Origin of the sequence: Isoptericola sp. NPDC056605 (assembly GCF_042792795.1) — a bacterium.
Lineage (GTDB): Bacteria > Actinomycetota > Actinomycetes > Actinomycetales > Cellulomonadaceae > Isoptericola.
Genome location: NZ_JBHTVT010000014.1, coordinates 1 through 109,238 on the forward strand (window position 1 = coordinate 1; position 109,238 = coordinate 109,238).

The 109,238-nt window shown below is 70.4% G+C and carries 121 protein-coding genes (1 of these 121 running past the window's edge); 55 read left to right on the forward strand and 66 right to left on the reverse strand.

Annotated features, from left to right (window positions below; translation table 11 throughout):
* Nucleotides 1–359: 359 nt before the first annotated feature.
* From ACFQ8Y_RS14665 to ACFQ8Y_RS14715, 11 genes are all read right to left on the reverse strand, one after another.
* Nucleotides 360–929, reverse strand: coding sequence for a hypothetical protein (locus ACFQ8Y_RS14665; protein WP_430585943.1), 570 nt, complete (start codon nt 927–929; stop codon nt 360–362).
* Nucleotides 930–1,043: 114 nt separating this feature from the next.
* Nucleotides 1,044–1,379 (reverse strand): hypothetical protein, encoded by a 336-nt coding sequence (locus ACFQ8Y_RS14670; RefSeq protein WP_430585944.1) that lies wholly within the window; start codon nt 1,377–1,379, stop codon nt 1,044–1,046.
* A gap of 143 nt (nt 1,380–1,522) precedes the next feature.
* Nucleotides 1,523–2,029 carry a hypothetical protein gene (locus ACFQ8Y_RS14675; protein WP_430585945.1) on the reverse strand — a complete coding sequence of 169 codons (507 nt, stop codon included), beginning with the start codon at nt 2,027–2,029 and terminating at the stop codon, nt 1,523–1,525.
* Nucleotides 2,030–2,031: 2 nt separating this feature from the next.
* Complete coding sequence (locus ACFQ8Y_RS14680; protein WP_430585946.1) at nt 2,032–2,355, reverse strand: hypothetical protein; 324 nt, start codon at nt 2,353–2,355, stop codon at nt 2,032–2,034.
* 194 nt (nt 2,356–2,549) lie between these two features.
* Nucleotides 2,550–3,572: an ArdC family protein gene (locus tag ACFQ8Y_RS14685; RefSeq protein ID WP_430585947.1), complete on the reverse strand. Its 1,023-nt coding sequence runs from the start codon at nt 3,570–3,572 to the stop codon at nt 2,550–2,552.
* Nucleotides 3,573–3,663: 91 nt separating this feature from the next.
* On the reverse strand, nt 3,664–3,885 hold the full coding sequence (locus ACFQ8Y_RS14690) for a hypothetical protein (RefSeq protein WP_430585948.1): 222 nt from the start codon (nt 3,883–3,885) through the stop codon (nt 3,664–3,666).
* Between the two features lie 194 nt (nt 3,886–4,079).
* Nucleotides 4,080–4,292, reverse strand: a complete 213-nt coding sequence (locus ACFQ8Y_RS14695; protein ID WP_430585949.1) for a hypothetical protein — start codon at nt 4,290–4,292, stop codon at nt 4,080–4,082.
* A gap of 1 nt (nt 4,293) precedes the next feature.
* On the reverse strand, nt 4,294–4,551 hold the full coding sequence (locus tag ACFQ8Y_RS14700; protein ID WP_430585950.1) for a hypothetical protein: 258 nt from the start codon (nt 4,549–4,551) through the stop codon (nt 4,294–4,296).
* A gap of 28 nt (nt 4,552–4,579) precedes the next feature.
* On the reverse strand, nt 4,580–4,864 hold the full coding sequence (locus tag ACFQ8Y_RS14705) for a hypothetical protein (RefSeq protein ID WP_430585951.1): 285 nt from the start codon (nt 4,862–4,864) through the stop codon (nt 4,580–4,582).
* Between the two features lie 188 nt (nt 4,865–5,052).
* Nucleotides 5,053–5,721 carry a hypothetical protein gene (locus ACFQ8Y_RS14710; RefSeq protein ID WP_430585952.1) on the reverse strand — a complete coding sequence of 223 codons (669 nt, stop codon included), beginning with the start codon at nt 5,719–5,721 and terminating at the stop codon, nt 5,053–5,055.
* 76 nt (nt 5,722–5,797) lie between these two features.
* Entirely contained in the window at nt 5,798–6,244 is a 447-nt protein-coding gene (locus ACFQ8Y_RS14715; RefSeq protein ID WP_430585953.1) for a hypothetical protein, read from the reverse strand.
* 325 nt (nt 6,245–6,569) lie between these two features.
* Here ACFQ8Y_RS14715 and ACFQ8Y_RS14720 point away from each other — a divergent pair, with 325 nt between their 5' ends.
* From ACFQ8Y_RS14720 to ACFQ8Y_RS14735, 4 genes are all read left to right on the forward strand, one after another.
* Complete coding sequence (locus tag ACFQ8Y_RS14720; RefSeq protein WP_430585954.1) at nt 6,570–7,082, forward strand: hypothetical protein; 513 nt, start codon at nt 6,570–6,572, stop codon at nt 7,080–7,082.
* Nucleotides 7,079–7,489, forward strand: coding sequence for a hypothetical protein (locus ACFQ8Y_RS14725; RefSeq protein WP_430585955.1), 411 nt, complete (start codon nt 7,079–7,081; stop codon nt 7,487–7,489). Before ACFQ8Y_RS14720 ends, ACFQ8Y_RS14725 begins: the two co-directional genes overlap by 4 nt.
* A 67-nt stretch (nt 7,490–7,556) precedes the next feature.
* Nucleotides 7,557–8,048 carry a hypothetical protein gene (locus ACFQ8Y_RS14730; protein WP_430585956.1) on the forward strand — a complete coding sequence of 164 codons (492 nt, stop codon included), beginning with the start codon at nt 7,557–7,559 and terminating at the stop codon, nt 8,046–8,048.
* 2 nt (nt 8,049–8,050) lie between these two features.
* The gene (locus tag ACFQ8Y_RS14735) at nt 8,051–8,317 is read left to right on the forward strand and encodes a helix-turn-helix domain-containing protein (protein ID WP_430562965.1); all 267 of its coding nucleotides are present in this window, start codon (nt 8,051–8,053) and stop codon (nt 8,315–8,317) included.
* Nucleotides 8,318–8,412: 95 nt separating this feature from the next.
* Here ACFQ8Y_RS14735 and ACFQ8Y_RS14740 read toward each other — a convergent pair whose 3' ends face one another.
* The 10 genes from ACFQ8Y_RS14740 to ACFQ8Y_RS14785 form a co-directional block, all read right to left on the reverse strand.
* Nucleotides 8,413–9,246: a phosphoadenosine phosphosulfate reductase family protein gene (locus tag ACFQ8Y_RS14740; RefSeq protein ID WP_430585957.1), complete on the reverse strand. Its 834-nt coding sequence runs from the start codon at nt 9,244–9,246 to the stop codon at nt 8,413–8,415.
* Nucleotides 9,243–9,971, reverse strand: coding sequence for a hypothetical protein (locus tag ACFQ8Y_RS14745; protein WP_430585958.1), 729 nt, complete (start codon nt 9,969–9,971; stop codon nt 9,243–9,245). Before ACFQ8Y_RS14745 ends, ACFQ8Y_RS14740 begins: the two co-directional genes overlap by 4 nt.
* Before the next feature lie 280 nt (nt 9,972–10,251).
* Complete coding sequence (locus tag ACFQ8Y_RS14750) at nt 10,252–11,064, reverse strand: hypothetical protein (RefSeq protein ID WP_430585959.1); 813 nt, start codon at nt 11,062–11,064, stop codon at nt 10,252–10,254.
* On the reverse strand, nt 11,061–11,924 hold the full coding sequence (locus tag ACFQ8Y_RS14755; RefSeq protein ID WP_430585960.1) for an RAMP superfamily CRISPR-associated protein: 864 nt from the start codon (nt 11,922–11,924) through the stop codon (nt 11,061–11,063). Before ACFQ8Y_RS14755 ends, ACFQ8Y_RS14750 begins: the two co-directional genes overlap by 4 nt.
* Nucleotides 11,921–12,352, reverse strand: coding sequence for a hypothetical protein (locus ACFQ8Y_RS14760; protein ID WP_430562960.1), 432 nt, complete (start codon nt 12,350–12,352; stop codon nt 11,921–11,923). Before ACFQ8Y_RS14760 ends, ACFQ8Y_RS14755 begins: the two co-directional genes overlap by 4 nt.
* A complete protein-coding gene (locus ACFQ8Y_RS14765) occupies nt 12,349–12,582 on the reverse strand; it encodes a hypothetical protein (RefSeq protein WP_430585961.1) in 234 nt (77 codons plus the stop codon). The genes ACFQ8Y_RS14760 and ACFQ8Y_RS14765 overlap by 4 nt, the downstream gene beginning before the upstream one ends.
* Entirely contained in the window at nt 12,579–13,226 is a 648-nt protein-coding gene (locus tag ACFQ8Y_RS14770) for a hypothetical protein (protein WP_430585962.1), read from the reverse strand. Before ACFQ8Y_RS14770 ends, ACFQ8Y_RS14765 begins: the two co-directional genes overlap by 4 nt.
* Before the next feature lie 188 nt (nt 13,227–13,414).
* On the reverse strand, nt 13,415–13,552 hold the full coding sequence (locus ACFQ8Y_RS14775) for a hypothetical protein (protein WP_430585963.1): 138 nt from the start codon (nt 13,550–13,552) through the stop codon (nt 13,415–13,417).
* 199 nt (nt 13,553–13,751) lie between these two features.
* On the reverse strand, nt 13,752–14,336 hold the full coding sequence (locus ACFQ8Y_RS14780; RefSeq protein ID WP_430585964.1) for a hypothetical protein: 585 nt from the start codon (nt 14,334–14,336) through the stop codon (nt 13,752–13,754).
* A gap of 94 nt (nt 14,337–14,430) precedes the next feature.
* Nucleotides 14,431–14,946 carry a WhiB family transcriptional regulator gene (locus tag ACFQ8Y_RS14785; RefSeq protein ID WP_430585965.1) on the reverse strand — a complete coding sequence of 172 codons (516 nt, stop codon included), beginning with the start codon at nt 14,944–14,946 and terminating at the stop codon, nt 14,431–14,433.
* A gap of 139 nt (nt 14,947–15,085) precedes the next feature.
* Between ACFQ8Y_RS14785 and ACFQ8Y_RS14790 the strand changes: the two genes are divergently transcribed.
* From ACFQ8Y_RS14790 to ACFQ8Y_RS14800, 3 genes are all read left to right on the forward strand, one after another.
* Complete coding sequence (locus ACFQ8Y_RS14790) at nt 15,086–15,517, forward strand: hypothetical protein (protein ID WP_430585966.1); 432 nt, start codon at nt 15,086–15,088, stop codon at nt 15,515–15,517.
* 228 nt (nt 15,518–15,745) lie between these two features.
* A complete protein-coding gene (locus ACFQ8Y_RS14795) occupies nt 15,746–16,003 on the forward strand; it encodes a hypothetical protein (RefSeq protein ID WP_430585967.1) in 258 nt (85 codons plus the stop codon).
* Nucleotides 16,004–16,014: 11 nt separating this feature from the next.
* A complete protein-coding gene (locus ACFQ8Y_RS14800; protein ID WP_430585968.1) occupies nt 16,015–17,160 on the forward strand; it encodes a hypothetical protein in 1,146 nt (381 codons plus the stop codon).
* Here the strand turns inward: ACFQ8Y_RS14800 and ACFQ8Y_RS14805 are convergent.
* The 11 genes from ACFQ8Y_RS14805 to ACFQ8Y_RS14855 form a co-directional block, all read right to left on the reverse strand.
* On the reverse strand, nt 17,157–17,795 hold the full coding sequence (locus ACFQ8Y_RS14805; protein WP_430585969.1) for a prepilin peptidase: 639 nt from the start codon (nt 17,793–17,795) through the stop codon (nt 17,157–17,159). The two genes, ACFQ8Y_RS14800 and ACFQ8Y_RS14805, sit on opposite strands and share 4 nt — an antisense overlap.
* Nucleotides 17,796–17,797: 2 nt before the next feature.
* Entirely contained in the window at nt 17,798–17,968 is a 171-nt protein-coding gene (locus tag ACFQ8Y_RS14810; protein ID WP_430585970.1) for a hypothetical protein, read from the reverse strand.
* Nucleotides 17,969–17,979: 11 nt separating this feature from the next.
* Complete coding sequence (locus ACFQ8Y_RS14815) at nt 17,980–18,921, reverse strand: hypothetical protein (protein ID WP_430585971.1); 942 nt, start codon at nt 18,919–18,921, stop codon at nt 17,980–17,982.
* Between the two features lie 70 nt (nt 18,922–18,991).
* The gene (locus ACFQ8Y_RS14820; RefSeq protein WP_430585972.1) at nt 18,992–19,426 is read right to left on the reverse strand and encodes a hypothetical protein; all 435 of its coding nucleotides are present in this window, start codon (nt 19,424–19,426) and stop codon (nt 18,992–18,994) included.
* Nucleotides 19,427–19,682: 256 nt separating this feature from the next.
* Nucleotides 19,683–20,762, reverse strand: coding sequence for a transglycosylase SLT domain-containing protein (locus ACFQ8Y_RS14825; RefSeq protein WP_430585973.1), 1,080 nt, complete (start codon nt 20,760–20,762; stop codon nt 19,683–19,685).
* 121 nt (nt 20,763–20,883) lie between these two features.
* On the reverse strand, nt 20,884–23,007 hold the full coding sequence (locus ACFQ8Y_RS14830; RefSeq protein WP_430585974.1) for a hypothetical protein: 2,124 nt from the start codon (nt 23,005–23,007) through the stop codon (nt 20,884–20,886).
* Complete coding sequence (locus ACFQ8Y_RS14835) at nt 23,004–25,523, reverse strand: ATP-binding protein (RefSeq protein ID WP_430585975.1); 2,520 nt, start codon at nt 25,521–25,523, stop codon at nt 23,004–23,006. Before ACFQ8Y_RS14835 ends, ACFQ8Y_RS14830 begins: the two co-directional genes overlap by 4 nt.
* Complete coding sequence (locus ACFQ8Y_RS14840; RefSeq protein ID WP_430585976.1) at nt 25,520–26,113, reverse strand: hypothetical protein; 594 nt, start codon at nt 26,111–26,113, stop codon at nt 25,520–25,522. Before ACFQ8Y_RS14840 ends, ACFQ8Y_RS14835 begins: the two co-directional genes overlap by 4 nt.
* Before the next feature lie 31 nt (nt 26,114–26,144).
* Nucleotides 26,145–26,504, reverse strand: coding sequence for a hypothetical protein (locus ACFQ8Y_RS14845; protein WP_430562943.1), 360 nt, complete (start codon nt 26,502–26,504; stop codon nt 26,145–26,147).
* On the reverse strand, nt 26,504–27,511 hold the full coding sequence (locus ACFQ8Y_RS14850) for a conjugal transfer protein (RefSeq protein WP_430585977.1): 1,008 nt from the start codon (nt 27,509–27,511) through the stop codon (nt 26,504–26,506). Before ACFQ8Y_RS14850 ends, ACFQ8Y_RS14845 begins: the two co-directional genes overlap by 1 nt.
* On the reverse strand, nt 27,508–27,795 hold the full coding sequence (locus tag ACFQ8Y_RS14855) for a hypothetical protein (protein ID WP_430562941.1): 288 nt from the start codon (nt 27,793–27,795) through the stop codon (nt 27,508–27,510). Before ACFQ8Y_RS14855 ends, ACFQ8Y_RS14850 begins: the two co-directional genes overlap by 4 nt.
* A 331-nt stretch (nt 27,796–28,126) precedes the next feature.
* Between ACFQ8Y_RS14855 and ACFQ8Y_RS14860 the strand changes: the two genes are divergently transcribed.
* From ACFQ8Y_RS14860 to ACFQ8Y_RS14880, 5 genes are all read left to right on the forward strand, one after another.
* On the forward strand, nt 28,127–28,984 hold the full coding sequence (locus ACFQ8Y_RS14860; protein ID WP_430562940.1) for a hypothetical protein: 858 nt from the start codon (nt 28,127–28,129) through the stop codon (nt 28,982–28,984).
* Between the two features lie 81 nt (nt 28,985–29,065).
* Nucleotides 29,066–29,785 carry an SOS response-associated peptidase gene (locus ACFQ8Y_RS14865; protein WP_430585978.1) on the forward strand — a complete coding sequence of 240 codons (720 nt, stop codon included), beginning with the start codon at nt 29,066–29,068 and terminating at the stop codon, nt 29,783–29,785.
* Between the two features lie 78 nt (nt 29,786–29,863).
* Nucleotides 29,864–30,085 carry a helix-turn-helix domain-containing protein gene (locus ACFQ8Y_RS14870; RefSeq protein ID WP_430562938.1) on the forward strand — a complete coding sequence of 74 codons (222 nt, stop codon included), beginning with the start codon at nt 29,864–29,866 and terminating at the stop codon, nt 30,083–30,085.
* Nucleotides 30,086–30,192: 107 nt separating this feature from the next.
* Nucleotides 30,193–31,023: a hypothetical protein gene (locus tag ACFQ8Y_RS14875; RefSeq protein ID WP_430585979.1), complete on the forward strand. Its 831-nt coding sequence runs from the start codon at nt 30,193–30,195 to the stop codon at nt 31,021–31,023.
* Nucleotides 31,024–31,127: 104 nt separating this feature from the next.
* Nucleotides 31,128–32,132 carry a hypothetical protein gene (locus ACFQ8Y_RS14880; protein WP_430585980.1) on the forward strand — a complete coding sequence of 335 codons (1,005 nt, stop codon included), beginning with the start codon at nt 31,128–31,130 and terminating at the stop codon, nt 32,130–32,132.
* On the opposite strand, the gene ACFQ8Y_RS14885 is transcribed toward ACFQ8Y_RS14880, so the two are convergent.
* A complete protein-coding gene (locus tag ACFQ8Y_RS14885) occupies nt 32,099–32,611 on the reverse strand; it encodes a hypothetical protein (protein WP_430562935.1) in 513 nt (170 codons plus the stop codon). The genes ACFQ8Y_RS14880 and ACFQ8Y_RS14885 overlap by 34 nt on opposite strands.
* 271 nt (nt 32,612–32,882) lie before the next feature.
* Between ACFQ8Y_RS14885 and ACFQ8Y_RS14890 the strand changes: the two genes are divergently transcribed.
* Entirely contained in the window at nt 32,883–33,209 is a 327-nt protein-coding gene (locus ACFQ8Y_RS14890) for an Lsr2 family protein (RefSeq protein ID WP_430585981.1), read from the forward strand.
* Between the two features lie 957 nt (nt 33,210–34,166).
* Here ACFQ8Y_RS14890 and ACFQ8Y_RS14895 read toward each other — a convergent pair.
* Nucleotides 34,167–35,987: a flavin-containing monooxygenase gene (locus ACFQ8Y_RS14895; RefSeq protein WP_430585982.1), complete on the reverse strand. Its 1,821-nt coding sequence runs from the start codon at nt 35,985–35,987 to the stop codon at nt 34,167–34,169.
* Between the two features lie 131 nt (nt 35,988–36,118).
* Between ACFQ8Y_RS14895 and ACFQ8Y_RS14900 the strand changes: the two genes are divergently transcribed.
* Nucleotides 36,119–36,679, forward strand: a complete 561-nt coding sequence (locus ACFQ8Y_RS14900; RefSeq protein ID WP_430585983.1) for a TetR/AcrR family transcriptional regulator — start codon at nt 36,119–36,121, stop codon at nt 36,677–36,679.
* Nucleotides 36,680–36,748: 69 nt separating this feature from the next.
* Here the strand turns inward: ACFQ8Y_RS14900 and ACFQ8Y_RS14905 are convergent, their stop codons facing one another.
* Together ACFQ8Y_RS14905 and ACFQ8Y_RS14910 are read right to left on the reverse strand one after the other, a co-directional pair.
* Entirely contained in the window at nt 36,749–37,165 is a 417-nt protein-coding gene (locus tag ACFQ8Y_RS14905; protein ID WP_430585984.1) for a MarR family winged helix-turn-helix transcriptional regulator, read from the reverse strand.
* A 26-nt stretch (nt 37,166–37,191) separates the two neighbouring features.
* Nucleotides 37,192–37,806: a TetR/AcrR family transcriptional regulator gene (locus ACFQ8Y_RS14910; RefSeq protein WP_430585985.1), complete on the reverse strand. Its 615-nt coding sequence runs from the start codon at nt 37,804–37,806 to the stop codon at nt 37,192–37,194.
* Here ACFQ8Y_RS14910 and ACFQ8Y_RS14915 point away from each other — a divergent pair.
* The 3 genes from ACFQ8Y_RS14915 (at nt 37,777) to ACFQ8Y_RS14925 (ending at nt 41,668) form a co-directional block, all read left to right on the forward strand.
* Nucleotides 37,777–39,357 carry an MFS transporter gene (locus ACFQ8Y_RS14915; protein WP_430585986.1) on the forward strand — a complete coding sequence of 527 codons (1,581 nt, stop codon included), beginning with the start codon at nt 37,777–37,779 and terminating at the stop codon, nt 39,355–39,357. The genes ACFQ8Y_RS14910 and ACFQ8Y_RS14915 overlap by 30 nt on opposite strands.
* A gap of 124 nt (nt 39,358–39,481) precedes the next feature.
* Nucleotides 39,482–40,276 carry an SDR family NAD(P)-dependent oxidoreductase gene (locus tag ACFQ8Y_RS14920; protein ID WP_430585987.1) on the forward strand — a complete coding sequence of 265 codons (795 nt, stop codon included), beginning with the start codon at nt 39,482–39,484 and terminating at the stop codon, nt 40,274–40,276.
* A gap of 348 nt (nt 40,277–40,624) precedes the next feature.
* Entirely contained in the window at nt 40,625–41,668 is a 1,044-nt protein-coding gene (locus ACFQ8Y_RS14925) for an NAD(P)-dependent alcohol dehydrogenase (RefSeq protein ID WP_430585988.1), read from the forward strand.
* A gap of 162 nt (nt 41,669–41,830) precedes the next feature.
* On the opposite strand, the gene ACFQ8Y_RS14930 is transcribed toward ACFQ8Y_RS14925, so the two are convergent.
* The 3 genes from ACFQ8Y_RS14930 to ACFQ8Y_RS14940 are packed head-to-tail and all read right to left on the reverse strand — an operon-like array spanning nt 41,831 to nt 43,666.
* On the reverse strand, nt 41,831–42,541 hold the full coding sequence (locus ACFQ8Y_RS14930) for a flavodoxin (protein ID WP_430585989.1): 711 nt from the start codon (nt 42,539–42,541) through the stop codon (nt 41,831–41,833).
* 58 nt (nt 42,542–42,599) lie between these two features.
* The gene (locus ACFQ8Y_RS14935) at nt 42,600–42,725 is read right to left on the reverse strand and encodes a hypothetical protein (RefSeq protein WP_430585990.1); all 126 of its coding nucleotides are present in this window, start codon (nt 42,723–42,725) and stop codon (nt 42,600–42,602) included.
* Entirely contained in the window at nt 42,725–43,666 is a 942-nt protein-coding gene (locus ACFQ8Y_RS14940) for a helix-turn-helix transcriptional regulator (protein WP_430585991.1), read from the reverse strand. The genes ACFQ8Y_RS14935 and ACFQ8Y_RS14940 overlap by 1 nt, the downstream gene beginning before the upstream one ends.
* 186 nt (nt 43,667–43,852) lie before the next feature.
* Here ACFQ8Y_RS14940 and ACFQ8Y_RS14945 point away from each other — a divergent pair, with 186 nt between their 5' ends.
* The 8 genes from ACFQ8Y_RS14945 to ACFQ8Y_RS14980 all read left to right on the forward strand — a co-directional run bounded on the left by ACFQ8Y_RS14945 (nt 43,853) and on the right by ACFQ8Y_RS14980 (nt 52,060).
* Nucleotides 43,853–45,172, forward strand: coding sequence for an MFS transporter (locus ACFQ8Y_RS14945; RefSeq protein ID WP_430585992.1), 1,320 nt, complete (start codon nt 43,853–43,855; stop codon nt 45,170–45,172).
* A gap of 58 nt (nt 45,173–45,230) precedes the next feature.
* Nucleotides 45,231–46,133, forward strand: coding sequence for an aldo/keto reductase (locus ACFQ8Y_RS14950; protein ID WP_430585993.1), 903 nt, complete (start codon nt 45,231–45,233; stop codon nt 46,131–46,133).
* Between the two features lie 10 nt (nt 46,134–46,143).
* Entirely contained in the window at nt 46,144–47,160 is a 1,017-nt protein-coding gene (locus ACFQ8Y_RS14955) for an aldo/keto reductase (RefSeq protein ID WP_430585994.1), read from the forward strand.
* Between the two features lie 61 nt (nt 47,161–47,221).
* Nucleotides 47,222–48,259 (forward strand): zinc-binding dehydrogenase, encoded by a 1,038-nt coding sequence (locus ACFQ8Y_RS14960; protein ID WP_430585995.1) that lies wholly within the window; start codon nt 47,222–47,224, stop codon nt 48,257–48,259.
* Between the two features lie 98 nt (nt 48,260–48,357).
* The gene (locus ACFQ8Y_RS14965; RefSeq protein WP_430585996.1) at nt 48,358–49,125 is read left to right on the forward strand and encodes a carboxymuconolactone decarboxylase family protein; all 768 of its coding nucleotides are present in this window, start codon (nt 48,358–48,360) and stop codon (nt 49,123–49,125) included.
* Nucleotides 49,126–49,139: 14 nt separating this feature from the next.
* A complete protein-coding gene (locus ACFQ8Y_RS14970) occupies nt 49,140–49,997 on the forward strand; it encodes an SDR family oxidoreductase (RefSeq protein WP_430585997.1) in 858 nt (285 codons plus the stop codon).
* Between the two features lie 26 nt (nt 49,998–50,023).
* On the forward strand, nt 50,024–50,389 hold the full coding sequence (locus tag ACFQ8Y_RS14975) for a DUF2255 family protein (protein ID WP_430585998.1): 366 nt from the start codon (nt 50,024–50,026) through the stop codon (nt 50,387–50,389).
* A gap of 78 nt (nt 50,390–50,467) precedes the next feature.
* Entirely contained in the window at nt 50,468–52,060 is a 1,593-nt protein-coding gene (locus ACFQ8Y_RS14980; RefSeq protein ID WP_430585999.1) for a Na+/H+ antiporter, read from the forward strand.
* Nucleotides 52,061–52,197: 137 nt separating this feature from the next.
* Here ACFQ8Y_RS14980 and ACFQ8Y_RS14985 read toward each other — a convergent pair whose 3' ends face one another.
* The 5 genes from ACFQ8Y_RS14985 to ACFQ8Y_RS15005 form a co-directional block, all read right to left on the reverse strand.
* Nucleotides 52,198–53,319, reverse strand: a complete 1,122-nt coding sequence (locus ACFQ8Y_RS14985) for a hypothetical protein (protein ID WP_430562915.1) — start codon at nt 53,317–53,319, stop codon at nt 52,198–52,200.
* 458 nt (nt 53,320–53,777) lie between these two features.
* Nucleotides 53,778–54,107: a helix-turn-helix domain-containing protein gene (locus ACFQ8Y_RS14990; protein WP_430562914.1), complete on the reverse strand. Its 330-nt coding sequence runs from the start codon at nt 54,105–54,107 to the stop codon at nt 53,778–53,780.
* Nucleotides 54,104–55,237 (reverse strand): tyrosine-type recombinase/integrase, encoded by a 1,134-nt coding sequence (locus ACFQ8Y_RS14995; RefSeq protein ID WP_430562913.1) that lies wholly within the window; start codon nt 55,235–55,237, stop codon nt 54,104–54,106. Before ACFQ8Y_RS14995 ends, ACFQ8Y_RS14990 begins: the two co-directional genes overlap by 4 nt.
* A 72-nt stretch (nt 55,238–55,309) precedes the next feature.
* Nucleotides 55,310–56,329, reverse strand: a complete 1,020-nt coding sequence (locus ACFQ8Y_RS15000) for an ATP-dependent DNA ligase (protein ID WP_430586000.1) — start codon at nt 56,327–56,329, stop codon at nt 55,310–55,312.
* A gap of 128 nt (nt 56,330–56,457) precedes the next feature.
* Nucleotides 56,458–57,210, reverse strand: coding sequence for a hypothetical protein (locus ACFQ8Y_RS15005; RefSeq protein ID WP_430562911.1), 753 nt, complete (start codon nt 57,208–57,210; stop codon nt 56,458–56,460).
* A gap of 75 nt (nt 57,211–57,285) precedes the next feature.
* Here ACFQ8Y_RS15005 and ACFQ8Y_RS15010 point away from each other — a divergent pair, with 75 nt between their 5' ends.
* On the forward strand, nt 57,286–57,714 hold the full coding sequence (locus ACFQ8Y_RS15010) for a LexA family protein (RefSeq protein ID WP_430562910.1): 429 nt from the start codon (nt 57,286–57,288) through the stop codon (nt 57,712–57,714).
* Between the two features lie 28 nt (nt 57,715–57,742).
* Entirely contained in the window at nt 57,743–59,017 is a 1,275-nt protein-coding gene (locus tag ACFQ8Y_RS15015) for a Y-family DNA polymerase (RefSeq protein ID WP_430562909.1), read from the forward strand.
* A gap of 44 nt (nt 59,018–59,061) precedes the next feature.
* Here ACFQ8Y_RS15015 and ACFQ8Y_RS15020 read toward each other — a convergent pair whose 3' ends face one another.
* A complete protein-coding gene (locus ACFQ8Y_RS15020; RefSeq protein ID WP_430586001.1) occupies nt 59,062–60,102 on the reverse strand; it encodes a YhcG family protein in 1,041 nt (346 codons plus the stop codon).
* A 50-nt stretch (nt 60,103–60,152) separates the two neighbouring features.
* On the reverse strand, nt 60,153–61,928 hold the full coding sequence (locus tag ACFQ8Y_RS15025; protein ID WP_430586002.1) for a hypothetical protein: 1,776 nt from the start codon (nt 61,926–61,928) through the stop codon (nt 60,153–60,155).
* 132 nt (nt 61,929–62,060) lie between these two features.
* Between ACFQ8Y_RS15025 and ACFQ8Y_RS15030 the strand changes: the two genes are divergently transcribed.
* Entirely contained in the window at nt 62,061–62,234 is a 174-nt protein-coding gene (locus ACFQ8Y_RS15030) for a hypothetical protein (protein ID WP_430562906.1), read from the forward strand.
* 65 nt (nt 62,235–62,299) lie between these two features.
* On the opposite strand, the gene ACFQ8Y_RS15035 is transcribed toward ACFQ8Y_RS15030, so the two are convergent.
* From ACFQ8Y_RS15035 to ACFQ8Y_RS15105, 15 genes are all read right to left on the reverse strand, one after another.
* On the reverse strand, nt 62,300–63,217 hold the full coding sequence (locus ACFQ8Y_RS15035; RefSeq protein ID WP_430586003.1) for a hypothetical protein: 918 nt from the start codon (nt 63,215–63,217) through the stop codon (nt 62,300–62,302).
* On the reverse strand, nt 63,211–63,840 hold the full coding sequence (locus tag ACFQ8Y_RS15040; protein ID WP_430562904.1) for a hypothetical protein: 630 nt from the start codon (nt 63,838–63,840) through the stop codon (nt 63,211–63,213). The genes ACFQ8Y_RS15035 and ACFQ8Y_RS15040 overlap by 7 nt, the downstream gene beginning before the upstream one ends.
* Before the next feature lie 15 nt (nt 63,841–63,855).
* The gene (locus ACFQ8Y_RS15045; RefSeq protein WP_430586004.1) at nt 63,856–67,353 is read right to left on the reverse strand and encodes a LysM peptidoglycan-binding domain-containing protein; all 3,498 of its coding nucleotides are present in this window, start codon (nt 67,351–67,353) and stop codon (nt 63,856–63,858) included.
* Complete coding sequence (locus tag ACFQ8Y_RS15050) at nt 67,350–67,799, reverse strand: pilus assembly protein TadG-related protein (RefSeq protein ID WP_430562902.1); 450 nt, start codon at nt 67,797–67,799, stop codon at nt 67,350–67,352. Before ACFQ8Y_RS15050 ends, ACFQ8Y_RS15045 begins: the two co-directional genes overlap by 4 nt.
* A gap of 1 nt (nt 67,800) precedes the next feature.
* Nucleotides 67,801–68,229, reverse strand: coding sequence for a TadE/TadG family type IV pilus assembly protein (locus ACFQ8Y_RS15055; protein ID WP_430586005.1), 429 nt, complete (start codon nt 68,227–68,229; stop codon nt 67,801–67,803).
* Nucleotides 68,226–68,627 carry a TadE/TadG family type IV pilus assembly protein gene (locus tag ACFQ8Y_RS15060; RefSeq protein WP_430562900.1) on the reverse strand — a complete coding sequence of 134 codons (402 nt, stop codon included), beginning with the start codon at nt 68,625–68,627 and terminating at the stop codon, nt 68,226–68,228. Before ACFQ8Y_RS15060 ends, ACFQ8Y_RS15055 begins: the two co-directional genes overlap by 4 nt.
* Nucleotides 68,628–68,640: 13 nt before the next feature.
* Nucleotides 68,641–68,835 (reverse strand): hypothetical protein, encoded by a 195-nt coding sequence (locus ACFQ8Y_RS15065; protein WP_430562899.1) that lies wholly within the window; start codon nt 68,833–68,835, stop codon nt 68,641–68,643.
* Nucleotides 68,836–68,959: 124 nt separating this feature from the next.
* Entirely contained in the window at nt 68,960–69,871 is a 912-nt protein-coding gene (locus ACFQ8Y_RS15070; protein WP_430562898.1) for a hypothetical protein, read from the reverse strand.
* Nucleotides 69,868–70,737, reverse strand: a complete 870-nt coding sequence (locus tag ACFQ8Y_RS15075) for a type II secretion system F family protein (protein WP_430586006.1) — start codon at nt 70,735–70,737, stop codon at nt 69,868–69,870. The genes ACFQ8Y_RS15070 and ACFQ8Y_RS15075 overlap by 4 nt, the downstream gene beginning before the upstream one ends.
* Nucleotides 70,737–72,299 carry a CpaF family protein gene (locus ACFQ8Y_RS15080; RefSeq protein WP_430586007.1) on the reverse strand — a complete coding sequence of 521 codons (1,563 nt, stop codon included), beginning with the start codon at nt 72,297–72,299 and terminating at the stop codon, nt 70,737–70,739. Before ACFQ8Y_RS15080 ends, ACFQ8Y_RS15075 begins: the two co-directional genes overlap by 1 nt.
* On the reverse strand, nt 72,296–73,090 hold the full coding sequence (locus tag ACFQ8Y_RS15085; RefSeq protein WP_430586008.1) for a hypothetical protein: 795 nt from the start codon (nt 73,088–73,090) through the stop codon (nt 72,296–72,298). Before ACFQ8Y_RS15085 ends, ACFQ8Y_RS15080 begins: the two co-directional genes overlap by 4 nt.
* Nucleotides 73,091–73,094: 4 nt before the next feature.
* The gene (locus ACFQ8Y_RS15090) at nt 73,095–73,793 is read right to left on the reverse strand and encodes an SAF domain-containing protein (RefSeq protein ID WP_430562893.1); all 699 of its coding nucleotides are present in this window, start codon (nt 73,791–73,793) and stop codon (nt 73,095–73,097) included.
* A 35-nt stretch (nt 73,794–73,828) separates the two neighbouring features.
* Nucleotides 73,829–74,176 carry a hypothetical protein gene (locus tag ACFQ8Y_RS15095; RefSeq protein WP_430562892.1) on the reverse strand — a complete coding sequence of 116 codons (348 nt, stop codon included), beginning with the start codon at nt 74,174–74,176 and terminating at the stop codon, nt 73,829–73,831.
* 323 nt (nt 74,177–74,499) lie between these two features.
* Nucleotides 74,500–75,441 carry a ParA family protein gene (locus ACFQ8Y_RS15100; protein ID WP_430562891.1) on the reverse strand — a complete coding sequence of 314 codons (942 nt, stop codon included), beginning with the start codon at nt 75,439–75,441 and terminating at the stop codon, nt 74,500–74,502.
* Nucleotides 75,442–76,067: 626 nt separating this feature from the next.
* Nucleotides 76,068–77,933, reverse strand: coding sequence for a hypothetical protein (locus ACFQ8Y_RS15105; protein WP_430586009.1), 1,866 nt, complete (start codon nt 77,931–77,933; stop codon nt 76,068–76,070).
* Between the two features lie 1,045 nt (nt 77,934–78,978).
* On the opposite strand from ACFQ8Y_RS15105, the gene ACFQ8Y_RS15110 reads away from it, so the two are divergent.
* From ACFQ8Y_RS15110 to ACFQ8Y_RS15130, 5 genes are all read left to right on the forward strand, one after another.
* Nucleotides 78,979–80,088 (forward strand): replication protein RepA, encoded by a 1,110-nt coding sequence (locus ACFQ8Y_RS15110; protein ID WP_430586010.1) that lies wholly within the window; start codon nt 78,979–78,981, stop codon nt 80,086–80,088.
* Nucleotides 80,089–80,193: 105 nt separating this feature from the next.
* Nucleotides 80,194–81,858, forward strand: a complete 1,665-nt coding sequence (locus ACFQ8Y_RS15115; RefSeq protein ID WP_430586011.1) for a hypothetical protein — start codon at nt 80,194–80,196, stop codon at nt 81,856–81,858.
* 401 nt (nt 81,859–82,259) lie between these two features.
* Nucleotides 82,260–82,622: a hypothetical protein gene (locus ACFQ8Y_RS15120; RefSeq protein ID WP_430562887.1), complete on the forward strand. Its 363-nt coding sequence runs from the start codon at nt 82,260–82,262 to the stop codon at nt 82,620–82,622.
* Between the two features lie 119 nt (nt 82,623–82,741).
* Nucleotides 82,742–83,170: a hypothetical protein gene (locus ACFQ8Y_RS15125; RefSeq protein ID WP_430586012.1), complete on the forward strand. Its 429-nt coding sequence runs from the start codon at nt 82,742–82,744 to the stop codon at nt 83,168–83,170.
* 184 nt (nt 83,171–83,354) lie between these two features.
* On the forward strand, nt 83,355–84,728 hold the full coding sequence (locus ACFQ8Y_RS15130; protein ID WP_430586013.1) for a DUF2637 domain-containing protein: 1,374 nt from the start codon (nt 83,355–83,357) through the stop codon (nt 84,726–84,728).
* 251 nt (nt 84,729–84,979) lie between these two features.
* On the opposite strand, the gene ACFQ8Y_RS15135 is transcribed toward ACFQ8Y_RS15130, so the two are convergent.
* Nucleotides 84,980–85,525, reverse strand: coding sequence for a hypothetical protein (locus ACFQ8Y_RS15135; RefSeq protein ID WP_430562884.1), 546 nt, complete (start codon nt 85,523–85,525; stop codon nt 84,980–84,982).
* A gap of 640 nt (nt 85,526–86,165) precedes the next feature.
* Between ACFQ8Y_RS15135 and ACFQ8Y_RS15140 the strand changes: the two genes are divergently transcribed.
* The 6 genes from ACFQ8Y_RS15140 to nrdH all read left to right on the forward strand — a co-directional run bounded on the left by ACFQ8Y_RS15140 (nt 86,166) and on the right by nrdH (nt 90,854).
* Nucleotides 86,166–88,577, forward strand: a complete 2,412-nt coding sequence (locus tag ACFQ8Y_RS15140; RefSeq protein WP_430586014.1) for a DNA translocase FtsK — start codon at nt 86,166–86,168, stop codon at nt 88,575–88,577.
* Entirely contained in the window at nt 88,574–88,894 is a 321-nt protein-coding gene (locus tag ACFQ8Y_RS15145) for a hypothetical protein (protein WP_430586015.1), read from the forward strand. The genes ACFQ8Y_RS15140 and ACFQ8Y_RS15145 overlap by 4 nt, the downstream gene beginning before the upstream one ends.
* On the forward strand, nt 88,891–89,235 hold the full coding sequence (locus ACFQ8Y_RS15150; RefSeq protein WP_430562881.1) for a hypothetical protein: 345 nt from the start codon (nt 88,891–88,893) through the stop codon (nt 89,233–89,235). Before ACFQ8Y_RS15145 ends, ACFQ8Y_RS15150 begins: the two co-directional genes overlap by 4 nt.
* A 100-nt stretch (nt 89,236–89,335) precedes the next feature.
* A complete protein-coding gene (locus ACFQ8Y_RS15155; RefSeq protein WP_430586016.1) occupies nt 89,336–90,109 on the forward strand; it encodes a hypothetical protein in 774 nt (257 codons plus the stop codon).
* A 293-nt stretch (nt 90,110–90,402) separates the two neighbouring features.
* Nucleotides 90,403–90,618 carry a hypothetical protein gene (locus tag ACFQ8Y_RS15160; protein ID WP_430562879.1) on the forward strand — a complete coding sequence of 72 codons (216 nt, stop codon included), beginning with the start codon at nt 90,403–90,405 and terminating at the stop codon, nt 90,616–90,618.
* On the forward strand, nt 90,615–90,854 hold the full coding sequence (gene nrdH / locus ACFQ8Y_RS15165) for a glutaredoxin-like protein NrdH (protein WP_430586017.1): 240 nt from the start codon (nt 90,615–90,617) through the stop codon (nt 90,852–90,854). The genes ACFQ8Y_RS15160 and nrdH overlap by 4 nt, the downstream gene beginning before the upstream one ends.
* 33 nt (nt 90,855–90,887) lie before the next feature.
* On the opposite strand, the gene ACFQ8Y_RS15170 is transcribed toward nrdH, so the two are convergent.
* Nucleotides 90,888–92,882: a hypothetical protein gene (locus ACFQ8Y_RS15170; RefSeq protein ID WP_430586018.1), complete on the reverse strand. Its 1,995-nt coding sequence runs from the start codon at nt 92,880–92,882 to the stop codon at nt 90,888–90,890.
* A 72-nt stretch (nt 92,883–92,954) separates the two neighbouring features.
* On the opposite strand from ACFQ8Y_RS15170, the gene ACFQ8Y_RS15175 reads away from it, so the two are divergent.
* Genes ACFQ8Y_RS15175 through ACFQ8Y_RS15195 form a run of 5 tightly spaced genes read left to right on the forward strand, consistent with a single transcriptional unit; the run spans nt 92,955 to nt 97,771 of the window.
* Nucleotides 92,955–93,341 carry a hypothetical protein gene (locus ACFQ8Y_RS15175; protein WP_430586019.1) on the forward strand — a complete coding sequence of 129 codons (387 nt, stop codon included), beginning with the start codon at nt 92,955–92,957 and terminating at the stop codon, nt 93,339–93,341.
* Between the two features lie 37 nt (nt 93,342–93,378).
* Nucleotides 93,379–94,131 (forward strand): HNH endonuclease family protein, encoded by a 753-nt coding sequence (locus ACFQ8Y_RS15180; RefSeq protein ID WP_430586020.1) that lies wholly within the window; start codon nt 93,379–93,381, stop codon nt 94,129–94,131.
* A 12-nt stretch (nt 94,132–94,143) separates the two neighbouring features.
* Nucleotides 94,144–94,668: a hypothetical protein gene (locus ACFQ8Y_RS15185; protein ID WP_430586021.1), complete on the forward strand. Its 525-nt coding sequence runs from the start codon at nt 94,144–94,146 to the stop codon at nt 94,666–94,668.
* 29 nt (nt 94,669–94,697) lie between these two features.
* Nucleotides 94,698–95,867 (forward strand): hypothetical protein, encoded by a 1,170-nt coding sequence (locus tag ACFQ8Y_RS15190; protein ID WP_430586022.1) that lies wholly within the window; start codon nt 94,698–94,700, stop codon nt 95,865–95,867.
* Nucleotides 95,867–97,771: a DNA cytosine methyltransferase gene (locus ACFQ8Y_RS15195; RefSeq protein WP_430586023.1), complete on the forward strand. Its 1,905-nt coding sequence runs from the start codon at nt 95,867–95,869 to the stop codon at nt 97,769–97,771. Before ACFQ8Y_RS15190 ends, ACFQ8Y_RS15195 begins: the two co-directional genes overlap by 1 nt.
* 104 nt (nt 97,772–97,875) lie before the next feature.
* Here ACFQ8Y_RS15195 and ACFQ8Y_RS15200 read toward each other — a convergent pair whose 3' ends face one another.
* Nucleotides 97,876–98,766: a hypothetical protein gene (locus tag ACFQ8Y_RS15200; RefSeq protein WP_430586024.1), complete on the reverse strand. Its 891-nt coding sequence runs from the start codon at nt 98,764–98,766 to the stop codon at nt 97,876–97,878.
* 142 nt (nt 98,767–98,908) lie between these two features.
* On the opposite strand from ACFQ8Y_RS15200, the gene ACFQ8Y_RS15205 reads away from it, so the two are divergent.
* The 7 genes from ACFQ8Y_RS15205 (at nt 98,909) to ACFQ8Y_RS15235 (ending at nt 103,888) form a co-directional block, all read left to right on the forward strand.
* The gene (locus tag ACFQ8Y_RS15205) at nt 98,909–99,997 is read left to right on the forward strand and encodes a restriction endonuclease (RefSeq protein WP_430586025.1); all 1,089 of its coding nucleotides are present in this window, start codon (nt 98,909–98,911) and stop codon (nt 99,995–99,997) included.
* A 210-nt stretch (nt 99,998–100,207) separates the two neighbouring features.
* Nucleotides 100,208–100,627 carry a hypothetical protein gene (locus ACFQ8Y_RS15210; protein ID WP_430586026.1) on the forward strand — a complete coding sequence of 140 codons (420 nt, stop codon included), beginning with the start codon at nt 100,208–100,210 and terminating at the stop codon, nt 100,625–100,627.
* Nucleotides 100,628–100,630: 3 nt separating this feature from the next.
* Nucleotides 100,631–100,915 carry a hypothetical protein gene (locus tag ACFQ8Y_RS15215; protein WP_430586027.1) on the forward strand — a complete coding sequence of 95 codons (285 nt, stop codon included), beginning with the start codon at nt 100,631–100,633 and terminating at the stop codon, nt 100,913–100,915.
* Nucleotides 100,916–101,103: 188 nt separating this feature from the next.
* Nucleotides 101,104–101,805 (forward strand): hypothetical protein, encoded by a 702-nt coding sequence (locus ACFQ8Y_RS15220; protein WP_430586028.1) that lies wholly within the window; start codon nt 101,104–101,106, stop codon nt 101,803–101,805.
* 185 nt (nt 101,806–101,990) lie between these two features.
* Complete coding sequence (locus ACFQ8Y_RS15225; RefSeq protein WP_430586029.1) at nt 101,991–102,407, forward strand: hypothetical protein; 417 nt, start codon at nt 101,991–101,993, stop codon at nt 102,405–102,407.
* A 188-nt stretch (nt 102,408–102,595) separates the two neighbouring features.
* Nucleotides 102,596–103,300: a hypothetical protein gene (locus tag ACFQ8Y_RS15230; RefSeq protein ID WP_430586030.1), complete on the forward strand. Its 705-nt coding sequence runs from the start codon at nt 102,596–102,598 to the stop codon at nt 103,298–103,300.
* A 78-nt stretch (nt 103,301–103,378) separates the two neighbouring features.
* On the forward strand, nt 103,379–103,888 hold the full coding sequence (locus tag ACFQ8Y_RS15235; protein WP_430564936.1) for a hypothetical protein: 510 nt from the start codon (nt 103,379–103,381) through the stop codon (nt 103,886–103,888).
* A 90-nt stretch (nt 103,889–103,978) separates the two neighbouring features.
* Here the strand turns inward: ACFQ8Y_RS15235 and ACFQ8Y_RS15240 are convergent, their stop codons facing one another.
* Nucleotides 103,979–104,755: a hypothetical protein gene (locus ACFQ8Y_RS15240; protein ID WP_430586031.1), complete on the reverse strand. Its 777-nt coding sequence runs from the start codon at nt 104,753–104,755 to the stop codon at nt 103,979–103,981.
* A gap of 181 nt (nt 104,756–104,936) precedes the next feature.
* Here ACFQ8Y_RS15240 and ACFQ8Y_RS15245 point away from each other — a divergent pair, with 181 nt between their 5' ends.
* Together ACFQ8Y_RS15245 and ACFQ8Y_RS15250 are read left to right on the forward strand one after the other, a co-directional pair.
* Nucleotides 104,937–105,542 (forward strand): hypothetical protein, encoded by a 606-nt coding sequence (locus ACFQ8Y_RS15245; RefSeq protein ID WP_430564938.1) that lies wholly within the window; start codon nt 104,937–104,939, stop codon nt 105,540–105,542.
* Nucleotides 105,543–105,602: 60 nt separating this feature from the next.
* Nucleotides 105,603–106,100, forward strand: coding sequence for a hypothetical protein (locus ACFQ8Y_RS15250; protein ID WP_430586032.1), 498 nt, complete (start codon nt 105,603–105,605; stop codon nt 106,098–106,100).
* A 21-nt stretch (nt 106,101–106,121) separates the two neighbouring features.
* Here ACFQ8Y_RS15250 and ACFQ8Y_RS15255 read toward each other — a convergent pair whose 3' ends face one another.
* Nucleotides 106,122–106,991 (reverse strand): hypothetical protein, encoded by an 870-nt coding sequence (locus ACFQ8Y_RS15255; protein ID WP_430586033.1) that lies wholly within the window; start codon nt 106,989–106,991, stop codon nt 106,122–106,124.
* A gap of 223 nt (nt 106,992–107,214) precedes the next feature.
* On the opposite strand from ACFQ8Y_RS15255, the gene ACFQ8Y_RS15260 reads away from it, so the two are divergent.
* Together ACFQ8Y_RS15260 and ACFQ8Y_RS15265 are read left to right on the forward strand one after the other, a co-directional pair.
* Nucleotides 107,215–108,318: an AAA family ATPase gene (locus ACFQ8Y_RS15260; RefSeq protein WP_430564941.1), complete on the forward strand. Its 1,104-nt coding sequence runs from the start codon at nt 107,215–107,217 to the stop codon at nt 108,316–108,318.
* Nucleotides 108,315–109,238 carry the 5' portion of a VWA-like domain-containing protein gene (locus ACFQ8Y_RS15265; protein ID WP_430586034.1) on the forward strand. Its footprint extends 327 nt past the window's final position, so the window shows 924 of its 1,251 coding nt (coding positions 1–924); its start codon is at nt 108,315–108,317; the stop codon falls past the right edge of the window. Before ACFQ8Y_RS15260 ends, ACFQ8Y_RS15265 begins: the two co-directional genes overlap by 4 nt.

The window sequence follows — 109,238 nt, forward strand, 5'->3', positions numbered from 1 at the left end:
GGGCGCGGCGCGACGGTCGTGCACGAGCTCTGCTCGACACCGAACACCTCGGCCCGGCGGCTCGCCCACGCGCCTGGGACGCGACGTCAGCGACCCCCGACAGGGCTACCCCCCGGCCGCCGGCCGCGGGCCTCGACAGCGCCAACAAGTGGTGGCACAACCAGTAACACCAACAGTGGGATCAGCAGTTGGATCAGCAGTTGGATCAGCAGTCACACCCACCCCACCAAACCCACCCAAACCACCCCACTAGTACCCCAAGCAACAAACCACATACCCACCCCAGGTACCAACACCCATGTCCGAAAACCGCCAGCACAAAGCAGCGGAGGCCCCAGTGCCCCTAGGGAAGAAGAGGACTAGGAGGGACCCCGCTCTTGCTTTTCAAGTTCGGCTTCGATGTAGTCGTTGAATTCGTTTAGCGCAGCCATATATTGCTCACTCTCGTCGTCGAGCTCCGCTGACACTACCTCGTTTCGGAGGTATCTCCCCAACGCGTCCTTTACGGGGCCAATCGTGCGATGGGCCACAGTGCGTGGAAAGTCGCTGACATACCCAGTGTCGAAGAGGTGGTCCAGGTCAGGAAACAGACGTGGCAGAACGCGCACCTTCCCCCGCAACGGCGCGGGCAAGAATTCGGCGTCCCGCTCGATACGTCCGAGAATTGCAGCCGCGGCTGGCCGGTCCTCGGGCGGGAACAGCTGGTTCGACACCGTCGACGACCTGCGCCGAATGAGTTCCTCAAGCTCGATTACTGAATCGTACGCTTGCTCGGCCTTGCCGTCGGCGCGGGAGCGTACTTCTCGCATTCGCTCTTCCTTGAGGTTCGCCTCGCGATCTCTGAGCGCCCACATTCGTTGGAGCCCTGCACCCCCGAACGTGAGTGCACCGCCCGCCAGGACCCCGTACAGCCACGTCAGATCCGCCACGATTCGCAACATAGCCCTGTGCGGGGACCAGCCGCGCGTCGTATAAGCCGCGCGTTGATGCCCGGTGGGTAGCCAGGGCGTGGCTTTGCTACCGGCCGGCCACCCACCGGGGTGCTAGGGGTGCACTCGGGCGTCGTCCAGCTGCGCGTCGAGGCTGCGGGCCACGACGACGTCGTAGGCGTCGTAGCGGTCGGTGAAGCGGTAGCAGGCGGTCTGTCCGTGCTCGGTCTCTTCGAGCACGTAGGTGCCGGGGAGCACCCCGGCGACCATGTCGGGTCCGTCGGCGTAGATGTAGGTGGTGGTGAGTCCGTTGCGGTGTGCGCGCTCGTCCGGGTAGGCGTGCCGGGCTCGCTCGCGGAGCACGGTGATCATGGTCTCGTCGTTGATCGTCTCGACGTTGGCTCGTGCGAGCGCGGTCTCCGTCATGGTGCGTCGCGTCGTCGTGTCCATGGCTCTGCTCCCTCACGCGTGGTGTGGGCTTCGGGTGGCTGGTTGGGCCGCCGTGGTTGGTGTCTTCGACGGTACGGCGACGGCGCGGGCCGTTGGTAGGTGTTGTGGGCACCCCTGGCTTCAGAGGGTTTGCCCACGGCTTGTCAGGCGGGCAGGTGACGGGTCCAGTCGCGGGCGGCGTTCCACGCGATGTCGACGAAGGGCTCGCCGTAGCCGTAGTGGAAGTCCGACTTCCAGGTGCAGGAGCACACGGCGCGCCAGTAAGCAGGTCGGCCGTTCCCGTCGGCGTGGAGCTCACGCCACGCGACGTGCCGCGCGCCTTCGGCATCGACGTGCACGCCGATCGATCCGCCGGCACGGAGCCCCTCGTTCCACGGGAGCCGGGCGGCGGCCATGAGGTCACCAGGCATCGGGTCGGCGAAGTCGTCGAGACGCGCGCGGTACTCCCCCGGAACGAGCGCGACGCCTGCCCCGCCGGCGGTGCCCGCCCATGCGGGCGGGTCGAGCGCAGGGATGGGCGAGTCGGGGTCGTCCACGACGATTGGTGTCCGCGCGGACATTTCCATGCCGGGGTGCGGGTGGTCGGCGCCGGTCAGGAGCCGTGTCGTGGTGTCGGGCCGCACGCGCAGGATCAGGTCGGTGGCGTCCATGCTCAGGCCTCCGTCCGCACGACGACGGCCTGCCAGAACCCGTCCTCGGCCTGCCGGTAGTCGCCGGTGCGGGTGAAGCCACGGCGGGCGAGCACCTGGTCGGCAGCGGCGAACACGTCGGGCGTGTAGCAGCCGCAGTCGACGAATCCGAGGCTGCTGCCCGACCCGGGTCCGGCGACGTCCTCGGCGTAGTCGACCACGCCCAGGGTCAGCCGGGTACGACGGGTGAGGTTGAGGTCGAGGCCGGTAGTCAGGTGGTGCCCGGTGCTGGTCTTGGCGCAGCGGGCGGTGAAGTCGATCTGCAGCGTGCCGACGGGAAGGTCCATGGGATGCCTCGCAGTTTTCAAGGCGGCTGGTCAGGCCACCGGGTGGTTGGTGCTCATGACACTACCGGCTACCGCCGACGCCGGCGGCCCGATCGGCCCCGGATCAGGGGGCATGGGGTGCCCCTGATCCGGAGGGCGACAGACCGGCCCCGCCCGTGCCGCGAGCGCCGCGGCGGCGAGCGGGGCGGGAGTGGTCAGGCCGGGGGTTCCGGGGTGCCGGTGGGGGTCTGGTTGGTGTCCAGCTCGGCGAGGATCTGCAGGGCCATGGTGCGCACGCGCTCGGCGGTGGAGCGCACGACCTCGGCGGGGTCGGTGCTGGTGCTTGCGGCCCATCCGGCGACGTAGGGGACGGTGTAGCCGGTGGTGTCGAGGTCGTGCGCGGCGCCGACCATGAGGGCGACGGACTCGGCTTCGACCTCGGCGATCCCGCGGTGGCGGGGAGCGTCGGTGAGGGTGCCGTCGACGTCGTCGCGGGTGGCTCCCTGCAGCACGTGGGCGAGCTCGTGGGTGAGGGTCTTCACCCGGGCGGCGTCGTCCATGTCGGCGCGCACGTGCACGGTCTTGTGCGCGTAGTTGGTGACGCCGTTGGCGCCGTGGAGCTCGGCAGCGCTGGTGGCGTCGTGGAGGGTGTAGCCGTGCGCGGCGATCTGGGCGGCGAGGCCGTCCCAGAGCCCGGCGGGGGCTTCGCCCTGCAGGAGCTGGGGGCGGGGGTGCTCGGGCAGCGGGGCGCCCTCGGTGGCGGAGACGTCCCAGACATAGGCCACGCGGGTGCCGATCATCCGCGAGCGCACCGTCTCCCCCGGGGCGGGCTTGGCGCCCTTGGCCAGGCGGTACCAGGACGCGTGGTCCTTCGGGTTCGCGCTGGCGAATCGTGCGGTGACGGGCGCGAGGATCTGGTACCCGCGCATGCCCTTGATCACGTGCCGGCCGAGGGCCTTCCACTGCTGGAACCCGGCGACGTAGGTCGGTTCGGGCTCGGTGGTCATGCCCGCCTCGTACGCGGCGGCGTGCTGCATCCAGATCAGCAGCGTGTTGTTGAAGGAGCGGCTGCGGAACCGGGCCGCGAACCGCATCGCTCGGGCCCAGTCCTCGCCGGTCACGAGGGCGCTCACGGCCTCGTCGAGCCGCTCGCGCACCTCGGCGAGGCGGGCCTCTCGCTCGGCTGCCTTGGCGGTCGTCGTCGAGTCCTGGGCGCGGGTACGGGTAGCAGTCGTCATGACCCCTCCTCGGGGCTTCAAGGTGGCTGGTCAGGCCACCGGGTGGTTGGTCTTCGGGTCGAGCGTTGGCGGCGGCTGCCGCCGAAGGGCCTCAGAGGGCCGCGGCGTCGTCCAGCACGACGCGGATCACCTGGGTGTCGGAGGTCATCCACACCTGCGGGTGGTCGCGGTAGTAGATCCGGACGTAGACGCCACCGCCGCTGTGGCGCAGGACGGTGCCGTGCTCGGGGACGGCGCCGCGCGGGATGGTGAAGTGAGTGCCGCGCGGGAGGGTGTCGAGGCGGCATGTGCGGGTAGCGGTCGTGGTGGTCATGACCCCTCCGAGGGGCTTCGAGGTGGCTGGTCAGGCCACCGGGTGGTTGGTGCTCATGACGCTACACGTCGACACCGACGTGCGAGTGCCCGCAGCCCCCTGGACGGGCGGCATGGGGTGCTCGTCCAGGTTGAGTGCTGCCTCGAGCTCGAGGCGCCCCGCCGGACCGCTGGCCGGCGGGGCGCGAGTGCGTCCTACGGGTGTTCGTCGATGCGGGCGATGGCCTCGCCGTCGGCGGCGCCGTACGCCGCGCACACGGAGCAGGCGCGCATGTGCTTGCCGGGTCCATAGGCGTCGAGTCGGTAGAACGCTGCGGGCAGGCCGCACTCGATGCAGCGGCCATGCTGGGTGCCCCACTGGAAGACGACGACCTCGGCGGGTCCGGGGATGGTGGGCTCGTGCAGCACCTCAGCCCTCCGCCTGGTCGCGCAGGAACTGCTGGTACTCCATGTCCTGGTGGTCGGGGTGCCCGGCGTCGGGGTCGGCGGTGTCGTCGATGGCCCGGCCGTCGGCGGTGATGTCGGTCCAGGTGCGTTCGGTGACCGCGTAGTCGACGGACCGCGCGGTGCCCTCGAGGTAGGCGTCCTTCGCCTCCTCGAGGGTGGCGCGGGTCGTGATGACGGTGTGCTGGGTGGTCTCGGTGACGGTGAACTGGTACTCGGGCACGGGCCGCTCCTCTGCTCGTGACGTGGGCTCAGCGGACGCCGGGCGGGAGCAGGTCCTCCGCCAGCATGGCTTCGCGGGCCGCTTCGACGGGCGAGCTGCCGGTGTCGTGCTCGGTGCGCCAGTCGAAGTCGGCCAGGTCGTCGTGCGTGACGCCGTACCGGCGCCGCAGGTGGAGGTCCACCAGGTACATGAACGCGCCGAACGCCTCGCCGAACCGGGCACCGTAGGACGCCAGCCGGCCCTCTCGCACGTCGCGCAGCAGCTCCGCGCGCTTCGCCGAGTCCACGTGCCTGTACAGCCACAGCTCTGCCATGGGAAACACCTCGAGCTCTCATCGCAGCGGGTGGTCAGCCCGCCTGGGTTGGTGCTCCCCACGCTACCGGCGTCCACCGACGTCGGGAGGGTCCTAGGTCCCGGGGGCGGGCGGCATGGGGTGCCCGCCCCCGAGGGCCGCTGCGAGCCCCTTGGTGGGGCATCGCAGCGGCCTCAGGGTGGGGTGGGTCAATCGGCGGTGCCGTCGAGCCAGTCGCGGTCCTCGCGCCCCTCGACGTACTTCCCGCCGGGCGGGTCCGAGAACGCGGCCTCGACCAGGGCTCGCATGCGCGGGGAGGCCGCGGCGAGCTCGGCGTCCCGGTGCTCGACCCAGCCGTACCACTCATGGCCCGCGCCCGTATCGACCACGCACTCGGACACCAGGAGTCCCGGCACAGGGACGCCGAAGGCCCCGACGTCGGTGTATGTGCCGCCGTCCGGGTCACGCACGATGACGAGTTCGATCGGGCTGATGGGCTCGGCAGCCAGGACACGGTCGATGTCGAGCATGTAGCGGATGCTGCGCTCGTGCCAGAGCCCGTCGACGACGCCGCACAGCGGGTTGGTACCGATCGTCTCGACGCGCAGGTGCGTGGCCATCCGCTCGGCCGCCGCCGAGAAGGCAATCGGCTCGACGCGCCCGTGCCCGCGGTCCCAGCCGATCACCTCCAGCCACGGCCCGTCGCCGTGCACGCGGTCCAGGAGCACCCTGGCGGCATCGGGGTGGGCGTCGCGGGCGGCTCGCGCGATGACGCGGGCCGCGGTGTGCATGGCGGTGCGGATCGAGGCGTACATGATGTCCGCGAGCGCCGTGGCGTGGTCGATCTGCTTGATGGTCTCGTCGATGTTGGTGGTCACGGTTGGTCCTCCGTGCGTGCGTGATTCGGGGCGGCTGGTCAGGCTGCCGGGGTGGTGGTGTGAAGCCGGGCAGAGGTCAGAGGCGGATGGGCACCATTCGGGCTGCCTCGTCGAGGATCGGGGGGTAGGCGTCGATCTCTGCTGCCTCGTCGATCGTCAGCAGGTAGGTGCCGCGTCGGGCGTCGAGGGCGCACAGTGCCTTGGTCGAGACGGCGCCGTAGCCGCCCTGGAGGCCGATGTGCTCGGTGTAGAGGTGGATGGCGGCTTCGTGCACGTCCTCGTCGATCTGCGGGTCGAAGTCGGCCAGTTCGCCCGTGGCGTCGGCCCACGCCGTCGCGGCCAGCCAGTCGCCCTGGTCGGACGCCTCGAGGTGCACGTGCGTGGCGGTGGGGTGTGCCCCGCGGACGGCGACGGCGATGAGCGACGCCGCGGTGCGCATCTCGGCGATCGTGGCCCAGCGGACGAGGCTCGACAGGAGTTCGACTCTCGCGGACTGCAGCGTGAGTTCGGGGGTCGTGTACATGGGTCCCTCCAGCGGGCGGGGTGTCGAGGCGGCTGGTCAGGCCACCGTGTGGTTGGTGTCCCCGACGTTACCGCTGGCCATCCACGAAATCAGCCTGGTCTCCGCGACGCGGTCGCTGGGACAGCGGGCATGGGGTCCCGCTGTCCCAGCGGAGGATGTGAGACCGAGCGAGAGTTGCGAGCGGCCGCTCTGCTCGGATCTCGAACCGAGGCTCCGGGCCAGCCCCCATCGAGCCCGGTGACGAGGCCAACGCAATGCGGCCACGTGTCAGGTTCACCCGGCCGCTCAGGCGCCGGCGGCGGCGGCGGCCCGTACCTTGACCACCGTGGAGGAACCTGTGACCGTCAACCCCGCTCGGCCCGCCGGCCGCTCGCCCGTGCTCCCGCTCGTCTCAGCCGCGGTCGGGGGTCTCCTCGTGGGCGGCGTCGTGGCCGCGGCCGCGACGTATTCGCTCACCGCGGCGGCCGACGACCAGCCGGAGCCCACGGCCGCGGTGACGTCCCTGGACCAGGTGCCCGCGACGCTGCAGGTCGAGGCGTCGTGCGACGGCGGCGGGGCCATCTGGGACCAGACCACCATGGTGACCCCCGAGGCCATCACCATCGCCGTTGGCTCCGACGCGACCGACACCTACTCGCAGGACGCCTACTCGGTGGCCCGGTGCGTCGCGATCGACACCGGCCTGACGCCCCCGGGCGACACCAGCGAGCTCGACAACGCGCTCACCGAGTGGCAGGACAACCCCGGAGACGTCACCCGCACCTGGAACGGCTGGACCCTGACGATCAGGTCCGGCGAAGACGGCGGCTCCGTGGTCGAGTTCACCGCCGGCTCATGACGAAGCAGCTCCCCGAGCACGGGGCCTGGAAGCCGAAGCCGTCCTCGGAGGACTGGACCGTCGGCCCGCAGGCGCGCCGCCCGACGCCGCCGGCCACTGTCAGCGGGTACCTCGAGCACTACGACCGCACCGGCGAGTACCCACCCGGCGCGGACGACCCGCGGAACGCGTCGATACGCGCGGCCGCCGACGCGCTGCTCGCCGCGCGTGCGCCGGCGGCCGACGCTGTCGAGCCTGCACCCGTCGACACCGCCAGCGACGGCGCATCTAAAGGATGGCGCATCGTCGCAGGCGTGGCCGCGGTGCTGGCCGTGCTGTGGTGGCTCAACCAGGGCGACGAGGATGGGGGCCGTTCCACCTGGCCGGACGAGCCGCAGTGCTCGCTCTCCCAGCCGCAGAACTGCTGAGCAGTCCCCCGCGTGGCATGGCGTGAAGCAGCGACGACGCCCGTACCTTGACGACCGAAGGAACCCCATGACCATCGCACGATCGTTCGCGGCGACCACTGCGGCCGTCCTGGTGCTCGCCCTCACGGCGTGCAGCGAGCCAGCCGAGGCGCCGGCCGAAGCATCGCCCGCGGTCGAGCTGACATGCGGCGACGCCCCGCCCACCTGGATCGACCGCACCGAAGCGCCGGACTTCACGGCGACCTGGGAGACGCACGAGGACTGCGCCGTCTCCGGATGGCGCGATGGCGACCGCACCAACCTCGAGAACGACGTCATGACAACGCTCGGGGCCAACGTTGTCGGGCAGGTCGTTCCCGACGAGGAAGCGTTGACGCCCATCTACGAGCTGTGCGCCACCGCGGCCCGCGTGCCCCCAAACCCGCCTGCGAACGACCTCGACGCCACGCAGCGCCTCGAGCTGCGTGATCAGATCATCGCCATGCTCACCCTCTGCTCCGACCACCCCCACGCCGTGACCTACACGCAGCAGATGACGGACCTCGGGGACTTCTCGTGACCATGAGCGAGGAGGAGCGCGCCGCTTTCCGCGCTGCCGCCGCGACCACGATCCGGGTCGAGGCGGCACGAGCCTCGATCACGCAGAGCGTGCTCGCCGAGCGCGCCGGTGTGTCGACGGGCGCCATCTCGTACTACTGGCACGGAACTCGGGAGCCGCGCCTGTCGGACGCGGCGGGGATAGCCGAGGCGTTGGGCCTGGACATGGTCGAGTTCACACGCCTGATCGTTGTCGAGCTCGCGCGCGGCCAGGAGCCGACCGCCGGGTGAAGATGCAGGGCGGCTCGCACGCGCCGTCGCGGAATATCGCGGCACGATCGGCGCATGTCCACCTAGGAGTATCTGCCCGTCGTGGTCATGAGGCGTCACACGTACTCGCGAAGGCGAGGTAGGACGGCCGCGAGCTCTTCGAAGAGGTCGGGCCAGCCGCGGCGGAGCCATGTGATGCGTCCTTCGGTGAGGTGGGAGCCGTCGAGCATCGTGGACACCCGTAGGGCGTGCTCGGGGGCTCCGAGGCGCTGCAGCTTGGCGTAGACGGGGCTGGCCGGCAGCTTCTGGCGGGCGATGTACGTCCAGACCTCTTCGGTGGACCAGTCCCAGGCGGGGCCGTAGGCGACGGTGCCGTCGTTGCGGGCGATCCGGCCGCCGTGGTGCGCGCGGCGCTCCTGGGGGCTGCTGCAGGGGCGTGGGCATGTGCAGGGGTGGCGGCGCAGGGCGTTGGTGTACGCCGCGGCGCGGCCGCGGGCTTCGGCCGCTCGCACGCCCCAGATCTCGCCGGGCCCGTGGGCACGGTGCGCAGCGGCGGCAGGTTCGGTGATCAGGACGGTGTGCATGTCCGGCACGGCCTGATCGGGGGCGGTGTGGTCCCACCCGCCGGCGCTGGCCATGAGCTCGAGGGCTCCGGCGCTGGGCGCCATGACGTGCAGGTTGAGGTCCCATGCCTCGGCGAGGTCCGCGAGGTAGGTGTACGTCTCGGGGTACTCCAGCCCCGAGTCGAAGAACACGACCGGGACGTCGGGGACAGCCTGGTGGGCGAGGTGGAGGGCGACGAGGGAGTCCTTGCCGCCGGAGAACGCGACGTAGCCCTCGTGGGCGTCCAGGTGGGTGCAGATGCGGTCGCGCACCATCGGCAGGTCGCGGGTGGTGGAGCGCAGGGCGCGCAACGCCTGCACGTTGAGGCCGGGGTTCGCGGTGGTCATGACAGAAGGGCCGGTAGGTGGAGCTCGTGCTGCCGTGCGGGGTGCATGTAGGGCGGGCGGATGCCGGCGCGCCCGACGCTGGTGTCGGGCGCGCCGACGAGCTGGCGCCGACAGTGGTCTGGGGTGGGGCGTCCAAGCGTGCCGTCGGGGTGCAGGTGCGCGGCGGTCAGCACGTCGAGGTCGGGTGCCGGCTCGATGTCCCAGCGCAGCACGTGGCCTTCGCCGCTGGTGCGCTTCTTGCCGATGCTGCGCACGTCGGAGAGTAGGTCTGCCACGGCGCCGGGATCTCCGACCGCGTGCCAGGTGAGCGTGCCGCACGCGGTCACCAGCAGCGGCATGCGGCGGGCGCGGTAGCGACCCTGGCGCCCAGAGATGACCTTCGGCAGCGATGAGGCCACCTGCTCGAGCTCGCGCTCGTCGACGCGTCCGGTCCAGGTGTGCACGTCGGGACGGTCGGCCACTCGGTCAGGGTGCGCGCAGGTCGCAGCCCAGTGCCATGGGCCGTCCTCCGGCCCGCACCGCGCGAGCGGCAGGTCGAGGTCCGGCGGGGCGTCATTCTCAAGGGCGCGCGTGTACTCGCGTCCCGCGGCGCGCACCTCCGCCTTCTGGCGCTCCCACAGCTGAGAGGCCAGCAGGCCGTCGAGCGCGATCCCCCACGGGGCTGCCTGACCGACGCCGGCGGCCAGGTGAGCCTGCACCCGCATCGGGGCGAACTTGCCGCTCATCGTGCTCCACCCATCCGGTCGCAGCGCCCGCACACCGCAAGGTACGGACCGAGCCCCTCCTCCGTGTGCGTACTGGCCGCGAGCGACGGGGTGGCTTGGTCTCCGCCGCTGGCGGGGTAGCGGCGCAGGGCGGGGCGTGTGGTGCAGAAGTCGCAGGGTTCGAGCGTGGTCGGGGCGCAGTCGTCGCAGCGCTGCATGGTTCCGGCGTAGGGGCCGACGGGCAGCGTGAGCCCGCAGGCGCAGGTTGCTGGTTCGCGTGGCGTGGTCGTGGGTGGGGTGGTCATGCGTCCACGTACTCCGTTTCTGCCATGAGGCGGAGGACGTCGTCGCGGTCGTTGCGGCGTGCGACGGCGCCGATGCTGTCGGCTGAGCTGTACCCGGCGCGGTGTGCTGCGCGGTCAGGGGCCTCGCCTCCACGCACCAAGAAGGCGAACTCGTCGAGGTGGTCGTGGGCCGTCTCGGGATGGGCGCTCGGCGTCTCGGGGCCCGCGCTGGGGTCGTCGATCGTGTCGTCGTCCCAGGCGGCGGGTACGACCCATCCACGCTCAGCGGCGAGCGCCGCGGCGCGCCGTGAGGGCCCTCGCGTGTTACTGAGGGTGGTGTAGAGCAGGCAGATCGCGTCATAGGTCTCGCGGGTCACGTGGGGGCTGCGCGGGCTGACGATCTTCTCGGGCTGCTGGAGGTAGCCGGCCGATCTGAGGACTTGCTCCATGTGGGCGTAGGTCCAGCCGAGGGCTTGGAGGGCGTGGATGCGGCGCACCGTGCCGTCTCTGGGCACGAGCGGCTCGGGGCGGTCGCGGGCGACTTGCTCGGGGGTGACGGCCAGGAGTCGGTCGGCGACGTCGCGCTTGAGGGTGGTTCGCCCTCGCAGCAGATGGGTGAGGGTCGCGCGGCACACACCAGCCGCGTAGGCGATGGATGCGGCCGTCAGGTCGTGGTCGAGAAGGGTGCGCACGTGCGCACGCACGGGGCCTGCGGGGACGGTGCGCTTGCGACCGCAGGCGACGTCGTATCGGTACTGCTTCTCCCAGGCGCTGGTTCCGTACGAGGCGCGCCGTGCGTTCGTCGAGGGCGCGGTGGTCGGCGTGGTCATGACAGCTCCTTGAGCGCCCGCAGGATGTCGAGGCGGTGCTCGTGGACGTGGGCGCGCCAATCCGGGAGGTCGGCGGGGACGTCGCCGGTGGGCGTGAGGTCCACGTGGACCTGGCCGTGGCCGATGGCGATGCGGCCGCCAAGTCGCCCGGAGGTGGCGAAGGTGTCGATGACGTCGGTGGTGAACGCGAGCTCGAGGGGGCTGGGGCGGCGCAGTCTGAGCCAGGTGGAGAACTGGGTCCCGGCGGGGAACGTCTCGATGTGGAACAGCATCTGGTTGCTGCCGCTGGTGACGTGCGGGGTTCCGTCTTCGTCGATGGTGTGGGTGGCGTCGCTGGTCGCCACGGGGGCGAAGTCGTGGTCGTCGCTGTCGTCCTGTCGGGTGTAGGCCTCGAGCTGGACGACGTTGTGGGCGGTCATCTTCGTGGGGACGCCGGTGATCCGGGTGGTCTCGGCCAGGTGCGGGACGACCTTGCCGACGTCGAGCGCGCCGCCGATGATCGTCCCGCCCGCTGCCGCGCCGAAGACACCCAGCTGAGGGACGAGGTCGCGGACGTGCTGCAGCCGGCTCCCGGACAGGGGCTCGGTGCTGCTCTTGGCCAGCGCGCCGCCGCCGCGCAGGGCGTGTGCCGCGGGTGCGGGCAGCTGGCCCTCGTAGTCGACGGCGTCGCGCAGCAGTTCTTCGCCGATGCGCCGCAGTCGTCCACGCAGGGTGTTGCCGGAGATGACGGGGACGTACACCAGCTGGCCGGCGTCGGTCATGACGCGCTCGCGGCGCAGGAGGGTGATGGTGCCGCGGGTGTCGCCTCCGTGGGCGATGGAGCTTGCCGCGGTCAGGGTGCCGTTCCAGGTGATCGTCATCGGGTCTCTCCGGCGGTGGCGGGGGTGTGTGCGGCGCGGCGGGCTTCGGCGACGATGCGGGTGCGCAGGAGGAGCGCTTCGGTTTCGAACCGCAGGACCTCGAGCACTGGGAGTGGGTCGGCGCGCAGGAGCTGCTCGAGCTCGGCGCGTTCGGCGGGCCGGGCGGGGGCGGATCCGAGGTCGTCGGCGACCTCGCGCCACCAGCGGCGCAGGTTCGGCGCCCGGTAGGTCGCGCAGATCACGCGGTCGGGCAGCAGCGAGGCCCAGTAGGTCTTGCGGTAGCGGGCGACCCAGCTGCTGTTCCACTCGATGCCGTAGTGCACGTGCAGCAAGAGGCGTTCTGCTGTTCCTTCGGGGCCGTCCAGCGGCGGCATGTACTCCGCCGCGGCGGCGAGCCAGCGGTCGGTCGGGGTCTGCTCGTTCGTCACTGGAGCACCCCGTAGGCAGGCAGGGCCATGTAGTACGGGGCCACCTCGAAGCAGAGCCCGCACGCAGCGTCGGCGGGGTGGACACCGGGTGCCTGGCCGCGCGTGGTCTGCCCGCAGAGGGTGGAGGGGGGCAGGGTGTCCGGGCTGGCGCCGACCAGCGCGGGGCTGACCGCGACGAGGTGGGTGATGGCGTCTCCCGTCGAGGTCACGGCGGCGAATGGGATGGTCAACGGTCCTCCTTGGTCGAGGGGGTGGTGGCGTGCAGGGCGAGGGGCAGCCACGGGCTATCGGCGTCGCGCCAGGGGGCCAGGCGGTCCCAGTCAGCAAGGACGTCCGCCCACTGGTCGCGGGGCTGGCGGGCGAGCACGGTGAACGGCGGCGCGGGCTCGGTGAGCATCCGGGAGCCGAACCCGCGGGTGCGCAGACGCGTGACGACGGTGAGCAGCCGGGCGTCGGCGCGTCCCCACGGGAAGCAGGCGTTGTCGGTGGTCACCCGCCCCCAGCGAGCGCCGGGCACCAGATGCTTGCGCCCGGGACGCAGCGGCACGACGAGGGCCTCATCGGGGCCGACCGCGCCGGCCGCGAGGATCACGGCGAGCCGGGCGCGGCTCAGCACCGTGGCGGTTGCGGGCTCGCGGGTCACATGGTGGGGGTAGGAGCGCAGCGCGGGCGTGCTGTACGCCCAGGCGCACCGGTCGCACAGGAACCGTCCGCGGGGGTCGGCCCAGTCGTCGTAGCCGGTGAAGCTCTTCGAGACCGCTGATGTCGCTGGCTGCCCAGCGCCCTGGGTGGCGCATCGGGCGCAGCGGCCGTGATTGCCGGGCTCGGTGCTGCTGTGCGTCTGGCTGGCCCACATCGCGGTCAGTACGTCCATGGCGGGCCTCCCCTCGCACAGGTCAGTGGTCTGTGTCTGTCACCAGGGGGAAGGTGCGCGCGGGGTGCGTTCTGTGACAGCGGCCCCGCAGGTTGGTCGGGCGTCGTGGGGCCGGGGCAGACGAGAGGCGGCCCTCCCCCGCGTCCTGGAGGAGGGCCGCCGTCGAAAGGGGCGTGGGTGGGTGGTGATCAGGCGGCGACCTCCTGCACGCCCTCGAGGCGCTGCTGGGCGATGGTGAGCTCGGCGACGGTGACGTTCTCGCGTCGCAGGCGACCCTCGGTGTGGCGGTCACCGTCGCTGATCTGGCGGATGTCGTTCCAGTCCATTTCTGCCTCCGGGTGTGATGTGTGGTGCGATATCTCCCAACGTATTCATCACCCGTGAGGGCCTCCAGGCATTGTGGGCACCCCTGGCATGGTTCTTTATTGGTGCAGCGAAAGGCCCCCGTTGCGCCCCCACTAAGGGGTTGCAACGGGGGCCCTTGCTGGGCCGTGCAGAGCGTCTAGTTGAATTCCCGAGCCGGGCCTATTCCTCGTCCTTGGCTAGCAGCTGCTCCGTGTAGTCGTACTCATCGGGGTCGAGCTTGACCTCGCGCAGCGCTGCCCAGAGCTCGTCGTCTGCCGGCGTTCCGGGGCTCCCTTCGCGGACGGTGGCGCGGTGTCGGGCGATGGCCGTCACAAGGACGTTTACGACGTACCGTGCCCGGGGTTGGAAGTCGCCGGCCTTTCCGGCCCAGTCCAGGTACTGGGGCGCGGAGCCGCCGCGGTCGATGCGGGCCCAGGACTGTTGGCACAACTCGATGAACTTCGCTGCGCGCTTCTTCTGCGCCTCCGGTACTTCGTCACGCTCGAGGGCGTCCTGGGTGGCGTTGAGGAATTCCTCGAGGATGTCGTAGGCGCGGTCGGCGAGCTTGTCGTCGGCACGGACGGCGAGCCAGAGCTTGTCCCACGCGTCGCGCCCAGCTTTCGACTGGTCTCGGGGCACGAGGTGGGACCGCAGCAGCTCGGCGAGGTCGACGTCGCTCAGCGCGAGCAGGGCGGCTGGCGTGGGGTCCTTGGGGACCGCGACAGGCGTGCGGACTCGGGTCCAGGGGGCGTCGATCGGGGGCACTGGGGTCGCTTCTCCTCGAGCTGTGAGCCGGCGGGTCGGCCGGGTACGCGGCGGTGGGTATGAGTCTCCCGCATCGGTTGTGGCGTCGCGCCGTTCACGCGGCCGCAGCGCGGCGGGCGCGCTCGGCTGCACGCCGCTTGGTGTTCGCGCTGCGGCACTCCATGCAGCGGCAGTTCTTGCGGTACTGGGAGATCCCGCCCTTGCCGGGCTCGTGGAGGGCGCCGTCGGTGTTGCGGGCCATGCGCTGCAGCCAGTCCGCGGTGTCGATGTCTTCGCGCCCGATGGCCCGCATCTGCTCGCGGTCCTTGGTCGTGGTGCCGGCCCAGTAGCCCTCTTCGTTGCCGGCAAGTGCCCACAGCAGGCAGGTGGCGCGTCCGTCGCAGCGCTTGCACAGGGCTGCCTGGTCCTGCGGCACGACGCTCTGCTCACGATCCGGCACCCAGTCGCCCTCGACGGAGGCGGTCGCGCAGCGCGCGGACTCGATGGGGAATCGCTGGGCAAAAGACTCGGAGGCGTCGCCACCGTTGTGACGAGCCTCCGGGTCAGGCTGCATGCTCGCAGTGGTGTCACTGTACGGGGTCTGCTCGCGCGAGGCGATGAGCGTGGTCATGAGGGTGGTTCCTCTCGGTTCGGATGGTGAGTCCGGCGCCCTGGTTAGGAGCGATGCGACCATCATGACATCGAGTGCTGCATTCCGTCCACCGATGCAGTTCAACGGGGTGTCGCGGGTGTGTCCGTAGACTCGAGAGGTGAGCAGCGCGCAGGGCAGGGCGTACGGCTATGAGCAGGTCGCCGAACGGCTGCATCAGGTGTTCGGTGTTCGCCCTGCTGCCTCCACCCTTCGTGCGTCGGTGGCCACTTCCCGGACATCGACCACGTCCCGTCGCCCGAGCATCACGACGGGCATGCCGGCGCCGTTGCCGAAGGGTTCCGCGCGCCGTGTGCTGTTCGACGCTGAAGAGATCGAGGAGTGGCTCGACCAGCACCCATGGCGCCGTCGCGATCAGGTCCTGCATGAGGCCGCCGAGAGGTTGAGGCGGGGCGAGGACGAATCAGCCGTCGTCGAGGAGCTGCGGCACGCGGGCGTCTCGTGGTCTGAGGTCGCACATCTGATCCGCCGAGCCGAAGGCCGCCACGTGCCGAAGTCGTCAGTGCACAAGCGGTACCGATCGCGCGATTAGCGCGGCGGGCCGCATCGTTGCCGAACGCGTCTTCCCTCAACTGGTCGCGCCGCTGGAAGCCATAGCGGCGGGTGAATTCGCCACCGTCGTGCGGCGAGGGGCCGTTGCCGAGGCGGACACTGAGGACATCAGGCCGGAAGGCTAGGGTCCGCCGGTGAGCCGCTCCCGCCTGCATCACCCATTCCCACTGCACTCATCAGTTCGCCGATGATCACAGAGGAGGTCGGAATGGACGAGCACAGAGACCCGATGGACGGGATCACCGTCACTCAGGATGAGGAAGATCCCTACGGCTGGGTCATCAGCCTTACCGAGGGAGCCTCGCTGATCGGCATGCTCGACCAGACACGCGCCACGATCGCCCAGGGGGGCACACCCCGAGTCGAGCTCGCAGCGGGCGACGCCACGAGACTCAAGCGGGCACTGGAAGCGCTTGTGAACGCCGACCTCGCCTGGGTCGATGTCCGCATCGCCTCCCATGAGTAAGGGGCCGGCACGTGTCCACGCTCGAACGGTTCAAGCAGCTCCTTCAGAACCTGTTCTCCGGCGGGGCCGCGCCTGCCCCTCGTAGTAGCGCCTCAACACCACCAGACACCAAGGCAGCCCCGGCGCCACAGGCGTCGGCCGCAACGCCCCCACCGGCATCTGGTCCTCCTGCCGACCCGTACAAGGAAGCCTCCGACAAGACGATCGCGACGCTGACATGGTTCGTCGGCGCACTGGCGGCCATCGCAACGTTGGTGGTCGCCGGCACCCAGCTGAGCAGTATCGGCGAACTCAGCAAGGGGCCGCGGCTGGGGTGGGCGATCGGCTCTGCGGCAGCCGCGCTCGCCGGGACCATCGCCGCAATCGGTCTGCTGACATGGGCGCGGCTACCCGGAAAGCCGGCCGACCAGGCCCGGCTTCAAGAACTAGCCCAAGGCAAGGAAGGCCGCCGCGGAAACGCCCGGCGTGACGCGTGGCTCCTCGACCGCGTCGAGGCCGACCCCGCATTTCACAGGGGCACAGGCTCATTGAAGGACCTGATGGCTCAGATGAGCACGACCGACGCGGAGTATCACGAAGCGCTGAAGCAGTATCACAAGGCGAAGTCCGCAGCGCGCGCGACGACGACCGATCCCAAGGCCGAGAACCGGAAAATAGCAAAGGCGAAAGCCGCACTTGACGTCGCTACTGACGATGTCAAACGCCTTCGATTTGGCGTTCAGATGAGCGCACACCTCCTTCGGTACATCGACTTTCGACGAAAGGTCTACCGCGCTATCTGGGCTGTCCTCGCGCTCTCGGTCGTGGTCGCCGCCGCACTCGTGACGCTCGCCTGGGCCGCCAACCCGCCCGAGGAGGACGCGACCCCACAGGCCGTAGCACGCCCCGTGCACGCTCAGCTGCACCTGGTGTCCAAGGACGAGATCTGGTCCGCCCGGCTTGGCCCCGAGTGCGCGGCCGCGGCGCGCATGGATGGGATCGAGGTAATTGCGCTGGCTTCCGACGACGAGTCGGCCACGGTGGTGACGATCCCGTCGGGCCAGTGCCTCGAGCCACGCAGAGTGGTCGTTCCGAGTGACGACGGCGCAGTGATCGCGGTGTCCGACAGCCTGCCCGACGCCTCAGGAGGCTCAGCGACGGTGAGCGCTGGGTTCTAGGCAGCCAGATCGACCCAGGTGGCCGCGAGCGCGGCGCCGGCCACGATCGCTGGGCCGAAGGCGAAGTGGTCGCTGCCGCGGCGCCCCCGCACCAGCATCACGACGCCGACCAGCGCGCCGACCAGGAGGGCGGCGACCACGGCGGCGACCACCACAGGCCAGCCGAGCGGGCCCAGCATCATCCCGGTGACCAGTGCGAGCTTCACGTCCCCGCGGCCCATGCTCCCGACGACGGCGAGCACGACGAAGAACAGCCCCATGCCCGCGGCCCCCAGCCCGGCATGCAGCCACACCTGCGGCCCTTCCGTCACGCTGCCCCAGCTCGTGGTCACCAGCAGCGCTCCGGCGGTCGGCGCCAGGACCCGGTCCGGGATCCGGTGGACGTCCAGGTCGATCCACACGATCGCGAGCCCCCCGGCCAAGTACACCGCCAGCCCTGCTGCGAACCACGCCGAGTCCTGCATGGCCGCGAGCGCCCCGCACAGCGCCGCCACGACGGGCACAGCCAGGACCGCCGAGCGACGTGGCACGAGCCGGGTGACGTCCCCGACGCGCGCGTACCGCCGCTGGGGCAGCCACCAGGCGAAGAACACCCCTGCGAGCAGACCCCCGACGGCGCCAACGATTCCAGCCACGCTTACTTGCTCGTCTCGCGCTGCGCGTCCCCCTCGTAGCCGGCTCCGTCCGTCGGCCGCGGCAGGTCCATCCCCGCGGCCAGGATCTCGGGAGCGAACCCCCACTCCCCCCGTCGCAGGTCCTCGATGGACTCCGCGCTCTCCCACACGTCGTTCTTGTCCTTGCTCGCCATCGTCCGTCTCCTCACTTCTCGTCGGTCACGTCGCGCAGCTGCACGATGCGCTTCTTGCCGGTCGACCCGTCCGGGCGCCGGAACGTCGCCTCGTGGGAGGCCACCACCTCGAACTCCAGCCCGCGCGGAAGCAGGTGCTGGGTGTTGTCCGCACCGTCCGACCGACCGAGGTAGGCGCCCCGACGCGTCTCCATCTCGAACACCACCACCCGCCCCCGCTCGTCGGCCACCTGATCCGCGGTCTCGTGCAGCTGGTGCGTCGCCGCGGTGTACCGGTCGAACGACAGCCGCCGACCGGGCCTGAAGTTGTTCGCCACGAAGCCGGCCACGTTCTGCCGATTGATGTACCAGGGCATCGCGACGTTCGCGTACAGCACGTGCCCACGATCGTTGTGTCGCTCGTAAGCCTGGATCGACCGATCGATCCGGCGCACCCGAGCCTGGTCCGCGTCCGAAAGCTCTGCGACGTCACCGGTGTGCTCCGACAGCTGGTCGTTCACCGACCGCCACGCCGCCTCACGACTGACCAGCGCGTGCTGCGTGCGCACCTGCACCTCGGGCAGCCCCGCCAAGGTCAACGTCCGCGCCTTCGAGCGCGCCTTGCGCTGCCTCGAGGACGCCGGGGTGCGCACCCGGCCCGCCGGCGGCAACCTGCGCTGCATCACGGGGTGACGCAGCTCGGCATTCGTCTCCCGCGGCATCAGGCGCTCGCGGTCCTTCTGCAGGCGGTTCAGGCCGGGCATGGCCTCGGTCATCCGGTCGAGGTCGCGCAGGCCTTCGCGCGCCGCGGTGCGTTGGGCGTGCTCGTCGGTGTCCAGGAGCGCAGCGCTCTTGGTGCTGGCAGGGCCGGAGCCGCGGTCGGCGTCGACGACGTATCCGTCTGGGCGTGCCGGCCCGTGGGAGCTGGAGCGCTTTGCCATGTCGCGCGCCTTCCTGTCGGTGTGGTGGTTCACCTGGGGGAAGGTGCCGGTGAGGGCCGTTCTGTGACACCAGCAGGGCGCGCGTCCCCGTCGGTAGCTGGGGTCAGCCGAAGTCCTGCGGGCTCTTCGACAGGTCGGCCGCCTCGTCCATGGTCATGTCGTCGACGAGCCAGGCGTCAGCACTGCTGGGGCGGTAGAGGTCGAGAGTCATGAGGACCACCCGGGTGTCGCCGGTGCGTCCCTCGTTGTTCACGGGGATGAGCTCGACGAGACGCGCGCGGCTGGTCATCGTGGCGGTGTCGTGCGCCTGTTCGTCGACGCCGACGGCTTCGTCCGCGCTGGTCACCGTGACCTTGTAGCGCGCCTTGTCGTGGGCGAGCACGTTCCACCAGTGCCCGGGGCTGCTGGGCAGCTCCTGGGTGTTGAGCTGCGCGAACTCGGCGGTGAGGTACTGGGCGGCGCGTCGACGAGCGTCCAGCGGCGACTCGTCCTTGGCGGCGTCGACCTCCCACCAGGTGCGGGCGACGGCGTCCGCCACGGCGTCGGGGCCAACCGGCCGCGACGAGGCGCTCGCGGACGTGCTCGGCGACGGGCTGGCCGGGCTCTTCCCGCCGGCGTCCGCGCCGTTCGAGGGGGCGCGAGTGGCTGCCAGCTCCTGGGACGGACGCGCGGGAGCGTCTCCTTCGTCGGAGGCGCATCCCGCCAGCGCTAGAGTGCACGCGACCGCCGCGGCCGCGCACCTGGCCAGGGCCGTCCCGGCCCCTCGTCGAGTGTCTTTCGTCGTTGCCACGCCTCTACCCCTTCGCCCCTTCGGTGCCTACGAACTCCCAGTGCCAGGCCTCGCTCTTGCGCCCGTCGATGCGCGCCCACGACGGGTGCTGCCACCCGAAGGCTGGTCCGTGCTCACGCAGCCACCGGTGACGGGTGGAGCCCTCGGGGCCTAGGTTTCCGATGTCGAGGGCCAGGCCCCACCCGTGGTTGGAGTAGCCCGGTGTGGCTGCGAGGAAGCCCTTGGTGGCCTTCAGCCGGACCTGGGTGGCGTAGTCGCGGTAGGCGTCGGTGATCGCGAGGTTCTGCCCGAACTTGGCCTTGAAGGCCTTGTTCAGCTCGCTCAGCGCGCGCTGCGCGTCGCACCGCAGGACCTGCCCGGACGCGGCCCACGGGATCTGGCACAGGATCGATCGATCGAGCTTGCCCGAGCCTCCGATGGCCTCGCGGTAGGTGCCGTCGGCCGAGACGTCCGGACCGCCACCAGCGGCGTAGTCGTGACCGGCGAGCGCCTTGGTGTAGCGGGCGATGCCGGCCATGATCTTCTCGACGTAGGAGCGGGTCTCGATGATGCCCGGCACTCCGCCAGCGGCCAGGACGCGCCCGGAACCGGCGTTGTAGGCCGCGAGCGCCAGGCGGATGGGGTCGCCGCTGATCGTGCCGGCGTCGAGCTGTTGGTTCACCCAGGTGTGCAGGTGGCACATGTAGTCGGCCTGGGAGCCGATGGCGTCGAGGGGGTCGTTCGCGTCGGCGCGCCCGTCGCCGGAGTAGTCCTTGCCGAACTCGGACCACGTCGGGGGCATGAACTGCGCCATGCCCATGGCTCCCACGGGGCTGATGGCGGCTGGGTTCCAGTTGGACTCGGCCTCGATCTGCGCGGCGATGAGGGGGGCGGTGATGCCCTTGCACCGCTTGCCCGCCTCGGTGATCGCGGCGCGGTAGGCCTCGGGGATCGCCTGGAGGTTGAGCGCGCCGGTGCCGCCGCTGGTCTCGAGTTTCGGGGGGCCGTTCATGATCGTGATGACGCCGAGCCCGATGACGGCGGCGGGGGCGGCCAGCAGGAGGACGGGCACGATCAGGAGCGCCAGGAGCCACTTCTTGCTCATGCGTTGCCCTCCCGTCCTGCGGTGAGGATCGGGTGGGCGGCTTCGTCGTTGCGGGTTCGGCGGGGCCCGGTGGCGGCGAGGTCAGTCCCCGCCGCCACCGGGCTCGGCGCCGGGCGGCTGGTCACGAGTGCTTCCCGAACTTGGTGGGCTTGAGGCGCGCCCGCAGCTCGCGCACGGCGTCGGGGTCGATGCCGGTCGGGCGGTAGACCTCGACGTCGTCGTTGCCGTTGGGCGTGGTGTCGCGCCGGTAGGTGACGCCCGTGCTCTGGTCGACCATGCCGCCGCCCTTGTGGGGCCGCATCGGCGACGAGGTGAGCTTGGCTCGCAGCGCGCTGTCGCGGGCCTGACGTGCGGCGTCGACGGCCTTGGTGGTGCGCGTGACGGCGTTGGCGGCCTTTCCGGTGCTGATCACCTTGGCGCCCTTGGCTGCTGCCCCGGCGGTCACCGCGCTCTTGCTCGCGGTGATGGCCCGGGTCGTGGTGGTCGCCGCGGTTGCGGTGCGCGCTGCGGTGCCCGCCTTGGTTCCGATGGCGAGTACCTTCGCGCCGGCGGTGACGGCGGCGCTGGACCCGCCGGTCGCGAACAGGGCCGCGCCCTGGGCTGCCGCCTTGGTGGCCGTGCCCAGCCGCGAGCGCAGGATGAGCGCCTTGGAGGGTGCGCTCGTGAGCGCGCCGGCGGCGGTGGTCGCGGGCTGGTGGAACGGGCCCTTGGGTGCCCACGGCGGCCGCGGCGCCGGGCCGGGGCCGGGCGTGGGGCTGGTGCCCGCGCCGGGCCCGAGCAGGTTGGGCACGCTGCTGGTGGCGAGCTGGGGCCGGGTCTTGACCGGTACTCGCACGGCCGGGCTGCTTCCGCTGGCGGGGGCTTCCAGCTGGGGCTTCGCCGGGTTGGCCGGGGGCAGCTTCTTGGCGCCGCGGCGGGCGAAGAGCCACGCCTGGTAGCCCTTGTCCGCGACCTGGCCGGGCAGCTTGCTCGGTTCGTAGGCGGTGCTGCTGGCGCCGAGCTGCGCGAGCCTGTCGCCGATCCGGTGCAGGGCCTTCTTGACCTTGTGGCGCGCGATGATCAGCCCGATGGTGCCGGCGACCAGCAGCAGGTTGAAGATGCGGATGCGCAGCATGAACGGCACGCCCTCGGACTGGGCGAAGAAGACGGTCTGGATCTTCATCCAGCCGGTGATGAACGCGCAGGTGATGGCGATCATGCCGAGCGCGAAGGCCAGGTTGCTGGCGGTGCGCATGAGGGAGGCGCGGGGGCCGCCCGGTGCGACGCCGATGATGAGCAGGGCGATGAGCTTGATGCCCTGCCAGCCCGCGCCGAGCACGGCCAGGATGAACACGATCATCAGCACGAGGGAGAACAGGCCGAAGGCGATCAGCACGGTCCACATCTCGCCGGCGTTGATGGTCTTGACGATGTCGGGCTTGTCGGAGAACTCCTTGTAGGCGGGGTCACAGCGGGCGATCGTCTCGCGTGTGTCGGTGAGGTCCTTGCCGTTCTGGACCGCGTCGTCGTACACGGACTCGCACTTGGAGTCGTCGATGACGGCGCCGTAGTTGATGATCTGGTGGGGCGTGCGGATGAAGGTGTCCACCAGGGCCGTCACGGCGCTGTCGGCGAGCTCGGCCGAGTTGCCCTCCAGGTTCTTCCCGTCGCTGGAGATCGCCGCCGAGAGGTCCATCCCGGCGTCGCGGCTCTGGTAGATCAGGCCGGTGTCCTTGTCGCCGATGATGCCGATGGGGTTGGCCAGCACCCCCACGGCCAGGGCGGCGATGGTGCAGCCGACGAGCAGCTCGACGATCCCGCCGGCGAAGCGGCCCTTGATCAGCCACCAGGCCACGACGGCGCTCAGGATGACGAACATCAGCTGCATGAGGCCGAACTGGTCGACCGCGATCTGAACCACCGACGCCAGGCCGCGCAGCGGCGCCAGCAGCCACTCCACCCACTCGAGCTTCATCAGCCAGGCGAGCGTGCCGATCGAGATCTGCATGAAGTACCGGTAGGGCTCCCACCCGATGGTCATGGCCATGGTCCAGAACCAGTTGTCCGCGTTCCAGACCTGACCGCCGTCGTACATCGCGAGACGGAAGTCGCTGGCGGGGATGCCGTGCGAGTCCGTCACCAGGATCGGGTCCGGCACGGCGGCGGTCTGCTGGCCGCTGACGGCCGCCGACGCCGAGGCAGCAGTGGTCAGCGCGACGACGGCGGTCATCGCGAGGATGGCGGCGAGGCGCTTGCGGGCACTCATGCGTCGGCCCCCTCGGGGGTGGTGAGGATGGCGTGGGCGCGCTCGTCGGTGGCGGGCGGCAGGATCTTGGCTCGCCCGATGCGCCCCTGGAAGTCGCGCATCAGGCACTCGCCGCGGCGCTCCAGCGGCACGCCCTGGTCGGCGAGCACGGGCGAGGTCTCGTTCGCGATGAGGTCGACGAGCTCGTCCTCGACCGGGGCCTCGACGGGCAGGCTCAGAATCCAGCGCAGGCCACGGGCCGCGAGCGTGCGGTCCCGGTGACGCATCAGGACGCGGAAGGCGATCAGGCCGCGCAGGACCTCGTCGCCGAAGTCGGCCTCGGGGTCGTGGGAGCCGAGGATGATCGTCGCGAGGTGCTTGCGACCGTCGCGCACGAACATCCGCAGCTCGGCGAGCCCTTCGGGCGAAGAGGTCACCGAGTGCGCCTCGTCGACGATGAACAGCCCGAGTCGCTTGCTGTCGCTCATGCAGCGGCGCCGGGCGATCGCGGTGATGAGCGCGTACATCGCGCGGCCGAGCTTCTTCTCCAGGCTCATCTGGGCGAACCGCATCGGGTTGTTCAGCTCGTCGGCGTCGGGGAGCTCGAGCAGGGCGGTCCAGAACACGATCGCGGGCGCGTCCATGTCCAGGGGAGGCAGATGCGGGTTGAAGATCGCCGCGCCGAAGTCCTTGCGCGCGAACACGTTCATCTTGCGCCCGAGGTCTTCCGCGCCCGGGAGGTCGCATGCACCGCTGGTCAGGTGGTCGACGAGAGCCCCGAGGCTGGTGATCTGGTAGGCGCTGAGGTACTGGGCTTCCAGGACGTCGCTCAGCAGGACGCCCTGCTCCTCGGTGGAGTCAACGTTCAGCAGGGTGGTCAGGAACGTCTGAGCGATTCGGGCGCCCTGGCCGACACCGAAGATCCGGATCGGGTCGACGCTGAACCTAGCGTTCTCCGAGACGTCGACGACCACCGAGCCAGGGATCGGCGCGACGGCGGTGGCCCACTCCCCGGACACGGTGCGGTCAACGGCTACCAGGGTCGCGCCACGCGCGACGGCGTCCAGCGCGCACTTCTTGAGGAAGAAGCTCTTGCCCGACCCGAGCTCGCCGACGACGCCGATGGCCATCGCGACCTCCATGCGGATGCCCGCGCCGGCCAGGTCGATCAGAACGGGGTTGGGCCGGCCGCCGGAGATCTCCAGCGCCGCCAGGAAGCCGCGGTCGTCGCCGAGCTCGCTGGTGATGACGGGAACCGCGGCGGCGATGTTGTGCGCGGTGGTGATCTGCGACAGCTCGCGCACGGCGCGCGTGGTCGGCACCCCGGGCAGCATCGCGTCCCACAGCGCCTCCTGCGCTGCGGCGTCGGTGACGAGCTTGAACTGCGACCGGGCGTAGTGCTTGGCGAGCTCACCCGCCAGGTCCTCGGCCTCCTCGGGGGTCGTGCCCCCGACCGCGAGGATCGCGGTGTGCTCGACCTCGACCTCGAGCTCGTCGGAGTCGAGGATGCCCTGGTACTCCGCGAGGTCGCTGGCGGCGGTGACGAGCTGGCTCGATCCGCCGGCGCGGTTCTCCTCCGAGCGCTGGTCGAACTGGTCGGTGAGGTTCGCGTTGGCGCGGCGGTTGCGCGCCGTGACCTCGTCCCGGCCTCGCACGTTCAGACGCAGCGCCCAGTCGACGGGGATGCCGGACTCGTCGAGACGTCCGAGCCACTCGCCGCCGGGGAAGGCGATGCCGCCGCTGGGGACGTTGGCCACGGCCAGCATCACCTGATAGGAGGGCTCGGTGGTCTCGAGGTTGGTGACCTTGAGGTAGCGGCGCTTGAGCCGCTCCCACGGGGTCAGGCGGCGGCCGAGGTCCGTCTCGCCGGAGGGGTCGGTGTGCACGTCGGGGATGGAGGCGCCGGCGCTGAGGATCCGGGTGACCGGGTCTGTGGCGTCACCGCTGGGGACCGGCAGGTCCAGGTGCAGCCCGCGCTGCTGGGCGTGGATCTGCACCCAGGTCATCTCTGCGACCGTCGCGGGGCGGGCGTTGAACGACGAGGGCAGCACCTTGCGGATCAGCTCGGCCTGCTCGAGTCGGTTGCGCACCTGGCGCGGGGAGGGCCCCACGCGGGGCATCGCCGCCGCGTCGCGCAGGCTGGCGCCGGCGGCGCGCAGCGGCTCTGACCACGCCCTGGAGCCGGCGTTCTTGAGCGGCACGGCGAGCCAGTAGGCGCGCCGGCCGATGTCGATCTCCTTGAGGAGGTCGAGGGTCGCGACGCACTCTGCGGCCCACTCCTCGCGGTCGTCCATGTCCAGGCCGTCGATCATCTGCTGCACGACCGTGGTGGGGTCGGTGGAGGCGCAGTAGCCCAGCAGGAGACCTTCACCGCGCAGCGCCCGGAACAGGCTCGCGTGCAGGGCCCGGGTGTCCTCCTTGGCGTCGGTCGTGCGGTAGCCGTAGGGCAGCGGCTCGAGGCGCCACATCGCCCACACGGTCCCGGAGCGGGTCCACATGAGGTTGTGCGTCATGTCGGTCAGCTGGCTGTGGCTCACGAGTCCTCCTGGGTGTTGGCGTTGGCCAGCAGGCGGCCGACGGCGGTCAGCTGGACGGTCTGGCGGCCGGTGGGTGCCGCGGGCTCCGGGGCGGCCACTTTGGGCGTCGGCTTGGGTGGGTGCTGAGTCGTGCTCGGCTCCGCAGTGGGCATGTCGGCTTCGAGCTCGCCGGTCGTGTCGTCGGCGAGCAGGGGCGGAAGTTGGGGTGTCACGACCCGGTGGCGGAGGCGTCGAGGCTTGCTCACGGGAAGCGGCTTGCCGTTGAGCTTCCCGCCCGGGGCCCGGAGGGTGAGGGCTGCGAAGTCGACCGTCCAGGACAGCGGGTTGCGTCCGCTGCGCGGCAGCTTGCCCATGCCGTAGACGGCGCCGGCGACGATCGCGATGAAGATCGTGGCGTTGGTGACCCCGTCGAAGACGGCCCAGAACTTGATCGTCTTCCACAGCCCGAAGACGATCGCGAAGAAGGCGATGACCTGTCCGAGCGTGTAGGGCCCGCCGGGGATCTTCGATCCTTCGCTGGTGCGCCCGATCAGGATCGGGATGCGGCGGGCACGGGTGTACCACCGCGCCGCGCGAGAGTCCTGAGCCATCGTCATACCTCCGGCACACCGGGAGGGGGTGTCAGACCAGCTCCGGGCCGGCGTCGGGGACGGTGAGGACGACCGAGGTCGCCGGTGCGGCCTTCCGCAGCTCCTCGTCGATGCTGCCCGAGAAGAGCTTGGTGCCGCCGTTGATCAGGAAGCCGACGAAGGCTCCGACGATCGCGATGCCGGCGATGGCGCCCATGGCCCACCGCGCCTTGAATCCGACGACGAGGATGGCCAGCGTGACCGCCAGGAAGATGACGTTCTTGATGAGGTCGCCCGCGTCCCCGACCAGGCGGTTGCCGGTGTCGAAGAGGCCCTCGGCCTGCACCTGGCCGGCGGCACTGAGTGCGTGCACGGACGCCGAGGCGGCGTCCAGAACGGTGAGGTCGAACATCACAGATCTCCTTCAGGGGTGGGCGTCTGATCAGGACGCGTCGTGGAGGTGGGGATCTCGGTGATCTCCCACCGGCCCGCGCGAGCCTCGAGGTCGAGGACGTACTGCGCGGTGGTCTGCTGCCCGTCGGGGCGGGTGAGGGTCGCGGCGACGAGCACGCGCAGGGCGTCCCCGTCCGCCGGGCTCTCGGAGTCCGTCGCGTCGCCGGGTTCGCCCAGCACGCTGTCGACGGCCACCGAGGTGTAGGCGGGCGGGTCGAGCGGTGCGACGACCGCGCCCGGGCTGAGGTAGCGCTCGATGTCGCCGTCGCCCGCGAGGTGCGAGCCGAGGAACCCGGCGACGGTCTCGGTCAGCGCCTGGTCGCCGCCCAGGTCGTCGGAGAAGCCGGACGGCTGTTCGGCGAGCAGCGACGGGCCGGCGATCGGGGACGGCAGCGCGGTCGCCGCCGTGCCCGGTCCGGTGGCGGTCTGCGCGACCACGACCGGCACCTGGTAGTAGCGCCGGACCCAGGCGGTCGCGCCGTCCTCGCCGCTCGGCTCGGTGACGTCGGCGCCGACGACGACCGCCCACTGGCCCGGGCCTGCCTCGTCGACCGACGCGACCGTGACCGCGCGGACCGGCAGCGCTTCCTCGGGCAGGGTCTCCATGCCGTTGGGGTAGATCCGGTCGAGGGCCGCGTGGTCGTCGTTGGTCGCCGAGAGCCAGGCCGCAACCGCCTCGCGTCCGGCATCACCGGCCACACTCGAGCCGACCAGGTCCACCTGATCGACGGTGGTCGGCGCGGCATCACTCGACGTCGCCCACGACCAGCCGATGACGCCGACGGCGACCGGGCCGCACACGAGTGCCGCGACGCCGAGCACCGTCACGGCACGGGCCGCGAGCGCCGGTCCGCCGGTCCACTCGGTGGCGTGGGCGATCGGCTGGTTGTCGTCCGTGGTCTCCGGGCGGTCGGTGGGCTCGTCGGTGGTGGGCTGTTCGGGTCGGGTCCGCAGGGCGAGCTTCATGCCGCGTCGCCTCCTTTCTCGATCGGGTCGGTGCTCGGGTGGGCGGGCACGACGGTGAGGGTGGGGCGGCTGTCGGTGGGGCCGTTGACGCAGCGGATCGCGCGGCGCACCTCGGGCGAGTCGGCTCGGTTCAGCGCGAGGCGCATGCGCTCGCTGGCCTCTTCGTCGAGGGGCTTGGCGGCGAGGGGCCCGAGCGCCGAGATGATCTCCTCGCGGGCTCGGGTGGCGGCGCGGAGCGCGACGGTGTCGGCAAGGTCGCGCGGCACACGGCGGGTGGGGCTCATCGGTTCTCCTCGGGCCTGTGGTCTGTCACCCGGGGGAATGTGTGGGGGCACCCGTGCTTGTGACGCGGGCTGGTGAGATTTCTTGCCCTGCGTCGTTCGTGGCTTGTTTGTGCAGGTCAGCGGCGTGGGCAAGGTGCCGTGGTGGCGTGCTCGACCCTCTTGCCCGTGGGCAATTTCTGGTGGGGCGGCTTCGGGCAAGAGTCCAGGCAAGGGGGCGTCGGTTGGGTGGGTCTCGGCCGGGTGTTCGGCCCCGTGCCCACAACTCGTGGACGGTTTGCAGCACTAATTCCTACGGTCCATGTAGACCCACCCGAACGACAGGGAGCCACCGATGAGGATCGTCACGAACGTGTTCCGCCAGCACGACGTCGCGCCGGAGAACCTCGCTTCGGCCCTCTGCGCGCACCTGACCCGTGAGTGGGCCGAGCTTCACCAGCTGGCGAGCACACGCAGCACGGTTCGTCGCTGGAGCAGGACGGAGCAGGCCCTGGCCGGGTTCGCCCGGCCGGGTGACATCGTGGATGCGATCGACGCCGCGGAGTACGCGCAGAAGGACGAGATGCTCATCGCCCTGGTCCGTCTGTTCCAGGGTGGTCAGCAGCTGGCGGGCCGCACGGTGCTCCAGGCCATGCTGCCGAAGCTGATGAGGGTGGCCGACCGGGTCGCGACGCCTACGTCATCGAAGGACACCTGGGACGAGGACCGTCGTCACATCGCGGTCGCCGAGTTCTGGGACGTGATGTCGACGTACCCCACCCACCGCCGGCCGCGGCGGGTTGCGTCGAACCTGTCCCTGGACACGTTGCACCGGGTGACGCGCACGGCGCCGGGTGCCCCGGAGATCTCGGTGCCGCCCACCGAGCTGCCGGGCGCGTCTTCGGACCACGCGCTCGTGGACTGGAAGCGCGGGCTGGCCTACGAGGACCCCGAGGTCGGCGAGGAGCTCACCACGGAGTCCGACATCATCGAGGTGCTCGCCTGGGGGGTCCGGAACACGGTGATCTCGCTGGCCGACGCGCGGCTGCTCACGACGGTCTACATGAACGAGGACCGGCGCGACTACGGCAGTGCCATGGAGCGGTTCGGGTTCACCCACGACCAGGCCCGCACGCGCTGCTCGCGTGCGATCGCGAAGCTCCGGGCAGCCGCCGGCGACGAGTTCAACGGGGACGCAGCGCTCTCTGCCTGATCTCCTGCCGCGCCCGCAGCGCGTCGGCGCCGAGCTAACCCCGCTCGCCTGCAGGGCACCGCCCGGCCACACTGGGGCCTCATGTGCGGCAGGTATGCGAACGCCCGACGAGACGACGAGCTCGCACGTCGGTTCCGCGTCGCCGAGTTCGTCGGCGAGGATCTTGGCCCGTCGTGGAACGTGGCTCCCACCCAGGATGTGCGCGTCGTGCTCGAGCGCGTCGAGGCCGAGCAGGCGCAGCGGCAGCTGCGCACCGTGCGGTGGGGTCTCGTCCCCTCGTGGGCGAAGGATCCGAAGATCGGATCCCGGATGATCAACGCCCGCGTCGAGACGCTCACCGAGAAGCCCTCTTTCCGCCGCGCCGCCGCCCGCCGGCGCCTCATCGTCCCGATGGACGGCTACTTCGAGTGGCAGGCACCCGAGTCAGGCAAGGGCCGCAAGACGCCCTACTACCTCACGAGCCCCGACGGGGCGGCGCTCGCGGCCGCGGGCCTGTACGAGCTGTGGCGCGACCCGGGCAAGACCGACGAGGATCCCGACAGGTGGCTGTGGTCGATGACGGTGATCACGACCGACGCGACCGACACCCTCGGGCACATCCACGACCGCTCACCACTGCTCCTGCCGGACGACGTGTGGGACGACTGGCTCGACCCCGGCCTCACCGAGAGCGACGACGTCGACGCGCTCATCCGCGCCATCCCAGAGCCCCACCTCCAGCCGGTCGAGGTCTCCCCCGCCGTCGGCAACGTCCGCAACAACCGGCCCTCGTTGATCGACCCGGTCACCCCCTCGACGTAGCCGTCCCGGCTGACCCCGCCGCCGGCGGCCTGTGGATGACGGGCCGGCGCCGCGGGCCAGGCTTGGCAGGATGCCCGTATGGCCGAAGCCCCGCTCCCGAGATTCATGTCCGTCGACGACGTCGCGGAGGAGCTCGCCGTCTCGCGCGCCGTCGTATACAGCACGCTCAAGTCGGGGGTGCTTCCGGCGATTCAGGTGGGGCCGAAGAACATCTGGCGCATCGAACGCCGAGTGTTCGAGGAGTACATCGAGGCGCGGTATGCCGAGACCAGGGAGCGACGGGAGCGCGGGGAGATCTGACTCACCGGGCCGGCATCCCTCGCTCGTGGTCGTACGGGTGGGTGAACCTGCTCTCGTCGCCGCCAGTGCATTGCCCCACGACCAGTGCCTCCCCGTAGCATCCGGGGATGAGCGGCGACATCACGCTTCGATCCCCGGCCCCGCCTGGACTCTCGGGGACCGCGATGATGCAACTCCCCCAGTCGTGGATCCTGACCGCGAGCGCCCTGGCGGCGGGGTGGCTGGCGATCTCCTCCGAGACGGTCGATTCTGATCGGTACCCCACCGGGCAGGATGGCACGGCGCTCACGGTCGGTCGGTCGGGCCCGCTTGAGGTGATCTTGGGTCGTGCGACCGATCGTGCTCGGCGGCTGACGAACGCCTTCGGGTTCCGGGTCGGCCCTGACCGGGACACCCCGCCTCAGCGGGCCCTTGCCGAGCTCGACGAAGCCATGCTGCGCCCGCTCGAGATCGATGCCGGTCGCCTCGTCCAGTACATGGCCCAGCACACGGTCTCGGTCCGGCATCTGAGCTACGGCAGCCCCATCTCGGTGTCGTTCAACCTCGGTCCCGTCGGCGACGCTGTTCGTCCTGGGCTGCGCGCTCTGACCGACTTCCGCGGCTACCGCCGACGGGTGAAGGCTCAGAACCGGGCCGATGAGGTCACCGCGCGCGCCCAGGAAGCGAACGCGAACGCAGACATCAGAGAGGCCCAGTACCGCGAGCTGACCGCTCGCCAGTACCTGGAGACGCTCCCGTACCGAGACGTCGACCACCACGAGGTACTTGTCGCTATGACCGAGGCATTCCGCGCCGGTGATGCTCCACCTCACGTCGCCGAGCGCGCGGCACGGGCCCTCACCTCCAGCCCCCACGTGACTAGCGCTGTCGGGACGACACTCGCGATGGACATCGAGGTGGAGGACGGGCCGGACGACATCTGGTTCGCGGCCCCGTAGCTGCCCACGTGCGGGGTCCCGACGGCCCCTCCACCGCCACAGGCGAGCTTCACCCGCGGCGTGACTCTGGCAACGATGTGGGTGGCGAAGGCGACCATGTCGGAATGCAGGCTGCGCTGGACACCGTCACGGGCAAGCCGGTCTCCGCCGATGACACGTACCGCGAGATGTCGGAGTCGGAGCGGGCGGTGCTGCGGCTGGTGTGCCCGGGCTGGTCCGATGAGGCGTCGGCGGAGTGCCGCGCTCCGGTGGCGTTCCGCAACCGGACGCGCGACGGCAAGCGGGCGTGTTTCAGCGCTTCGCACCGGGCTGGATGCGATCACGGGTCCGAGCCGTCCGATGACGTTCCCGGTGATGCGGGCCGGCCGGTCCCGCAGCGACCGGCGTCGGCGGCGGTGATCGACATCGACCTCAGCGCGGCTGCGCCCTCGCGCGGCCCGGACGGACGCCACCGGCCCGATGAGGCCGTGGCCGGCGCCAGCACGAGGCGCCACGCTCTACAGCCCGCGGCCGGTGGAGTGGGGCAGGGCTCGACTCGTCGCCGCCTGAGCACCCTGGCGGCGGCACTCGCCGATCCGGGGCGCAGCCTGGATCCGGGCGCGTGGGTGCGGCTCGAAGGGTTCCCCGAGCTGCCGGTGCGGTTCTTCTTCGTACGGATGGAGCGCACCTCGCCCGAGTGGCACGGGCGCCGTCGTGGGTACTACGGCATGGTGCGCCGGGTGGACCGTGGGGTGAAGCCGGGCTCGCTGTTCGTCTACGTCGAGGGCGCGTGGAAGCCGTCGCTGAAGGTGGTGCTCACCTCGCGCGACCAGAAGATGCTGCGTCTGGGCGACCCACAGGAGCTGGTCGGGCGGCACATCCTGGCTCTCGGGTGGTACACCGCGACCGCAGCCGGGACCGCGTACATCACCCCCGCAAGCTCCGCGGGACGGGTTGCAGTCGCGGTCGTACCCCAGCTCGCCCCTGGGACCCACGACGGGCCATCCCCGGTGAAAACGGAGCCGGCCCCTCGCTCCCCTGCTCCCACCAGGGCAGGGACGCCCCGGCCCGTGGCGGCCACGCGGTCCCGGATAGGTCACGGCAGGGCGGTACCGACACCTCCTGGGTAGGCCCGCACCGTCAGGGGCAGCCCGCCGATGAGCGCCTTGCTCAAGATCGGCTCCCACGCCTCCCCCACGGGTGGAGCCGCAACGAACGCGTCGACATCACCGACGATCGTGATCAGCCCGCCAGCGGAGTGGATCGGGTCCCACCACTCGTCCGGGTGCGGATCCTCGAAGACGTACCCAGCCACGACGCGCTCGCGGTGGTCGGTGGTGACGAGATCGACGTCGTGCCGGCTCTTGAGGTCGATCGCGAGCGCGGTGATCGCCGGCACCCGGAGAGGTCGTCCGACCATCGGGGTGAAGCCGAGGAACTCGAAGTCCGTGGCCCGCAGATGGGTCTCGTCGATGAAGAGGGCAGGCTCGGGCAGTCCGAGGAATCCAGGCATCGTGCGCACCGCGGTGCCGTCGCCGAACGTGATGTCACCGGTCGTCGGTGACCGGAAGAACGAGCTGCCGTCCATGTTCTCTCTCCAGTGGCTCATTGTGGGCAGTACCGCGGGCCCGTTCCATGCAGCGGTCCGTGCACTGGACCTCTGTAGATGACCTTGGCACCTGCTGGGCGCAGAGGCGAGGGTATGGGATGAGTGTCGCTCCTGCCGCGCTCCGGCTCACTCCCGCGCGCAGGCGTTCTTGCGCGTTCCCAGCCAACATTTCGTGGTCGGGTTGTTCCCTGGCTCGCTGTTGCACGTTGACTCGCGAACACCATTCGCGGATAGTGCGGGGCGCCAGGATGAATACACCAGGAGGGGCACCGTGGTTCAGAAGAAGCAGATCGTCCTGATCGATGATGTCGACGGCGGCGACGCCGACGAGACTGTCACGTTCGCGCTTGACGGCGTGACCTACGAGATCGACCTCACGACGAAGCATGCAAAGCAGCTGCGCGACGGTCTGGGCAAGTGGGTGGGGCACGCACGCAAGACCACGTCGCGACCTGTTCGAGGCGGGACGCGCGGCGCGCGCACTGACCGGGAACAGCTCGCGAAGATCCGTGCCTGGGCGCGCGCGAACGGGCACGACGTGAGCGATCGTGGCCGGATCGCAGCGTCGATCATGGAGGCCTACGAGGCGGCGCACTGAGCAGCCGGGTGATTTACTCTCGGTAAAGCGAGACCGGTGGGTCGAAGGGTGCGACCTTCGACCCACCGTCCGGGCTTGTCTCGCTAGGAGACGAGGTCGCGAACGAGTCTCGCAACGTTGGTGAGCGCCGAGGTGATGGACGCGAGCACGACCACGCGCGATGTCCTCACCTCGGCACTTCCTTGCGTGGGGGGATTCTTCCCTCCGGTCGGCATAGGCGACTCCTTTCATCTCGCCCCTGTGGGGCTACCTTGCGACGACCATCGCCGCTGCAGGAATCACCCTAGAGTCCGCAAACCACAATTCCGGATGCCCGTTCGCCCCTCCCAGTCGTCCCCGCGCGGGCCCGTGCGCCCGCCCCGATGCGGGAAGTGCATCCGTTTCGGTGCCGTTAGCGGCCTCCGTTTGTGTAGCACCCAAATCGCACAAGAGGCTCGGCCGGCGCCCGAAAGTTCGGGAAATTCGTCGCTCGCTTCCGGCGTGTCGCGCACTCTGCGCGGCGGTCCCGAGCGCCACCTGTGTCGCCCCTTGTGATGCCGACGGTTAGGTCAGGCCTTCGGGGGCGGTGAGACCCCGTCGACGGGCAGGTCTGGCCTGGCACCTGGCACGGTCCGTTATTCGGTGCCGTCGGTATGCCTGGCTCTGCTGCTCAGTCGAGGAGTGCTTCATGTGCGGCAGGGTCGCTCCCGGAGGCAGTCCGCGCCGGGGCGGCCTTCTCTGACCTACTGGGCCTATGTCCCCACCCGGGCTGTGGTCGATTCGTGCGCGGTCCTGTAGGTGCTGCCAAGTACGCCTCTTCATGTGCAGCAGCGGAGTCTCCATCGGCGACGGGCGGACCGGTGTGCGTCAACGAGTTGAAGACGCGCGATCACCTCCTGGTCGCGGCTGTTGTGCTGCCGGCGGATGTCGCGCCAGTCTCGGGCGCGCGGGAGTGCCCAATGGGGCCAGGCTGGGCCGTCAGGACGTAGTGCTGTCGATGACGAGAACGTCTGCCATCCGGCGCTCCCTCCACTCGGCCAGGAGCTCGTGGAACGCCACCGGTCCGGGGTTGTAGGTACCGGGGCTGGCCTTCCGCGTGCCTTCGCCGTTGTTGTAGCCGGGGGTGCACTCGGCGAGGAACTTCGAGTTGTCGCGGCCGACGGCCACGAGGGTGTCGTACCACTCCTCCTGGGCCTCGCGCGTCGGCTCGACGTACCGGGCTGACTCCTTGCGGGCTGCGGCCAGGATCGCGGCGATGTGGTTGGCCTGCTCGGACAGGATGTGCACGAAATTGACTGCGTTCGCGTTCTGCATCGACCCGAGGTTGAAGAGGTTGGGGAACCCGTGCGTGGTGAAGCCGTGCAGTGTCCGGGGGCCGCGGTGCCAGGTCTCGAGCAGAGTGTGTCCGGCTCTGCCCTGGACCGGCAGCGTTCCGGACACTAAGCCCGAGACGCCCACCTCGAACCCGGTGGCGAAGATGACGCAGTCGACCTCGTACTCGCTGTCACCGACGACGACCCCGGTCTCGGTCATGCGCGTGATGCCACCGTGATCGGCGGTGTCCACGAGGGTCACGTTCGGTCGGTTGAACGCCTGCAGGTACAGGTCGGAGAACCCGGGTCGCTTGCACATGTATCGGTACCAGGGCTTGAGGGCTTCTGCTGTGGCGGGGTCGTCGACGATCTCGTCGACCCGGGCGCGGATCTCGTTCATCTTGACGAAGTCGGCCAGCTCGTCGAGCCGCTCCCGCTCGGCCGGGTCGAGCGTGGTGTCCAGTGCCCCGCTGATCATCTGCCGCTGCAGCTGCGAGGTCGCCGTCCATCCGTCCTGGGTGAGGTCTTCCTCGACGTCCTCCCCGGAGACGATGGCAAGGAAGTTCTCCATGCGTTCCTTCTGCCAACCCGGCTTGAGCGACGCGGCCCACTCGGGGTCGGTGGGCCGGTTGTCGCGCACGTCGACCGACGAGGGGGTGCGCTGCATGACGTACAGGTGCGCCGCGTGGCGGGCCACGTGCGGGATCGCTTGCAGTCCTGTGGCGCCGGTGCCGACCACGGCGACGCGCTTGTCGGCCAGGCCGGTCAGCCCGCCGTCGGGGGTGCCGTCGGTGTAGTCGTAGTCCCAGCGGCTGGTGTGGAAGGTGTGGCCGCGGAAGTCCTCGATACCGGGGATGCCGGGTAGTTTCGGCTGGCTCAGGGTGCCGGAGGAGACGATCACGTACCGGGCGCGCATTGCGTCGCCTCGGTCGGTCCGCACCAGCCACTCGGCCGCGTCCTCGTCCCAGATCAGGCCCGTGGCCCGGGTGTGGAACACGGCGTCGCGGTACAGGCCGTAGTGCTCGGCGATCCGCACGGCGTGCTGCCGGATCTCCTCGCCGGGCGCGTACCGCATGGTGGGGACGTAGCCCGTCTCTTCCAGCAGCGGCATGTAGACGTACGACTCGATGTCGCAGTGGATGCCCGGGTAGCGGTTCCAGTACCAGGTGCCGCCGAAGTCCCCGGCCTCGTCCATCATCCGCACCGAGCCGACGCCCGCCTCCCGCAGCCGGGCGCCCGTGAGCAGGCCGCCGAAGCCACCGCCCACCACCAGCACCTCGACCCGGTCCGTCAGCGGTTCACGCTCGGTGCGCTCGGTGTACGGGTCGTGGGCGTAGTACCCGAACTCCCCTGCTGCTCGCCTGTACTGACCGAGCCCGTCGGGCCGGATGCGGCGGTCGCGCTCGTGGCGGTAGCGCTCGCGCAGTGCGGCGGGGTCAAAGCCGAGATCGGCAACCGCGGGGACACGGTTGGTTGCGTCGGACACGGGCGTGGCCTTTCGTCGCCGGACAAGGAGATCGAGCATCGTTGCCCGAGGCGCGTTAAAACGTACACCACCGTACGGATGTGGGTTCGATCGGCTCACGGCGCGCCGGGCGGCGTCGGTAGGCTCCGTCTATGACCGGCTCCCGCCCTCGCCGTGATGCTGCGCGCAACCGCGAGCGGCTCATCCAGGCGGCGAGAGAGGTGTTCCGCGCTCAGGGCGCCGACGCACCACTGGAGGAGATCGCGGCCGGCGCCGGCGTCAGCCGCACCACGCTGCATCGCCACTTCGCGAGCCGCGAGGAGCTCGCCACCGCGGTACTCGACCAGAACGTCGCGGACATCGAGGCCTATGCGCTCGAGCTGGCGGCCGAAGCCGATGCCGCGGAGCGCCTCTTCCACTACCTGCTCGACGTGCAGCTGGAGTCCCCCTGGCTCGCGCGGATCGTCACCGAGCACGCGACGTCTTGGGCCGGGCTCACCGCCCGCACCGCGGCCGCCTTGGCTCCGTTGGTCGAACAGGCCCGCCGGGGTGGTCGGGCGAGGCCAGACGTCACCACCGAGGACATACTTCTGGCCCTCCCGATGGCGCTGGCCGTCCAGATCGCCAGCACGCACAAGGGCGAGCCTCTGCGCGCCGACCGCGGCAGAGAGCTGCTCCACCGTGCACTATTCGTCACGGCGCCGCCGCGCTAGCGATCCGACGCCGGGCACCGCGGCGCATGCGTGTGGCGCCGGGGTGCTGCGCCGACTCTGGCCCTGTCCTCAGAGGTGCGCCGCTGCACTGAGCGTCGCGGCGAGCCGTGACACGTCGTGCGCCAGGCCCTCCAGGTCCTTGGTGTCCCAGTCGCCAAAGACATGGTCCGTCCGCCGGCGCAGCTCGGCCTGCAGGTCGTGGTGCAACGCCTGACCGCTGGCGGTCAGCGTGACTGTCCTGGCCCTGCGATCGGCGGCGTCGACCGTGCGCTGCGCGTGTCCCTCGTCGACGAGCCAAGCGATGTGGCGCGACATGACGCTCCGGTCGATGGCCAAGATCTCGGCCAGGTCGGTCAGCGACATCGGTCCGCGATGGGCGAGCGCCTTGAGCGCCATCGCGATTCCCGTGTGTGGGATCCCGGTGACGTGCCGCAGGGTGCTGTTGAGCTCGTACTGCGCCTTGGCGAGCCGGCGCGTCGAGTCCATGAGCTGGGCCGTGCTGCGCGGGGCAGTCATCGGACTGGTGTCGAGCGGACCGGAGCTGCGGAGCCGTCCTCGAGGTCGATGAAGGCGCGGTCCACGACCTCGCGCAGCGAGCCGTCGCCACCCTTGGACCACTGGGCCAGGCATAGATCGAGGACGCTGACCGACGCGGTGGCAAGTACGTGCGCGGCGGCGGGCGCGCAGCCGTACTCGGCCAGGGCCTCTGCGAGTCGGTCGATCTGAGGTCCGCGCGCGCGTCGCAGCTTCGCGCCGACCGCGGGTTGCGACTGCACGAGGAGCAGCCTCGCGCGCATGGGGCCAGGCTCCTGCTCCCCCTGGACGACGACGGGTTCGACCGCGGTACGCAGCCACTGCCACCAGGACGTCGCGGCGTCGCGTCCGGCGGTGCCGGCCATGGTCAGGGGGCGTACGAAATGGTCATCCGGGCCGAGCATCACCGTGACGATGACGTCGTCCTTCGAGCCGAGGTAGCGGTAGAAGGTGGGCCGCGAGATCCCAAGACCCCGGGCGAGGTCATCCGCGGTCAGGCCGTCATACCCGCTCTCGACGATGAGGCCGAACGCGGCCTCCGCGAGCTCGGCGCGCATGACCTCGTGGGCGCGCTCTCGGAGATCGAACGTCATGCTCGTATCCTACCTGATACAGTGTCTCAAACACGAAACATCATCTCTCAAGCGAGGGCTTCCATGCACGTCGTCACCTCAGACGCCTCCCCATCCCCGTACAGCCGGGCCCGCCAGAACCTCGTCGTGGCCGTCCTGGCGTTCGCCGGGATGGGCGCGGCCTTCATGCAGACGATCCTGATCCCGATCCAGAGCGAGCTGCCCGAGCTCCTCGGCGCGGCCCCGGCGGACACAGCGTGGGTCATCACCGTCACCCTTCTCACCGCCGCCGTCGCGACCCCGATCGCCGGAAAGCTCGGCGACATGTACGGCAAGAGGAAGATCGCGATCATCCTCATGGGGATCCTGGTCCTGGGGTCCCTGATCTGCGCCCTGTCACCCGGCCTCACCGGCCTGATCGTCGGCCGAGCCCTGCAGGGCACCGGAATGGGAGTCATCCCGCTCGGTATCTCCCTGCTGCGCGACGTCGTCGACGCACGTCGACTGGGAACCTCCATCGCACTGGTCAGCGCCACCCTCGGCGTCGGTGGCGCGATCGGTCTGCCGATCAGCGCCGTCGTCACGCAGAACTTCGACTGGCAGATGCTGTTCGTCCTGTCGACCGCGGTGGCGGCCATCGCCATGATCCTGATCATCGCCGTCGTACCGGCGGCGGGGACGCGCACCGGCGGCCGCGTCGATCTCGGCGGCGCCATCGGACTCGCGATCGGCCTCGTCGGCGTGCTCCTCGCCATCTCGCAGGGCAACACCTGGGGCTGGACCTCGGCCGCAACCCTGTCCAGTGCCGGCATCGGAATCGTCGCGTTCGCCCTGTGGGGCTGGTACGAGCTGCGCCAGGAGAACCCGCTCGTCGACCTGCGCGTGAGCGTCAAGCCCTCCGTGCTGACCACCAACCTCGCCGCCGTCGCGATGGGCTTCGCCCTCTTCTCCTCCAACATCGCCTTCCCGCAGCTCCTCGAGCTCCCGGATGCCGTCGGCGGCCTGGGCCTCGGGCTTCTTCCCGCCAGCCTCGTGCTGATGCCCTCCGGTCTGGCGATGCTCGCCATGTCCCCCATCGCCGGCCGCATCGAGCGGTCCGTGGGCCCGCGACCGCTGCTCGTCGCCGGAGCATCGGTGATCGCCGTGGCCTACCTCGTGTGCGTCTTCGCAGACCTGCAGGTGTGGCACATCGCCGTGGTGAACACGATCATCGGCATCGGAATCGGCCTCGGCTACGCCGCCATGCCCGCCCTCATCATGAACGCCGTGCCCCGCAGCGAGACGGGCGCCGCCAACGGCCTCAACACCCTCATGCGAGCCTTCGGCACCACCGTCGCGTCCGCCGTCGTGGGCGCTATCCTCGCGGGCGCGACCGGCAGCAACATGACCTCCTCGTTCTCGATCATCTTCGTCATGGGCCTCATCGCAGCCATCGCCTGCGCCGTGCTCGCGTTCCTCATCCCTCACGGCAAGCACCGAGACGCAGCGGCAGATCACGACGTCGCTCCGTCGGAGGCGGACAGCGCGGCCCACACCGAGGGCTCGAAGGTCCTGCCCCTGAACCGCCACTAAAACCGGCGGAGTTCACCACCGTCCCCGTGCGACCGCCTCCCCACCGGTCGCACGGGGCACCCCCGGCACCCCGGACCACAAGCACTGGCGCCGCCCACGAGGACGGCACAGGAAGGAACCACCCATGTCCCGCATCGCCAGCATCTCCTCCTCCGAGTGGCAGGAACAGACCACCCAGGGCCGATTCAGCGACAAAACCGTCGTCGTCACCGGCGCGGCCGGCGGCATCGGGCGGGCCACCGCTTCACGCATCGCACGGGAGGGCGGCCGCGTCATCGCCGTGGACCTCTCAGCCGACAAGCTCGAAGAGCTCATCGACTCCCTCCCCGACACGGAGATCTTGACCGTCGCTGGGGACCTGACGCAGCAGGAGACCGTGGACACGGTCGCCAGCATCGCCGGCGCGCGGATCGACGGCCTCGCCAACGTGGCAGGCATCAACGACGACTTCTCACCGCTGCACGAGACCACCGACGCCATGTGGGACCGGGTCATCGGGGTGAACCTCACCAGCCTCTTCAAGCTCACCCGCGCTGTGCTTCCGGCGATGATCGCCGCCGGCCACAGCTCGATCGTCAACATCGCCAGCGAGGCGGCGCTGCGCGGCAACGCATCCGGCAACGCCTACACCACCTCCAAGCACGCCGTCATCGGCCTGAGCAAATCCGCGGCGTTTATGTACGGGCCCCAGGGAATCCGGGTCAACGTCGTCGCGCCGGGTGGCGTGGCCACTGGGATCCCGTTCCCCCCGAACGTTTCCCAGAGCGGGCTCGACCGGCTCCGCCCGTTCCACGGCACCATCCCCACCACCGCATCAGCGGCGCAGCTCGCCGCCTCGATCACCTACCTCCTGAGCGACGACGCCGTCAACATCAACGGCGCCGTCCTCCCCTCCGACGGCGGCTGGTCAGTGCAGTAGTCGCTAGGGCACATCAGCGGGCGGGGGCCCTCAGGACAACCACCCCGCCCGCTTCCGTGCGCCCGGCCGGAGTCGTGCACGGAACGATCGCGAGCACGGCTCGGCCAACCACGACACGTCGTCATGGCACGGCCTGCTCGCGCACCGCGACCACGACGTAGCGGCGGATCGCAAGCCCCGGCCCGTTTCGGCACCAAGGCGCTCGGGCCGCTCCGCCGGGACGGTGGCCTTCAAGTTGGCCGATCCAAGGGGGCACTGCCAGTACCTGGAACGGCAGTCACTCCCGCCGCCCCCCGCGCACGACTTCACTTGCAGCAGCCAGCCATCCCCACGTCATCAGGAGCAGCCGTGCCTACCACCGTCCGCGCATACGGAGCCCTCGAGGCCCACGGTCCCATCCAGCCAGTCACGATCGTGCGACGCGACGTCGGCCCCCACGACGTACAGATCGCGATCCGATACTGCGGCATCTGCCACTCCGACATGAACTTCCTGGACAACGACCTGGCGGCCTCTCCCCTGGTTCTCGGCCACGAGATCGTCGGAGAAGTCACCGCGACCGGTGACCAGGTCACCAAGCACGCCGTCGGCGACCGTGTCGGGATCGGCTGCATGGTCGACTCCTGCCGCGAGTGCGCCAACTGCCTGCGCGGCGAGGAGCAGTACTGCCTGAACGGCCACACCCTCGTCTTCAGCAGCCCCGACCGCGACGGCACCATCACCCAGGGCGGGTACTCCCAGCAGATCGTCGCCAACGAGGACTTCGTCCTGTCCGTCCCGACCACCCTCGACGCGGCGGCCGCCGCCCCGCTCCTGTGCGCCGGCGCGACCGTCTACGCGCCGCTCAAGGACTGGAACATCGGCGAAGGCAACGAGGTCGCCATCGTCGGCTTGGGCGGTCTGGGCCATCTGGCCATCAAGTTCGCCAAGGCCAAGGGCGCACGAGTCACAGTGCTGTCACGCAGCGACCGCAAGCGAGACGACGCACTCGCCCTCGGCGCCGACGCCTACTACGCCACCGCAGACCCGGACACGTTTGCCGCTCTCGAGAACACCTTCGACCTCATCATCAACACCGTCAGCGGAAGCATCGACGTCGACGCCCACCTGTCACTGCTCGCACTCGGCGGAGCGCTCGTCAACGCCGGCATCGACCGCGAACCGGTGACCTTCAACATGTACAACGTCATCCGTAACCGACGCAGCTACACCGGTACCCACTTCGGCAGTATCCGCGAGACGCAGGAGATGCTTGATTTCGCCGCCGCGCACAACATCACCGCGCAGATCGAGATGATCGCTGCCAACCAGATCAACGAGGCCTACCAGCGCATCCTCGAGGCCGACGTTCGCTACCGCTTCGTGCTGGACAACGCGACCCTCGCCGACTAAAGGTTCCGTGAGCTCCGCCACCGTGGCGGGGCTCACGGGTGCCCCAGGGTCCTCACCCGAGGTAGCCTGGCCTGTCTCACGGCTCAGGTTTCACCAGGGCTCACGGCGGGCACCGCCGGCCGCCGCGAGACACGCTCCCGGCCGCCCATAGGGGTGCAATCCCTATCGGTGCGCGGCGCCTCCGGCACCGTCCAGCTCGATCTCTTGTAGCCAAGCGGCAACCAGCGACGTTGCCTCCGCGGCCTCTTCGCCCTGCACCGCCAGACCGCGCGAGACGGTTGAGTCCGGGCATATCCGTGCGTAGTCCTCCGCAACGGTCCCCATGCCACTGACGGCGTGGGTGACGAACGGGTGGATCGTCATGCCGGCCAGCTCCACGCCCTCGACGAATGTCCACATGATCGTCGGCGCACGCGTGTTCCACACAGGGCTGCCGAGAAGCACTGTGTCGTAGCCCGTGACGTCCGGCAACGGGTTGGCGATGACGGGACGCGCGTCATCTTGCTGCTCTCGACGGTTGCGTTCGACCGTAGCGTCGTAGTTGCGGGAGTAGGGCTCCGTCGCCTCGATCACGAACTCGTCGACGTCGATGAGGCTCTTGATCGTCTCGGCCACCACCTGCGTGTTGCCCACATCAAGGATCGTGCGGTCGCCGTAGTAGTAGTTCTCCCCCGGCCTGGAGAAGTACACCAGCAGGACTCGAGGCCGCCCCTCGACGCTGCCTGGTGTCGACGCCGGTGACGACGTCGGCACGGCCGGTGTGCGGGCCGACGTCGGGGTTCCCGTGGCGCAGGCGCTGGCGAGACTAGCGACCGACGCGCCCCCGAGGATGAATGCCGTGCGCAGCACGGAGCGGCGGTCGTACGTCGTCAAGGTGCCCTCCTTTGCGGGTGCCACACGGGCCGTTCGCGGTTGCCGCGCACACCCGCTGCTAATTGCCGGTGTGTTCGATCAGGGCTACAGGCGGGCTGGCCCAGTGGCGCGCTAGTGTCCGCTCGTCGCCGGTGAACTGGGCGGGCGGGTTCTTGACCGTGCCGGGCTTGGGCAGCTTGTGCATCAGAGGGCTTCTCCGTCAGCGGTGATGTCGGATGCTCGTGGCGTCGTCCCGAGGGCTGCGGCCTCGCCACGGGCGGTCGCGGCCCAGGAGGCGAGGAGCTTGAGGCTGTCGTCGGACGGTGTCCCGGGGAGGGCGGTGTAGACGTTGAGCCTCAGACCATGGTCGGCGGACAGTTCGAGGGCCTCGTAGTCGAGCTCGAGCGTGCCAACGACCGGATGGTGGAAGACCTTGGTGCCGGTGCGGTGCAAACGCACGTCGTGCGAGGCCCACAGGCGGCGGAAGTCCTCGCTGCGGGTGGACAGCTCGCCGACCAGCGCGGTGAGAGCCTTGTCGTACGGATTGCGTCCGGCTTCGGCGCGCAGAATCGCGACGGCATCGTGCCCCATCCGCTCGTAGCGGTCACCCCAGAACGCTTGGGCCGCCTGAGGGTCGAGGAAATGGAACCGGGCGGTGTTCACGGGCTTACCCGCGATGCGCTCGGGCGAGTCGTACAGCGGGGAGTAGAGGGCCCGCCCCAGCGTGTTCGCCCCGAGCACCTCCAGGCGCCCATTGCGCACGAACGCCGGCGCGCCCTCCATCGCGTCAAGGATCCGCTGGATCGCAGGCCGCAAGACAGCTGCGGGAGTGCGCTTGGCTCGTGAGCGGGCGGCCCCGGACTGATTCGCCGCCCGGGCGAGGTCGAACAGGTGGCCGCGTTCCGCCTCGTCGAGCTGCAGCGCCTGGGCGAGGGCTTCGAGGACTTCTTCGGAGACGCCGCCGAGGTTGCCGCGCTCCAGCCGCGTGTAGTAATCGACGCTCACGCCGGAGAGCATCGCGACCTCTTCCCGGCGCAGCCCAGGAACACGCCGGTTCCCGCCATAGGCGGGCAGCCCCGCCCGCTCGGGCGTGATACGTGCCCGGCGCGTGGCGAGGAATTCGCGGGTTTCAGCCTTCAAGTCCATACCTTCGAAGGTACGACCGGGTCCCCCTGCCCGGGAGGTACTGGTGGTACCCGGAACACCGAGGACTCCCCCACCCGCAGCCGGAGTCGTCCACTGGATGCCATGACCAGCGCTCCCCCCGTATCCACAACTGTCCGGCCGGAATCGCGCTCCGCACGCCCCGGTCGTGCAGGAACCACGGCGATCTTGGCGATCATTCTCGTGGGCTACTTCATGGTGATTCTTGACAACTCGATCGTCATCACCGGACTCCCGCACATCCGCGCCGAGCTCGGCCTGTCGACCGGGACGCTCGCGTGGGTACAGGACGCCTACCTGCTGACCTTCGGTGGGCTGCTGCTCCTGGGCGCCCGAGCCGGAGACATCCTGGGGCGGCGTCGCATGTTCGTCGCCGGGCTGGGGCTGTTCACCCTCGCGTCGGTTGCCGTCGGGCTCGCACCGACCGGATCCACCTTGGTTGCCGCCCGCGCGCTGCAGGGAGTCGGGGCTGCGGTTCTGGCACCCTCGACGCTCGCGCTGTTGACGGCGAGCTTCCCCGAGGGGCCTGAGCGCACGAGGGCGACCGCGGCCTACGGAGCGGTGGCCGGGATCGGCGCGAGCGTCGGACTGGTCGTCGGCGGACTGCTCGCCGATCTGGTGTCCTGGAGGGCCGGCTTCTTGGTCAACCTGCCCATCGGGATCGTGATGCTGATCGCCGGTCTGCGTGTCCTGCCAGAGACACCGCGCTCACCGGGACGGTTCGACATCGCCGGCGCGCTGCTCGCTACGGCGGGGCCCGCCGCGCTTGTCTACGGGTTCGTGCGGGCCGGCGACGACGGCTGGGCGGCTCCGGTGCCCCTGGCCTCGATCGGCCTCGGCGCGGTCCTCCTGCTCGGACTCGTCGCCGTCGAGCGCACCGCCCGCCAGCCCGTGATGCCCCTGTCACTCTTCAAGAACCGTGAACGCGTCGGAGCCTACGCAGCCCGCATGCTCTTCATCGGCGCCATGATGGGCTTCTTCCTGCTCACCAGCCAGTACCTGCAGGACGAGCGCGGATTTTCCGCGCTGGCCGCCGGTCTCGCGTTCTTCCCGATGACGGTCGTCAACTTCGTCGTCGCGATCGCCGTCCCCCGCCTGCAGCAGCGCACGAGCGGCCCCCTGCTTCTCGTGGTCGGACTCGTGCTGGCCACCGCCGGCATGGGCTGGCTCGCCGCCATCGACGCCACCACCTCCTACGCGCTCGGCGTCGCCCTCCCCATGGCCCTGATCGGTGCCGGCCAGGGCCTGGCGTTCGGGCCACTCACCGCGTCCGGGATCGCCGGGGTCCGAACCTCCGACGCCGGCGCAGCCTCGGGCATCGTGAACTCCGTCCACCAGCTCGGCGGCGCGCTCGGCATGAGCCTCGTTCTCGCTGTCTCCAGCACCTACCCCGCCGCGATGCTCGCCGGCACCGTCCTGCTCGGCGCAGCACTGCTGGCCGCCACCGTCCTGGTACTGCCCACCGCGACGCGACCGACCGGGCCCTGACGAGCCGGGTACCAGCAGGGCCTGCCTCATTCGCTCGACCGTTCCTAGCGTGGAGAACATGACGACGAACCCGATTCCCACCCTGACGCTGAACAACGGCGTCACGATGCCCGCCCTCGGCTACGGCGTCTTCCAGACCCCGCCCCAGGAGACCGTCGACGCGGTCACGGAGGCGCTGCGCGTCGGCTACCGGCATCTCGACACCGCTGCCGCCTACGGCAACGAGCGTGAGGTCGGCGAGGCACTCCAGCGCTCCGAGATCGACCGCGGCGACGTCGTCGTCGAGACGAAGGTCTGGGCCAGCGACTACGGGTACGACGAGACGCTGCACGCGTTCGAGAAGGCGTCGGCCAAGCTCGGCCTCGAGCAGATCGACATCCTCATCCTCCACCAGGTCGCGGCCAACCTGTTCGACCGGACGATCGACGCCTACCGCGCGCTCGAGCGGCTCCTGGCCGACGGCCGCGTGCGCGCCATCGGCGTCAGCAACTTCCCCGTCGCGCGTCTGGAGCAGCTCATGGACGCGACCGATGTCGTCCCCCACCTCAACCAGGTCGAACTGCACCCGTACCACTCCCAGCCGGGGCTGCAGGCCTTCCACCGCGAGCACGGCATCCTCACCCAGGCCTGGTCGCCGATCGGCGGCATCACCTTCTACCCCGGCCCCTGGGGCGACGACCGGCGCAGCGTCATGGACGACCCGACGATCCGCGAGATCGCCGCCGCCCACGGCGCCACGCCCGCACAAGTCATGCTGCGCTGGCACGTGCAGCAGGGACGCTCCGCCATCCCCAAGTCGGTCAACCCCGACCGAATCCGCCAGAACCTCGACGTCGCAGGGTTCACCCTCTCGGCCGACGAGCTCGCCCGCATCGACGCCCTCGACACCGGCACACCGTCCGGCCCCGAGCCCGAGCGCGAGTTCGACGCCACCATGCTCTTCCCGATCCCCGAAGCCTGAGGAGACGACCATGCAGTATCGACCGCTCGGACGCACCGGCGTCCAGGTCAGCCCGCTGACCCTCGGCGCCATGATGTTCGGCCCCTGGGGCAACGACGACCACGAGGACTCTGTCCGCATCATCCACCGCGCGCTCGACGCCGGGATCAACGTCGTCGACACCGCGGACGTGTACTCCGCCGGCGTCTCCGAGGAGATCGTGGGCGCGGCCCTCAAGGGCCGACGCGACGAGGTGTTCCTCGCGTCCAAGTTCTTCATGCCGATGGGCGAGGACCCGAACCACCGCGGTGGGTCACGACGCTGGATCATGCGGGCCGTCGAGGACTCGCTGCGCCGCCTCGGCACCGACCACCTCGACCTGTACCAGGTGCACCGGCCCGACCCCGCCGTCGACGTCACCGAGACGCTCGGCGCCCTGACCGACCTCGTGCGGCAGGGCAAGATCCGCTACATCGGGTCGTCGTCATACTCCGGGTCGCAGATCGTCGAGGCCCAGTGGGTCTCCCGGGAGGGTCACCTCGAGCGGTTCGTCACCGAGCAGCCGCCCTACTCGATCCTCGTGCGCGGCATCGAGGAAGACGTGCTGCCCGCCGTGCAGCGCCACGGCATGGGGACCCTCACCTACAGCCCGCTCAGCGGTGGCTGGCTGTCGGGCCGGTGGCGCAAGGGCGCCGACGCCGCTCCCACGTCGAGCGCGCGCCCCGGCGCCCGCTTCGACATGAGCAGCCCGGCGAACCAGCGCAAGCTCGACATCGTCGAGGAGCTTGCCCAGCTCGCGGAGCAGGCAGGGTTGTCGTTGATCGAGATGTCGATCGCCTGGGTGATCCGCCACCCCGGCGTCACCTCCGCGATCGTCGGCCCCCGCACCATGGAGCAGCTCGAGGCCTACCTGCCCGCCCTGGACGTCAGCCTCACCGATGACGTCCTCGACCGGATCGACGAGCTCGTCGCTCCCGGCGTCACCGTCAACCCCGACGACAACAGCTACGGCACCCACGAGCTCACCCCGGCCGCACGCCGCCGCTGACCCCAGCTTTCCGCCCACCGGCAGGAAACACCCCCAGCACCACCGAGAGGCTCTACCACCCATGCGAGCAACATTCATGTACGGACCCGGCGACGTCCGTGTCGAGGAGGTCCCCGACCCCACGATCGTCGAGCCGACCGACGCGGTCGTCCGCGTCACCCTGGCCTGCGTCTGCGGTTCCGACCTGCATCCATACCGGTCGATGCCGGCCACCGACGAGGGCGCCCCGATGGGGCACGAGTTCCTCGGCGTCGTCGAGCAGGTGGGTGACGCCGTCACTGACCTGGCGCCCGGAGACCTGGTCGTGTCCCCGTTCGCCTTCTCCGACAACACCTGCCCGTTCTGTCAGGACGGTTTCCACACCGCCTGCCAGCACGGCGGCTGGTACGGCGCCGGCGGCGTCGGCGGCGCGCAGGCGGAGAAGATCCGGGTCCCGCAGGCGTCCGGCACGCTGGTGAAGCTTCCGTCCGACGTGGACGAGTCACAGCTGCCCGGCCTGCTGACCCTCGCCGACGTCTACCTCACCGGCTACCACGCCGCCTTCATGGCCAAGGTGCGCCCCGGTCAGACCGTCACCGTGATCGGCGACGGCGCGGTCGGCCTGTCCGCCGTCCTGGCAGCGAAGCAGATGGGCGCCGACAAGATCATCCTCATGGGCCGGCACACCGACCGCACCGACCTCGGCAGAAAGTTCGGAGCGACGGACGTCGTCGCCGAGCGCGGCGCCGAGGGCGTCGCCAAGGTCATGGACCTCACGGGCGGCGAGGGCTCGCACGTCGTGCTCGAGGCCGTCGGCCACATGCCCGCCTACGAGCAGGCGTACGGGATCGTGCGTCCGGGAGGCGTGATCTCCCGCGTCGGCGTGCCGCAGTACGAGGACGCGCCCGTGGGCTTCGGGTCGCTGTTCGGCAAGAACGCGACCCTCAACGGCGGGCCCGCCCCGGTGCGCGCCTACATCGAGGCCGCGATCCCCCAGGTGCTCAGCGGCGAGATCGACCCCGGCCTGGTCTTCGACGCCGAGGTGTCGCTCGACGACGTGGCCGAGGGCTACCGCCTCATGGACTCGCGCGAGAAGCTCAAGGTGCTCGTGCGTCCGTGACTCCCGCGCGGGAGGGCGGGTCACCGGATCCGCCCTCCCGTCCGTTCCCGGGCGAGCGCCTGGGAATCGCCAACCACCGAACCCGGAGGAGCACAGCGATGCCCACCCAGGCCGCCCGCGAGAACCACGACGCACTGTTCGGAGACCGCGCCTCGACCCTGGCGCGGACCGACCCGGAGCTCATCGAGTACTTCGACGACTTCGCGTTCGACGACGTCCAGCAGGACGCCCCGCTCGAGCCGAGGACGCGCACCTTGGTCCAGCTCGCGGCGTTGATCGCCTGCGGCGCGCTCGGCGAGTTCCGGGTGCTGGCGGGCGGAGCGCTGCGCGTCGGGGTGACGCCGGTCGAGCTCAAGGAGGTGGTGTACCAGGCGGTGCCGTACGTCGGCATGGGCCGGGTGTTCGACTTCCTGCACGCCACTAACGAGCTGCTCACCGAGCGCGGCGTTGAGCTGCCGCTGCCTGGGCAGTCCACCACGACGCGCGCGACCCGCGCCGAGCGGGGACTCGCGGTCCAGAAGCAGATCATCGGGGACGAGGCGGTCGGCGCGATATACGCCCATGCCCCGTCCGACGAGCAGCACATCCAGCGGTACCTGTCGGCGAACTGCTTCGGCGACCACTACACCCGCGACGGGATCGACGTCCCCACCCGCGAGCTGCTCACCCTGTCCATGCTGGTTTCCCTCGGCGGGGCCGACCCGCAGGTCGCCGGCCATGTGCGCGCCAACCTGCGCGTCGGCAACGACCGGGCCATGCTGATCGCGGTGATCACCCAGCTGCTGCCGTACGTGGGTTACCCCCGCACCCTGAACGCGCTGCGCGCGCTCGACGACGTCGCCCCCGCCGTATCGCACGAGAACTGACCGCAGGAGGATTCGTGTCTGCTCGCACCTGGCTCATCACCGGCGTCAGCTCAGGCTTTGGCCATGAGCTGACCACACAGCTGCTCGAACGCGGCGACAAAGTCGTCGGCACCGTGCGCTCCGCCGAGAAGGTCGCTGACCTGTCGGGCCGGTACCCGGACACCTTCCGTGCACCGTTGCTCGATGTCACCGACCCCGCGGCCGTACGCGACGTCGTCGACCGTGCCTTCGCCGGAACGCTCTTCGACGACGACGGTCGGGTCGACGTCGTGGTCTCCAACGCCGGCTACGGGCTGTTCGGCGCCGCCGAGGAGCTCAGCGACGCCCAGGTCGACCGCATGATCGCCACGAACCTGCGCGGTTCGATCGCGCTGATCCGCGCCGCGCTGCCGCACCTGCGCGCCCAGGGAGGTGGGCGCATCGTGCAGATCTCCTCCTACGGCGGCCAGGTCGCCTTCGCCGGCAACTCGATGTACCACGCCACCAAGTGGGGCATCGAAGGGTTCGCCGAGGCCGTGGCCCAGGAGGTCGCAGGGTTCGGTATCGGCATCACGATCGTCGAGCCCGGCGGGGCGCGCACCGAGTTCCGCTACGGCTCCGCCCAGGTCGCCGAGCTCATGAACGCCTACGACGACACCCCCGCGCACGCCTTCCTCGCCATGCTCGACCCCGCCAACGGCCTCGCACCGGGCGACCCGGCCCGCATGGCCGCACGCATCATCGAGTCCGTCGACGTCGAGCCCGCACCCCTGCGCCTCGTGCTCGGTTCCCAGGCGCTGGACAGCACCATCGACACCCTCCGCCGCCGCGTCGACGGCTTCGAGGCGCAGCGCGACCTTGCGGCGTCCACCGACTTCCCCGCCGGCGAATGACGCCCCCCGAACCCAAGGAGAACACCATGACCGACTGGAACCCCGACGACCTGGCAGCCATCGACGCCGACGGCGAGCTACGCGTCGCCGCCCACCGGCCCGACGGCACCCTGCGCAACCCTCGTATCGTGTGGCACGTCGTCGTCGACGACGACCTGTACATCCGATCCGTACGCGGCACCGAAGGCGCCTGGTACCGCGGCGTTCAGCGCACCGGCACCGGCCAGATCGACTCCGGCGGCATCCACGCGGACGTCACCTTCACCCACGACGACAGCCGCGACGACGCCATCGATCGCGCGTATCACGCCAAGTACGGCAACGGCTCCGCCGTCGAGGCCATCACCAGCCCCGCGGCCACCGCCACCACCCTGCGCGTCCACCCGCGCTGACCAACCCGCCCGGCGACACGCGGCACGGGCACTGCGCCTCCCGGTCGGTGCTCCTGGGCTCGAGGAACAGGAGGACCGATGATCGGGCTGGAGCTGGTCGTGATCCTCGGCGCCGTGATCCTCGCGTGCGGGGTACTCGCGCGCCGTACCGGTGTCGCCGGACCCGTCCTGCTCCTGGTCGCGGGAATCGCACTCGGCTTCGCGCCGGCCCTGCGGGACGTCCACCTGCCACCCGAGCTCATGCTCCTGGTGTTCCTGCCCCTCCTTCTCTACTGGGAAGCACTCACCTCCTCGTTGCGCGAGATCCGCGCCACCTTCCGAGGGGTCGTCCTGACCAGCACGCTGCTCGTCGGGCTCACGGCAGGCGCCGTCGCAGTGACGGCGCACGCACTCGGGCTGCCCTGGGGGCCCGCCTGGGTGCTCGGAGCGGCACTTGCCCCCACCGACGCCACCGCCGTGGGAGCCCTGGCCCGCGCACTGCCTCGCCGGACCATGACCGTGCTGCGCGCCGAGGGGCTCGTCAACGACGGCACCGCCCTCGTGATCTACGGGGTCGCCGTCGGCGTCACGGTCGGCGAGGAGACACTGACGGCCGGTCACGTCGCCGGGCTGTTCGCCGTCTCCTACCTCGGCGGGATCGCGATCGGGCTGGCGACCGCCGCCGCGGCCGGGTTCGCCCGGCAGCGCATCCACGACCCCGTGCTGAGCAACGTCCTCACACTCCTGCTGCCGTTCACCGCCTACCTCCTGGCGGAGCTGATCGAGGCCTCCGGCGTCCTCGCCGTCGTCGTCGCAGGGCTCGTGATGAGCCAGCTCGGGCCACGCCTCGGCTCGGCCGCGATCCGTCAGCAGTCCACCCCGTTCTGGACCCTCACCACTTACCTCGTCAACGCCGCCCTGTTCGTCCTGGTCGGCATCGAGGTCCAGTCCGCAGTCCGCGGCCTGACCAGCACCGACCTCCTGACGGCCGCCATCGGAGTCGTCGCCGTGTACCTGGTCCTCGTCGCGGTGCGGTACACCTTCCTCGTCGCCTCCGCCTACACGATCCGGCTCCTGGACCGTCGCCCATCACAGCGCACACGTCGGGTCTCCAACCGTGCCCGGGTGGTCTCCACCATGGCGGGCTTCCGCGGCGCAGTCTCCCTCGCCGTCGCCCTCTCGATCCCCACCACCCTTGCCTCCGGGGCAACCTTCCCCGACCGGGACCTCATCGTCTTCATCACCGTCGGCGTCGTCACCGCCACCCTCGTGATACAAGGTCTCCTGCTAGGGCCCACGGTCCGGTGGGCACGCCTGCCCGACGACGACGGCGTGGACCAGGAACGCCAGCTCGCCGAGGTCACCGCAACCGAAGAAGCCCTGGCGGCCCTCGACGAGATCGCTTCTGACCTCGGCACCGACCCGGCCGTCGTCGACCGGCTACGCGGCGAGTATGAAGAGCACCTGCTCGTCTTGCGCTCCCGAGCCGGCGCACCGGAAACACCTGCCTCCGCGGCCCGACTGGACGAGGAATACACCCGGCTGCGACTTGCGCTCCTCGCCCGAAAACGCGACGTCGTGATCCGACTGCGCGACAACCGCGACATCGACGACACCGTCCTCCGCCAGGTTCAAGCCCGCCTCGACGTCGAAGAACTCCGCCTCGGGCCCCTACCTACCGACCGCGACTAAACCACGGCCGCAGCACAGACGCTCAGCGTCGTCGCACATGAGCGGCTCAGGCTCAGTCTCCGAACTGATCCGGAAGGGCGGAAGTCGGAGCTATCGCGGACGCATACCGTCCGGCCACGACACTCTGGCCGTTCTACTCACTCGCTGCCTTGGCCTCTCAGGGGCGTACCCGGCCAGCCCGCCTGGGTGGCACTTTCAGCCTGGCGTTCTGCAAGCAGGTGCATGTACGCGCTCCAGTCTCGTCCCGCCCGCCTCGTCCAGTTCACAGCAGCCGCGACACTCAGGCCTAACAGATCAGAGATCACTGGTGCAGGTAGGTCGGCGGCTAATCCGATGAGGGCCGCGTTGCGCGACTGGCGTACGGACAGCCCGTGAGCGCGCAGACGATTCGCGAGCCCGGTGTAGGTCACGTGGCCGGCGGTGCCACGTCCCGGAAATAGCCACGCGGGCGCGTTTGATTTCGGATCGATCAGTGGCGTCCCCCTGGCGGAGGCAGGCGCGGGCAAACCAGTGAGGAGACGGCCCAGCCTCGGAGGGACTGTGACCGCCGGTGCCCCGCTTGTCACGCGGAAGTCGGTAACCGTGTTCGTCCCGGGCGCCATGATGAGGTTGTCGTGAGTGAGTTCGACAATCCGCTGGAGCGGGATCCCGTAGAGCAGCAGGAGCGCTCCTGCCGCGCGTACGTCGTCGGGCATCGTTGCGTCGGTGAGGCACCGTCGCAGCTCGGTCCACCGCTCGTCCTCGCTCATCAGGATCGCGGGTTCAATCCGCCCGGGGTGCGTCACGGTGAGGCGTCCGACCAGACGGCGCCGCGCTGCCCAGCGGACAAAGTCGCCGGTCGCGGCCCGTTGCGCGTGCGTGGCCTGCCCGAGCCAGAGCTCCAGGTTCGACTGGTCGAGGCCTTCGAGGGTTAGTGAGCGAGATTCAAGCCACTGGAGCAGCGCACCGACCGCGACGATTCGCTGCCAGGCATTGCGGAACTGGGGGTAAGTGAAACGCCCGGTCTCCTCGTACCGTCGCCGTGCCCGGCGCAGGTACCACCAGGACGCGTAGGCGCGCACGATCGAGCGGGTACTCGGCGGGAGATCGGCGGTGAGCTTCTCGGCAATGACGTCCAGACGCGCCACCGGATCGTGGCGCTCAGGGATAATGTCGAGGTCGACCAGGGTGCGCCGCAGGGACCACACCTCACGCTCGTCGAAGGCGTCGAGGGCGTCGTGGCTGATCGTCGTGCCGTGGTCGAGGAGCTCGCGCAGCACGCGTGCGCCGCCTCGAGGGTTGGTCAGCCACCTCATCACCGAACGCGGGCGCCGGCTGCCGCGCAGCGCGGTCGTCAGCGTTCCGATCGAGCTGTCGGGCGGCGCGTCCCCGAAGGCCGCACGTAACTGGTCCCCCAACGCGCAGCGGACGCACAACAGGTTCTTGTAGGGCTCTTCACCGCCACCACATCGCAGGCAGACGTACGAGTACCGGTAGCTGCCAGAGCAGGGGCCGCAGGTTGTCGGGACGAGTAGCTCGTCCTCGGACGGCGCACGGGGGTGCCCGACCAAGACGCGGGTCTTCGAGCAGGAGGCACAGGGGCGCGGCGATGCTCGACCTCGGTGGTAGCAGGTCGCGCAGACGTGCCCCACGGGCCAGCGTGCGGAGTAGACCCGCATCTCGCCGCAGATCGCGCAGCGGACCGGTGCGCGCACGTAGGCCTTGCGAGATGTCGCCATCAGGCGTGGCCGGGCCGGCGGATCCTCGTGCGTCGCACCTCGGGAGCGGGTCCACCCGGTCCTGCCGTGCCAGTCCCCTTGGCGACCTGCTGGTCGACCTCGACAACACGCAGCAGGTCGTTCGGGGTGCACTGCAGGATGTCGCAGAGTGCGGCGAATGTGTCGGTGCTCAACCGCTGCGGGGTGGCCGTAACGAGGCGATACACCTGCTCGCGAGAGAGGTGAACGCCGCGCTCGGCGAGCAGCGGAACGAGGTCCGTGGTGGCGTACAGTCCCCGTTCAGCCATACGGAGGCGCAGATCCCATTCGACGGCCATCTTCTTGATCACGAGTGTTCCTCCTCGGGGTCGTGCCACAGGTCTGGTTGGTGGGAGGTGATCGCCCGTCGAAGCAGGGTGTTGCGGTAGGCGTCGGACACGCCGGTATAGATGGCCGTGGTGGCGGCGTAGGCGTGGCCGACCTGCTCTTGCACGAACCGCTCGGGGTAGTCGAACTCGACCAGGTGCGTGACGTAGGAGTGGCGCAGGCTGTGCAGGTCCAGAGTCGGGTCCAGGCCAGCGGCGTCGCGGGCCCGGGCGAAGGCAGTGTTGATCCCACGCCAGTCGAGCCTGCTACGTCGCTCGGTCATCCACACCGCCGGGTGCTTGCCCGGATCGAAGCGGGGGCGCACCTCGTCGATCCACTGGTTGAGGACGGGCACCACCCAGTCCATCTCCGGCACGAGCATGACCGTCCTGCGCTGAGCTGCTCCCCCTCGCCTGGCCTTGCCCCACCTCACGTACAACGCGCCGAACCGGCCGAACGCCGGAACCTTGGGGTTGCGGCGCAGGTCATGCAGATCGAGGCCCCATGCCTCACGTCGGCGAAGTCCGAAGGCGTAGACCATCTTGAGGATTGCGGCGTCGCGTTGGGCGGCCATGGATCCCTTGCGACGCCTGCTGCGCACCGTGTCGACGAGGTCGTCCGCCGCGTCGAACAGGAGCTGCACCTCGTCATAGGTCAGTGGCCGGCGCCCCGGGGAGCCTTCATATTCACTGGCGTGCACGACGCTGTTCCACTCGTCGAGCACCTGCTGCGGCGCTTCCCCGAACCGCTCCAGGCACACCGCAGCCCACCCATACCGCGGGTCCGTCAGGTACTCCAGGAACATGCGCAGGTGCCCGGTGTAGGACCGTGCCGTCGAGACCTGTCGAGCGCCCTCCTGCCCACTGATGAAAGCCTCGACCTCCGCCGCCGTCCACTGCCACGGGTACAGGTTCGAGAACTCGACCATGCGTCGGACCATCCGAAGCCGATGCCCGATCGTGCTGGCCTTCAGGAAGCGCACCCGCTGTTGGCGCGCCCAACCTTCAAGCATCGCGTCCATCACCGCGGACTCGGGCTGAAGCAAACCCAGCCCGTCGACCAGAACCAGCCGCGCGGCACCGGGCAGCTCGGTCGTTGAGCTCGACTCAGTCACGGTTGCATCTAACACAACATTGAGTCATGGAGGCAAGAGGGCCTTGTCAGCACTCAGTGCGCGCGCCAACGTTCACTCCAGGGATGCGTTTCCGCTGGTCGCCGCAGGTGCAACAAGGTCCATCGGATGCAACTCCGGACGTAAGCGCACGAATCGCAACAGATGACGGTACGAGCTGCCCGACCATGCCGCGTCCGCCGACACCTCCACCACCACCGGATTCACCCGCGTCAGCTCCACGGGCCCGCGCTCCCGCCCGAACCTTCCGAACTCCCCGGCCGGCACGACCGCCGGCCACGGGTGCTCCCCCATCGGGGCACGCAGCACGTCGGCGAGCGCCCGCCGTGCGACTGGGTTCAGAGGTCCGGTGCGGCCCACGATCCGCAGATGCCCGTTGACGGGCAGGCCGGCCACCACCTGCTCGGGAGCAGTCCGGGGGCCGATGACCGCGGCGCAGACCACGTCCACGGTGCTGCGGTGCTTGACCTTCAACCAGTCACGCTGGCCACCGCGATAGGGCTGATCGGCGCCCTTGACGACCAACCCCTCGACGCCGGCCACGATGTAGGTCTCGAACCACTCACGCGCTTCGTCGACGTCGCTGGTGGTCGGCGAGAGGTTCAGCGGTGGCCGCCAGAGCGCTGCGAGGTCCTCGAGTAGTGCTCGACGCAGCGAGAACGGCATGGCGCGCACGTCGTCCCCGCCGGTTGCCAGGACGTCGAAGACCGCCGCCGAGGCGGGGTGGACGCGGGCGTGCTGGGCGGCCTTGCGGGGGCCTCGGCCCATGCGTTCTTGCAGGGAGCCGAAGTCGAGCCGTCCCGCTGTCCAGATCACGATCTCGGCGTCGAGAACCGTGCCGGAAGCCAACTGCTCGGCGGCCGCGGAGATCTCCGGGAAGGCGCTGGTGAGGTCTGTGCCGCGGCGAGACCACAGGCTCACCTGGGCGCCGTCGCGCGCGATCACGCACCTGAAGCCGTCAAATTTGAGCTCGTAGGAACATCCGCCGGGCAAGGCGGTCGGGGCGGGGATCTGCGCGACCGGGCGGGCGAGGACGACGTCGACCGGGAGCCGCAGCCCCGGCGGCAGGCTCATGGTCAGCCCGGGATGTCGCGGGGGGCGTGGTGGACGCCGATCGCCACAGCCATGACGTGCTCCCTTCGCCGATTCCCTCGGTCACGGTAGGGACGCTGAGCGGGTGCACGCACGCGGAAGGGGCACCGTCACCCCACCGCATGCAGCGGGGCAGCGCGATGAGCGGTACGCGAGCGGCGCGCGGACCCCGGGTGGGCGGGGATGAACGCGTCCGTCTGCGGGGTGGGCAGCGTCAGCGTCCACCGCTGCGGGCGACCGCGTGACTGCAGGTCGACGTCGAGCTCGCAGCGTCGGAGATAGCCGGCGCCGGCGTCGACTCCGGACCACCTGGCGGTCGCGTACAGCCGCAGCGCCGCGTGCTCCCATTCGCCCGTGGCCACAATGCCGCTGCCCCGGTCTCGGGCCCGCGCGGTCAGCCGCCGGCGGTCTGCGACGGTCAGGCCGACAGCGGGCCCGGCGACGACGTAGGTGAACCCGTCGAGCAGCGCGGCGAGGACCTCGGGGCCACGGCCGGTGACGTCCGGGATGACGACGAGGCGGTCGATGCCTACGCCCGCATCGACGGCGGCCAGCAGACCGAGGTCCGGCATGCCGACGATGGCGATCCAGTCGTCCTTGTGCTGGGAGGCGGCGAGCAGCGCGAGCAGCAGGCTCGACGAGCCGCCAACGACGGAGGTGGAACCGGTCGGGAGCCGGCCGCCATCCAGGACCGCGGCGAAGGGCTCGGTGAGCTCCTCCTCTCGCGTCTGCTCCCCCGTGACGCCCGCCGCCGACGCGATGTCCTCGTGTCGGCCCCGCACGCTGCGGTGACGCACGCCGGTGCGCAGCTCGGCTGCCGCGAGGGCGGCCCGAGCGACGTCCAACTGAGCGGGCATGGTCACCCCAGCATTATGACCACGGTTCGAACAGGTGTTCTACTCTGGCGGTGAGACAGAGCAAGAAGGCGGGAGGGCACCATGCTCGCTGAACGCGTTCGCGGCCTCGACGCGACGGTCGTGGCCGAACTGACGTCGGCGCCGGTCGCCGTGTCGTGCGGATTCCCCTCCCCTGCCCAGGACTACTACGAGGGTCCGGTGGACCTGTCCTCGATGCTCATCGAGGACAAGGCGGCCACGTTCATCGTGCGCGCCAGCGGGCACTCGATGACCCGGGCCGGGATCAGCGACGGCGACGAGCTGATCGTCGACCGATCGAAGCGACCGCGTCCCGGCGACGTCGTCGTCGCCGTTCTGGACGGCGAGCTCACCGTCAAGCGCCTGGACGTCACCGCAGACGGTGTCGTGCTGCGGGCCGAGAACTCGGCCCACCCGGACCTGGTCGTCGGCGAGCTGGCCGACCTGCAGGTGTGGGGCGTCGTGACGTACTGCATCCACCACCTGCGGTGAGGGGACCTCGAGGACGGAGGGCGGCACGGTGATCGCACATGTCGACGTCAACAGCGCCTACTGCTCGTTCGAGCGCGTCTTCAACCCGGCGTTCGAGGGTGTCCCCTTCGTCGTGCTGAGCAACAACGACGGCATGGTCGTCGCCGCGTCGCGCGAGGCGAAGGCGCTCGGCCTGGACCTCGGCAAGCCGTGGTTCGAACTGCGCCCCCTGGCCGCGCGAATGGGCCTGGTCGCGGTGTCCAGCAACTACGAGCTGTACGGCGACATGAGCCGGCGCGTGATGCAGGTCCTCGAGCGGTACACCCACGACCTGGACGTCTACTCGATCGACGAGGCCTTCCTCGCCGTTGACCGCCGCACGGCCGCCGACCCCGAGGCGATGACCGACCTCGGCCGGCAGGCGAAGGACTCCCTGCGCCGCCTGGTCGGAGTGCCCGTGTGCGTCGGCGTCGCTCCGACCCGCACCCAGGCGAAGCTCGCCAACCGTGCCGCGAAGAAGCTCGACGTCTTCGAGGGCGTCTGCGTGTGGCCGGCGACCCGGCCGGCGTGGCGCGAGCAGCTGATGCGGTCCCTGCCGGTGTCGCAGGTGTGGGGCATCGCGTCACGCCTGGAGAAGCGGCTCGCGGGGTTCGGGATCACCACGATCTGGGACCTCGCCACGGCGAACCCGGCGATGATCCGCCGAGCCTTCAACGTGGTCGTCATGCGCACGGCACTCGAGCTGCGCGGGGTCGCGTGCATCGGGCCCGAGGCGGACCGCACCGGGAAGAAGGACCAGCTGATCGTGTCCCGGTCGTTCTCCCAGAAGATCAGCACCCGGGCCGGGATCCGCCAGGCGCTGTCGATCTACGCCCAACAGGCCGCAGCTCGCCTCGTGCGCCACAACCAGGTCGCCAAGAGCCTCGACGCGTTCGCTGGCACCAGCCCGTGGGCGACCCAGCAGCACTACCCCGCCGTGCGCGTCCAGCTGCCGGCGCCCACGGCTGACCCCGTCGAGCTCACCCGAGCCGCGCACCGTCTCCTGGACCAGATCCCGGACGGCACTCCGTACGCCCGCGCCGGCATCATGCTCACCGACCTGCGCCCCGCCGGTGTGCAGCCAGCCTTCGACCTGTTCGCTATGCGACACGAGACCGCTGGCATCGCCACCCTCGTCGACACCATCCAGAAGAAGGTCGGCCGCGACATGATCGGCCTCGGCTACGGCGGGTTCCGCCCCGGGCCGTCCTGGCAGATGAAGCGCCAGATGCTCACCCCGCGAGCCACGACCCACTGGGACGAGCTCATCACCGTCAAGGCCTGATCCGACGCCGGCGCGTCGCCTGGCTGGGCAGAACTCGTGGGCCTCTACTCGTCGACGTCGTCGAGGCCGCGCTCGAGGACGGCCTCGAGCTCGGCGGCACTGGGCAGCGCGGCGCGCGCATCGTCAGGGAGCCCGCGGTAGTCCGCGACGGCGACCGGGACCGAGGTGGAGGCGAGTGCGTACTGCACGCTCGGGCCGCTCTTGCCCGTGCACAGCAGGATCCCGATGGTCGGGGCGTGGATCTCAGGCCGGCGCAGCTCACCGTCGACAGCGGCGACGTACGCGCTCAACTGGCCGAGGTGACTGGGCTCGAACTGGCCGACCTTGAGCTCCACGACGATGTACCGGGGCGCTGGCTCCACGTGGAAGAGGAGCAGGTCAAGGACGTACTCGGTGCCGTCGCCGAGCGGGAGCCGGAACTGGCGACCGACCAGCGCCATGCCGCGGCCGAACTCAAGCAGGGTGTCCTGCAGGCGGTCCATCAGCGCCTGCTCGACGTCGCGTTCACGCTTGGAGGCGGCGTAGGCGAGGTGCTCGAAGACGTAGGGGTCCTTCACCAGCTGCTGCGCAAGGTCGGAGTCCGGGCCCGCGAGCGCCGCGCTGAAGTTCGACGGCGCCGCACCGAGGCTGGCACGGAGATCCATCTTGACGTGGTGCTCGAGGACACCGCGCGACCACCCGTCGACGGCGGCGCGCTCGGCGTACCAGTCGCGCTGGTCGCGCGCGTCGAGGCGGTCGAGCAGCACACGGACGTGGCCCCACGGAAGTCGTCCCACAGCCTGTGGGACATTCTCGGGCCAGGATTCCGCGAACGCGCGCATGTACATCAGGTTGGACCGGGACCAGCCGCTCTGGTCCGGGAACTCGCGCTTGAGGTCCGCGGCGAGGCGGGTCACGATCTTCGCTCCCCAGCCCGCCTCCTGCTGGCGTTCGAGGATGTCGCGCCCGATCGACCAATACAGGCCCAGCAGCTCGGTGTTCGCCGCGCGGACCGCGCGCAGCTGCGTGGCACGCACGCGGGCCTTGAGGGCGGCCAGCAGGTCGGCGTACCCGGCCGGTTCCAGGGCTGCGTCGTCGGTGGCCATGCCCGAAGTTTGCCCGGGGGCTCTGACACCCAGCGTCCCGGCGCGCGGTGTCAGCTGCCCCGCGCGATGGCGCCGAACTCGTCCGGGGGGATGTCCATGCCGTCGGGCAGCACGATCGCGAGCGGCGTGGGGGTCAGGTCCTCCCGGTCGTCCGGGAAGTCGCTCACCGAGTAGACACGGTAGGGCGACCGGTCGACGCCGCGGATGGTCACCGGCATGTTGGCCGCGGTGCCCGCCGCGAGCGCCGCGGCCACGGTGTCGGCGTCGACGGCGTGCGCGCGGGGGTGGAAGATCCGCACCGCGTACGCGAGCGGCTGGCCGTCGACGAGGTAGTGGAGCTTGGACTCGACGGCGATCATGCTCGCCTCGTCCTTGAGGAAGGTGGTGAACGGCTCGCCCCCGACGCCGCTGAGGGTGACGTCGAGTCCACCGAGGTCGCTGTCGATGATCACGTTGCCCTCGGCCAGCAGGCGCGCCTTACGGATCTCGGCTCGCTGCGCCAGCGTCATCTGCTCGGGCACGCGCAGGGTGATGTCGAAGTGCTTGGACAGGACGCGGAGGTCGTCGATCAGCTGCCGGTCGTACGCGCTGATCAGGTGGCGGCGATGCTCGTCGGTGTCGCCGTTGGTGCCCATCTGGGCGAACATCTTCCCCGCGCGCCACAGCTCGAGGATGACCTTGGAGCCGGACTCGAGGTGGTCGATGAGCTGGACTGCGCGTGCCGCCTGGATCGCGTCGCCGCGATGTAGCCGGCTCGCGGAGACGGTGAGGTCGACCGGGACGTTCTCGGTGGGCTTCCTGTGGTCGGGGTTCGAGGTGTCCAGGATCGTGATGGTCAGGTCCAGGCCGCACTCGAGCGCGGCCAGGATGCGTCTCCCGCGCTGGCCGGCGTGCCCGTCCATAGTGCCGCGCACGATCTGCAGGATGTCCCCGCTCGGGGTGGTCACACGCAGGTCGACCTGTCCGCGCACGAGCGGCGGCGGCCGCAGGTGCACGTTGACGTCGGTGAATTCCTTGTCGAACCACTCCGCACCGGTCAGCTCAACCTTGGCGATCTCGTCGGCGCCCAGGTCAACGGGGGTGCCGAATGCGCGTGCGTCCTCGTAGCGGCGCCGGGCTTCCTCGCCGACCGGACCGGGCACGAAGCTGATCCGGCTCGCCAGCGGTTCTTCTTCCATCGCACGCGGGTGGCGCGCGCTCACCCGGGTCGCCACGCCGTCCGGCCCGGTCGTGACCTGCAGGTCCCAGTGCAAGCTCCGGGCGGCCAGGCTCTCGCCCATGCTGGTGGCGTACTCGTCGATGTCCGCGGCAGTGGTCAGCCCCTGGCGCTCAAGCCCGGCGATGCGCAGGTCGTCCATGCGCTGGTCGTGGGTGAAGTGCTTCCACACGCGAGGGTGCTCCGCCAGGGCCAGGTCCAGGCGGGCCTGGCCGATGGTCGTGCCAATCTCGACGACGGCCGGCTTGCCAGCCAGGGAGCGCACGAAGTCGCGCTCCTTGGGGGTCAGGTTGCACGGGACGACGAGCACCCACCTGCGCGGGTTGTGTTTCATCGCGGCCTTGAACGACTTGGTGATCTGCTGTCGGCGGGGACGGAACCCGCCGGAGAACCCCTCGGGGAAGTACTTGAGCTGGTAAATCGTGTCGATCGTGCCGTCGGGCAGGGTCAGGTCGAGGTCGATGCCGCCGTCTCCGCCGCGACCGTCCACAGGTTCAAGGACACCTGGACCGCCGCTGCAGATCTCCGTCAGCAGGGCGTTGACGATCCGGTCGAACAAGGGCTGCCCGCAGGTCTTCCACGGGAACAGATCGTCGCCAGCCCTACGCATGCGCGCCAGCGTACGGACCTCCACCGACGGGTGCCGCCCGCCCACATGCCCGCCCCTTGCGACTTCACCCCGCAAGGCCACATCGCACCACCGTCGGCGCAGGGCTCCCCGCGGGCCGTCTAGAGTCTCGCCGTGAAGGTGACCGTGACCTACGAGACGATCCCGCCGGACAACTCCGGCACCCACGAACTCGACCTGCGCGAGGCGAGCGCCGAGGCCGACACCTACGAGGAGGCCTACGCCGAGCTGCGCGGTCAGACTCGTGAGGGCGAGCGGATCATCACCGTGCGCGTCGTCCCTTCCTAGGAGCACCCGGCGAGAACAACGAGGGGCGAGGCGCGGTGTGCACCTCGCCCCTCGTGTTGCTCGCGTCACTGGGTGATGACCTGGGACTCCCCGATCCGGATCGTCGTCTGCTCGTCGAAGTCCAGCGGGATCGCGCCAGTCTCGCCGATGCCGTTCCACTCGACGGTCCAGTACGACGTCGCGGTCACGGCGTACTCGCCCTGCCGGGTGAACGTGTGGCCGCAGTCGGGCGACTTCTTGGTGTCGTACTCGTCCGCGTACGGGGTGCCCGGGCCGGTGCAGGTGACGCTGCTGCCATCGCCCATGTTCCAGACGATCTTGTCGACCTTGGCCCTGGCGGTCACGGTGTATCCGCCAGCGGACGCCGTTCGCGTGATCGGCCCCATGGTCGTCCCACCGGGGTTCTCGGCCCACATCCACGTCGGCAGTCCCACCAACCCCATGCTGCCGGCGGTGTCCTCGGGGATGATGCCGATGTCGATCGCGTGCAGGCCCATCGACGCGACTGCCTCGCGAGCGAGATCCTCCGGGTCCGGGGGCGGCGGGGCGTCCGGTGCCGACGCCGCCCAGAAGAGGATCTGCTGCGTGGGGCCACCACCGAGCTGTCCGCCACTTCCACCGGTGATCGAGTCGTTGCAGACGTGAATCGCGCCGTCCTTGTGGCCCTTCCATACGGGGTTCGACTTCGGGGGCTGGGGGTCGGCCAGCCCGACGTAGATGCACGAGCGGCCGTCGACAGTCACGGCGACGGGGTTGCCTCCACCGCCACCACCGGACCCACCACCATCGCCACCACCATCGCCGCCACCAGACCCGCCGCCGTCGCCGTTCCCATCGCCCGACCCATCGTCGGTAGCCCAGATCAGGCAGATGCCGGTGCGGTCATCGTGCTTCTTGCACAACGGGCCTGCCGCGTCGGCGGGAGCTGCGACCAACGCGAGAGGGACGATGAGCGCCGCGAGCGCGGCGAGCCGTCTCAGCATTTGCCGTCCTCCTGCTCTGTGTAGTCAACCTTCCAACCGTCCGTGTCCGGGTAGTCGTAGTTGACGACGCCTACCCGCTGGACTCCCTTGTCGGGACGGTCAGCCGGCACGACCGACTTGCCGTCCTTGTCGACGACGTTGAGGTCGCTGACGTCGTAGCAGACCCGGAACTCGACGTACGGCAACTCGGGCGGGTTGGCCTTGGGCTTGTTGGTCAGATCGACCTTCGTGGCCTTGACCTCCACGATCTCTGTCGTTCCGATCTGCGTGAGCTCCTGGTCGCGCGATGCGGCAAGGAGGTTCTGGAGGTCGGCGAGCGCCGTCGTGCTCGCGACGTCCTTCAGGTCCTCCTGCTTGAACCCCTCAGGGTCCTGGAGCGCCGCGTCAGACGTCTCGTAGTAGTCGCGGACGGCCTGTTCGGCGAGCTCGGTCGCCTGCTCCTCCGGGGTCTTCGACTCCGACGGCGAGGGCGACGGGGACGGCGAGGTCGTGGCCGTCGGTGACGTCGCGTCGGTCGGTGTGGCATCGCCCCCAGGAGCGCCCTGCTGGCACGCGCCCAGGACGACGCTCATCCCGAGGACCGCGAGCGCGGTGGGGATGGTGCGGCGGGTGGTGCGGGTCATGGTGGGGGTCCTTCCCTAGAGGGCGGTGGCCATCAGGCGGTCGAAGTCGATGCCGGGGTTCTTGAGGGCAGCGAGGAGTTGTTCGGTCTCGGGCTCGAGGTCGCACTCAAGTTGTTCGGTCACGGTCAGGAGCCGGTTGATTGCTTCGGCTTCGGCCTCGGCGTTGTGGCTCTCGTGCGCTGCGAGGATACGCAGGCGCCACAGGTTCTCCTGGGCGGGTTCGATGCTGAGGCCGACGACGACGGCTTGCTCTGCGGCGCGCCAGCGGCCGTCCATGAGGCGGCGGCGGGCGAGCTCGTAGGACGCGTCGACGATCTCCGCGATGAGGCGGCGCTTGATCGGCTCGGCCCAGGCGTACCGGCGGCGGTGGGTGCCCTGGAAGGGCATGCCGCGCACGAGCTGAAGCGCGTTCTCGAGGTTCTCGGTAGGCGCGTTGATGGGGTCCTGGACGATGAGGGTGTCCCACTGTGCGGCGTCGGTGGTGACATCGGGGTGGAAGGCGTAGCCCTCGCCGGCCTGGTGCGGCGGGAGGTAGTCCTGCCCGTCGGGCGTCTTGCCGACCCAGCGGCGCAGCTTCGAGGTCGCGGTGTTCCTCGTGTTGAGGTTGTCCTCGGTGCGCCGGTCGGGCCAGATCGCGTCGTCGATCGCGGTGTGCGTGGCGCCGGGGTGCAGGGCGAGGTAGGTCGCGTACTCCAGGAGGCGGGCCCGCTTCGAGGGCTCGACCTTCCCGCCCGGGTTCAGGAGGTCCACGGGGCCTAGGACGACCACGCGGGGCGTCTCGTCCTCGTCTGCGGGCTCGTCGTCGGGCTCGGTCGCTGCGGCGGGCTCGTCGACGCCCTCGGCGGTCTCGGCGGGCGCGAGCTCCACGACATCAGCCGCAGCCTCCTCCCCCGCCTCTACGGCGGCGTCAGAGGCCACCGCGACGGCCGGGGCGCCCGGCGAAGTCTCCGGCTCCGTGACGGCGACGACGGCGACCGTCTCACCCTCCGCGGCGCTCGCGGCAGCATGCTCGTCCTCGTCGGCCTGGTCGACGTCGTCGACATCGGCAGGCGCGTGCAGGACGTCGTCCTGCAGGTCCGGGATCGCGGACACGGAGCCCACGGCGCGCTCGTCGGCAGGGTCGTCGACGGGAACGACCGACTCGACCTCGGCGAGGCTCGGGTCACGCACCGGCTCGCCCTCGAGCTCCTCGACGTCCGTCATCGCCGCGAGCTCGAGCAGGTGGCCGTACTGCTCGGACGGGAGCCGCTGAGGTCGCAGCTCGAGCCCGATCGGCGCGAGCGTCGCGACGTCGCCACCGGTGCTGGAGTCGGCCAGATCCAGCCCCCAGGAGGTGATGTGCTCACCGCTGGTGACCGCGGCCAGAGCGACGCGAGGCAGCTCGTCGATGAACCCCGCGAGCTCGTTGCGCTGCTTGTCCGTGATGTTGCCGCCGAGCAGCACGATCTCCGGCGTCCAGGCATCCGGCACAGTGCCGGCAGCGCGGGCCGCGTTCAAGTCCCCCACACCGGCCTCAGCGAGCGCCGCGCGGTCGTCGGCGGCGCGGGTGGCGAGGTGGTCGACGAGGCGGCCGATGGTGGGCAGGTAGCGGATGCGTCCGGTCTGGAGGGTGTCCTCGAGTTCGGGGAAGGCGCCGACAAGGGTGACCTGGAGGTCGTCGGCCCAGGTCGACAGGGCGAGTTCGATCGCCAGGGCGGCGAGGATCTCGCGGGTGTGCTGGTCGTCGCCGGTGATGGCGAGGGCGCCGAGGTGTTCGAGGTTGAGGAAGACGTGTCCGTCCTCCTCGTCGTGCCCGATGGTCACGAGCGCGGGGTACGGGGCGGGCGTGGCCTCCGCGACGTCGGGGGCGGTCTGCGGCGTGTGGTCGGTGTCGAGGCGCCAGACGGTCTGGTCGTCGGTGCCGATCCACGGGGCCGGCAGGGTGGTGGGCTCGGCGAGGTACAGGTCGAACTGGGTGGCGGTGAGGCGCGCGGCGCGCACGTCGGGCAGCGCGGTGCCCTCGGTGGTGCAGTGGCGGGCCAGGGCGCGCAGGGCGGTGTCGACGGTCTCGATGGACAGGCTGTCGGCGGTCGTGCGCAGCTCGGACTCGGTCTCGACGAGCTCGAGGCTGTGGGTGGGCATGCGCTGGCCGGGCTGGCGGCGGCGCTGCTGGTTACGGCGGCGGGCGATGACGAGTCCGAGGACGCCGGCAGCGAGGATCGCGCCGACGCCGTAGCTGGTGCGCGCGATCCACTGGTCAGCGTCGGCGTCCGCCGAGTCGGCCGTTTCGGTCGCGTCGGTGGTATCGGCGACCTCGACCGGGGCGGGCGCCTGCTCGGCGCGCTCCTGCGCCGCCTCAGCGACCGCCTGGGCGCGCGCGTCCTCGGCCTGTGCCTGCGCGGCGCTCTCGGCATCGTCCGCGGCCTGGCCTACGGCGCTCGCGGCTTCCGCGAGTTCGCCGGCGGCCTGCGCGACGGCGTCCGTGCGCTCCTGGGCAGCGGTGGTCGTGTCTTCGCCCGCGTGAGCGTCCTTCGCCTTCGTCGGCGCGCTCGTCTCGTCGGTCGTGCCCTTCGACGGCGCGGCCTGGCCGGGGATCTGGACGGTCCAGCCGACGTCGATGACGTCGGGGTCGCTCAGGTGCACGCCGCCGGGCTGTTCGATGTCGCGCGAGGCGTCGACGATCTCGGGGTAGCGGTCGGCGGCGCCGAGCTCGGCCTTCGCGATCGAGGACAGCGTGTCGCCGCGCTCGACCGTGACCTTCTTGCCCGCGCCCGTCTCGTCCTTGCCCGAGCCCTGGTCGGTGCCCTTGCCCGCCTTCGGGGCGGGGATCTGCAGCTCCCAACCGGCCTTGATGAACGACGCCTTGCCGTCCAGCACGGTGGGGTTGAGGTGGACGATCTCCTTGTACCTGTGCCCGTCGCCGAGGTGCGCCTCCGCGATGCCCCACAGGGAGTCCCCCTGCTGCACCGTGTAGGTGACCGTCTTCGGCGCCGACGTCGTCGCAGCGTCCTCGCTGGTGCGGGTGCGCTCGTCGGCGCTCGTAGCGGCCGTGTGTTCGTGCGCGTCGTCCGCCGCGGTGGCTGCGGCGGCCGGCTGGGCGATCGTCTGGACCGCGATCGGCTCGGCGGCGTGTGCGGGACCGGCGGACGCGGGGGCGGCGTTCGCGACGTTCGCGGCGGGGATGGCGACGAACAGCATCACGGCCGCGCCAACCAGCCCGCGGGCGGCGGCCTGCGGGGCCCTCAGGCCCGGCATGGGCGGGGCGCGCACCCCGCGCAGCTTCGCGCCGATCTCCACCAGCAGCGACAGCGTCAGCAGCGCCCACGCCAGCCAGGCCACGAGCTTGATCGCCGCGACGGCGAGGCTCCCGTCGTCCGGGCTCGTCAGCGCCGTCGTGACGTCGCTCCAGGACGGCGCACCAGCCTCGAACGGGTTGGCGCCCACCGCGAACAGCACGACCGGGAGGCCGACGATGATCACGAGGATCCCGACGACGGCCACCAGGCCCACAAGTCGACGTCGAAGTGTGGTCACTGCTCGACTCCCCCCATCACGCGCGTCAGACGCGCCTCGGCCTCTCCCGTCGCTGGAAGCGACCCAACCCCGACGATCGACAGGATCTTCGTGTCGTACCGGTCGTTCACAGTCACCACCAGCCGCGTCCCGTTCACGACGTTCACTGTGCCTCGCACGCCAGCTGCGGCCAGGTAGTCCTGCGCCGCGTTGCGGGCAGCCACCGGGTCGGCCGACACCCCGTGACCACGCATTGCCCGCGACCCGACGATCTCCTGGCCACCGGCGCGCGCGGCCTGCGCGGCGACGTCGCGCGCCCGCTGCAGGGTGTGCACCTGGCCGTTGAAGTCGACGGCGATGCCGACGAACAGCATCATCGCCAGTGCGGTGATCGCGACCCAGGTCGAGACCGATCCGCGCTCGGGGTCATCGTTCAGGCGCTCTCCTGCGCGCTGCCAGATCTTCATGTCAGCGCTCCCTGTAGGTGTCGAGGGGGCTCGAGGCGTGCCCAGTGATCGTCTTGCTCGAGGGGACGCCCGGGATCGAGACGCCGGCGAGGTTCACCACGCATGTGACGTCTGCTGTCACCGTGGCCCGTGTCCCGGCGGGGGCGGCGAACCCGCTGGTGTCGACGCGGACGCTCTGACGCAGGCACTTCACGTCCTGGTTGGCCAGGCTCGCGCTCGCACCAGACTCGGCGCGCGAAATCGCCTCCGGCTGGGTACGTGCGATCGACGCCGACCGAGCCGCCTCAGCAGCCGCCGAGTCCACGGCGAGGTTCGCCAGCGCCAGACGGGTGCCCAGCGCGAGCGCGCCGAGGAACAGCAGCAGGACGGGGATCAGGATCGTCAGCTCCACCGACGCCGACCCGCGCTCACGACCGACACGGCGCATCATCCAGTCACCCGCTCGATCGGCATCGACGCCGACTGGACGATCCGCGGCTTCCAGAACGGGACCACGCTCTTGGTCCGGACCGTGACCGTCATCGTCGCCTCCTCGGCGTTCCTGGCACCTGTCACGCCCGACGCCGGCGAGCCGAGCGACGACACGGCGACGAAGCTGCGCGCGGCCGCCACGCCCTCGCTCACGGACCCTGACTCCCCCGCCGCGATACGCGCGCCCTCCTGGGCAGCGGCGATCGCGGTGGCCTTGCCCTGGCTGATCAGCGCGCCCTGCATCAGCCCGAAGAACAGCAGGAGCACGACCGGGAGGATCACCGTCAGCTCGACGGTCGCTGAGCCACGCTCGCGCGAGTCCGCGCGAGCGTGGCGAGGGCCGGGGCGGCGTCGCATGGGTCGGCGCACCTCAGAAGATCGAGTTGACGCGATCCATGACACCCGTGCGGACGATGGCGAGCACCGCCACAGCGATGAGCACGATCGCGCCGAGCACCACGACCAGCTCGACCGTGTACGACCCCCGCTCGGGGTCGTCGGTCTCCAGGCGCTTGCGGACCGTGTCCTTCATGTTCAGGCCCAGCAGGTGAGCCGTGGCGATCATCTTGTGGAGCATGTTCTTCCTCTTCCAGATGGCCGGTTCGGTTGCTACTAACGGAATGTGCCGGCAGGGGGGTGATTGTGACGGGTACGGAGTCGATTTTCTCCAACAACTGTCGATCGCGCGGTCAGAGACCACCTGCGAGGTTGATCAGGCTGGGGGTGACCATGATGATCGCGAACATCACGGCCAGCAGCGCGCCGGGCACGCTCAGTCGCTCGCTCGCCGAGTTCGCCTTGGACAGCTCCGCGTTGAGCGCGGCCGAGCGCATTCCTTCCGAGCGCGCTCGCAGCTGCGTGTACACCTGCGACCCCTCCTTGCTGAGCCGCATGATGTCGGCGAGCTCGGTGAGCTCCGGCAGGCCGAGCTCATCGGCGAGCGCGTTGAGCGCGTCCCAGGGCGCCTTGCCGTTCCAGCGGGAGCGAGCGAGCTCCTCGCTGAGTCGGCGGAACACCCAGCTGTCGCCGACCTCGGCCGCGAGCTCCATCGCCTGGCGTGCGCCGGCGCCTCCGAGCCGCTCGAGCGCGACGAGGTCGGTGTAGGTGCCGAGCGCGTCGGTGAACTCCCTGCGGGCCTTCTTTGCATCGTCGCGAACGTTGAGGTCGGGCAGGAAGAACAGCGCGGCCGCGAGGATGAGGGATCCGATCAGCGGGAACGCGAACGGGATGTCCACCCCACCGACGATCAGCAGGTACCCCAGCACGGAGGGGAACGCGAGCCCGACGAGCGCGAAGATGACCTTCTCGCCGTAGTAGCGGTGGACGGGGATCTGCAGCAGTGCGAGCTCCTTGGTGGGGGTTCTGCCCCACCAGCTGGACGGGAGTCGCTTCAGGGCCCAGACGCCGAGACGTTCGGTCGTGCTGGCGTCGTGGGTGTTGAACGCTGCGGCCTCGGCATGGGCCTTGGCGCCCTCGGGCGAGTTGCGGTGCACGACATCTGCCAGGTCGGGCCGGGTGGGCATCAGGCGCCAGACCAGCAGGACGACGCCGACGCCGAGGAGCGCGCCGCCCAGGATGGCGATCTGCAGACCGGTGGTCATCGGTTCGTCCCTCCTCGTACGTCCGCTCCCAGGAATCGGGGCGGCTTGTCTCCCCTGGTCATCACCCGCATCCAGATCAGGAGCCCGGCGTAGCCGGTCAGGTAGACGACCAGGATGATCTGGCCCAAGGCGGTGCCGTACGGGGCCATGAAGTCTCCGGTCATGGTCAGCACGACCAGGGCACCGACCATCAGGAGGGTGACCACGCGCGCCGTGGTGCGGGGCTTGGCGCGGTCTGCCTCGATTGCTCGTGCGTCGCGCACCTCCGCCGCAACAGACTCGGCGAGCGTGGTGAGGACCGACGCGAGGCCCTGGCCGCGGCGGCGGGCGCCGAGGATCAGGTAGGAGGCGACGGTGTCGCTGACCTTGTCGTCGAGGTCGTCGGCGAACGCGCGCAGCGCCTCCTCGGTGCTCACCCGTGCGCGCAGCCGCGCGACGAGGCGGGTGACCTCGGGACGGATGAGCTTCGGGGTCGAGCGCAGGGTGGCGCGGATGGCCTCCTCGAGACCGACGCCGACCGTGAGTACGCCCGCCAACCCGCGAGTCCATTCCTCGATGGCGTCGAGCTTCTTGATCCGCTCGGTCCCCGGGGCGGGCCCCAGGAGCGCGGGGACACCGGCCACCAGGACGGGCCCGACGGGGATCGCGATGATCCACCCGCTGACGAGGTAGGCGACCAGCCCAACACCGAGACCCACCAGCAGCAGGAGGCGAGTCCGGGGCGTGACCTTGCCCCAGCGAGTGCCGAGGGAGGAACGCGAGCGGGCGGTAGAACCGGTGGGCTCTCGGCGGCGGGCGCCGAGGATGACGCCGAGAATCCCCGCGGCGACGAGGGCGCCACTGAGTGCCGGGATGATCGTGGGCATCACGCCACCCCCTGGGTGGAGGCGAGGAACCCGTCGTAGTCGAAGCCGTACTCCTCGAGCTCGCCCGCGAGGTCCTCAGGGATGATCGCCGGCAGGGCCGGGCCTCCGGCAGGGTTCGGCGTGAAGATGTTCGTCGAGGCGTACCCCTTGACCTCCTCGCCCGGCGTGATGTGCACGATCTCGGAGACCCAGCGCTGCCGACGCCACTTCTCGTCGCCGAGCTTGGTCGTCTTCAGGTGCACCTGCACGACCAGGTCGATCGTCTCGGCAAGCTTGGAGGTAGCCAGGTCGCGCGTGACGTGGGGGCCGGCCTCCATGGCGCAGGTGACCAGCTTGCGGATCGCCGCGTCGCCGTTCGCCGCGTGCGTGGTGGAGATGGATCCGGTACCCGACTCCATCGCCTTGATCATGGCCCACACCTCCTTGCCCCGAACCTCGCCGACGATCTGGCGGCTGAGGTTGAACCGGAACGAGTCGTAGAGGGCCTCGTCGAGCGTGTACTGGCCTGCCTGGGACCCGTCGGCGGCGACCTCCCCGGAGCCCGGGCGCGCCTCCCACGCGGTCACGATCGGGTGGAGCTCGGGCAGCTCGTGCAGGTGCAGTTCGAACTCTGTCTCGAAGGTGCCGATCTTCTCGTGGGACTCGAACTCCGAGCACAGCGCGCGAACCATGGTCGTCTTGCCGGCGCCCTGCGCGCCGGCAACGACGATGGACTTGCCAGCCTTGACCGCGGCGGCCAGCAGCGACGCCTGGACTGGGGTGAGCATGTCGAGCCCGATCAGGTCGTCCAACGTGACCTTGCGCATGCGGTGACGCCGGACCACGACCGACGGATGGGCCGTCACCCAGGCGGCCGCGGCGAGGCGCGCGCCGCCGTCGAGCCGCATGTGCAGCCGCGGGCTGGCGGAGGAGAAGCTTCGGGCGTTGACCTCGCTGCGGGAGGCGACGAAGGCGAGGAAGTCCAGCAGCTCAGCGTCCGAGTCCGCAACGGGCTGGGCGCGCACGAGCATGCCGTCCGTCTTCTCGAGCCAGACGTTCTCCGCGCCGTTGATCATGATGTTCTCGACCGTGTCGTCGTCAACGTACGGCTGCAGCCGGCCGAGACCGAACAGCGCGTTGAAGACCGACTCGGCCATCTGCTCCTGCTCGACGAGGCTCCACGCGGGCTCGCCCTCGTGGATCCGGTCGGCCGCCGTCGACTGCACGAGCTCCTGGATGATCGACCGACCGAGCTCCCGCTCCGCGTCCAGGTCGATGCCACGCTCCTCCCCCAGCCGGTTTGTGAGCTGCTCTGACGCCTGGGAGCGCAGCAGGGCGACCTGCTTCCAGTCGACGGCGCCCGAGTCCGTCGACGTGGTGGTGCTGGTGGAGCCGAGTCCGACAGGCAGATCCGTGACGGCGCTCGCCGTGGTGGCGACCGTCGCTGCTGCGGGAGTCGGCACTGCCGGGCGGGCGGCGTCGATGGTCCCAGCGAGCGCATGCGTGGTGGGCCGGTTCCGGGGTTCCCGGTCGGCATCGCCGAAGATAGGCAAGGACGAGAGGTTGTTGGGCTGGTCGCTCATCGCTGGCTCCCGTCGGTGGTGAGTTCGAGCTGGGCTCGGGTGTTGGCGAGGGCGGACTGTGCGGACTGCACGGCTGCACGGAGGGACTTGTTCAGGGGCGCCGAGGCGAACTTCCGGTGCTGCGTAGCACCGTGGGAGTAGGCGCTGGCCGTGTCGGGGTCCCACGCGAGCGTCGCGATGATCGGGAGGTCGAGAACGTGGCTGGCCTCGCTGGCCGTGTAGGGCCGCCCCGGGCCGATCATGAGCGCACCGATGGCCTGGGGCGCGCCCGCGTTGTCGAAACTGCGGCGGAGGGCCGGTGCCCATGAGCTGGCAGCAACGAGGCCGGGGAGGTCGCTTCGGGTGGTCAAGAGCGCCAGGTCTGCCGCGGCAAGGAGCTTGTGCCCGAAACTCTCAAGTCCGAGGCGTCCGAGGTCGACGATCGCGTCCTGGCCGTTGCGCTCGAGGGACTTCAGGAGGCTGGCGAGAGGCTCCCAGAGGGTGTCGAGGGCGCGGGACTGGTTCTGGCGCAGCGGGCCGGTGAGGACCTGGACACTGGTGTCCGGGATGGTGAAGAGCATCCCGGGGAGATCTTCGACGAGGGTGCCCTGACGCTGAGATACGGCCAGGTCGACGATCGTCTCGTTGGTCGGCAACTGTCCACCCCGGAAGTACCCGGCGTTGAGCGCACGGGTACCCGACGGGTCGGCCTCGACCAAGACGACGGGGCGCGGCCAGTGCAGGGCAAGTCCGAGCGCAGAGGTGGTGGCCCCGGGGGCGGCTGAGGCCGACGTCAGCGCGATGAGCGACATCGGGTCAGCCCTCCTGCTGGTCGGTGTCCAGGACGATCGCGACCTTGCCGGTTGCGGCACGGGCGGCGACGTCGGGCGACTGGTCAGCAGGCACCTGGACGTTCAGGATCGTGTTGCCGGTGACGTCGTCGTCGTTGATGCCGACGACCTCGGCGGGGACGGCTTCCGCGGCGGTGCTGGTGGAAACCTCGCCGCCCTCCCCCGGCGTGGTCACGACGCGGACGTGGTCGCCGACCCGGATCTGCTGGGCGGGGAGCATGCCTGCGGTGAGGCTGATACCCACCACGGAGGTGCCGTCCGCCGGGATGGGCTTGTCGGTGATCTGCTCGGCGGTGATCGCGATCCCGGCGGGCATGTCGAGCGCGGCACGCTTCCCGACGATCGTGTCGAGGTCGTCACCGGCCACGGGGTGCAGGGCGGGGTCAACGCTGATCTTGACCGTCATGACGTCGTCGGCCGTGATGACCTGCCCCCGCTCGACGGTTTGGCGCATGGCCAGCACGTCCTGGGTGTCGGAGGTGGAGCTGTAGGCCCACACGCTCAGCAGGGAACCGAAGCAGATCACGGCGGCCGCGCCGACGATCATCATCGGGCGGCGACGTCCCTTAGCCGACGTCACGGCCGGCGTGGCCGGCGGCTCGGCGTCCGCCTTGGAGCCGCGCCGGGCCGATCGTGTGGCCTCTGCGGAGGTGGTGGTGGTCATCGGTTAGTGCCTCTCGAAGGTTGCGGGGTAGGTGGTCAGGCGGAGACGCCGAGGTAGGCCTTGAGCGCCGCCGTGATGAGGTGGCCGCGCGAGCTCGCTCCGAACTCCTCTGTGAGGTTGTCCAGGACCGTGAAGTCGGCCTTGCTCATGCGGAAGTTGAGGGGCGTGAGGGGCCCGTCGGACGAGCGCCCTGCGCGGCCGCGGCGAGCCGCGAACAGCGACCCGCCGGCGCGCGTGCCGGGGTTCACGAGGTCGTCGAGGCGGTCGTAGGTCGCCTCGATCGCGATAATGATCAGCTCACCGTGAGAGATCCCCCGCTCCCGGCACGCGGTCTTCACCGGCGCGTCCAGGATCACCGGAATGTGCACGTTCGAGGCGCTCATGACGTCCTCTGGTCCCTTCGTCCCAGGGTCAGGGACACGTACCTCCGCCTGTGGCTTCGCCTTCGCGACGCTCGGCTTCGACGTCTCCCCCGACGTGGCGGCGGGCTCGTTCTTCGGCTTGCGCGGCGCACGCTTGCGACGAGCCGGGGCAGCCGGTGCGTCCACCGCGGCGGGCGCCGTCTGCTGAGCCGGGGCGGGCGCCTCGATGGAGGGCTGCGGCTCGGTGACTGTGGGGGCGGCCGGCGCCTCAGCGGGGCGTGCGGGGTCTTTCACGATGGACTCGACGTTCGGGGTCAGCGACGGACGCTGACGCTTCGGGGCGCTCATGCTGCCAGCTCCACATCCACGAACTCACGGATGACGCGCTCCGCGAGGACGTCGAACAGCTGGATCGGTGCGCGCCCCTTCTTGTCCGTCCATGCAGATAGCGAGACTCCTGCGCCGTCTGCCTCAGAGAAGCGGGTCCACTCCGGGATCCAGTCGATCACCGTGGGCACCTCCTTGCCGTTCTCCTTGCGCGTCGCCGGCACCTCGAGTGCCCAGACACGATCACCGAAGGCCTCCTTGAGGCCCTCGACCTGGTAGCGGTTCTCCGCGGTGCCCTTGAAGCGGGCGACGAGCACGGCGGAGACCTTCAGGTTCGGGTTGTGCATGTCGACCGCGTGCTCACTCACGAAGTTGGCGACCTTCAGCGCGCCGTCGACCCCGTCGAACATGGGGTCCGTCACGAGGATCACGTGGTCAGACGCAGCCATCGCCATCTGCACCAGGTGACCGAGGCTCGGACGGGTGTCGATCAGCACGACGTCGTACTTCGCGAGCCACTCCCCCGCGAGCGCCTTCTGGAGGCGGCGGATGGCACCGACGGCTCCAGCTTCGCTTTCGCGGTTGCTGAGGTCGATGCGGCTGGGGATGACGTCGATGAGCTGGGCCTCGGTGGTGGGGGTGCCCGCGTCGTTGGTCCAGCCGCAGGGGACGGTGGCGTCCTCGCCCACGCCTTCGGCGTTGGCGGCGACGGCTTCGGAGGCGGTGGCGATGGGGTTGTTGGGGTCCATCGTGATGCCGAGGCGGCGGGTGGCGTTGGCCTGGGGGTCAAAGTCGATGACGAGGACTCGCAGGCCCTTGCGTGCGAGGGCTGCGGCGAGCTGTACGACGGTTCCGGTCTTGAACACGCCGCCCTTGTTGTTGCCGATCATCAAGATCGGCGGGCGCGTGGCAGACGTTGGTTCGGCTGCTACGTCGAGCGCGGCCTTGCTCGGTGTCATTCCAGTGCCTTCCTAGGTGAGCCCGTCACGGGGGGAAGGTGCGGTGGGGGCCTGTTGTGTGACAGCGGTTGTGGTTTTTCTTGGTGTGCTGTCGGTGGTGGTGGTCCCCGCCCCCTCGTGGTGGGCGTGTCTTCAGTAGGGCTACTTTCCCGTACCGGAGGGCCTGTTGTCGCCCACCTTTGGGGCTGTGTCGCGTGTGCGGATTGCCAGGTGTTGCCCTGCTGGTTGTGTGCTTGTTCCCCTGTGGGCCGCTGTGCTCTCGAAGCGGTTGGGCCGCCGTCTGTGTGAAGAGGCCCTACGGCATGCCTGCGTGACAAGTGCCTGCGGTCCCTGGGTCGCCCATGGTTGTCCCGCGATATAGGTGCCTGCCGCCTGCACGATCCCTATGGCTCTCCACCTGTTGTGCTGCTTTGCGCTTGCACACGTACTGCCGATGTCATGGCATGCACGTGCTGCCTGTGTGCACTTGGAGTGGTGGGATATGTGGTGGCCTACTGCTGCTGCCATGCTGGCAGCGCTGCACAGCGTGCACACCCAGGCTGCACTGCACCTGCAGCCTGGGCACAGGCACCTCATCCGCGGTCGGCAGACTCTTGGCAGCTCGTTTGCTGCCTCAGCGTGGACGGTCAACCGGCGCGTGCGTAGGTGGTGGCGTCGAGCATCGTCCATTCGGTGTTGGGATCTGGTGGCGGTGTCCACCAGGCGTCCTCGATGGCGCTCAGCGGGTCCGCTGGCGCAGCTTCTGGGTCGAACCGGTGCAGGTAGGCGCGCCAGGTGTGGCGCTGCTGCGCGTAGGCGGCGATCTGCGCCTGCACGGTCACCTGGGCGCCCAGATGCTCCGCGACCTGTGGGAGGAGCTCTGGGTGGGCCCGGAGCGTCCCCGCGGGGGTGCGTTCGACGAGTGCCCACGCACTGAGGGTGTCGATCGCGTCGTGGACGGCACTGCGGCTAATACCTGTGGTCTCGACGACCGTTGTGATCGTGTCCGCGCGGCCAAGCTCGATCGCCTCGAAAACGAAGCCGGCGACGTGACCGAGCTCGCGGAAAGCGGGTCGCAGTGAGTGTGACTTGCCGCGGTCCCAGCGCAGGGTGGGTGCGCGTTCTGCCAGGTCAGGGGGCAGGGCGAGGGCCCACATGTCGGCCTTCTCTCCACGTGCTGCGGCGACCCGGATGACCCAGCCGGCGCGCTCCGCAACCTTGAGGGCAAGAGAGACCGTGGAGTGGTCCAGTCCTGAGGCCACCGCGAGAGCTCGGGTCCCGACCGCGAGCTCGGTGGAGGCCTTGGCGTGGGCGAATCCGCCAAGAGCTCGCAGGACCCAGCGCACGGCGTAGCCGCGCCGGCCAGGGAAGTGATGCTGCTCGCTCAGGTACAGGGCGGCTCGCCAGGTGCGGATCAGCTGATGCACTGCGGGTCCAGGAGGCTGGGTGGTGCGCCCCCCCTGTGATGAAGGCTTGCTCGTGTTGGAGTTACGGACAGTGGAATTCCCTAGGTCGTCGTGGGGTCTGACCTGTGGTGATGGTGCGGTGGAGCGGCTGATGAAGGTGCTCGCTGCGTGCCAGTCACGGGAGATGCGGCGGCGCCGGTCGGAGTGGTGGGCGTACAGAGCCGCGAGCCCTCGCCACCGTCCGTCCTCGATCCGAGCCACGACGTCGGTGAAGGTCAGGCGTGCGCGAGCGGCGGCAGCCATGACGGCAGCGCGGGCCTCGGACGGGCTGGGGTACCGGGCGGTGTCGTAGACGCCGGCGCGGGCGATCTGCAGGATGCGGGCGCTGATGCGGCCGGCGGGGGAGTCGGATTGGTGCCGCTGGTCGTCGACGTCGTCGGCCACCACGTCGGTGCGGCGCTCGGTACGCAAGGCGTCGAGCTGCGGGCGCAGTCGGATCTGGATGGCCTGGAGGACGTCGGGGCCGTTCGGGCGCTTGAGGGCGTCGTAGGCGGCGCTGAGGGACGTGGTGAGCTGCTGGTGGCCACCGGCCTTGTGCAGGCTGCCCGGCGTCCTGATGCAGCCAGAATCGACGGAGCGGTGGGGGCCCGGGTCGATCGCGGGGAAGAGGCGTGCGAGCGCCTCGACGACCTCACGGGCGGTGTCGTAGGCCACTCGCTCGCGCATGGGCAGGTAGATGTGGCGGCCGCCGGCGGGGGAGAGGTCGGTGAACACGCGTGCGCCGCACTCGGTGAGCCAGCGGGTGAGGTTCGCGGCTTCGGCCTCGAGCTGCTCGGGGGACCGTTCGTTCAGGTCGAGGTCGAGGCACAGCGTCTGGCAGCAACCGTCGTCGCCGTAGACCAGGACCGCGGCGGGCCCGCTGAGGGGAAGGACGCTGGTCAGAGGCCGTTCTCCACGGGCGGGGTAGTCCACGGTCCAGGCGCCGTTGCGGCGTCCGCGGCTGCCCACGCGTACGCGAGCACGGCCCGCGATGAGTCGCGCGGTGGCGGCCCACTGCTCTGTGGGGGTGCCGCTGTCCGGGTGCGCCAATGTCGGCGTGTCGCCCACGCGGCTGACTGGAGTGGGTATGATCGCTCCCAGGTAGTACGACGCACCCGCGGGTGCGTCAATCGGGGCCCATCACCTCCCGGCGGCCAAACCAGGGTGATGGACTTCTGAACTTGGGCCCGCCCCCTCCGGGGGGCGGGCCTCTCCATTTCTGCGGTTATGCAGGGATGTCGAGGACCTCCTGCTGAACACGGGTGGGCTGTGGGCGGAGCTCGGGCTTGCCGAGGTACTCAGCGATGATCGCTGCGACAAAGTCGGTGTCGTCGCGGTACGGAGACTGCTCCTTGGCGGACCGGTAGGCGGGCGCCAAGGACTCAGGGACGTACCCCTCGACCCTTCTACGTGGCCCCTTGCTGGGCCTTCCTGCCTTAGCCATGCGAGCACCCAACCACGCCGCGTTGCGCATGAGCATGCGACGCGACCGGCGTGGCGGATATTTCTCCCGGAGATTTCTCCGTGCTGCGTCGGGGGCGTGCCAGGCCGCGAGCGCCCGGACGGACGGACGCCGCAACCCCTGCCCGGAGGGCGCACGGACCGACGAGGTGGTCGATCGGCCGACCGTCGGCCGGCCGTGCAGCCTGCCTGCATTGCATGTACCTGACCTGTTGTGGATGGGCCGAGTTATCCGTGTGTGTCTGGGGGCGCCCTACGGCGGGCGCGTTCGGGACGTGTGTATCTGGGGGCGCAGCGGGTCTCTGTGCAGGTCAGCGTGTGTGTATCTGGGGGCGCACCGTTCGGCGCGCGGGCGTGCCAGGAGAGGAGTGTCGGGTTATCCATGTGTGTCTGGGGGCGCACCGTGGTGTGTATCTGGGGGCGCAGGTCTCGTGTTTCCGCAGGTCAGAGCCCATAAATCGGCCCTCCCCTGTAGTTAGAATCTCCTGTAGAAATCTCACCTGTAGTCGTCGGCGTGGGCCCTGTGGATCTGGGGACGGCGGGCGCAGCTCGTCGAAGAGCCAGAAGAGATTTCCTCTCGCCTGTCACAACCGAGGGTTCCTGAACACGTTCCGCAGGGGTGAAGGAACCCGACACGGAGGAGACCCGCCCGATGTCCACCACCACCGCTCCGGCTGCGGGAACCTCGGACGGCGTCGATGACGGCCTGCCTGGCGGCCTCGTGGCACTCGCGAAGGCTCACGCTCAAGCAACCAGCCATGAACCCCTGACCACGCCGGTGCCTGTGCCGCTGTCGGGGGAGGGCGGTACGCCGATCAGGCTGTCTCGTCGGGAGAGCGAGCTCGTGGAGGCGGCATACGAGATCGAGACGAGCGACGCCGCGGCAGCGGGGGAGATCGGCTATGCGGCCCGGATCTGGACGCAGCTCGCCCTGCCGTACTCCGACCCAGGGGCGGTGCCTCGGTGGGAACGACGCAACGGGGCGATCACGCTGATCATGCGCCCGGCCACGATCCTCGGGCCTGACGGGCAGTCCGAGGACGGGTACCCCTTCGGCGTTCTACCGCGCTATCTGCTGTCCTGGATGGCTACCGAGGCCGTGCGGACCCAGAACCCGTGCCTGGACCTCGGAGGGTCGTTCAACGAGTTCATGGGGCGGCTCGGCCTGGGGCACAACGGGCGCGACGCGGGACGGCTGAAGAACCAGATCTACCGCCTGGTCGGCGCGACGATGCAGATCCAGGAAGTGCACCGCGAGGGCGACGGTCATCGCGTCGGTGGACAGAACTTCTCCGTCGCCGAGTCGTTCGACCTGTGGCTGCCCGGCCGAGGCGACATCTCCGACGACCAAGGAGCGCTGTGGAGCAACACGGTGACGCTCTCCCCGCAGTTCTACCGCTCGATCGTCCAGACGCCCGTGCCGGTCGACCTGCGCGCCCTGCGTGCCCTCAAGGGCGCCCCGATGCGCCTGGACATCTACACCTGGCTCACCCACCGGATGAGCTACCTGTCCCGCTCCACCCTGGTGCCATGGAGCGCTCTGGAGGTCCAGTTCGGCGGGCAGTTCGCACGGCGACGCAAGTTCAAGGAGACGTTCGTAAAGAACCTCGCCGCGGTGAGCGCCCTCTATCCGGCCGCGAACGTACACGTCGAGGACGCCGGGCTGCGCCTCTTCCCGTCCGCACCGCACGTGTCCACCCGTGCCGCGCGAGCCCTGGCAGGGGGAGACCCGACCGCCACCGGCTCGCGCCCCAAGCGCTGAGTGCCCCGCTCCACGCTCTCTGGGTGCCCACAAGGACCCCTGGGTGGGGGGAGCCTCGTCTACGGTGACTGCAGAATTCCGGACCGAGCAGGAGGTCGGCACACCATGCGGCCCATCAGTTTCGACTACAGGCCCAAGCGCACCGCGTGGCTGGACTACAAGACCGGCCGCGGCGTCACCGACAACGGCACGAGCATCAGGCCCAAGATCGGCGAGCGCCGCAAGTACCCGAACCTGACCGACCTGCTCGACACCGCGCACACCATGGGTGCCGAGCGGATCATGCTCACCGGCGCCGTGCCTGAGGTCGTGCCTGGTAAGAGCCACTGGCTCATCGCGAAGACGCCGGGGTGGAAGGCCAGCGGGCACTGGCTGAACAAGCCGGTCACCGGCAGGTTCGTCAACGAGCTCTCCGGGGATTCGCTCGAGGTGCGCACGGTGGAGGAGTGGTTCTCCACCAGCGATCTGAGCCCGATGCAGGCACGCGACGCGTGGGACGTCACGGCGCGTGTGCTGGCCGACGCGATCCCGCACGCTGTCATGGCGCTGACGCCTGCGAGCACCGGCGCGAATGCCTGGGCGCTGTCGCTGCCCAAGACGATCGGTGGCCGCCGCCCGGGAGGGAAGGGCCCTGTCCAGGGCGGCGAGCCGTTCGAGCTCGAGCCGATCCCGAAGGACATCGCCGACGAGCTGCACTTCACCGCCGGGCAGCACCGCATCGAGCACCTGACCACCGGCCCCGACCGGTGCGACTGCGGGGACTGCCTGGCGCTGTTCGACGCCGAGGCCACCCCGCAGCTGGAGACGTTCTCCTACGTCGACGGCCGGTTCATGTACGCCGCGTGCTGCCGTGAGCTGGGGACCATGCCAGCAGTGCGGCTCAACCGCGCCGCGGCCGCTGATCTGCTGGACCGTGACCCGTACGCCCGCGCCCGCTACTACGTGCGCTTCACCATCCCGGACGCCTGGGACCACGTCGGCCTGCTGGGCGTGAAGCACGCACAAGTCTCCGCGGGCTGGCACTACCCGAACCGGCCCGGCACCACGTTCGAGACCTGGGCTGACGCTGTGGAGGTCAAGATCGCGCGCGACGCGGGATGGTTCGTCCAGCCGCTCGAGGGCGTCGCTTTCAGGAAGAGCCGGGTCCTGGACACCTTCGCCGAGCGGATGACCCGTGCTCGCGAGCGCGTGAACACCCGCCCTGACATCGAGCCGGAGGTCCGGCGAGCGGTCGCGGCGGCGCTGCGGTCCATGCTGATCCAGACCATCGGCAACTTCGCCTCCCGGCTGCGGGGCCGGACGGTGACGGTGTGGTCCGTCGACGAGATCCCCGCCGAGTACGCCGACACGATGCAGCGCTACGGCGACGCGTTCACCTACGAGATGCCCGGCCGCGAGCACAACGCGCGCGAGCTCGCGTTCTACCGTCCCGAGCTCGCCGCCCAGGTCTGGGCCCGCGCCCGTGCCCGTGTGCTGAGCTCACCGCTCGGCGGCGGGAAGACGTGGAACGGGGGAGTGCTGGCCATGGGCCCGTCCACCCTGATCGGTATCAACGGTGACGCGATCTACTCCAGCGTCGTGCCGAACTTCGCCAAGCCAGTCGACCCGTCGGTCCCGGATGACCGCGGCGGTGACGACGGCAAGGTAGGACGGCTGCGCATCAAGGGCGTCCTGCACGACGTGCCCACCCCCACCGGGCTCGAGGCCCGCAACGTGCTGCGCGCGAAGGCCGAGGCCGCCGGTGTGCCCGGATGGGAGAGCGATGTCTGACCTGCAACCCGCGTGCATGTGCGCTCGTGGGGCCCGGCCCCTGAACGAGGAGGCGAGCGATCGTGGCACCGCCGAGTGATGAGGCGCTGAGCGTGGCGGACATGCTGCGCCGCCAGCGAGGCCGCGGAGTGAGTGTCGTGGAGCTCGCGCGGATGCTCGACCGCTCGCCCCGGATGGTCCGCAAGATCTTGTCGGGGGAGACCTCCGGCGAGGCCTACCGCGGCGCCGTGACTCAGCTGCACGAACGCGGTCGTGTCGCCGCCCCGCCCGCTCGTCGTCGCGGCAAGGACGGGCACGTGGTTGCCGTGCGGGCCAAGGCGTCTGCCGGTGGCGGAACCCGGGTGCCCGCGGAGCCCCCGCGCAGGCTCAGGCCTGGCCGGTTCTCGGAGTCGATGACACCCATGGCCGGCGGGGCCCGCCAGTACGAGTTCACCGCCCCGAAGACCCGCGACGCCAAGGGGCGCCAGCAGGCGAACGCCACGATCGTGTCCCGGCTGCGCTCCGCGGCCAAGGGCCAGCGGTGGGACCGCAAGAAGGTGAAGTTCGACATCCAGCTGTCGAACGGGCACTCGATGACCGTCGGGTCCAAGCACGGCTACCAGGTCAGCAGCGTGCTCGGTCGCTCGCGCGGCTTCGAGGGCGACGCGCTCGGGTGGCTCAAGACGCAGGTCCAGCACCGCTACCCCGACCTGGACAAGTCCGGAGTGCGGATCACCAACCTCGTGATGACCGTCTACAACCACCGCGACGAGGGCCGTCACTGAGACGGCAGGGCCCCCGCGGCGGTCACGCTGACCACCAGGTCTCCTGGAGGGCGTCACACGAGCACCCTGGCCGACACCTTCCCCCAGGTAGCAGAACCGCTACCGAGAGAAGGCCAGCCATGGACACCGTCACCCGCATGACCACCGCCACGCGACACCCGAAGGACACCCCCGCGCGTCGGCGCACACCGCGCCCCTCGGCCCCGGTCGAAGTGGGGACACAGGTGCAGATCCGCGTGCACGCGTGGAACCACGACCACACCGGCAGCCACCGCATGCCCACCGACCATGTCGCCGAGTGCACGGTCACCGGCCTGGTCTGGGACGACTGGACCGCGCCCGGTGAGTGGTCCGTGGACATCGAGGTCATCGACGTCGCGCCCGAGCTCGCCCACCTGCTGGGGCGCCGTGCCCCGGCATCCGACATCGTGCCCAACAGCGCCGTGTGTCCGGACTGCCTGGGCACCGAGGGCGCCGGTCGGCACCTCGAGACCTGCATCGAGCCCAACCTCATCGAGCAGGCCGGCCCGAACCACAGCCCAGCCTGACGCCAGCCCCAGCCCCATCCCCGGTCCGGTCCGGTCCTCGCGTTCACTCAAGCCAGGCATCGGGCCGGGCCACACGCTCGTCCGACAGACCAGGCCCAACCTGCCGGCGGACCGGCCTGGCGCGGTCTGGGACGACGGGGGCCTGGCCCGGATCGACGCGGTCCACGCGGATCAGACCGGGCCGATGCACGGGGAACAGGCGGGCCGGCTTGCCCCCACCACAGCGGTCCGTCCTGACCGGTGGCTTGGCCTGGACCCCGGCCACTTCTACGGACCGGTCCGGGCCGCGCCGTCACAAAACGGGCACCCCCCGCACCTTCCCCCGGGTGACCAACCGATCACGACGGAACAAGGAGTTCTCGTGTCTCGCAAGGCAGACCGCCCCCGCAAGCCCCGCCGCATCGTCGAAGCGTCCGGGACCGCGGTCGTCGCGCTCACCGCCGCGGTGATCTCGTTCGGGCACGTGCAGAAGGTCGCGCGCGACGCGGGCGAGAGCGAACTGGCCGCCATCCTGCTGCCGCTCAGCATCGACGGAGCGATCGCGTCCGCAGCCGCCGTGATCCTCGCCGACTCCAAGGCTGGCCGGAAGGCACCCAAGCTGGCCTGGCTCATGCTGATCCTCAGCCTTGCAGCCAGCCTCGCGGCCAACGTGGCGGCCGCCGAACCCACGGTCCTCGCTCGCGCCGTCGCGATCTGGCCCCCGATCGCCCTCGCCCTCGGCGTCGAGGTCTTCGCATCCATCAGCCGCCGTGCACGAGAGACCGAGACGCCGGAGACCAACGTCAGCGGACCGGCCCGGTCGGTGCCCGCCCCGGCCCTTCCGGCACGGCCTGCTCCCCAGCCCGCGTACGTCGCCCGGACCGACGGGCTCGCCCAGACCGCCCCCACATCGGCCTCCGAAGGCCGTGCCTCCGCGATGGGCGTGGAACCGGGCCAGACAGACCAGGCCGTCAGCGGCTCGGACGACGACAGGCCGGCCCGCCAGCCCACGCGTGAACAGACCAGCGTGGCCCGGGCCTTCGAGCGATCTGCAGACCAGACCGCAGACCACCCCGCAGACCACCCCGCAGACCGGACTGCGACCCGGACGACGGACCGGGCCGAGCGCGGTCCGGCAGGCCGTGAGCCCGGACCGGCGGTGGCCATCGGCCCGGTGCCCGCAGACCAGTCCGGTCCGGGGCACCAGGTGACCGAGGCGGACCACCGCACGAACCAGGCCGCCACCACGGAGCAGGTGACCGGTCATACCGCCAGCACCACCTCGCGGCCCGGTCCGCAGGCTGTTGGCCGGACCGGCCCAACGGCTGTGGACCACCCGGCGCACGACACGACGCGAGTCGGCCCGCGGCCCGCGTCGGCCAGCACGAGCGACGCCCAGGCCATCACCACCATCCGCGAGCTCGACGCCGAGGCCGGCCGCCCGGTCTCCCGCCGCACCGTCCAGGCCACCCTCGACTGCGGAGCATCCCGAGCCAACCGGCTCATGATCGCGGCACGGGCAGACCAGGACGCAGACCTCGACACCCCAGACCGCCAGGCCACCGAGCGCGCAGCCTGAGACCACCACGGCCCCCTTGCCCAATCGCGCGGGCAAGGGGGCCGTGGCGTATCGCAGAGCCGGACCGGCCCCTTGCCCGCGAGCGCCGCGGGCCGGTCGCGCGTGGTCTGGTCTGTGTGTATCTGGGGGCGCTTTGGGCAAGACCGGTGGTAGGCCGTAGCTGCGACCGTTGGAGGCTTGCCCAGGAGCCGCAGGCCGGACGCCACCGGCCCAGGCCGGGGCGCGTGGCCCGAGCGGGGCGGTGGCCCGGTTCAGTCGTTGGCGAGCATGGTGCGGACCGCGCGTCGCAGCTCGAGCTCGGCAGCGTTGACGTCGTCGTCGCTGGCGTAGCCATCCTGTTCCTCGCTGGGATCCCACGCCCACACGTGCCGCATCAGTTGGTTGCGTAGACGGACCGCCAGGACGACGACGTCGTCGGGGACCTCTACCTCGAAGTCGATGAGCGCCTCCTCGACTTGCTGGTTGAGCTCGGTCTCCTCGGGGTACATGTCGCCGTAGCGCACGCCGTGCTCGCTCTCGACCCTCTTGGAGCCGCGGTGCGCGGTGCGGACTGCGGCCACGAAGGCCACCCACGCCGCCTTGCGGGTCGAGCGCCGGGCCTCGTTGCGGTCGAAGGCCCGTTGCGCGTCGGCGAGGTCACGCGCTGTCCGCGCCGCGCGTGCCGCGACGAGGTAGGACACGAGGCCCGCGACCAGGGCGCCGAGGACGACGCCGACGGGTTGCGACAGGTACCAGGGGGTGGGCGCGGGCTGGGTTGCTGCGGCGGCCATGAGGAGGGCGGAGGCGTCGGGCGACATGGTGTGGATCCTGCCGCCGTGGCGGGTTCGGTGCCCTGTCGCGGTGGGGTCTTCACCCCTTGGCGATGGGTGGTGTGGGGCAGTGGTGGTGCCACCGGGGCGTCAGCAGGGGGCCACCACTTGTCGCACTTGCCCGCCACTGCCGGGTGCCTGGTGATGGGCGGTGTGTTTCTTGGTGGGCGACCAGATTTGGCCCCGAAGGCCTTCGGAACCGCGGCCCTGCGGGCCGGGCCCTTGGCCACGGGGCCAAGTCTAGGGAGCACGACAAGGGGCTGGCTGGTGTGGGGCGAGTCGGCGGAAACGGCCGGGCAGCGCGGGGAGTGGTGGGCGCCAGCACACGGGCAACCGTCAGGCACACCGTGATCCCACCACCGGGCACACCACTTCTGACGCCGTGGTTCGCCGCCGGGCGTGGTGGGGCAGTTCGTCGCGGCGGTGTCACAGACGAGCGGTCAGGGACACCTTCCCCCGGGTGACCGAGCACGCGATTCAGGAGGGCACCTTGGCTACCCGTTCACCCGCACGACGGACCACGCAGACTCCGGGGCCGCAGGAGGACCGGGTTCCCGAAGCGGCACTTTCGGTACCTGCCCGCCCAGCCACCCACTGGCGTGATGGGGTCATCCTCTGCGCGTCGGGTGTGGCCGCCTCCGGGGTGGCCTCGGTGCTCGGGCACGCGGAGATGATCGGCGCGTCCGTGGGCCTCGGCTTCGTGGGCGGCACCGTGGTGACCACCCTCGGCGCGAGGGGCAAGCGACGCCGCGACCTGGAGGACCGCACCCTGGAGGCGCTCGCCCCGACGCTGGGGGTGCGGCGCCTGGACCGACGCACGGTCATCATGAGCAACTGGACCCAGGGATGGCCGGGGGTGCCGCGCAAGATCCGGGTGTACTACGCGCCGGGTGTGCTGGACGCCGGGGTCGTGCTCGAGCCGAAGGTCATCGGCACGCTCGCGGTGCGGCTCGGTGCCAAGTACAAGGTGGTGCGCCACCACCTCAAGCACTGCTACCTCGTGCTCAAGCTCGACCGGGCCCCGCAGGCCGCCGAGCAGGAGGTCCGTCCGCCGGCGCTCGAGCGCGCGCTGCAGGCGCTGACGAGCCTGATCGGGCCGACGGTCGAGCTCGTCGGCTACGACATGGCCCGCGAGGACGAGCTCGGGTCGATCACGATCTCCCACCAGGCCGGGACGAAGATGGCCGCCGGCGGTTACCGCACCCGCATCGAGGGCGTGGTCTCCACGATGATGGCCGGCCGCTGGCGAGCCCAGTGGGATCTCGAGCACGACCTGGCCCGGTTCGAGCAGCGCCCCCTGCTGCCTGGCAGCATCTGGCTGCCCGACACGCTGCCTGACGACATGGACGACCTGCTCGACAAGTACGACCAGGTGCGCATCCCCAAGGCCATCGACGAAGACGGCAACGAGCTGTTCTGGGAGCCCGCACGGGTGCCGCAGATGCTGATCACCGGCGGCACCGGCTCGGGCAAGACCTCCACCACTCACTCCATCGTCGGCAAGATCACCCAGTTCGGGTGGCCGGTGTGGGTCGCCGACGGCAAGGGCGTGGAGTTCCTGCACCACCGCACCTGGCCCAATGTGCAGATCGTCGCGACCACCGTCGAGGAGCAGGTCGCCGTGGTCTACCGCGCCTACACGATCGTCAAGGAGCGCTACCGCCTCATCACCCAGCAGGGCTTCCGAGTGGAGGACTTCGAGCCGCTCGTGGTCGTCCTGGACGAGTGGTCCGAGACCGTGCAGGGACTGCTCGGCTGGTACGACGACGTCAAGCAGCGCGGGGAGAAGAACAAGCCCCCGACGCTCAGCCACTACTCCTCCCTTGCCCGCCTCGCCCGCACCGCACGCGTGCACCTGATCGTCACGATGCAGCGCCCTGACGTGCAGCTGTTCGGCGAGGGCGGTGGTGAGGCACGCTCCAACTTCGGCGAGCGGATCTCCGTCGGACGTCTCGACCCGGCCGGCGCCAACATGATGTGGAACTCCACGTTCATCGGGGTCACCATCCCGAACGGCGCCCGCCAGCGCGCGATCACCACCGGCGCCGACGGGCGCCCCGTTGAGGCCCAGTGCTACCGGTTCCCCTCCATGACCGCCCCCGACGACAGTGAGGACGGCAAGCGACGCGAGTCCCTCAAGCCGCAGCACAACCGACACCCGCGCCTGCTGATCGTCCCGCCCGAGCCCCGGTACGCGGGGGAGGAGGAGCTGCCCCTCGGGTTCTGGGACTACGCCAAGGCGGACTGGGTCCTGGCCGAAGATCGCCCCGACCTCGACCCCGTCGTGATGGCCGCCCAGCACGAGCGCGCCGGCGACGCACGCACCGCCGCCTCCGCCCTCACCCTCCTCGGCGTCGGGACCTCGAGCCCGGCCAACGCGGCCAGCCTGCGCAAGGCCGTGACCGCCAACCCCACGGGCGATGCAGCCACCATCGTCGTGAACGCGATCGACCACGAGCTGCTGCTCGAGGCCGCCGAGCTCGTGATCACGGCGCAGTTCGTCTCGCGGCCGATGCTGCAGCGCAAGCTGCGCATCGGCTACGCCCACGCGGGACGCGTGCTCGACCAGCTGGCCGAGCACGACGTCATCGCCCTGCATGACCCCGACAGTGCGGCCGATGACGAGCAGGCCCCGAGCGGTGACGGCCGTGTCCTGCCCGGCCCCGACGACCTCGCTTCCACGCTCGAGCGGCTGCGGCCGCTCGCCGGCGCCGCCGCGGGCACCCGCGCCCGGACGGACGAGGACCCGGACGGGGACGAGTGGGAGCCCAGCGAGCTGAGCACCACCACACCGGGCGACGCCTACGCCGGATTCGGCGAACCTCAGGCCATCGGCCCGGACAACCTCGTGGTCGGTGACCTCATTCAGATGGAGGACGCCGAGTCCGAGTGGGTGTTCGTCGACGAGCACCCCGAGCCCGACATCCTCGACGCCGGCTGCATCGCGATCTCCTGGCGCGGCGACGGCGACGAGTACGGCTCCGTGTCCCTGCCCGCCGACACCACCGTGATGACCCGCCGACCCCTGGAGCACTCATGAGCGACCAGCAGACCTCCGCCACCTCCTCCAACTCCGACAGCGACATCCTGGTGATGCTCGGCTTCGCCGTGTTCTTCGGCGGCGCCATCATCGGATCCCTCGGACTGCTGTGGCTGCGCGGCGTGCAGTGGCTCGTCGAGCACCACATCCTCGTGGCCGCCTCCGCCGACCCCCTGCTCGCGATCCCCGGCGGAGACGGAGCCGGGCTCGACCTGGCCCGCATCGTCATCGTCGCCGGCGTCCTGGTCGCGATCGTCGCCATCATCGCCAGCACCGTGCTGCGCAAGATCCGCCGCCGACGTCGGGAGGCACTGTGACCGAGAGCCGCCGCCTGAACATGAGCCTGGACGTCATCGCCCGGGACGCCGCCGCACGGATCGACGGCGCCGAGTGCGACGGGAAGCACCAGCTGTGGGGACGCCACGAGGCCGCGCACGCCTCCGCGACGACGCAGACCGACGCACGTGCCGCCGCCGCACCGCTGCTGCAGCTGTGCGCGAAGTGTCCGCTGCAGGCGGTAGCCGCGTGCGCCGACTGGGCACGCAAGGACCAATACACCGGGATCGCCGCCGGCAGCGCCTGGCAGGTCGGCAAGCCCCAGCCGGCGCACTGGGTCAACGGGCACCCACCCGCCAAGGAGCTGCGCAAGGCGGGGTGACCACAACCGATGGACGCCTGGCGCGTCGGTCCCGCAGGGTAGGGGCATCAACCACCTGCGGGACCGACCATCCCGCCCGCCGAACCGGGAGTGATCCGCCATGGCGATCACCAGCACGTCCCCGACGCTGACCAACGACCACATCGACCTGCTCGTGACCGCCGCCGCCCGCTGGCAGATCCTCACCGACCCGACCACCGCGGCGTTCGCCGGCGACCACCACCTCGGCCTCACGCCCACGCAGGCCGGGCAGCAGCTGCGCCAGGAGAACCTCGCAGCCACGGCCCACCTCGCCGACCAGGGCAGCCTCAAGCCCGCCGACCTCGTCGACCCCGGCCCGTACACGCACGAGCCGATCCAGCACGTCGACCCCGTCGAGGTCATCAAGGCGGTCCACGCCGCCCAGCACGCCTGCGCGCCCAGCCCCCGCTGGCAGCACGGCACCGTGCGCAAGCTCCTGACCGCCGTCGCGACCGCGGCGACCTACCGGCTGCCCGGGTACGCCGACGCCCCGTGGCTGTGGACCCGCCCCCAGCGGCGCACCGGCATGCCCCTCGGGATCGCCACCGGTGATGACTACCCGCCGATCCCCGGCCTGCAGTGGCACGCCCCCGGCGAGCAGCTGCACGACCTGTGGGCCAAGGCACCCCTGGTGCTCATCACGCCCGCCGCGGCGCTCGAGCTGCCCGCCGACCTGGCCGCCCGCTCCGGGGTGTTCATCCTGACCACCACCGAGACGCAGGCGAAGATCTGGCTCGCCGTGCGCGACCTGAAGATGCAGACCGGCGTCCTGCACTGGCCCACGTGCGAGCCCTGGCTGACCGGCCAGCTGCGCGAGCCGTCACCGGAGTACGCCGAGCACCGCACCGCCTGACCACCCCGACACCAGGCCCGCCGCGGCACCGCCGTTCGGCCCCTGGCGTCGCCATATACTCGGGGCTGCCGGATTCGTCCGGCGGCCCCGGGCCGGGGATCAAAGCGGGGTGGTACCCGCTCCTCGGTCCGTCGTTCGCCGACCGGGACTCATATGTCGGGGTGGTTCCTGGCATACCCGGTCGGCGGGCGTTCGGGTCCCTCAACTTGATCCCCGCGGTGTCACAGACGACCCGCGGTGGACACCTTCCCCTCGGTGAGAACGCACCACCCTGCTCACCGAAGGAGAGGGCGATGAGCCTGACCCAGCACCACGAACCCGACCCGACGGCCCGACCGCCGGGATCCAAGAACACCGCCGCGCCCACGCACGCCTCCGACCCCCGCCGGTTCGCGATCGCCTGCAGCGCATCGGCCCTCGTGCTCGAGCGTGAGGGTCAGGACGGCGCCGCGAAGCAGCTGCGTGAGCTCGCCGGCGATCGCCCCGCCTCCACGGGGGCGGACACATGAGCATCACGGTCTACAGCAAGCCGGCCTGCGTGCAGTGCGACGCGACCTACCGTGCCCTGGACCGCAAGGGCATCTCGTACGACGTCGTCGACCTCACCCAGGACCCCGAGGCGCTCGCGATGATCCGCGGCCTCGGCTACCTGCGGGCACCGGTGGTCATCGCCGGTGACACCCACTGGTCAGGGTTCCGCCCGGACCAGATCGGCGCGCTGGCCTCCTCCACCACCGAGCGCTGAGCGCCGCGCTCTGGACCACCACGGGGCCGTGGGTCAGGGCTGCAGCGCGGTGCGCAGGACCTGCTCGAGGTCAGGCAGATCGTCCTCCACGACGATCACCAGCTGCAGACCGTGTCGGGCGGCGAGCTCGCGTTTGCGCGCGATCTTGGCGGCGTACTCGCTCCTGGTGCTCAGGCCGGCCGCCTCGACCAGCACCCCGTTGATCGCCCAGTCGGCGCGCATCCCGTTGGGGTTGAGCTGCGCGTCGTAGGGGTAGGGCGGCTCGATGGTGTGCACGACGCCACGGGCGAAGAACCAGTCGTCGATGTACCGCTCGAAGAGGGAGCGGCACGGGTGCCCGTCGGCGGCGACGGTGTGGACACCGAAGGAGGGCCGCCAGCCCTCGCCGAGTACGCCGGCGTCGGCCAGCAGCGTCGACCAGGCCGGCGCCGCACCGCCCGGCTCGTGGTCACGGGGCAACGGAATCCGCAGGAGCACCTGCCGGACCAAGTCGCCAGTGCTCGTCCAGGGCACGCTCGCCGCCAGCACCCGGCGCGAGGGCGGCCCGCCGTTGTCGGCCGCGAGCGTCCGTACTGCCTCGTGTGCGGCCTCTTCGCGTTGGGAAGTCCACGGGAAGGGGACCCATGCGTTGTCGCGCTCTGGGTGGGGGATCAGGTCGGTTTGGCGGAGGAGGGCCGCCTGGGCGCACACCGTGCACACGTCGCTCGTGCGCAGTCGCAGGAGGGTGTCGAGTTCGTGGGCGGCGGGGACATGCTCGCGCCGGCACACGAGACACTCGCCGGTCGCGAGCCGATCGGACGCGGCGGTGAGCCCGGCATGGGCGAGCGCGCCCATCACGAGCAGGAACCGTCCGTGGGCGTTCGCTCCTTCGGCAGGCAGTTGCGGCTGGGGGATCGACCAGTCGACGATGGCCTGCACGAGCTGCGGCTGGCCGGACCGTGCTGCGCCATCGCCCTCGTCGGTGCCCAGCAAGCCGAGCCGCGCGGGATCGGGCACGACGTCGTGCCAGGGCAGGGCCGCCCACCACTGTGGCGCCAGAGTGCGCAGCCGAAACGCCGTGAGCCCCAGCTCGTGCACCCGCGAGATACCACGGGCCCACTCCAGGGCCGTCGGGGTCTCGGCCGGTAGCTCGAGCAGGGGAGTCGCCTTGCGCAGCGCGGCGAGCTCGTCGACGTCGAACACGAGGCTGCGGGATCCCCAGCCGATGTCACCGGCGAGCGTCGGGGCTGTCGGGTCCAGGGGTTCGGCTGCGAACACGGCGTCCGCGGCGTCAGCGACGACACCGGGCACCAGCTGACGCGAGGTCGCCGGCAGCTGCCGCGGGCTCTTCAGCGCACTTCGCCGGCTGCGGCTCGCAGCTCTGGCGTTGCGATCCACGATCCGCGGGGGCGGGTACTCCAGCAGGCCCTGGTACTTGCTGGTCTTCTCCGGATCGTCCGGGACCTGGTCGACGACGTCGCCCACGCGGAAGCCGTGCCACTCGGCAACCTCCCGTCCGGGCTCGAACCACAGCTCGGACAGGCAGAACAGCGCCTCCGACTCGGGATAGAAGACGCCGAACGTCGTCCCGTCCTCATAGCGGGGGTCCCCGCCACCGAAGCCGAAGGTCCACGCATCGGCCATGTAGGCGTTGACGTACACGCGCCAACGGGGCCGTGGCGAGTCCCACCCACCGATCGGTGGGCGAACCTCATACCCCGCAGCCTCCAGCGCGGACGCGATGACGCGACGATCGCGCTGGTCGGCCACGTCGAGGACGTTCAGCCCCAGGTAGAGCCGGCCCACGATCGCGCGCTCCTTCTTCACCACGATCCGGGGCAGATACCTGGCCCGCTGCACCTTCATAGTGAGCTCGTCTTCGCGCAGCGGGACGTGTGGGCGTTCGGCCTCGTCCTGCGCCCACGCCAACCACTCCGCGGCATACGTCCGCGGCTTGCGCCGCCCCATCACGCCTCCCGAGACCTGGGCGTCCGCGCCCACTGCCACCCACATCGTGGCCCGTCCGGAACCGCCGCGCGCCCCGAGCACCAGCCCACGATGTCAGGACGAAACGCGCGGGCGGGTGTCACAGACGACCCCGGGCAGACACATTCCCCGGGCATGAACGACCAGCTGTCCACCCTGATCGGGGCCGCGCTCAACGCCGGCCTCACGCTCTGGGCAGCCCTGACCACCCTCGCCGTCGCGCTGATCGCCACCTACGCGCTGACCAGCGCCCTGAAGGACGACACCGGCACCCTGCACGACACCCTCTGCCTCGCCGCAACCCTGGCGACAGCATCGGCACCGGCATGGGCCCTCATCTGGATCCGTGGCGGCATCCACCTCGACCCCACCACGTGGCTCTGCCTCGCCATCGAAGCCGTCCTCGCCGCCGCGGCGCTCGCGGCACTGGCGCGGCATGAGGCGCACGACGACACCAAGGAGCACGCGACGTCGGCGCGACGGCCGTCCCGCTCCGTGCCGACAGCCCACCGACACGCGTGACCGCGACCGACCGACCCGAAGGGCAGGACCTCCACCGATGATGCGACACGACGACCCATGGCCTCTGTGGATCCTGCCGATTCTGGGTGGGGCTTTGGTCCTCATCGGCCTCTGGGGGGTCTCGCAGCTGGTCCCAGGAACGGCGGCCGGTGAACCCGACCCCGGCGTGGAAGCCCCCCTCATGACGGAACCGCTGGCCAAGAACGCAGCCGCGAGCGTGACCACCGCCCGCGCCGAGCTCGAAGACCTCGACATCAAGGGGCGCGCCCCCAAGACCGGGTACGACCGCGAGCATTTCGGCGACGGATGGGCCGACCTCGACGACGACGGCTGCCACACCCGCGACGAGATCCTGCGCCGCGACCTGACCGACATCACGCTCGAGGCCGGTTCGGACTGCGTCGTGGACTCCGGCCAGCTCAAGGACCCCTACACCGGCACCGGCATCGACTTCACCCGCGGACAGGACACCTCCACCGCGGTGCAGATCGACCACATCGTCGCCCTGTCCGACGCATGGCAGAAGGGCGCCCAGCAGTGGACCGCCGCCACGCGGGAGCGGTTCGCGAACGACCCAGCGAACCTGCTCGCGGTCGACGGCCCCACCAACGCGGCCAAGAGCGACGGCGACGCCGCCACCTGGCTACCGCCCCACAAAGCCTTCCGCTGCGAGTACGTCGCCACCCAGGTGCACGTGAAGGCCGAATACGCCCTGTGGGTCACCCCCGCCGAGCACGACGCGGCCAAGCGGCTCCTGGACGCCTGCCACGCACTGGCACCCACCCACTGACCTGGAGCACCGATGCCCACCACACGCCGTCCCCGCACGCTGCCCATCGACACGATCTACCTCCACTCGCTGCGCCTGCGCCTGCCGGCCCCCATGCACCCCACCTGGGCCATGTACTACCTCCTGGCCGTCACCGTCTCCGGTGCCACCGGCGCGATCCTCCTGGCCCGCTGGACCGACGCCACGTTCTGGCTCAGCGCCGCCGTCGGGGTCGCCCTGAGCGTCCTCACCGCCCTCGCCGGACGACACCTCGCCACCGCCTGGTGGCGCTCGCGCCCCCCGCTCGAAAACCCGGTGTCCTGGCTGTGCCAGAGGGCGCTCATCCGGTTCGACCTCGACTACGGGTGGATCCAGGCCGAGACCTGTGACGGGCCATCCGACCTGCGCGTGCAGCTGGTCTGCAGCTACTGCACCCAGATCGAGACAGCGAACTGGTGCCAGGACTGCATCGACACGGCCACCCAGCCCCCAAGGCAGCAATGCACCGCGTGCGGGCGCCCCGTCACCGAGGTCCAGATCACAGCAGGAACCCGATGACCCCCGCGACGAGCACCAAGGAGAGCCCGATGCCCCGCCAGATCGCCCGAACCACCCGCGCACTACGCCACACCTGGCGCGCCGTCGCAGGGTGGTGCGACGCCCACCTCGTGGCCATCGTGACCTCGGTCCTGCTGTGCGCGATCTGGCTCGGCATCGCCCCCGCGATCGCTTCCCTCATCCAGCACTACGCCGACGCCGCCCCCGCGGACCAGGCCGCACTGCTCGCCGTCGGCGGCACCGTGCTCATCGCACTCACCCGCATCACGGCGATCCGCCGCATCACAGCGCGACGCCGCCGACAGGGACCGGCGCTCGCGGCGATCCCGACTGCGCGGCTCCTCTCGGCCCGAACCCACCGCCACGCCGAGCTCGAGGGCATTCCTGCGCCCCTGCGCACCGTGTGGCTCGGCCTGTGCGGCCTGTACGGGGAGCCGTACGCGACGTGGGTGATCGCCAACGTCGACGACGACGCGACCCCCGAGAAGGTGCTCGCCTACGCCGAGGACCGCCACCACCATTGGGTGGAGGGCACTTACCGGGCGCGGGGGCGCGAGTCGTTCGCGCGGCACGAGGCCGCGCATGCGGTCGTCGGGCACGTGATCGGCTGCACCGTCCTCCAGGCCGACATCCGGGCGACCGAGACGACAGGCGGCCAGACCCACTCCATCCTCCCGGTCCCGTTCCCCGCCGAGCACGACGCAGCCTGGATCCGCATGCGGTCCGGGCTCGCCGGCCGCGCCATCGACATCCTCAGCGGCCAGCACGACCACGGATCAACCAACGACGTCGAATCGGCGACCAAGGACGCCGCAATCATCGTCTCCACCGGCCTGCGCCCCACCGGATACACAGGGCCGCTGACCACCGACTCCCTCCTCGCTGCCGCCAGCTCCGAGGCACGTCGCATCCTGCTCGCTCATCAGGACGTCGTCGACGCCATCGCCTCCGCGCTCATGGAGAAGGAAGTGCTCGGGTCGCACGACCTACGAGCACTCCTGCCGGCCACAACGGACGACGTCGTCGTTCCCGGCCGCGCGAGCTTCGCGACACGCGCCGCAGCTGCCGGCCAGGTCGACATCAATGAGGCCTGGCGCGCCATGGCCGGCCCGGCCCAGTCCGAGGACCCCGTGGTGCAGGTCGCCTTCCGTCGCGCGCACGCGGCCGCCCCGGCCGCAGCTCGCAAGGCGGACAGCTGATGCTGATCAGCATGCGCACGGCCAGCGACGTCACCGCCTCGGACTTCTTCTGCGGCGGCGGCGGGTCTAGCACCGGCATGGCCCAGATCGACGGCCTGCGGATCATCCACGCGTCGAACCACTGGCATCTCGCCGTCGCGGTGCACAACCTCAACCACCCGGACACCGACCACTCGTCAGTCGACCTGCACCAGGAGGACCCCGCGTTCTTCCCCACGACCGACGTCGCGTGGTTCAGCCCCGAGTGCACGAAGTGGTCCCAGGCGAACGGCTCGGCGCCGCTTCCCGCCATCGAGGAGGGCCTGTTCGAGGACCCACTGTCGGCCGAGGCCACGACCCGTTCGCGCCTGCTGATGTTCGACGTGCTCAGGTACGCCGAGCACCACGCCTACAGGTACCTAGTGGTCGAGAACGTGATCGACATCGCCACCCAAAGCCGCTACCGCCTTGCCTGGTACGAGTGGCGCAAGCAGCTCTCCGCACTCGGCTACCGCTTCCGCGTCATCTCGCTGAACTCCATGCATGCCAGCACCTACGGCCAGCCCGCGCCACAGTCGCGCGACCGCATCTACATCGTGTGCTGGCGCGAGGGGGAGCGCGCTCCCGAGCTCGACCGCATCCTGCGCCCCAAGGCGTACTGCCCGAAGTGCCGCGAGGTGGTCGCCGCCGTCCAGTCATGGAAGAACGGCAAGAAGGTCGGCCGCTACCGCCAGACCTACCTCTACGTGCACAGCCAGTGCGGCACCGTCGTCGAGCCCGACTGGCTGCCTGCGTCAGCCGCGATCGACTGGTCGATCCCCGGCGAGCGCATCGGTGACCGGCTCAAGCCGAAGACCCGCGCGCGCATCGCGGCGGGCATCGCCCGCTACTGGTCGCCGCTCACCCTCGAGGCAGCCGGCAACACGTACGACGCCGCCGACCCAGCGCACCCGAACCACGGCGACCCGGAGGCGTACTACCGAGCGTGGCCGGTCGAGCAGGCCATGCGCGCGCTGCACACCAGCAACAGCAAGGGCCTCGCCGTGCCGGTCGAGGGCCGCGACGGTAAGGAAACCCTGCCGCTCGACATCCCGATGCGCACCCAGACCACGCGCGCGGAGACCACCCTCGCGCACCAGCCGTTCATCACCGAGATGTACGGCACCTCGACCGCGCGCTCGGTCGCCCAGCCGGCGGGGACCTTCACCGCCGGCGGGAACCACCACGGCCTCGTCACCGACCGTGAGCCGCTGGTCATGACGAATAACCACCAGAACCGGGCCCGGCGGACGTCCGAGTCTGCGCCGACGCTCACGACCGCGACCGGCGGCGGTTCCGGGCTCGTCACCCCGGCCGGCGGGTCGTGGAACGACGACGCGCGCACCACCGACGAGGCCCTGCGCACGCTGCACACGCGTGAGGCGTACGCGCTCGTCACCCCCTACTACGGGACCGCGCGCGAGGGGCGCCCGGTGAGCGAGCCCGTCGGCGCGCTCACCACCCGAGACCGGTACGCGCTCACGACGGCGCCCGACCGGGACGCGCTCATCCACCGCCACAACTCCGGTGGCGCCGAGATGACCACGCCCGCGTTCGAGGAGCTCCGCACGCTCACCACGGGCGGGCACCAGTCCCTGCTCCAGCAGCTGCGCCCCCGCGTCACCGCGGAGGACATGGCAGCCGCGATGGAGATGGTGCCGGAGGTGCTCTTCCGCATGTTCCGCCCGCACGAGGTCGCGGCGGGCATGGCCTTCCCGAAGACCTACCGGTGGGACGCGCTCAACGACAAGGGCCGCACGCCCTCGAACCGTGACCTGGTCAAGATGGCAGGCAACGCCGTCACCCCGCCCGCGTCGCGCGACATCATGGCGGTCGTCATGGAGGCCCTGACCGGCGAGCGGGTCTCGTTCTCCCTGGCGGCGTGAGCGAGCACGGACGGCAGGTCAGGGCGCCGTCTCGAACTTCACGCCGGCGTCGGGGTGGCCCACGACCCAGAGCGTGACCTTCACCCTGCGCCGCACGGCCATGGTCAGTGCGCCTCGTCCCAGGCGTCGAGCATGCCGACGAACTTGTCCTCGCGCTCCGGGCAGCCGGTCTGGATGACACGCATGGTCTGCCAGACACCCGGGGCGGCGGGCTCGGCCTGGTCTGAGGTGGAGTCCATCACCAGGCCGCGCAGACCACCGCGCTCGTCCAGGGAGCCTGTGTCGCGCACCCCGGCGCACACCAGCGGCTCGAACGCGGCCAGGTACTCGGGGTCTTCGAAAGCATCGATGACGTACTGCGACACGTGGCCGTACCGCTCGGCGACTGCAACGGCGCGGGCGGCGTCCTCGGCTTCGGCCTTCACCTTTTTCTCGGTCTTGCTGGACCGCTTGATCGTGGCGGCCCAGTCGCCGGCGAGCGGGTGGTCCGGGCACAGCATCATCGCGGCACGAATCTCGTTCTTCTGCGGCTTCGTGAGCATGTCCGCCGTGGCGTAATCGTCAGCGGCGTCGTTCTGGGCGCATATCGCGTACAGCACGCCGATGTCGTTGTCGTCGTATCCGGAAGCGTCGTAGGCAGCGAGCTCGAGGCCGGTGGTGGGGGTGACGGCTTCCCATGTGTCGCACAGGTCATATTCGCTCGGCCACAGCGCCGCGAGATCGGTCTGCATTTGAGTGCCGTCGTCGCGGGTGATGTACAGGTCACCCTGCTCGTCGTCGTAGCAGTCGAGTACCACGGGCTCGGGTGATTCCTCGGTCGGCTCGAGGGACGACAGAGGGCTGGGTTCCTCGGTCGTCGGAGCGGCCGTGACCGTCGGGATAGGTGATGCGGCGCTGTCGGCAGGGGGGTTGTTCTCAGCGGGGGAGCACGCGGCCAGCAAGACGAAGACGCCGACTGTGACGGAAGCAGTCGCGGGGCGACGGGTGACGTTCATGCGGTCCTCACGCGGAGACAGTAGGTCGTCCGACATCGATCGGGTGCCGGGAGCGACGACAAATCACCCGGGCAAATCAGAGACCCCGCGGGTATGACTGGACCCGGTCGCGGGTGGGTGCCTGAGTCACCATCATGGGCCAATGGCCGCACCCACGCCGTTCCGCTCCTCTCGCCACACCCGCGCGATCCTTGTGGCTGACTGGCGCGACGCAGAGGAGCTCGCACGGTGGCATATGTGTGAGGTGCTCGGGTTCCGCGATGCCGCCCTCACACCATCCGGCGCAGATGGAGGCATTGACGTCGTGTCGGCTCGTGCGCTGGCGCAGGTGAAGCACCACAACACGCCCGTCGGCAGCCCGGAAGTGCAACAGCACGTCGGCGCCTCCCACAGGACGAAGGACGCTCTCTTCTACGCCCTGTCCGGGTACACCGCAGCGGCGCTCGAATACGCCAACACTGCCCAGCTCGGCCTCTTCACATACAACATCTACGGCGACGTCCACCCCACCAACGACCGCGCGCGCCAGCTCCAAGCGCGCAGCGCAACGACTACTCCTGAGACGGAACGGGACGCCGCGAGCGAACGACTCCATCGCGATGCAGCCGCCGCGGCCGCCACCTTCGACCGCGAGCTGGCCGCCGCCGTGCGGTTCAGCGAGCAGTTCTCATTCGCACGCACCTTGGAAGCCGACGAAGTTGAGGACCTTCAGCGGTTCGTCCTGGTCGAACTGATGTCGATCCTGGCCATGCTCGAGGACGTGCGGCAGGCCTGGGCCGAGGATGACCAGTCTGCGGTTCTCACGAACGCGATCGTCGCGGAGTTGGGAGTGGAGCGCTCCTGGCAGGAGTGGATCCATACACTCGCGCACTGGCGGCACCGTGCACTAGAGGTATACGCCCGACTGGTCGCCAGCAAGGAACGCGGTCGTGCCAAGACACTGGATGACAGGGCGAAGGTGTTTCTCGCCGACGCGTATCGCCGAGACTCGGAAGGCGAGCTCCGGCTCACCGATCGGTGGAAGTCGCGACCCGTCGGGAACGACCTCCGCTACACCGACGTGGACACCGACTGGTACATCTGGGCGGTTGAGAGGATGGCGGAAGTTCCCGAATGGTGGCGCCCCGCCATCGACGCCCAACTCTTCGGACTTACGAGCGAGCAGCACCTGCAGCGCAGCGACGTCGATAGTTCTGACTACCGCGATGGCGGCCCCTGGACCCTCGTGTAGCTCACGGATCTCCCGCTACGACACCCGCGTCGCCCGACAGGCCCTGTGCTGGATACCGGAACTGGGGGCATGGGGTGCCGTGGGAGGTGGGCGAGGAGCCGCCTGGTGTGGGTGGTGGCCGGTAGCGTCGAGAGCACCAACCACATCGGTGGCCTGACCAGCCACTTTGACCGGGCCGGCCCGCTTGTTGGCCGCAGGGAGTGATCCACGATGAACGCTGCGCTGCAGACGATCGAGTGCGCCAGGATCGACGCGCTGAGGACCGGGGACGAGTTCCGGGTCCTGGGCACGCTGGCATGGGGGCGCGTGCGCCACGCGACGCGTGAGGTGGTGTTCGTCGACGGGGCCGTCGGGGAGCGGAGCCTCGCGCTCGACGACTGGGGTGTCACCGAGGTCGAGGTACGCCGGGCCGACCACGCGGGAGAGGTGCGCATCGACATCCTCACGTGGGGCGGCGAGCGCTTCGAGTGGCACTCCACCTGCTACGTGCCCCCGACGGCCGACCGGCGGGACCTGATCCTGGCCAACGCGCCGTACGCCTACCTCGGCCTGCTCGAGGAGATGCTCGAGCCCAACGGGCCCGCGCGGTACCGCATCGGCACCCACACGATCCTCGTGCGGGAGGTGTGAGCGATGGTCCACGAGCACATGATCCCGGTGCTGTTCGACGTCAACGCGCCCACCGAGGAGGAGGCCGCACAGATCCTCGTCGACCACCTCGTGGCTCACCTGAGAGGCGCCGTGCCGACAGGGGAGTTCCCCGAGCAGGGGATCGAGGCATGGTGGCTGCCCCAGGCCGAGCACAAGCACATCGACGGCAACGACCGAGACGCCCTGCACCTGGTCGAGCAGCCGACCACGCACCAGGACGACCCGTCGGCGAGCGACGTCGACGGCCGACGCCCCTCGACCACCTGACCCACCCCGTCCCGACAGCGCGCCGGCCCCGTCCACCACGGGGCCGGCGCGCTGCTACTGAGGCAGCGGGCATGGGGTGCCCGGTGCAGCTGGGGCGGGGCTGTCGCCCGCCGGCGAGCGCCGATAGCGTCGAAGCACCAACCAAATCGGTGGCCTGACCAGCCACCCCGAACGGACGGAGAACCGTCATGTCCGAGACCAGCACCATCGACGCGCCCACCACGGCCCTGGCCCTGGAGGGCCGGCAGGCCATAGCGAACGGGCAACTGACGACCGTCACCCGCGTGGACGGCGACACCCTGTACGTCGAGCACGAGCCGGGCCGGGCGCTCGCCGCCGGCGGGGTCGTGGTCCTGCCCACGACAGGGGAGCCGGTCACCGTGAACGGCGACCCGCGCGTGTGGGTCGGGACCGACACGGCCCTCACCGGGGCCGTAGCGCTACGCGAGGGGAACCTCTGGACGGTGTGGGTCTCCCCGAGTGGGGACGTCTATTCCGGGCAGCATGCCATCACCGAGCTCGACGCCCGCAAGATCGTGACCGGCCCGCCCGAGCCGGGTATGCGCGCGGCGATGACGGCAATCTCGAACCAGCGCCGAGCCCAGCAGGCTGCCGCAGCAGACCGAGCCGAGTGGATCGAGCGGCTCACCGATGAGGCGCACACGTACGCCAACGACAACGCCCTGTGCGAGCGGTTCGACGAGTTCATGGAGGAGCACGGGATGCGCCGACGCACCCGCGACTACGACCTGCGCGTCGAAGTCACCGCGACCCTCTACATCACCCGCAACGCCGAGAGCGTCGACGACGCGATCAACGACCTCGAGCGTGATGACGTCTGGGCACATCTCAACTCGTCCGACCTCGACTGGACCTCCTCCGAGCGGTAGCCACCGAATCCGGCGAGCTCGAGCGGGTGAGGCATCGGACGCCGGTGCCTCACCCGTGCCGGGCACCCCATGCCGCCCGCCACGGGGTCCGAATCGCTCGCGCTGTGGGTAGCGGTCGGTAGTGTCGTGAGCACCAAACCACCCGATGGCCTGACCAGCCATCTCGAAGAGCGGAGCACCCCGCGATGACGCACACCACGAGCACCCCCACACCCTCCATCCGCGCTCGGCACACAGCGACCTGCTACGCCCACGCCGTCGGCTGCGCCGTCGAGAACATCGCCGAGTGGGACGCCGAGACCCACGCCCGGAACAGCACCGACCCCATCGAGCAGGGTGACGGCTACCTCACCGATGGCACCGTGTCGTGCGTATGCGCCGACGGGGTGAGCCAGCGCCTGGCCGGAACCCTCGCCGCCGGGTACGCCGCCCTGGACGACGCCGACGTGGACGACGAGCCGGAGACGTTCACCTGCGAGTGCGGCGACCACGAGTACCCCGTGGTCCCCGGCACCGACGAGAGCACGTGGTGCGAGTGCGGCGCCCGCCTGAACGAGCAGCGGCAGGCCCTGGCCGACGGCGAGCAGGCGCCGACCCGCTGACCAGTGACCTGGGCGCCGGCATGAGCGGGTCCTGCCTGCACAACGCGTACCGCTCGGGCCGGGTCCCCGGCGAGTGACCAACGGGCCCGGCCCACCCCTCCCGGGCGGGCCTGGCACCCCGAGCGCGACCCCGCGCCGCCAGCGACCGGCGTACCACCCCGCCCAAGCTTCACCGGAAGGACCGCACCATGACCCTCACCCCGAGCCACTTCGAGGCCCGACGCTCCGACGACCCCGTGAAGACCGACCTCGAACTCACCTGCACCGCGTGCGAGAGCGTGCTGTGCGACGTCGAGCACGGCGACAGCATCGAGGTGCTTCTGTCCGTCGCCGAAGGCCACGTGTGCACGGACACCGCCGCCGCGACTGGCGCCGGAGTCGAGGCCACGCACGACGGGCACTGGATTCTCGTTGAACGCGAGCACTCCCCGAGCCTGCACGTCGGCCCGTACCCGAGCCTGGCCGCCGCCGACCACGCCCAGTGCCACGCGCTGCTCATCGATGGCTTCACCGAGGTCGACGCGACCGACGTCCAGGTGCTGACGGACCGGACCGAGCCCGCAGACGCCGTGACCGTGCTCATCGACCTGGCCGACCCGGACCACACCGGCGTCGGCAGCGACGACGACGCCGGCGACATTGCCGCCGCCATCGCGCACGCCCGCGTCACCGGGTCCGTGGGCGCCACGTACAACGGCGTCGCCGTGACGCGTGCGCACACCCTCGCCCTGGGGCAGACCGTCGTCCGCCCGGACGGTCGCCCCACCGTGGTGACTGGCATCGCCGTCCCCCGGGACCGATACAGCCTGCCGACCGGCGAGGACGTGACCGTGTGGACCGCCGAGGGGGAGCCGCTGACCCTCGCGCCGAACGACTTCCTCCGCACCCTCTGACCGCCCGCCCGGCCGCGCCGCAAGCGGCGGCCGGACACCCTTCAACCCCACCACGCTGCAACCGAAAGGAGCCCGACCGTGGGCTACCGCCTCGCCGGAATCTCCGCCTCCCGCACCACCGCCGCCTACCTCACGCCCGACCAGTACGGCGGCGACGAGTACGAGGACGACACCCTGAACGTCCCGGAACTGGTGCTCACGTGCGACGGCTCGGAGCAGCACATCGTGGTCGAGGGCACGGACGTCGAGGTCCTGGCCGTCCTGGACCAGGCCCGCGCCGTCGTCGCCGCCCGCGTGCTCACGTTCGCCGGCGGATGGTTCGACGCGCCCGTGTGCCCGTGCGGCAACGACGTCGAGTGCGGCGGCTTCCTCCCCGCCGACGCGGACGGCGGGTACGTGTCGCGTCGCCAGGGCACGCCCGAGCCGACGCACCTGCTGTGCGCCGAGTGCGGCCGGTACTGGACCGCGCCGGACCCCGCGGTCCACGGGGACCGGGACGGCACGGAGCCGCGCACCATCCCGGGCGTGGCGTATGCCGGCCAGATCGACATCGCCGCCCTCGCCGCCGCAAACGCCGCCGCTGACTGACAGCGTGCCGGCAGCCCACGATCCCGTGGGCTGCCGGCACCAGAGCAGCACCCCATGCCCAATGAACCGGGGACCTCAGCGTGTTGTCGGCTACCTCTCTGCAGGGCCAATCCGCTTCGCCGACTCGGTGGTCGGCTCGTCCTGGAGAGCTGCGTCGACCAGTGCGGCGTACAGGCTGTCGTCCAGCGCTGCCGGGCCGGCGGCTTCCAGCGCGCGCTGCACGTGGACTACGAAGTCGCGAGGTGTCAGCCTCTCGTCCGGGTCATCGCCGACGACGATCATCTTCGGGTCGACGACCGTGGCGCGTCGCAGAATGTCGAACTGCTCGTCGCGGAATGCCTCCGCTGCGAGCATGGCCGCCACCCGTGCGTCCCACTCGGCCTTCGTCATCGCCAGGGCTGGCTCGGGCTCCACGGCGGCGAGCTCGGAGCTCACGACGCTGCCTACTTCCTCCAGCTGCCGCACGCGGTTCGCGCTCGTCGCATCGGCCGTCAACCGCGGTAACCGGATCGACGACAACCGCTCCCGCAGCGCCCTGAGCCTCGGCCCAAGGGACATGCTCCAGAACCGCTTCACGCGCGGAGCCGCAGCGACCGCTCCCACGATGGCCAGCGTGACCACCAGTTCGGCGATCCGGTCGGCTAGTTCCGCATCTGCTTCGCGCTGCTCCTGGGTGCGGGCGTCGTGGGCGTTCACGAACGAGTCAGCCCACGGCTCCTCGACCGGCGGCGGGTCCTCGACGGGTCGCCACGTCGCCTGCCCGACCAGCCGGTTGCTCTCGTCGAACAACAGCCCCGACTTCGCGCCAGGGTCCGTGTCCGAGTCCCCGAGGTGGAGCCCCTCGGGGACGTTCGTCTCGTACCTCATCGCCCGAGATTAGCGGGCGCCAGGTGCGCCGCACAGAGCCCGTCACCGCCGCCGTGACGGGCACCCCATGCCGCCCGTCACGGCGCCTGGACCCCTCCCGGGAGTCGGTGGCCGTGGGTAGTGTCGAAGGCACCAACCAAACGGCGGACTGACCATCCGCCTCGAGAGTCCGGGAGGACTTATGAGCTCGCAGTGGCAGGGCTTCGCGCACGCGGTGCAATCGGCGGCGCTGTTCATGTCCAGCGCCAAGCTGGACGGAGACGTGATCAAGGCAGTGCAGGTGCGGTGGGACTCGGAGCGGAACGTGAACATCGCGACCGCGACGGACCGCTTCATGATCGGGGAGCAGACGTTCGGAGGCGATACGCCGCCCGACCCGGAGGGCTGGAGCGCGTTCCTGGTGGGTCGAGACGACGTCGCGACCCTCGTCAAGAACGGTGACCCCACCGCGGTGCGCGTCGAGGACGAGAAGGTCACGCTCACCTACCCCGACGGCGGCAGCTGGACGTTCGTGAGCGTGGCGGGGGAGTACCCCGCGGTCTCGCGCCTGTGGGACCGCGCCGAGGCTTCCGGCGAGGTCGACCACGTCCTGTTCAACCCCGCACTCCTGGCCCGCCTGGCGAAGGTGGTCCCGTACAAGGACGGCGAGCTCGGCAAGCGCGCCACCGTCCTCCAGCGCCACGGTGCCACCGTGCGGTTCGAGTTCCAGGACCCCACGCTCCCCGTGCGCGCCTACATCGGCGACCGCTTCCGCGCCCTCATCGTGCCCGTCCGCGAAGCAGCCTGACCGCGCCGGCGCCGCGAGCCCACCATGGCGCTCGCGGCGCCGGCCACGGCACGAGACGAGATGGAGACGACCGTGCAGCTGACGACCCTGACCACACGCGACCCCGACAACGGCCTCGCGACCACGATCCACACCTCGCGCGGGGCGGCGCTCGCCGCGTTTGGTGACGCCTACGACATAGACCCCGAGGAGCTCGACGCCGTCAGAGCTGCCGAGTCCCGGGGGGTGACCGTGCAGTTCGACGTACACGAGATCTCCGCGGCCCTCAACATCGACCAGGTCGAGGTAGTGACCTACCACGGCGAGATCGACCAGGTCCCCGTCGTGCAGGTCGACGCCCCCAACGGCCACCGAGTACGGATCAACCTCAACGACGCACCCATCTACGACGGCGACCCGGGCACTGGCGCCGGCGTCGGCCTCGTCTCCCGGGAGCAGGCCGACACCTGGGCTGGACGGGAGCTCACCGACGACGAGTGGAACGCGCTGAGCATCGCCCTGCCGGCCAGCAGCGTCCCGGACGCCGTCGGGACGATCGTCGACAACTTGCGCACCTGAGACGGGAGACCCGCGCCGTCGTCAGCTCTTTCGTGAGGCGCTCTGCCAGCCCGGGACGACCTCGTCCATGATCTGCTGCCACTCGTCGCACCACCTAAGAGAACCCGCGCCGCGGGCCGACCGCCTGACCGTCACAAGCCAGGTACCGAGGCTCTTGATCTGCGGGTCGTGCGCGTTGCTCGGGGGGAACCGTCCGAGGGCCTCGCGGTAGCTGGCGATCTGCTCTGCTCTGGTTCGGATCGTGTCAGAGGAGATCCGCGGTGCCGCAGTGGACTCCTGCCATCCAGGAACCAGGTCGTCCATGATGCGCTGCCTCTCGGGCGACCACTTCGCCCTACCCTTCTCGTGCGCGGACAAACGCGTGGCACGGAGCCACATGCCGAGGTCGTCTGCCATCGGCAGCTCGCCGTGGCGCTTCCGGTACGCAGCCACCTCCGTCGCACGGGCGCGAAAGCGGACATCGTCCCGGACGAAGGACGGCCCAGTGTCCAGCCAGCCGGGGATGACCGTGTCCATGAGCCATTGCAGCTCGCGGCTCCACACGATCCCGGACCGATTCGGCATCCCCGACGCGGCTCGTCTCATCTGGTCCAGCCACGCCGCACCTTCAGGATCGTCGAGTCCGTGGGGTAAGAAGCCAGACCGCGCGCGGAAGCGTCGCACGCGGTCTGCGCGGACGTACGCATCGACGAGCGCCAAAGGCACCGGCGGATCCGTGAACCCGTCCTCGAGCTCGACGTAATTCTCACCCGTCATGTACTCCCACTCGGCGTCGACGACCCAACGGACCGCCGGTAGCGGAGACGACTCGAGATACCCCCGGAACAGTTCCTCGGGGTGCCGCTTCACCTGCTGCGGCGCCCGCACCCGGTTCAACTTCGATCGCCTCATCGGACCTCCTTGTGTCCGCCACCGCCGGCCGGTACCTCGAGGTTGCTCTTCTGGAACTCCCGGCCCCACCGAGCTAGCCCCGGCGCGTCGTGACGCCGGGACCGTCGGCATGGGGTGCCGGGGAAGAGGCGAGCGCCCTTGCTACGTCCACGGTGACGCGGAACGGTGGGCAGTACCAACCACCCGGTGGCCTGACCAGCCGCTTTCGAACGGAGCATGACCCATGAGCGACCTCGCTACCACCGTGACCGTGATCGACGCCTGCGGGCGTGCCGCTGTGCCGGTGCTGCTGCTGTCCGACCCGGGCATGGGCAAGTCCAGCCTCGTGCGGGGCCTGGCTGCCGCCGAAGGGGTGCCGTGCGAGACGGTGCTCGGCTCGATCCGCGAGCCCGCCGACGTCGCCGGGCTGCCCGTCGTGTCAGACGGGGGCGTGGTGCTGTCCCCGCCCGCGTGGGCTCAGCACCTGGCCACTGCCGGTGCCGGGTACCTGTTCCTGGACGAACTGACCACCTGCCCGCCCGCCGTGCAGGCCGCGATGCTCGCCGTCGCGCTCGACCGCACGGTGGGGGACCTGACCCTGCCTGCCGGGGTGCGGGTGGTGGCCGGGGCGAACCCGCCCGACCGCGCCGCTGACGGGTGGGAGATGAGCCCGCCGCTGGCCAACCGGTTCTGCCACGTCGAGTTCCGCCCCTCGGTGGACGACTGGCTCGACGGCATGACGACCGGTTGGGCCGCGCCCCCGGCGTCCCGGGCGATCACCGCCGACCCGACCCGTGTCGAGTCCGTCAAGGCGCTCGTGACCGGCTTCATCCGGCACAAGCCCGAGCACCTGCACACCTTCCCCCGCGCCGCCGCGAGCACGGGCGGTCCGTGGCCCTCGCGGCGCGTCTGGGCGATGCTCGCCACGGCGCTGGCCAACGTGCGCGACGACGACGCCGCCGCCCGCCAGGCGCTCGCGTTCGGCCTCGTGGGCGAGGGTGTCGGGGTCGAGTTCCTGACCTGGGTGGACCAGGCCGACCTGCCCGACCCCGCCGCCGTCATCGATGACCCGTCGATCGTGGACTGGACCGGACGCCCGGACCGCGTGTGGGCCGTGCTGTCCGCCGTCGTCGGGTGGGCTGCCAGCGCCGGGTCCGCCGACGCCTGGCGCAAGGCATGGGGGCCGCTGCTCGCCGCCGCAGAGGCAGGCGCACCCGACGTCTCCGCTGCCGCCGCCCGCCCGCTCGCGGCCTGCCGCCCGGCCAGCGCGCGCGTCCCTGCCGCCGTGCGCGACAAGTTCGCCCCCGTGCTCGCGGCGGCGGGCCTGGCCGGGAGCGTGGCGGCATGAGCGCCCCGGTCCGACCCCTGGACGGCGACGAGTTCGAGGCGTTCCGGCTCGGACGCCTCGTCGCCGCCGAGAACGCCCCGTACTTCATGCACGCGCTGTTCGCCGTCGCGCCGGTCGCGGCACCCGGGCTGGGCACGTTCGCCGTGGACGGCACCTGGCGGCTGTACATGGACCCCGACCTGCTGACCGGCCCGAACCGGTGGGACTCCACCACCGTGGGCGCGGTGCTGCTGCACGAAGCGGGCCACCTGCTGCGCGACCACGCCGGGCGCGCCGGGAACCTGCCCACGCCGCGCAACCACCTCGCGTGGAACCTCGCCGGGGACGCGGAAATCAACGACGACCTGCTCAGCGCCGGTGTCCCGCTGCCCGAAGGGGTCGTCACCCCGAGCGCGCTGGGCTGCCAGGACGGCGACCTCGCGGAGACGTACTACGCCCACCTCGTGCCCCCGGACGGCAACGCGCCCGACCTGCCCGACGACGGCTCGCCCGGGTGCGGCTCCGGCTCCGGGAGCCCGGCCGCGCCCGGCGAACTGCCCGCGAACGTCGCACTGGACGACGACGCCGGCACGCCCCTGACCCCCGCCGAAGGCGACCTCGTGCGCCGCCGCGTCGCCCAGGCCGTCCAGGACGTCCAGCACGCCAAGGGGCGCGGCTCGGTCCCTGCCGGACTGACCCGGTGGGCTGCCGACGTCCTCGCCCCGCCGACCGTCGCATGGGACCGCCTGCTGCGTGCCGCTGTGCGCCGCGCCGTGGCCGACCGTGCGGGCCGAACGGACTACACCTACGCCCGCCCGTCCCGACGCACCGTGCCCGGCATCATCAAGCCCGCCATGCGCGCCCCCTCGGTCATCGTGTCCATCGTCGTGGACACCTCCGGCTCCATGGGCCAAACCGACCTCGACGCCGCCATGAGCGAG

Coding starts and splice junctions, on each gene's coding strand:
- ACFQ8Y_RS14670 (WP_430585944.1), bottom strand. CDS start 1,379: ATGGACACGACGACGCGACGCACCATGACGGAGACCGCGCTCGCACGA.
- ACFQ8Y_RS14675 (WP_430585945.1), bottom strand. CDS start 2,029: ATGGACGCCACCGACCTGATCCTGCGCGTGCGGCCCGACACCACGACA.
- ACFQ8Y_RS14680 (WP_430585946.1), bottom strand. CDS start 2,355: ATGGACCTTCCCGTCGGCACGCTGCAGATCGACTTCACCGCCCGCTGC.
- ACFQ8Y_RS14685 (WP_430585947.1), bottom strand. CDS start 3,572: ATGACGACTGCTACCCGTACCCGCGCCCAGGACTCGACGACGACCGCC.
- ACFQ8Y_RS14690 (WP_430585948.1), bottom strand. CDS start 3,885: ATGACCACCACGACCGCTACCCGCACATGCCGCCTCGACACCCTCCCG.
- ACFQ8Y_RS14705 (WP_430585951.1), bottom strand. CDS start 4,864: ATGGCAGAGCTGTGGCTGTACAGGCACGTGGACTCGGCGAAGCGCGCG.
- ACFQ8Y_RS14715 (WP_430585953.1), bottom strand. CDS start 6,244: ATGTACACGACCCCCGAACTCACGCTGCAGTCCGCGAGAGTCGAACTC.
- ACFQ8Y_RS14725 (WP_430585955.1), top strand. CDS start 7,079: ATGACGAAGCAGCTCCCCGAGCACGGGGCCTGGAAGCCGAAGCCGTCC.
- ACFQ8Y_RS14730 (WP_430585956.1), top strand. CDS start 7,557: ATGACCATCGCACGATCGTTCGCGGCGACCACTGCGGCCGTCCTGGTG.
- ACFQ8Y_RS14735 (WP_430562965.1), top strand. CDS start 8,051: ATGAGCGAGGAGGAGCGCGCCGCTTTCCGCGCTGCCGCCGCGACCACG.
- ACFQ8Y_RS14740 (WP_430585957.1), bottom strand. CDS start 9,246: ATGACCACCGCGAACCCCGGCCTCAACGTGCAGGCGTTGCGCGCCCTG.
- ACFQ8Y_RS14745 (WP_430585958.1), bottom strand. CDS start 9,971: ATGAGCGGCAAGTTCGCCCCGATGCGGGTGCAGGCTCACCTGGCCGCC.
- ACFQ8Y_RS14750 (WP_430585959.1), bottom strand. CDS start 11,064: ATGACCACGCCGACCACCGCGCCCTCGACGAACGCACGGCGCGCCTCG.
- ACFQ8Y_RS14755 (WP_430585960.1), bottom strand. CDS start 11,924: ATGACGATCACCTGGAACGGCACCCTGACCGCGGCAAGCTCCATCGCC.
- ACFQ8Y_RS14770 (WP_430585962.1), bottom strand. CDS start 13,226: ATGGACGTACTGACCGCGATGTGGGCCAGCCAGACGCACAGCAGCACC.
- ACFQ8Y_RS14775 (WP_430585963.1), bottom strand. CDS start 13,552: ATGGACTGGAACGACATCCGCCAGATCAGCGACGGTGACCGCCACACC.
- ACFQ8Y_RS14785 (WP_430585965.1), bottom strand. CDS start 14,946: ATGACCACGCTCATCGCCTCGCGCGAGCAGACCCCGTACAGTGACACC.
- ACFQ8Y_RS14795 (WP_430585967.1), top strand. CDS start 15,746: ATGGACGAGCACAGAGACCCGATGGACGGGATCACCGTCACTCAGGAT.
- ACFQ8Y_RS14810 (WP_430585970.1), bottom strand. CDS start 17,968: ATGGCGAGCAAGGACAAGAACGACGTGTGGGAGAGCGCGGAGTCCATC.
- ACFQ8Y_RS14825 (WP_430585973.1), bottom strand. CDS start 20,762: ATGAGCAAGAAGTGGCTCCTGGCGCTCCTGATCGTGCCCGTCCTCCTG.
- ACFQ8Y_RS14830 (WP_430585974.1), bottom strand. CDS start 23,007: ATGAGTGCCCGCAAGCGCCTCGCCGCCATCCTCGCGATGACCGCCGTC.
- ACFQ8Y_RS14840 (WP_430585976.1), bottom strand. CDS start 26,113: ATGGCTCAGGACTCTCGCGCGGCGCGGTGGTACACCCGTGCCCGCCGC.
- ACFQ8Y_RS14845 (WP_430562943.1), bottom strand. CDS start 26,504: ATGTTCGACCTCACCGTTCTGGACGCCGCCTCGGCGTCCGTGCACGCA.
- ACFQ8Y_RS14850 (WP_430585977.1), bottom strand. CDS start 27,511: ATGAAGCTCGCCCTGCGGACCCGACCCGAACAGCCCACCACCGACGAG.
- ACFQ8Y_RS14855 (WP_430562941.1), bottom strand. CDS start 27,795: ATGAGCCCCACCCGCCGTGTGCCGCGCGACCTTGCCGACACCGTCGCG.
- ACFQ8Y_RS14860 (WP_430562940.1), top strand. CDS start 28,127: ATGAGGATCGTCACGAACGTGTTCCGCCAGCACGACGTCGCGCCGGAG.
- ACFQ8Y_RS14865 (WP_430585978.1), top strand. CDS start 29,066: ATGTGCGGCAGGTATGCGAACGCCCGACGAGACGACGAGCTCGCACGT.
- ACFQ8Y_RS14870 (WP_430562938.1), top strand. CDS start 29,864: ATGGCCGAAGCCCCGCTCCCGAGATTCATGTCCGTCGACGACGTCGCG.
- ACFQ8Y_RS14875 (WP_430585979.1), top strand. CDS start 30,193: ATGAGCGGCGACATCACGCTTCGATCCCCGGCCCCGCCTGGACTCTCG.
- ACFQ8Y_RS14880 (WP_430585980.1), top strand. CDS start 31,128: ATGCAGGCTGCGCTGGACACCGTCACGGGCAAGCCGGTCTCCGCCGAT.
- ACFQ8Y_RS14885 (WP_430562935.1), bottom strand. CDS start 32,611: ATGAGCCACTGGAGAGAGAACATGGACGGCAGCTCGTTCTTCCGGTCA.
- ACFQ8Y_RS14900 (WP_430585983.1), top strand. CDS start 36,119: ATGACCGGCTCCCGCCCTCGCCGTGATGCTGCGCGCAACCGCGAGCGG.
- ACFQ8Y_RS14905 (WP_430585984.1), bottom strand. CDS start 37,165: ATGGACTCGACGCGCCGGCTCGCCAAGGCGCAGTACGAGCTCAACAGC.
- ACFQ8Y_RS14910 (WP_430585985.1), bottom strand. CDS start 37,806: ATGACGTTCGATCTCCGAGAGCGCGCCCACGAGGTCATGCGCGCCGAG.
- ACFQ8Y_RS14920 (WP_430585987.1), top strand. CDS start 39,482: ATGTCCCGCATCGCCAGCATCTCCTCCTCCGAGTGGCAGGAACAGACC.
- ACFQ8Y_RS14935 (WP_430585990.1), bottom strand. CDS start 42,725: ATGCACAAGCTGCCCAAGCCCGGCACGGTCAAGAACCCGCCCGCCCAG.
- ACFQ8Y_RS14940 (WP_430585991.1), bottom strand. CDS start 43,666: ATGGACTTGAAGGCTGAAACCCGCGAATTCCTCGCCACGCGCCGGGCA.
- ACFQ8Y_RS14950 (WP_430585993.1), top strand. CDS start 45,231: ATGACGACGAACCCGATTCCCACCCTGACGCTGAACAACGGCGTCACG.
- ACFQ8Y_RS14955 (WP_430585994.1), top strand. CDS start 46,144: ATGCAGTATCGACCGCTCGGACGCACCGGCGTCCAGGTCAGCCCGCTG.
- ACFQ8Y_RS14960 (WP_430585995.1), top strand. CDS start 47,222: ATGCGAGCAACATTCATGTACGGACCCGGCGACGTCCGTGTCGAGGAG.
- ACFQ8Y_RS14965 (WP_430585996.1), top strand. CDS start 48,358: ATGCCCACCCAGGCCGCCCGCGAGAACCACGACGCACTGTTCGGAGAC.
- ACFQ8Y_RS14975 (WP_430585998.1), top strand. CDS start 50,024: ATGACCGACTGGAACCCCGACGACCTGGCAGCCATCGACGCCGACGGC.
- ACFQ8Y_RS14980 (WP_430585999.1), top strand. CDS start 50,468: ATGATCGGGCTGGAGCTGGTCGTGATCCTCGGCGCCGTGATCCTCGCG.
- ACFQ8Y_RS15000 (WP_430586000.1), bottom strand. CDS start 56,329: ATGAGCCTGCCGCCGGGGCTGCGGCTCCCGGTCGACGTCGTCCTCGCC.
- ACFQ8Y_RS15010 (WP_430562910.1), top strand. CDS start 57,286: ATGCTCGCTGAACGCGTTCGCGGCCTCGACGCGACGGTCGTGGCCGAA.
- ACFQ8Y_RS15020 (WP_430586001.1), bottom strand. CDS start 60,102: ATGGCCACCGACGACGCAGCCCTGGAACCGGCCGGGTACGCCGACCTG.
- ACFQ8Y_RS15025 (WP_430586002.1), bottom strand. CDS start 61,928: ATGCGTAGGGCTGGCGACGATCTGTTCCCGTGGAAGACCTGCGGGCAG.
- ACFQ8Y_RS15035 (WP_430586003.1), bottom strand. CDS start 63,217: ATGCTGAGACGGCTCGCCGCGCTCGCGGCGCTCATCGTCCCTCTCGCG.
- ACFQ8Y_RS15040 (WP_430562904.1), bottom strand. CDS start 63,840: ATGACCCGCACCACCCGCCGCACCATCCCCACCGCGCTCGCGGTCCTC.
- ACFQ8Y_RS15050 (WP_430562902.1), bottom strand. CDS start 67,799: ATGAAGATCTGGCAGCGCGCAGGAGAGCGCCTGAACGATGACCCCGAG.
- ACFQ8Y_RS15055 (WP_430586005.1), bottom strand. CDS start 68,229: ATGATGCGCCGTGTCGGTCGTGAGCGCGGGTCGGCGTCGGTGGAGCTG.
- ACFQ8Y_RS15060 (WP_430562900.1), bottom strand. CDS start 68,627: ATGCGACGCCGCCCCGGCCCTCGCCACGCTCGCGCGGACTCGCGCGAG.
- ACFQ8Y_RS15065 (WP_430562899.1), bottom strand. CDS start 68,835: ATGATCGCCACGGCTCACCTGCTGGGCCTGAACATGAAGGACACGGTC.
- ACFQ8Y_RS15070 (WP_430562898.1), bottom strand. CDS start 69,871: ATGACCACCGGTCTGCAGATCGCCATCCTGGGCGGCGCGCTCCTCGGC.
- ACFQ8Y_RS15075 (WP_430586006.1), bottom strand. CDS start 70,737: ATGCCCACGATCATCCCGGCACTCAGTGGCGCCCTCGTCGCCGCGGGG.
- ACFQ8Y_RS15080 (WP_430586007.1), bottom strand. CDS start 72,299: ATGAGCGACCAGCCCAACAACCTCTCGTCCTTGCCTATCTTCGGCGAT.
- ACFQ8Y_RS15085 (WP_430586008.1), bottom strand. CDS start 73,090: ATGTCGCTCATCGCGCTGACGTCGGCCTCAGCCGCCCCCGGGGCCACC.
- ACFQ8Y_RS15090 (WP_430562893.1), bottom strand. CDS start 73,793: ATGACCACCACCACCTCCGCAGAGGCCACACGATCGGCCCGGCGCGGC.
- ACFQ8Y_RS15095 (WP_430562892.1), bottom strand. CDS start 74,176: ATGAGCGCCTCGAACGTGCACATTCCGGTGATCCTGGACGCGCCGGTG.
- ACFQ8Y_RS15100 (WP_430562891.1), bottom strand. CDS start 75,441: ATGACACCGAGCAAGGCCGCGCTCGACGTAGCAGCCGAACCAACGTCT.
- ACFQ8Y_RS15110 (WP_430586010.1), top strand. CDS start 78,979: ATGTCCACCACCACCGCTCCGGCTGCGGGAACCTCGGACGGCGTCGAT.
- ACFQ8Y_RS15115 (WP_430586011.1), top strand. CDS start 80,194: ATGCGGCCCATCAGTTTCGACTACAGGCCCAAGCGCACCGCGTGGCTG.
- ACFQ8Y_RS15120 (WP_430562887.1), top strand. CDS start 82,260: ATGGCCGGCGGGGCCCGCCAGTACGAGTTCACCGCCCCGAAGACCCGC.
- ACFQ8Y_RS15125 (WP_430586012.1), top strand. CDS start 82,742: ATGGACACCGTCACCCGCATGACCACCGCCACGCGACACCCGAAGGAC.
- ACFQ8Y_RS15130 (WP_430586013.1), top strand. CDS start 83,355: ATGCACGGGGAACAGGCGGGCCGGCTTGCCCCCACCACAGCGGTCCGT.
- ACFQ8Y_RS15135 (WP_430562884.1), bottom strand. CDS start 85,525: ATGTCGCCCGACGCCTCCGCCCTCCTCATGGCCGCCGCAGCAACCCAG.
- ACFQ8Y_RS15145 (WP_430586015.1), top strand. CDS start 88,574: ATGAGCGACCAGCAGACCTCCGCCACCTCCTCCAACTCCGACAGCGAC.
- ACFQ8Y_RS15155 (WP_430586016.1), top strand. CDS start 89,336: ATGGCGATCACCAGCACGTCCCCGACGCTGACCAACGACCACATCGAC.
- ACFQ8Y_RS15160 (WP_430562879.1), top strand. CDS start 90,403: ATGAGCCTGACCCAGCACCACGAACCCGACCCGACGGCCCGACCGCCG.
- nrdH (WP_430586017.1), top strand. CDS start 90,615: ATGAGCATCACGGTCTACAGCAAGCCGGCCTGCGTGCAGTGCGACGCG.
- ACFQ8Y_RS15175 (WP_430586019.1), top strand. CDS start 92,955: ATGAACGACCAGCTGTCCACCCTGATCGGGGCCGCGCTCAACGCCGGC.
- ACFQ8Y_RS15180 (WP_430586020.1), top strand. CDS start 93,379: ATGATGCGACACGACGACCCATGGCCTCTGTGGATCCTGCCGATTCTG.
- ACFQ8Y_RS15185 (WP_430586021.1), top strand. CDS start 94,144: ATGCCCACCACACGCCGTCCCCGCACGCTGCCCATCGACACGATCTAC.
- ACFQ8Y_RS15190 (WP_430586022.1), top strand. CDS start 94,698: ATGCCCCGCCAGATCGCCCGAACCACCCGCGCACTACGCCACACCTGG.
- ACFQ8Y_RS15195 (WP_430586023.1), top strand. CDS start 95,867: ATGCTGATCAGCATGCGCACGGCCAGCGACGTCACCGCCTCGGACTTC.
- ACFQ8Y_RS15200 (WP_430586024.1), bottom strand. CDS start 98,766: ATGAACGTCACCCGTCGCCCCGCGACTGCTTCCGTCACAGTCGGCGTC.
- ACFQ8Y_RS15205 (WP_430586025.1), top strand. CDS start 98,909: ATGGCCGCACCCACGCCGTTCCGCTCCTCTCGCCACACCCGCGCGATC.
- ACFQ8Y_RS15210 (WP_430586026.1), top strand. CDS start 100,208: ATGAACGCTGCGCTGCAGACGATCGAGTGCGCCAGGATCGACGCGCTG.
- ACFQ8Y_RS15215 (WP_430586027.1), top strand. CDS start 100,631: ATGGTCCACGAGCACATGATCCCGGTGCTGTTCGACGTCAACGCGCCC.
- ACFQ8Y_RS15220 (WP_430586028.1), top strand. CDS start 101,104: ATGTCCGAGACCAGCACCATCGACGCGCCCACCACGGCCCTGGCCCTG.
- ACFQ8Y_RS15225 (WP_430586029.1), top strand. CDS start 101,991: ATGACGCACACCACGAGCACCCCCACACCCTCCATCCGCGCTCGGCAC.
- ACFQ8Y_RS15230 (WP_430586030.1), top strand. CDS start 102,596: ATGACCCTCACCCCGAGCCACTTCGAGGCCCGACGCTCCGACGACCCC.
- ACFQ8Y_RS15240 (WP_430586031.1), bottom strand. CDS start 104,755: ATGAGGTACGAGACGAACGTCCCCGAGGGGCTCCACCTCGGGGACTCG.
- ACFQ8Y_RS15245 (WP_430564938.1), top strand. CDS start 104,937: ATGAGCTCGCAGTGGCAGGGCTTCGCGCACGCGGTGCAATCGGCGGCG.
- ACFQ8Y_RS15250 (WP_430586032.1), top strand. CDS start 105,603: ATGGAGACGACCGTGCAGCTGACGACCCTGACCACACGCGACCCCGAC.
- ACFQ8Y_RS15255 (WP_430586033.1), bottom strand. CDS start 106,991: ATGAGGCGATCGAAGTTGAACCGGGTGCGGGCGCCGCAGCAGGTGAAG.
- ACFQ8Y_RS15260 (WP_430564941.1), top strand. CDS start 107,215: ATGAGCGACCTCGCTACCACCGTGACCGTGATCGACGCCTGCGGGCGT.